Here is a 115343-nt window from a genome sequence, read left to right as displayed (position 1 = left end):
GCAGGACAGTGATACCCGTGGCCAGCACGAACAGCGCACCCAGGAAGGCTTCATACACGCGCAGCTCGGCCGCGGGCCAGAAGCCGAGCGCGCCCACTGCGGCGATGGCAAGGCCGGCCACGATGCCGTTCTTGTAGCCCAGCCGTGCGACCAGGCGACTGGCCGGCACCGACATCAGGAAGTACGCGCCGAAGAAGGTGAACTGCACCAGCATCGCGCGGGCGTAGGTCAGATCGAACACGGCCTTCAGATGCGGGATCAGGATGTCATTGAGGCAGGTGAGGAAGCCCCACATGAAGAAGATCGTGGTCGCCACGGCCAGCGCAACGCGCGTGTTCACCACGGGCGCGGCGGAGGATGAGGATGGGAGGCGGGGCGTTGGAGAGATGGGCATTCAGGTACGCGCCTCAGTGCGCGAGCAGGTGATTGGGGGAGCCATCAGACAGTCATCGCGCCGCTGCTCTCGCGGACGCGGAGCTGGACCGGTGCAACGGTACGGGCCGGTGCGGCGTCGGGATGATCCAGACGCAGCAGCAGCAGTTCGGCTGCCTGTCGCCCGCGTTCGCGCGGGTTGACGGTCAGCGTGGTCAGCGGCGGCGATGCCACCGAGGCCTCGGAAATATCATCGAAACCGGTCACCGCGAAATCGCGGCCCGGCTGCACGCCACGCGATGCCAGGCCCAGCATCAGACCCAGCGCGACGCTGTCGTTGTAGCAGACCGCTGCGGTCGGCACGGCATCCAGCGCGAACAGCTCGCCGGTGCGCGCGGCCGCATCCAGGCGGCTGGGCGAGGTTTCGATCAGCCACTCCGGCTGCACCGGCATGCCGGCTTCCACCAGGGCCTGCGCATAGCCGGTGCGGCGCTGATGGCAGGAACTGGACACCGCATGACCGCCATAGAACGCGATGCGGCGGTGGCCCTGCTCGATCAGATGCCGCGTGGCCAGATAGGCACCCTGCTGGTTGTCCAGGGTCAGGAAGTCCCAGTCGGCACCGGGCAGCTCGCGGTTGAACAGCAGCACGTTGGCGTGCCCGAGCACCTGGCGCAGCTGCCCGGCATCGCTGCCTTCGGCGGGCGACAGGATCAGCCCGGCCGGCATGTGCTCCATCAACGTGGTCAGCACTGCCTGCTGCCGCTCCGGCGATTCACCGGTGCTGCCAAGCAGGGTCACGAAGCCCTTGCCGCCCAGCGCTTCGTCCACCCCGGAGGCGAACTCGGCGAAGAACGGGTTGGACAGGTCGTTGATGACCAGCGCCACGCTGGACGAGGTACGCCGGCGCAGATTGGCCGCGCCACGGTTGTAGACATAGCGCTGGCGCCGCAGTTCGGCCTCCACCTTGGCACGGGTGTCGACATTCACCAGCGGGCTGCCACGCAACACCAGCGAGACGGTCGCGCGCGACACGCCGATCGCTTCGGCGATGTCGGTCACGGTGACCGCGCGCGTGCCTTTGCCGGCGGGGGTGGCCTTGTCTTTCATCGGGTCGTCGGGTTCCTCAAGCAAGGTGCAAGCCTAAACGATCGCATTGACCAGCGGTCCGTGCCCCGTGCCGGCGGTCAGCCCCGATGGGCTGGCCACGGCACGGGCCGGTGCGTGGCTCATTCGAGCACCGCGCCCGGGGTGGCGCAGAACGAGGCCGGCAGCGCCTCGGCCTGGGTGCCCCAGCCGTTCTCCGGCGCGGTGCCGCCCAGCGCGAAGGCGATGGTGCCACCGCGCTGCAGCTGCGCCCAGTCCAGCCACACCGGCGCATGCGCGCGGCCATCGACCTGGACATTCTGGACGTACTGCAGCTTGCGGCCGTCGGCGCCCGGTGCCTTCAGGGTGAGCGTCCTGCCCTGGCCCAGATCGATCTCGGCGCGGGCGAAGCGCGGGGTATGCAGCAGGAACTCGCCGCTGCCCGGCACGGCCGGGTACAGGCCGAGCGCGCTGAACAGGTACCAGGCCGACATCGTGCCCAGGTCATCGTTGCCGGTGACCCCGTTGGGCGCGTTGGTGAACAGCTGCTGCGCGGCGCGCACCACGGTGGCGGTCTTCCACGGCTGGCCGATCAGCGTGTACATCCACGGCGCATGCAGGTCCGGCTCGTTGTTCGGGTTGTAGCGGTACTGGTTGTAGTAGCTGTACGGGCCAACCACCCATTCCTTGCGTGCGGCGGTCAGCGGCGAGGTCACCAGCGCGTCGTAGGCGAAGAACGTGTCCAGGCGGCGAGCGGCCTGCTCGCGGCCGTGCATGGCCTGGACCAGGCCCGGCACGTCCTGCTGCGCCAGCCACTGGTACTGCCACGCAGTGCCTTCATGGAAGCCATGGTGCGAGCGCGGGCTGTACTTGCCATCGGCCGGCAGGTACCACGCCCCATCCTCCATGCGCGGCCGCGGGAAGCCGTTGAAATCGCCCTCCTCGTCACGCACCGACGGGTCCCACACCTTGCGCCAGTTGCGGCCGCGCTCACGCAGCACGCCGGCATCGGCGGCATGGCCGAGGCCATCGGCCATCTGTGCCAGCGCGCAGTCGGCCAGTGCGTACTCCAGCGTTGCCGAGCCACCGTGGTGCGGGTCCACGTCCATGCCCTTGGAGGGGAAGGCGCGGTCGTACTGCACGTAGCCGTTGGCCAGGTAGCTGGGGTTGCCCGAACGGCCCGCATGACGCGAGTTCATCGGCGGCACTTCGAACGCGTTCTTGCGCAGCGCGGTGTAGGCCTCGCCCTCGCGGCCGGCCAGCGCGCCGAAACGCCACAGGTCGACCAGGAACGGCGTCACCGGATCACCGGTCATCACGTTGGTTTCGAAGTTGGCATAGCCCCAGCGCGGCAGCCAACCGCCCTGCGCCTCGATGGCCAGCAGCGTGCGGCCGATGTCGCGCGCGACCTCCGGCTTGGTCAGGGCCAGCCACTGGTTCTGCGCGCGGTAGGTATCCCACAGCGAGAAGTACTCGTAGTAGGTCCAGCCGTCAGCGCGATGGATGTTGTCGTCGTAGCCACGGTAACGGCCGTCGGCATCGCTGCCGGTCAGTGGCTGCAGCAGCGCGTGGTACAGCGCGGTGTAGAGCACGGTACGGTCATCGTTGCTGCCGCCCTGCACACGCACGGCCGCCAGTTCCTTGCGCCACTGCTGCTGTGCCATCTGCCGCATCTGGTCGAAACCAAGCAGGCGGTCGCCCTGCATGCCATCGCTGCGCAGGTTGGCGCGCGCGCCTTCGGCATCCACGTGGGAGATCGCGCTGACCGCGGTCACCGCGCGGCCCTTGCCCAGGTCGAAGCTGAGCCAGGCGCCACTCGGCTTGAGCTCACCTTCCATGCCATGGCGGGCGCCGGGCAGGCCACCGCCCTCGCCCCAGGTGCCGAACGACTTGAACGGGCGGTCGAACTCGATGCGGAACCACGTGGTGTACTGATGGCCACCGCAGAAGCTCTTGGTGACCAGCTTGCCTTCCACGGCGCGGTCGCCGACCACATCGACCACGCTGCCGATCACCGAATGGCGCTCGTTGGCCTGGCCGAGGTTCACCAGCACGTGGCCGGTGCCTGCATCGGCGGCGAAGGTGTAACGCTCGGCCGCGGCACGGGTGCGTGCGGTGGCTTCGGCATCGATGCCGCCGTAGTTGGTCAGGCGCACCTTGTAGTAGCCCGCCTGCCCGACTTCGCCATCGTGGGTATAGCTGGAGGCGTAGCGCTTGTGATCGAAGCTCTTGGCGTCGTCGGTATTGAAGTCGCCGCCCGGGCCGATGCTGCCGGTCACCGGCAGGACCGAGACCTGGCCGCCCTGCTCCCAGCAGCCCGCACCGGAGAGGAAGGAATGCCCGAAACCCCGGATCTTCGGATCGTCGTAGCGCCACCCGGCGTAGTGCTCACCGATCGGGCTGACCTGGATCAGGCCGAACGGCGCCGAGGCACCCGGGAACGTATTGCCATCGTCCTTGCTGCCGATGAAGGTGTTGACCTCGCGCTCCAGCGCGGCGGGCGCGGCCTGCAGCATCAGCGGCGCGCAGCTCAGCGCCAGCAGGCAGGCCAGGCCGGCGAGCGGGCGGCGGCGGGCCGGGATGGCGCCGGCGGCGGAAACGACGGAAGGACGGTGAGAAAGACGGGTCACGGACACGGACTCCTTGGCGGACGTGGCGGCAGCGCGAACCAGTGGCGGCGGGCGCCTCTAATTCCCTGGACTGGGCGACCCAATCCACACCCCGGTGAATTTAGATCGATTTAAGTAAAGCACGGGAATTTCAATCGATGCATTCTGCGCTGCAACATCGAGGACCGGTCGCCAGCACCCCGCCCTGCCCGAGCCTGCGCAGTGCCTGGCAGTGCCCGGTGCCGAGGGCCGACATTCCGCCTCATCGGCCGATATAGCGGGCTGAAGCCCCGGACCCAGCAACATCGCGGGATCGGCCCGGGTCAAGCGAAAGCACGCCCCGCGTCCATATTGCGGAGCAGCATGCTTCCCTCGCGCGGTCGTGCTAAAAATCCCCCGCCAATCGTTTAGATCGATCCAACTTAAAACGGTCACGATTGCCGGAAGTGGGGAGCCGGGGGACTGCCCCACGCGATGCATGCGGGACGCGCCAGGCAACTCGACGCTCGAGATAATTTGGCTCCACCTATTAGATCGATTCAAAGAATTCGTATCGCCACCGTTTCAATCCAGGAGAGGGAGAGAGTGGAATGAAGATGTCACGCATGCACCGCCGCGTTGCGTTGTCCGCGGCCATTGCCAGCGCGTTGGCCACGGCCGTCGTGCCGGCCGCGCTCGCGCAGCAAGCCACCCCGGCCACGGGTACACCCGATGCCACCACGCTCGACAGCGTGACCGTCACCGGCTACCGCTACGCCATCGAAAAGAGTCTGCAGCAGAAGCGCGACGCCAACGCCGTGGTGGAAGTGATCACCGCCGAAGACGTGGGCAAGTTCCCCGACAAGAACGTCGCCGACGCGCTGCAGCGCGTGCCTGGCGTGGTCATCGAGCGCAGCGGTGGCGAAGGCAAGACCGTCAGTGTGCGCGGCCTCGCTCCGGACCTGACCCTGACCCAGTTGAACGGCAACTACGTGGCGACCTCGGAAACCAACAACGAGGCCACCCGTTCGTTCAACTACACGCTGCTGCCGGCCAACATGCTTTCCAGCGCCGAGCTGTTCAAATCGCCGGAGGCCCGCCTGGATGAAGGCGGCATCGGCGGCACCGTGATCCTGCACACGCGTCGCCCGCTCGACATGGAAGCCAACTCCGGCTACGTGAACCTGGAGGGCACCTCCTCGGACACCAGCCACGACGTGGATCCGCAGACGTCGGCGCTGTACTCCTGGCACAGCAAGGATGAGCGCTTCGGCGTGCTGGTCGGCGCGACCAAGCAGACCCGCACCAGCCGTACCATGCAGGCGAGCACCGAGGACTACCAGTGGTACGGCAACGGTACCGACGCGGTGGATGCCTACGGCAATCCGCAGCTGCAGGACGGTATCCACTACTGGTGGGGCCAGTCCGGCTTCAATGACCAGAGCGGGCGCAACTACAGCGAATTCTTCATGCCGACCTCGGTGAACTTCGCCGTCAAGGAAGAAAAGCGCGAGCGCACCGGTGGCCAGTTGACCTTCCAGTTCAAGCCGACCGACAACCTGACGCTGACCGCCAATTACTTCCGCTTCGAGCTGGAAGGCAATTACACCCAGAACATGTTGAAGATCCCGGAATGGAACCTCGCCCGCTTCAACGGCGACGGCAACTGGGACGGCGGCCGCCTGCTCAACGGGCTGAACTTCGACCCCTCCGGCAGCATCGTGACCGGCGCGCAGTACGAAAAGCTGGCTGGCAAGACGTATTACTGCAGCGAAGAACAGGCTGCGGCCGCCGGCATGGCGCCGGGCGGCTGGGGTCCGGACGACTGCACCATCCCCACCCCGCAGCTGACCGGTACCTACAGCAAGGAAAAGGCGCTCTCGCAGACCGGTGACCTGACCGTCGAGTGGGATATCAGCCCGCTGTGGAAGGCCTCCTTCACCGGTGGCCGCACCTGGTCCGAAGGTGGCCCGTCGATGAACTTCGGCATGTCCGCCAAGCCGCGCCGCCAGGTCGACGGTGTGTGGCAGTCCGGCAACACCTACAGCGCATGGGATCTGACCGGTACGCCGAGCGCCACCTTCTCGCCGAACCTGCAGGACCAGTTGATGGCCGGCATCGCCGAGATCGACACCGGTTCGACCGGCTCGTCGTGGATGCAGACCGAGGTCAAGCAGAACTACTTCCAGGCCGACTTCACCAAGCTGTTTGAAAGCGGCTGGCTGGACTCCATCCAGTTCGGTGCCAAGTACCGCGACGGCGATGTGCACCGCAATACCGGCAACACCTACTGGGTGTGCCAAGGCAAGGATCCGGCCGACTACGACAACAACCGTTACCAGGCCGGTTGCGATGCCACCGCCGGTGTCGCCCAGCCGGGCTTCTTCCTGTCCAACCCGATCAGCAACATCGCCGGCGGCTTCAACGCCAACGTGTTCCCGGGCATCAACTACCCGGCCTACATCAACTACCTCAACGAAAAGTACGGCGGATCGCACAGCCGCAAGGAAGAGGACTTCGTTTACAACGTCAACGAGAAGATCTACTCGGGCTACTTCCAGGCCAACTTCCGTACCGAGCGCGTGCGCGGCAACGTCGGCGTGCGCGTGGTCCGGACCAAGCAGTTCGCCGAATCCAGTGACTCGGTCGAGAAGTTCAACGACTACTTCCAGGACAACGCCGCCGGCTCGCCGATGGGCTGCAACGATCCTGCTGCCGCGCCGCTGATCGCCTCCAATACCGGCTATGTCTGCCAGAGCGGCTTCGTGCGCCTCCCGGATGGCCTGGCCCGCGAGAAAACGTACGCCTTCACCTCGATGGACAAGACCTACACGGACTTCCTGCCGAGCTTCAACATCGCCTGGGACATCACCGATACGCTGGTGCTGCGCGGTGCGGCCTCCAAGGTCATCGCACGCCCGAGCTACACCAGCATCGCTGCGCCGGGTGCGCTGAACTACATCAGCGAGGAGTACAGCAACGACCGTCGTGTCGCCGGTGGTACCGACACGCCCGGCTGGTACGGCTATGGCAGCAACAAGAACCTGGAACCGTTCGAAGCGACCCAGTTCGACGTCGGCCTGGAGTGGTACTTCAAGCCCGGCGCGGTAGCGGGCCTGGGCCTGTTCCGCAAGAACGTGGACAACTTCACGGTGCCGGTGGTCCGCGACCAGCAGATGAATGTCGGTGGCGAAACGGTCACGGTGCAGAAGTACGAGACCCAGGCCAACGGCCGCGATGGCGTCTCGCAGGGCGTGGAGCTGTACGGTCAGTACACCTTCGACACGGGCTTCGGCATCCAGGCCAACTACACCTACAACGACACCAACCTGGCCGCCATCGTGCTCGATGGCGAAGAGATCGGTTCCTCGCCGCTGGTGGGCAGCGCCAAGAACCAGGCCAACGTGACCCTCTTCTACGAGAACGAGAAGTTCCTGGCACGCGCGTCGTACAACCGCCGCGGTGAAGTCGTGGGCGGTCCGGTCAACGGCATGAGCCAGTACTCCGAACCGTACGACCAGCTGGATCTCAACGTGGCCTACAACTTCACCGAAGCGCTGACCTTCACCGCCTCGGTGCTGAACGCGACCAAGTCCGAGCAGCGCATCCATCTGGGCAACGACACCAAGGCCCGCCTGGTGTCCAACACCTACACCGGCCGCCAGCTGTACTTCGGCGTGAACTGGAAGTTCTAAGCGTTACCCGCCCCCGCCTCCGGGCGGGGCAACGGTCCTCCACGGCAGCTGCGCTTGTACAGGCGGCTGCCGTTTTTTTTAATCCAGCGCCGCGCGCAGTGCGTTGACCTGCGCCACGTCGGTGGCGGTCCAGTCCGGTGACAGTCCCATCAGGGCGGGATTGTGGTGACGCATCGCCGAGGGCTGCGTCGTCTTCGCAGAGGCGTGAAGTTCGGTGCACCCACTGCGCTCGGCGACCTCCACGGCGTTGGCCGCCGTGATTCCCGCACCAGCCATCAGTGAGATGCGGTCGCCTGCCTGCGCCACCAGGGCGGCCAGCACATCGGCACCGGCCAGCGCACTGGCCTGCCCGCCCGAACTCAGGATGCGCTGGCAGCCCAGCGTCACGATCTGCTCCAGTGCCGCCGGCAGATCACGCGCCGCATCGAAGGCACGGTGGAAGGTGATGCCGAGTGGGCCTGCTGCGGACACCAGTTCCCGGCACAACGCCATGTCGATGCCACCGTCGGCATCCAGAGCGCCGATCACCACACCGTCGCAGCCGAGCGCACGGCAGTACGCGATATCGCGCAGCATGATCTCGGCCTCCAGCGCGGTGTAGAGGAAATCGCCGGGACGCGGCCGGATCAGCACGAACAGGGGAATCTGCAGGCGCTCACGGGCGACCGCGATGCTGCCCTGCGACGGGGTCGTGCCGCCCTCGGCGAGGTTGTCGAACAGTTCGACCCGATCCGCCCCGCCGTGCTGGGCCGCCAGGGCGGAGGCCACCGAATTCGAGGCGATCTCCAGCAGCCGGCGCGGCGCGCTCACGTCTGCTCGCTCGTGTACACCGAAGCGGAATCACGCAGATCGTCCTGCCGGTCCTTGTCGCAGACCGCGTAGACGAAACCGCGGTGCAGTGCGTAGGCACCCACTTCGCCGTGCTTGTTCAGGGCGAGGAAGCAGACCTGCAGGGTCCTGCTCGCCTCGGGGCGCTTGCGCACCACCCGCGCGATCGCCTCGCGGCAGGCCTCGGCCGGCGAGCGACCCTGGCGCATCAACTCGACCACCAGGAACGAGGCCGCATTGCGGATCATTTCCTCACCCACGCCCGAAGCGGTGGCGGCACCGACCTCGTTGTCCACGTACAGGCCCGCCCCGATGATCGGGCTGTCGCCCACGCGGCCGTGCATCTTCCAGGCCATGCCACTGGTGGTGCAGGCACCGGCCAGACGCCCCTGGGCATCGATGGCGAGCATGCCCAGCGTGTCGTGGTTGCTGCTGTCACCGGGGCGGCTGCGCCGCTCGGCATTGATCTCGGGGGTGTACTGCGCGGTCTTGAGCCACTCGCGCCAGGCCTTCTCGGCTTCCGGGGTGAGCAGCTTCTTCCGCTCAAAGCCCTGCTGCACGGCGAACTGCTGCGCGCCCTCGCCGACCAGCATCACGTGCGGGGTCTGCTCCATCACCCGCCGTGCCACCGATACCGGGTGCGCGATATCACTCAGCGCCGCCACCGAACCACAGCGGCCATCGCCATCCATGATGCTGGCATCCAGGCTCAGCACGCCATCACGATCGGGATTGCCGCAGCGCCCGACCGTGGGATTGCACAGATCACTCTCGGCCCAGCGCGCACCGGCTTCCACGGCATCGAGCGCCGAACCACCGGCCGACAGCGTTTTCCAGGCGACCTGGTTGGCCCCTACGCCGAAATCCCAGGTGGACACCACCCGCGCACCGGCGGCGGAACGCGCCTGCAGCGTCGGCAGTGCGAGGGCGCCAGCGGCCAGGGCACCGGCCTGGAGAAATCGCCTGCGGTCAGTCATGGGTAGGTCTCCAGCGAACGGGCAAGGAAAGAATTACACGACGATACAGCGATGTTCCGCGTGCCAGACCGCCGCGCCAAGAACGCCCAGCTCGCCGTGGTCCACCCGCCAGATCGGCACCTGGCGCAGCACCTCGTGCATCACGCCCTTGGCCAGGAAACGCGCGCGGAAACGGCCATCACGCAGGAAGCGATCCACCCGCGTGGAGATGCCGCCCGCCAGATAGACCGAGCGCGCACCAAAGGTGGTGGCCAGGTCGCCGGCCAGGCTGCCAAGCCAGGCGCAGAACACCTCCAGCGTTTCCACCGCCACCGGATCCACGCCCTCGTGCGCGGCGGCGATCAGTGCCTCGGTGCTGGTCCAGTGCGGTGTGACGCCACGGATATCGCACAGGCAGGGATACAGGTTCATCAGGCCGCCACCGGACAGCACGCGCTCGTTGTCCACGTGGTCCCAGCGCTGCAGCAGGCGCGAGAGCACCTCCAGCTCCAACGGATTGCAGGCATTCAACGCGGCATGGCCGGCTTCACTGGCCAGCACCGGCCGCTCGCCGCCTTCAAAGCGCAGTGCCGCGCCCAGCCCGGTGCCCGGCCCCAGCACCAATGCCGGGAAGCGCGGTGCCGCGCCGGGATCGCCATTGAGGGCCACCATGGACTCCGGCGCTACGTGCGGAATCGCGTAGGCCACTGCTTCGAAATCGTTGATCAGCGCCAGCGAAGCCAGCCCCGAATCATGACGGGTCTGCGCGACCGAGACCGGCCACGGCAGATTGGTGTTGACCAGGTGATCGCCGTCCAGCAGGCCGGCAATCGCCACCACCGCATTGTCCGGCGCGGCGGGCAGCGTCGCGATGAAATCGGTCAGGATCGCGGCCAGGCTGGGGTGCTCGGCACAGGCATAGCGCTGAAGACCGCTCAGCTGTGGCGCTGCACCAGCGCGCACGCTGGCCAACGCGACGCGGGCGAAGGTACCGCCGACATCGGCCACGATCAGCGTGTCAGGGAGGGAATCCCGCGGGGCCGCCGTCCGCGCCACATCAGGTTGAGCCGGAACCGGTACCGCTGCGCTCACTCGCTTGCCTTGGTTGAATCGATTGAATCCCGGCGATTCTCAGGCATCGCCGGGGGAATGCAAAGCCGCCTGCGCCATACAGCGCCGTACTGAACCCACGGCGCCGTGATCAGGGCTTGGCGGTCTGCAGGCGGTAGCTGGTGCTGGCCGTGGCCGTCGGGCCATCGCCCTGCACGGCACGCACCTCCACCTTGTGCTCGCCTACCGGCAGGTTGGTCGGCAGCGCGCCGCGCCACAGGTGCGGCGACGGCGTGGCTTCCGGCGAGCGGTCGAAACCGCGCAGGCGCTCGGCGGTATCGTCGGCGACGTTCTCCTGCAGCAGCCGCGGATCGGGCTGCTCGACACGCTTCATCGGCTGCCAGGCGCCATCGTCCACGCGGTACTCCACCAGCGAATCGGCCTGGCCCATGAACACGTTGGCGTACACGCCCCACGCCGGATACGCGCCCTGGCGCAGCACCTTCGGCGCATGCAGGGCGATCTGGTAATCGTCCGGTGCACGCGCCACGTAATAGCGCAGGCCGTAGTCGCCACCGGGCTTGACCGACAGCACCGCATAGCCGTTCGGGGTGCCATCGCTCATGGTTGCGTCGGGGATGCCGCTGCTGTCCTTCACGCCCGACCAGAATGCCCCGCAGGCCGCGCCCACGTTGTACTCGTGCAGCGGCTTGCTGCCCTGCCAGCCTTCGGCCGCGCCGTGGTAGTAGTGCTGCTGGGTGTGGCTGTGGCCGCTGAGCACCAGCACGTTCGGGAAGTCCTTCAGCAGCGCGAACAGGCGCGTGCGATCGGCATGGCGGAACGTCTCCCGGCCGGGTGCCGCATCGAACAGCGGGATGTGCATGCCGAGCACGATCAGCCGATCACGCGGCAGGCCCTTGAGGTAATTGCCGAGGAAGGTGAACTGGTCCGCGCGCAGGCCGCCCACGTAGCTCGGCTTGGCCTTGGGGTCGTAGACCACGTCATCGAGGAACACGAAACTCGCGCCCCCCTCTTCGACCGCATAGGTATCCGGGCCGTACACGGCGCGCCAGCTGTCCAGCGAGTGCGCATCGTTGCCGGCGTCCATGTCCAGGTCATGGTTGCCCGGCACGTGGAACCACGGCACCTGCAGCTGCGCGGTGACCTTGTTGATGTCCGGGTACAGGCTCAGGTCGTCATTGACGATGTCGCCCAGGGTCGTGCCCAGTCGCGCCGGGTGTTTGCCGATGATCGGCTCGACGATGGCGCGCTGGTAGTAGCCGATGTCCTGGCGGCTGGCGGTCTGCGAATCGGTGAACACCAGCATCTCGAAACCGTTGCGTGCCGCATCGGTGCCCTTGGCCGGTTCCAGCGCGAAATCCCAGTTGCGGGTGGCGCCGCCGGTGGCGCGGATGCCGTCGTACTTCAGCTTCGGCGATCCCTGCGGCGCGTAGTGGCGCCAGTACGAGGGCAACCCGTTGGCGGCGGCCGGGAAGCGGTACTCGTCCGGCTTGATCACGAACACGGTCTGGCCCTCGCGCACCGGCAGGCTGTAGCTGCCATCGGCGGCGGTGCGCACGATCCTTTCGCCGTTGGAGACCTGCACACCGGCCAGGCCGGGATCGGTCGGGCCGCGCCCGGGCTTGCCGTCGCGCTCCTGATACACCTTGCCGGTGACGGTCGTTTCAGCAGCCCAGGCAGGCGAAGTCATCAACAGCAGGCAAGCCAGCCAGGCGGCAGTACGGGTCATCGGGGGCGGTCCGGTCGGGGGCGGGGAATTGTAGAGCCGCACATCATCGCCTGCACCGCGTTTCACCGACGTTAAACGATGTGCAGCCCTGCCCTACCCGGCGTGGCGCGCCGCCAGCACCGCGACCGCGTCGTCCAGCGACAGGCCGCGCGCACGCAGCAGCACGGTGAGGTGGAACAGCAGGTCGGCCGACTCGCCGAGCAACGCCTCGTCATCCTGCGCCACGCCGGCCAGCGCCGTCTCCACCCCCTCCTCCCCCACTTTCTGCGCGATGCGGCGGGTACCGCCATCGAATAGCGAGGTGGTGTAGCTGCCAGCCGGGCGCTGCTGCTCGCGCTCGCGCACCACGGTATCCAGCCGGCCCAGGAAGTTGCCCGGCGCCTGCGGGAAGCAGCTCTCGCTGCCGGTATGACAGGTGGGGCCGGCCGGGCGCGCACTGACCAGCACAGTGTCGTTGTCGCAGTCGATCCGTATGGCGGTCACCGCCAGCACGTTGCCGGAGGACTCGCCCTTGGTCCACAGCCGCTGCTTGCTGCGGCTGAAGAAGGTCATCTGGCCCGTGGCGAGGGTCTGCTCCAGGGAGGCCGCATTGGCATAGCCCAGCATCAACACGCGCAGCGTATCCGTGTCCTGCACCACCACCGGCAGCAGGCCATCGCCCTTGCCCCAGTCCAGCTGCGCCAACGCCTCGCGCGACGGCCGCACGTCGATGGAATTCACCTCAATAGACATCTCGAACCTCGATCTGCTGCTCGCGCAGGAACTGCTTGAGCGCGGGAATGGCGATGGCGCCACTGTGGAAGACGCTGGCAGCCAGCGCACCATCGACGTCGGCCTGGTCGAACACATCGGCGAAGTGCTGCATCTCGCCAGCACCGCCGGAGGCGATCAGCGGCACCTGGCACAGCGCACGCGCCTGGCGCAGCTGGGCCACGTCGTAGCCGCGGCGCACGCCGTCACTGTCCATGCAGTTCAGCACGATCTCGCCGGCGCCGCGGCGCTGCGCCTCCACCAGCCAGTCCAGCGTGCGTACGGCCACCGCCTGGGTCTTGTCCGGGTCGCCACTGAACCGGCGCACCCGCCATTCGCCATCCGGCTCACGTACCGAATCGATACCAACGACGACGCACTGCACACCGAACGCATCGGCCAGTTCCTCAATCAGTTCCGGCCGGCCCAGCGCCGGGGAGTTGATCGAGATCTTGTCGGCACCGGCATGCAGCACGCGCCGCGCGGTCTCCACATCGCTGATGCCGCCAGCCACGCAGAACGGAATGTCGATCAGGCGCGCGATGCGCTCGATCCAGGCCACGTCCACCGCGCGCCCTTCCGGGCTGGCGCCGATGTCGTAGAACACGAGTTCATCGGCGCCCTGGTCGCGGTAACGCATCGCCAGCTCGGCGATATCGCCCATGTCCACGTGGTCGCGGAAGCGCACGCCCTTGACCACGCGGCCATCGCGCACGTCCAGGCACGGAATCAGGCGGCGGCTCAGCATGCCAGCGCTCCTTCCAGGGTCATGCGCCCTTCCAGCAGCGCCTTGCCGAGGATCGCGCCGCCACAGCCGACGGCCTTGGCCTGGGCCACGTCCTGGGCATCGCGCACACCGCCGGAGGCCTGCACCGCCACGCCGGGCAACAGCCGCGCCAAGTGCTGGTAAAGCTCGATGTTCGGCCCGGACAGCATGCCGTCGCGCGCGATATCCGTACACAGCAGGTGCTGCATGCCGGCCTCGGCGTAGCGCTGGGCCAGCGCCTCCAGCGTGTCCTCGGCGGTCTCGGTCCAGCCATGCACCGGCAACAGCCAGCGGCCGTCCTCGGCCTGGCGGGCATCGAGTGCGATGGTCAGCCGGTCCGGACCGAACTCGCGCAGCCAGCCGATCACCGTGTCCGGCTCGCGCACCGAGACCGAGCCGACGACCACCCGGGCCGCACCGGCATCAAGAATCCGGGCGACATCATCGCGCGAGCGCACGCCGCCGCCGGTCTGCACCTTCAGGCCGGTCTGCGCCGCGATCGCAGCCAGCAGCGGCGCCAGCGTGTAACCGCCTGCCCGGGCCGCATCCAGGTCCACCAGGTGCATCCAGCTTGCGCCGGCCGCGGCAAAGGCCTGCGCGCGCGGCAGCGGGTCATCGCCGTAGGTGGTCTGCCGCGCGTAATCGCCCTGCAGCAGCCGCACTACACGGCCTTCGCGGATGTCCAGGGCGGGATAGACGATGAAACTCATGTGGGTTCGTTCTCGATGAAGTTGCGCAGGATGCGCGCGCCCGTATCGGCCGAGCGCTCCGGGTGGAACTGGGCGCCACTGTGCCGGCCGCGCTGCACGACCGCCGCGAACAGCCCGCCGTGATCGCAGGCCGCCACGGTGTCTTCGCCCAAGGGTGCCGCATAGCTGTGCACGAAGTAGGCACTGGCGCGTGCCGGCACACCGGCCAGCAACGGCGACTCGCGCAGGGGCAGCAGCCGGTTCCAGCCCATGTGCGGCACACGGATGCCGGTGGCAGGACGCAGGTGGCGAACGACCCCGGGCAACAGGCCCAGGCATTCGACATGGCCCTCTTCAGAGCCATCGAACAGCAGTTGCATGCCCAGGCAGATCCCAAGCAGCGGTACCTGCAGCTCGCGCAGCGGCTGCACCAGACCCTGCGCATGCAGACGCGCCATGCCGTGCGGGGCCGCGCCGACGCCGGGCAGGATCACCCGCGAGACACCTTCGAGCCCCTGCGCATCGCGCACCAGCCGCACCTGCACGCCCAGCCGTTCCAGCGCATAGCGGACCGAACCGAGGTTGGCTCCACCCGCATCGATCAGCGCAACCTCGGTCACAGTGCCCCCTTGGTGCTCGGCAGCGCGGTGCCCTGCCGCGGCAAGGCCTGGCGCAGCGCGCGCGCCAGCGCCTTGAAGCAGGCCTCGACCTTGTGGTGGTCGTTGTCGCCGCGCACGCTCAGGTGCAGATTCAACCCGGCCGCATCACACAGCGAGCGGAAGAAGTGCGGCACCAGCTCGGTCGGCATGTCACCCACGCGCTCGCGCTTGAACTCGCCTTCGAACACGAAATACGGGCGGCCGCTGAAATCCAGCGCGGCACTGGCCAGGGTCTCGTCCATCGGCAGGGTGAAGCCGTAACGGCCGATGCCACGCTTGTCGCCGAGTGCCTGGCGCAGGGCCTGGCCCAGCGCCAGGCCGGTGTCTTCAATGGTGTGGTGCTCATCGATGTGCAGGTCGCCCTCGGCCTGCACACTCAGCGCGAAGCCGCCGTGCTTGCCGATCTGCTCCAGCATGTGATCGAAGAACGGCAGCCCGGTGTGGGTCTGCGGCTCGGCGGTGCGGTCCAGATCGACGTCAACCCGGATCTTCGTTTCTTTGGTATTGCGCTGCACGGTGGCGCGGCGCGGCGCATCGGCCAGCTCATGCGCGATCGAGGTCCAGTCCCAGTCACCGCCGAACTGCTCGGTGCGCAGCTGGAAACCGCGGATCTTCATGTTCTCGGCGAACTGGATATCGGTCAGGCGGTCGCCCACCATCGCCGAGCGTGCCCAGTCGATGCTGCGGTCCTGCAGATACGGCAGCATCAGGCCGATGCCCGGCTTGCGGGTCGGTGCGTTGTCCTGCGGCCAGGTGCCGTCGATCAGTACGTCACGGAAGGTGATGCCCTGGCTGGCGAAGATCTGCAGCATCAGGTCGTTGGGGCCATCGAAGCTGGCCTGCGGATAGCCTTCGCTGCCCAGGCCATCCTGGTTGCTGACGATCACGAACTGATAGCCCGCATCGCGCAGCTTGAGCATCGCCGGGATCACATCGCGCACGAAGCGCAGCTTCTCGTAGGCGTCGATCTGGAAATCGGCGGGCTCTTCGATCAGGGTGCCGTCGCGGTCGACGAACAGAATCGGGGTCATGCGGCAGCCCTCCGGGCCATCAGGGCGGCGAGTACGCGGTCGTTCTGTTCCGGACTGCCGAGGGTGATGCGCAGTGCATCGCCCAGCTGCGGCGCGGCACGCTGGTCACGCACCACCACGCCGGCCGCGAGCAGCGCATCAAACGCGCCTTGGGCGTCGGCAAAACGGACCAGCAGGTAGTTGCCCTGCGAGGGATAGACACGCACCACACCGGGCAGCGCGGCCAGGCCGGACTGCAGGCGGGTACGTTCGGCTTTGATCTGCGCGATGCGCCGGGTAGTCACGGCCAGGCTCTCGGCGCCGAGACCGGCCAATGCCAACTCGGCACAGGGCGCGGGCACCGGGTATGGCGCCTGGCAGCGGCGCAGCAGCTGGATCAGCGCGGCATCGGCGATCAGGCTGCCAATGCGGGCGGCCGCCAGCGCATGCGCCTTGGACAGCGTGCGCAGCACGGCGATGTTCTCGTAACGGCTCAACAGCGTAGTTGCGGTCGGTTGCTCGGCGTACTCCCCGTAGGCCTCATCCACCACCACCAGCGCCCTGCCCTGCAATGCCGTGGCCACCCGCTCGATCTCGGCCAAGGTGATCACGCTGCCCGCGGGATTGGACGGCGAGCACAGGAACACCAGCTTGGCGTTGCCCGACAGCGCCGCGGCAATGACGGCATCGATATCGGCGACCAGCGCATCGCCCTGATCGACCAGCGGCACCTCGATCAACGGCGCGTTCTGCAGGCGCGCGCAGACGGCATACATGCCGAACACCGGCGGCGTGGTCACCACCGCATCGCGGCCCGGCTCGCACAGCGCGCGTACCAGCAGATCGATGGCCTCGTCGCTGCCGCGGCCGATCAGCAGTTGTTCGGACGAGCAGCCGTACAGCTCGGCCAGGCGATCACGCAGCGCCGCTGGCTGCGGGTCGGGATAGCGGCGCGCCCCACCGGCGGCGTCGGCCGGATTGGCCCAAGCCGATTCATTCGCGTTGAGCCAGACATCGCCGACCAGCGCACTGCTGCGCGCCGAGGAATACCCCGCAAACGCCTGCAGGTCGGCACGCACCAGGGACAGGATGGAGGCAGTGCTCATGCGGCCGCCTCCATGCGCAGCGTCACCGCGTTTTCGTGGGCGTCCAGGCCTTCGGCGCGTGCCAGCACGCGGGCACACTCGCCGATCGCTGCGATGCCAGCGGCCGTGGCCGACTGCACGCTGATCAGGTTCTGGAAGCTGGCCACGCTGACCCCGCTGTAAGCGCGGGCAGCGCCGGCGGTCGGCAGCACGTGGTTGGTGCCACTGCAGTAGTCGCCCAGCGCTTCGGGGGTGTAGTCGCCCAGGAACACAGACCCGGCCGCTTCCACCTTGTCCAACCACGCGCGCGGCTCGCGCAGCGCCAGGATCAGGTGCTCCGGCGCATACCGGTTGCTGATCGCGAAGGCGTCGTCCAGCGAATCGACCAGGATCAGGCGCGAGGACGCCAGCGCCTGCGCGGCGATTTCCGCACGCGACAGCTGCGCCAGCTGCGCTTCAACCGCCGCCTCGACCCGGTCCACCATCGCCGCGTCGTCGGTCAGCAGCAGCACCTGCGAATCCGGGCCGTGCTCGGCCTGCGATAGCAGATCGGCGGCGACGAACGCCGGCGTGGCACCCGCATCGGCAATCACCAGCACTTCGGACGGCCCGGCCGGCATGTCGATCGCCGCGGCACCGTCCTGGGCGACCTGCTGCTTGGCTTCGGTCACGTAACTGTTGCCCGGGCCATAGAGCTTGTCGCACGCCGGCACGCTGTCAGTGCCATACGCCATCGCCGCGATCGCCTGGGCACCGCCCAGCTTGAACACGCGGTGCACGCCGGTCAGGCGTGCGGCCACCAGCACGGCCGGATCGGCACTGCCGTCCTTGCGTGGCGGCGTGCACAACACGACTTCCCGGCAGCCGGCCAGCTGTGCGGGCACCCCCAGCATCAGCGCGGTGGACGGCAACGGCGCGCTGCCGGCCGGCACATACAGACCCACCCGACCGATCGGCCGCACCACGCGTTCGCAACGCACGCCGGGCGCGGTCTCGACCGCATAGCCCTGGGTCATTCCGGCCTGGTGGAAGGTACGGATGCGCGCGGCCGCATCGATCATCGCCTGGCGCAGCTCGGCCGAGACGGCCTGCTCGGCGGCGGCGAACTCCGCCTCGCTGACCTCGAAGGTCGCCGGTGCCACGCCGTCGAAGCGCAGGGTGATCTCACGCAGTGCGGCATCACCGCCCTGGCGCACTGCTGCGATCAACGCGGCAACGGACTCACGGGTGCGCGCCGCCACGGCCTGGACCGGGCGTTGCAGCGCCTGCGCCTGGGCGCCGGCATCCAATTGGGACCACGTCAAACGATTCATGCCAGCGACCGCTCCACACTCAATACCATCAAGCCCTGCGCACCCGCGCGCTCCAGGTCCTCCAACCGCTGCCAGGTCAACGCACCGTGGCACATGGTCTGCAAGCGCAGGTGGCCGCCGTCATCGGGCAACTGCACCAGCGGATCGGCGTCGGGCAGCAGGCGGGTCAACTCGGAGACCCGGTCCAGCGCGGCGCGGAACATCAGCAGCTTGCTGTCCTGCACGTTCACCACGCCATCAAGGCGACGCAGCAGCATCGCCATCAGACCGGCGCGGGCGTCATCGGGCGTGCGGACCGGGCCGGCCAGCACCGCCTCGCTTTCCAGCAGGGTTTCGACCGGCTTGAGCTGGTTGGCGGCCAGGGTGGCGCCGCTGGAGACCAGATCGCAGATCAGGTCGGCGGTGCCCAGGCGCGGGGCGATTTCGACCGAACCCGACAGCTCGACCACCTGGGCATCCACGCCGCGCGCGCCCAGCCAGTCGGCCAGGATCGCGGGGTAGCTGGTGGCGATGCGCTTGCCGGCCAGCTGCTCCACGCCCGTCCATTCCCACTCCTCCGGCACCGCCAGCATCAACCGGCACTGGCCGAAGTTCAGCCCGCGCAGCGCCTGGTAGGCATCCGGCAGGCCGGTCCGGCGGCGGGCGGCGCCCTGCTCGTCCAGCTCGTTGCGGCCGACGATGCCGAAATCGCAAACGCCATCGGCGATCAGGCCGGGGATGTCGTCATCGCGGACCAGCAGCAGGTCCACCGGCAGCGACTCGCCGTAGCAGAACAGCTTGTCGCGGCTCTGCCGCCAGCTCAGCCCGCAGGCGGTCAGCAGGCTGCGGGCGGGCTCGGCCAGCCGCCCGTTCTTCTGGATGGCGATACGCAGCCGGTCACGTGCCGGGGCGGTCTGGGTTGCACTCATGGGGAGGCTCACTTACTCGGATTCGGGGGAGGACGGCGTGGCGGCAATGGCGGCGGCATAGCCGCCGTGGCCATGCTCCAGCGAACGCGCCACGCGCCCGGTGGTGGTCACGCTGACGCCGGTCAGTTCGTGGATTTCGCGATACGGCACGCCCTGCTGCAGCAGCGGCACCACCTTCCAGCGGTCCGACAGCGCCTCCAGCTCGGCCGGGGTGCACAGGTCGCGCAGGAATGCGGTGACCTGTTCGGCGCTGGACAGCGCGGCGAAGGCCGCAGCCAGGCAGGCCAGATCGGCCTGGGCATCTTTTTCTCGGGGGGCGGGGCGTAGTTTCATCGTATCAATGTAATAGCGTGCTATTACATTAGCGCAAACGAAGCTCCAGGGTCAAACCGGGTGGATGCTCGGATCAGGTTGGTTCAGGGGCGGGAACGAAAAACGCCCGCGGAGCGGGCGTTTGTTTTGGGTATCGGGCGTTCAACGGCGTACCGACCAACGGTCGGTACCTACCGGCACGGTACGCTCATCGGCGTACCGACCAACGGTCGGTACCTACCGGAACGGGACGCTCATCGGCGTACCGACCAACGGTCGGTACCTACCGGCACGTTACCTCGGCGCGGAGGGCGCCGCTGCGCAGGCACTCGCCGAACAGGCTGCCCTGGCGGCTCGGGATGGACTGGACGGCCTGCAGCTCCCCTGCCCCGTCCGGGCACTTTTTCCCGGCCAATCCGCGCAGGTCACGCTGCAGCTGCTCCCGGTCGATCACGTGGCAGCGGTCGACCGTCAGCCGGTACTGGCCCGGACCGATCCGCTGGCCATGCAGCGCAGGATCGGTCCGGCACGCGGTCAGCAGGAGCAGCAGCGTTGCCGCCACCCCCAGCCGCCTCACGGCATGACCTTGGCCTGCTCCAGTTCCACCTGCAGGGTGCTGGCCAGTTCCTCGCGCGAGACCTCGAACTGCTGCTCGCGCAGCAGATCCTTGACCGCGACCACGCCACGCGCCAGCTCGTCGTCACCGGCCAGCACGACGAAACGAATACCGGCCTTGGCCGCGTACTGGAACTGCTTGCCGATCTTCTTCGGCTCCATCTGCACTTCGGCGTTGATGCCACCGGCGCGCAGGCGGCGGGCGATATCCAGCGACTGCGGCAGGCTGGCGTCGTCCATCAGCGCCACCAGCGCATGCACGCTGCTGTCTTCAATCCCGGCGATCAGGCCGGCTTCGCGCAGCTGCCAGAACAGACGGGTCAGGCCGATAGAAATGCCCACGCCCGGCAGCTTGGACTTGCTGTAGTGGCTGGCCAGGTCTTCGTAACGGCCACCGGAGCAGATCGAGCCGATCTGCGGGTGGTCGGTCAGGGTGGTTTCGTACACGGTGCCGGTGTAGTAATCCAGGCCGCGCGCGATGGAGAAATTCAGGCAGTACGCGGTTTCCGGCACGCCCAGCGCCTTGACCAGCTCCAGCACTTCGCGCAGTTCGGCCACGCCCACCTTCAGCGTCTCGCTGGCAGCCGGATCGGCCAGCAGCGCGTCCAGCTGGGCCAACGCGTCGGCGTGGCCGCTGGAGCGGACCGCCACGAAGGCCAGGATCCGCTCGACCTGCTCGGCCGGGATCTCAAAGCCTTCGCCCACCAGCGTCTCGCGCACGTAGTCGGGGCCGCGCTTGTCCAGCTTGTCCACTTCGCGCAGCACCGCCAGCTGGCGCTCGCCATCAGCCACGCCCAGGCTTTCAAAGAAGCCGCGCAGCAGCTTGCGGTTGTTGAGCTGGATACTAAAGGCGCCGATGCTGAGCTCGGCGAAGACCGCATGGATCACCGCCAGGACTTCGGCGTCATAGCGGATGCTCAGCGCGTCCTTGCCGATCACATCGATGTCGCACTGGTAGAACTCGCGGAAGCGACCGCGCTGGGCACGCTCGCCGCGGTACACGCGCTGCATCTGGTAACGACGGAACGGGAAGGTCAGGTCGTGCTCGTGCTCGGCCACGTAGCGGGCCAGCGGCACGGTCAGGTCGAAGCGCAGGGCCAGCTCGGGCAGCGTTTTGTCGCCGGCTTCGGCCGCGTTTGCCAATGCGCCGGTGGACTGCACGAAATACACCTGGCGCTCGGTTTCACCGCCGGACTTGGTCAACAGCACATCGGACAGCTCGAACACCGGGGTTTCCACCGGCAGGAACCCGAACCGCTCGTAGTTGCGGCGGATGACGTCCAGCATGCGCTGGAACGCGATCTGCTCGCGCGGCAGCAATTCCATGATGCCGGGCGGCGTACGGGGCTTGATCACTTGCGGGACTCCTGCGGAAACGGGGGGATGAGCGAGCGGCATATTCTAGCCGCAGCCAGCGCAACGAGCCGCATCCGGGCATCGGGACCGGGCCAATGGCGGCATGACGTATAATAGGCAGGTCCCGCTTGCTGACCTGACATGACCCGGCCCCACTCCGGTACCGCGCTTTCCGCTGTTGAAGACACCGCCGCCCCCGGTTGCTCGCCGCTGCGCGACTGCCTGCATTGCTCGGTACGGCACCTGGCGGTCTGCTCGGCGCTGTCGCCGGATGAAGTGCAGGCGCTGGAGCGGGTCACCGTGTCCCAGGCACTGCCGCTGGGGTCCACCCTGGCCCGTGCGGGTGAGCCACGCCAACATGTCTATACGATTACGGCCGGTGCGCTGCGCCTGGTCCGCACGCTGGCCGATGGCCGCCGCCAGATCAGCGGTTTCGTGCTGCCCGGCGACTTCCTGGGCTTGAGCGGCAGCGATCACCACCGCTATGACATCGAGGCCATCGCCGACAGCCGGGTCTGCCGCGTGGCCCTGCCGCAGATGAAGGACCTGCGCTCGCGCTTCCCGCACCTGGAGCGCAAGCTGCTGCAACGCGCCTGCCAGGAGCTGGATGCCGCGCAGGATGCCGCCATGGCGCTGGGCCGGCTGCAGCCGGCCGAGAAGGTCGCCGATTTCCTGCTGCGCCTGGCCGCGCGCGAAGCGCTGCTCGGTGAGCCGGGCCTGCGCGTGACCCTGCCGATGGGCCGCGGCGACATCGCCGACCATCTCGGCCTGACCATGGAAACCGTCAGCCGCACCTTCACCAAGCTGCGCCAGCAGGGCCTGATCGCCCTGCCCCATCTGAACACCGTCGAGATCCTGGACGAAGCCGGCCTGCAGAAGCTGTCGGCCGACGAGTCGTACTGACCCCGCCTCACCCGCGTAACAGCACCTCACGCAGCGCCCCATACTCCGGTGCGCACGCTTCGGCCTGCGCGGGCCGCTCCAGCAGCGCGGCCAAGGCCGGCGGCACGTCCAGCACCTGCCCGATCAACGGCTCCACCACCGATTCGAACTTGGCCGGGTGCGCAGTCGCCGCCACCGCCCAATGCCCCTGTGCGCCCGCGGCCCGCAGGTGCTCCAGGCGCGCCACCGCCGTCGCCGTATGCGGGCAGAACACCTCGCCATGCAGGTCATGGCGCCGCTTGATCACTTCGCGGATCGCCGCATCATCCACGGCCTCGGCCGTGAACGCGCCCCGCAGTGCCACGTCATCGTCGTTGTAGAGCCAGCGCAGCCGCTCGAAATTGCTGGGCGCCCCCACGTCCATCGCGTTGGCGATGGTCGCGACGCTGGTCTGCGCCTGGTAGGCCTCGCCGTGGAAATAGCGCGGCAACACATCGTTGGCATTGGTCGCCAGGGCGATCTGCCCCAGCGGCAGCCCCATCGTCCGCGCCAGGATGGCCGCCATCGCGTTGCCCAGGTTGCCGGTCGGAATCACCAGATTGAGCACATGGCCGGTCTGGGCCTGATGTAGCAGTGCGGCGTGTGCGTAGTAACTCATCTGCGGCAGCCAACGGCCCAGGCTGATGCTGTTGGCCGAGCTCAGCGGCACCTCGTCCTGCAGCTCACGATCGCCCAGCGCCTGCTTCACCATCGCCTGGCAATCATCGAAGGAACCGGCCACGCGCAGCGTGTGGATGTTGTCGCCGAAGCAGCCGAGCTGATGCGCCTGGCGCGGCGAGACGCGGCCATCCGGGTACAGCACCACCACGCGGATCCCCGGCTGCCGATGGAAGGCAGCGGCCACCGCCGCGCCGGTATCGCCCGAGGTCGCCACCACGATCGTCAGCGGGCGCTCGCGCCCCTGCTGCAACCGGGCAAGACAGGCCGCAAGGAAGCGCGCACCGAAATCCTTGAACGCCGCCGTGGGGCCATGGAACAGCTCCAGCACATGGTCATCAGCGGTCGCCAGGGGGCGCAGTGGCGCATCGAAATCGAAGGCCTGCTCGCACAGTTCGGGCAGTGCTCTCTCCAGGGCATCGTCATGGAAATACGGGGCCAGTACCGCCGCAGCGGTCTGTGCGAAGGAACCCTGCGCTGACCAGCTCTGCAGTTGCGGGCGGTGTTCGGGAACGTACAGACCACCATCCGGGGCAAGGCCGGCGGCGAGCGCCTGGCTGAGCGAGGCGGCGGGCGCGGCGTGACGCGTGGAAACGAACTTCATCGGATATCCCAAAGTAGAAAGAGTGGACGTGTCACAGCACGCGCGCGGCGGGCGCATTCAAGGGTGACACCCAGCCTTGGCTGTCGAAGCCCGCGTCCGCGAACGCCTGCTGGACTGCCGCCTGCGCGGCAAGCGCGGCATCGCGCTGCTCGAACCAGGCAAACACGCTCGGCCCCGCACCGGAGATGCTGGCGCCCATCGCCCCGGCATTCAACGCAGCATCGCGGGCCGCCGCAAACCCGGCGATCAGACCGGCCCGACGCGGCTCGACCAGCACGTCACGCAGGCCGGCACGGACCAGTGCGGCATCGGAGGTGAAGCAGCCACTGAGCACCAGTGCCAGGTTCGCGCTCTGCGCGACGAACTCGCTCAGCGCGTAGTGCCCTTGCAGTGCAGCGCGTGCGCGGCGGGTCTCCAGCACCGCATCCGGATGCACCAGCAGGCTGTGCCACGCCGCCGGGACCGGCACCGGCACCAGGCGGTCGGCCGTGCTCAGTACCAGCCCGCCCAGCAGCATCGGCCCGAGGTTGTCGCCGTGGCGGCCGCCACTGGCCACCGCCTCGCCAGTCAACGCGAACGGATACAACGCTTCGCGCGACAACGGCTGCGGCAACAGCGCATTGGCGGCCACCAGCGCCGCCACGCAGGAGGCGGCCGAACCGCCCATGCCCGAGCCCAGGGCGATGCCCTTGTCGATCTCCACCTCAAAGCCGAAGGGCAGATCCAGGGCGGCACGCAGCGCGATCAGCGCAGCACCGGCGGTGTTGTCCTCGGCCACCAGCGGCAGGTTTACCGTGGTACCGCGGATCGCGTGGATGCGAACCACGGGCTCGTCGATCCGGCGGACCGTGACCGTATCGCCAACGCCTTCGATCGCGTGGCCAAGAATATCGAACCCTACCCCCACGTTGCCGACCGAGGCCGGCGCGAACGCGCGTGCTTCCGTCCTCCTGCCCTCACTCACAGGCGTGCTCCTTCGCCCACCGCCACGCGCAGCACATCGGCGAACACGCCCGCGGCGGTCACCTCCGGCCCGGCACCCGGGCCCTGCACCACCAGCGGGTTATCGCAGTAGCGGCGCGTGGTGAACTGCACCACGTTGTCGGTCAGGCGCAGGTTGGCGAAGGCATGCCCCGCCGGCAGCGCGACGAGTCCTACTTCAGCGCCGTCCGGGGTCAGGCGTGCCACGTAGCGCAGTACCGCGCCCCCGGCCCTGGCGACGGCCAGCCGCTCGGCAAACACCGCATCGATCTGCGGCAGGCCGGCCATGAAATCCTCCACGCTGGCCTGGCGCAGCGCTTCGGGCACCAGGCTCTCCACGCGCACCTGCTCCAGGCTGAGTTCACGGCCCGCCTCACGCGCCAGGATCACCAGCTTGCGCGCGACATCCACGCCGGAGAGATCATCACGCGGGTCCGGCTCGGTGTAGCCCATGCCACGCGCCTGGCTGACCAGATCGGAGAACGGCACCTGGCCGTCGTATTTGTTGAACAGCCACGCCAGCGTGCCGGAGAAGATGCCGTCGATCGCCAGCACCTCATCGCCGGTATCGACCAGGTCGCGCAGCGTGGTGATGACCGGCAGCCCTGCCCCCACCGTGGCCTCGTAACGGAAGCGCGCGCCACTGCCGGCGGCCGCCTCGCGGATCGCGTGATAGCGCTCCAGCGGACCGGCGCCGGCCTGTTTGTTCGGGGTGACCACGTGGATGCCCGCGGCCAGCCAGCCGGCATAGCGGTCGGCCACATCGGCGCTGCCACTGCAATCGATGATCAGCGCGTGCGGCAGGTGGGCAGAGAGCAGATGCTCGGTGAACGCCTCCAGGTCACTCGGCTGCGCCGGGCCGGACAGCGCCGCGCGCCAGTCGCCCTTCAAGCCCCGTTCGTCCAGCACCATGCGGCTGCGCGAGGCCACCGCACGCAGGCGCAGATCCACATTCGCGCGGCCCAACAGCTGCACCTGGGCGGCCTGCAACTGATCCAGCAGGGCCGCCCCCACGTTGCCCGGGCCGATCACACCGACCGAGAACGTCTGCGGCGACAGCCAGAAGCCGGCATGCGCCGCGCGCAGGGCCTTGGTCGCATGGCGACTGTCCACCGCCACGGAAATGTTGCGCTCGGACGAGCCCTGCGCGATCGCCAGGATGTTCACCTGCGCGCGGCCCAGCGACTCGAACAGCCGCGCGGCCACGCCGGGCTGCCCGGCCATGCCGTCACCCACCGCCGCCAGCACGCTTACGTTGTCGGTCAGCTGCACGCGCTGCACCTGGCCCAGGCTCAACTCATGCGCGAACGCCTGCAGCAGCGACTCACGCGCACGTACCGCCTCGGCCTGTTTCACCACGCAGCAGATCGAATGCTCGGAAGACCCCTGCGAGATCATCACCACCGATACATGCGCATTGCGCAGCGCCGCGAACACACGCTCGGCCGTGCCAGGCACGCCGATCAGGCCGGTGCCTTCCAGGTTGATGACCGCCAGGTCCGGACTCAGGGTCAAGCCCTTGATCGGGCCGGAGGCGGTGCGCTCGGCGGTGATGCGTGTTCCTGGATGGTCCGGGTGGAAGGTGTTGCGGATGATGATCGGCAGGCCGCGCTCGATCGCCGGCGACATCGTCTGCGGGTGCACCACCTTGGCACCGAAATAGGCCAGCTCGCAGGCTTCGTCGTAACTCAGCGCCTCCAGCTGGACCGCCTCGGGCACCACGCGCGGGTCGGCCGAGAGCACGCCGTCCACATCGGTCCAGATATGCAGCTCATCGGCATTGAACAAGGCGGCGAAGATCGCGCCGGAATAGTCGCTGCCGTTGCGGCCCAGCGTGGTGATGCGGTCCTGGCGGTCGCGGGCGACGAAGCCGGTAGCCACGATGCGCGATTGCGGGTGCTGCAGCCGCCATTGCGCAAGGCGTTCAGCGCTGCGCACCCAATCCACGTCCACCCCCAGTTCGCCGCGCTCGATCACCAGCACATCGCGCGCATCCAGCACGGCGCAGTCTTCGCCAAGCGTCTGCAGGTACTGGCCCAGCAACTGAGCCGAGTACACCTCGCCCATGCCCTGCACACGGTCCAGCACTTCGGTGGGCAGGCCACCGATCACCGCCAGCGCGCCCAGCACCTCGGCCAGCTGATCGAAGCGCTGGTCCAGCCATTCCACCGTTGCCCCGGCGTGTTCGCCCAGCAACGCCACTGCGGCGCCACGGTGGCGGGCACGCAGCGCATGCCAATGCTCGCGCCAGGCCGACCCGTCTTCGGCCGCCAGCGTGGCCACGCCGATCAACGCATCGGTGACGCCCTTCATCGCCGATACCACGGTGACCTGCATCGCCTCGTCACGCGCCAGCAGCAGCTGCGCCACGTGACGATAGCGCTCGGCATCGGCGACCGAGGTGCCGCCGAACTTGTGGACGACGGTCGCCACCCCGGCACGCGAGGCGACGGAGACGGCAGGCTGGGCGGAGGGTGGAGCGGAAGCGGCGACAGAAGACATGCTGACCTCGATGCGAGGCCCCGCGGCATATCAGGCTTGAGAGTTTCCCCCGCCACCTGATCTGGGTGCGGGGCCGTGTTTTCGGAAATTACGCGAAGACGACGGGCCGCACCGGGCGAGTGGTGGCGGTGGTAATGATGGTGGTACCGGTCGACACGGTCTGCCCGCCCGCGGAGGCGGGAAGGAGCAGCTGGACGTGGGCGGCGGTGATGACCATGGGCCAAGAAAACTACGCCGCCGCCCCGCTTGTCAAGTGCTGCGCTGCAAAAGATCGCGGCACGTAAACCGCCGCGATCGTCGGCCAAACAGTTGCGATTGTGACCATCCAGATACAGCAAGGGCTGCCCTATCCCACATGCTCGGCGACCGCGGCAGGCGGTCGATGCGCATGCGCGCACATCAGCACGCCGGTGATCAGGCAGACGATGGCCACGGTTTCCATCAGGGTCGGCCAGCGCTGCTGCCAGGCAAACCCGTACAGCAGTGCGAACAGCGTTTCGAACACGATCATCTGGCCGGTCAGGGTCAGCGGCAGGTGGCGGCTGGCACGGTTCCAGCAGGCGTTGCCGAGCACCGAAGCGACCACCGCCACGCCCGCACTGATCAGCCAGAAGTTCAGCCACGCGCCGGGCGCATGCACCGTGGTGCTGGTCAGGAAGGCGCTGGGCACCAGCACCAGGGCGAGGCCGCCGGTGGTGATGCCGGTCAGCAGCGACCAATCGTGCCCGGACAGGTCCGGCCGGCGCGCCAGCCAGCGGCTGTTGCCGATCGAGTACACCGCCCAGGACAGCAGCGCGCCGATCGCGCACAGCAGGCCCAGCAGGCGGCGCCCGGCAGAGCCCTGTGCATGCTCGGCCATCAAGGCCTCATAGCCCACCAGCGCCACGCCAAGCAGGCACAGCAGCAGCGCCGGCGCCAACCGCCGCAGTGGCACGGCGCCCTCCTCGCGCACGCCGGCCAGGGTCACCACCACCGGGATCAACCCCACGATCAGCGATGCGGCCGCGCCGCCGGCCCACTGCACAGCGTTGGCCAGCAGCAGGAAGTACACCAGGTTGCCGGCCAGGCTCAGCCACAGCAGGCCGCGCCACTCGGGCCAGGCCAGCCGGTCCTTGAGCTGCCGCCAACGCGGTGCGAGCAGCAGCACGGCAATCAGGCCGTACACCAGGTAGCGGCCGGCCGAGAGCTGCACCGCATTGAAGCTGTGCAGCATCGCCGGGGCCAGGAACACCACGCCCCACAGCGCGCCGGCGGCGATGCCGTTGGCGATGCCCACTCCCATCGATCGATCCATTGCGGCTCACGCATGTGCATTGGCCGCGCAGTGTAGAAGCCGCGCCCGGCGGCGTCTTGACCCAGGCTACTGCCGCCGGAAGGCCTGCGGGGTCAGCCCGGTCTCCCGCCGCAGGGCGCGGGTCAGCGCGCTGTGCTCGGAGTAGCCGGCATCAAGCGCGATCGTGGCGATGCTGTCGGCACTGGTCAGCAAGCGGTGCTTGGCCCAGCGCAGCCGGCAGGCACTGAGCCAGGCGTGCGGCGGCACGCCGAACTCCTGCACGAACGCTGCATGCAGGCGGCTACCACTGATGCCGACCAGCGCGGTCATGCGGGCCACGTTCCAGTCCGCGCCCGGGTTGGCGGACAAGCGGGTGCACAAGGCATGCAGACGCGCCGCACTGCCGGCAGGGGCGTACTGCTGCAGCAGTGTGGCCAGCAGCGCATCGCTGGCCTGCGGCGGCGTGCCGGACAACCCCTGCCGCAATCGCTTCGGCAGGGCCAGCCAACGCTGCCGGCGCAGATGTTCCAGGGTGTCGTCATCGATCAGCCCGGCCGGGCAATCCACGATCAGCATCAGATGCTCGCCATCACCGGTCTGCGCATGCCCCTCGCCGGGCGCCACGAAGGCCCCCTGCAGCACATCCAGCCGGCCGCCGAAGGCGTCGACTTCAAAATCCAGATCACCGCGCAGCGGCAGCACCCATTGCGCAAAGTCATGCCGGTCCACATCGCTGGACGTTCCGTAACACCGCAGGTGGCAGGCGCTGGCAAGCATGGCGATAGTCTGCGCGCAGGGCGAAGGGCGCTGCAAGCCACCGCATCCGCGTACCATGGCGGCCGACCCGTACAACATGGAGCGTTCACCGTGGCCTGCAGCATCGTTCCCCTGAGTGACCGCCCCGACCTGCTGCCCGTGCTGGCCCAGTGGTATTTCCAGGAGTGGGGAAGCCACGTACCGGGCCTGACCCTGCTCGATGAACAGCAGCGGCTGGAAGTCTTCCTGCAGGACGACGAGTTGCCCCTGCTGCTGATCGCGTTGGACGACCGGGTTCCGGTCGCCGCGGCGCAGCTCAAGTTCCATGAACGTACCGAACGCCCCGAACGCCTGCACTGGCTGGGGGGCGTCTACGTGCATCCGGCGCACCGCGGGCGCGGCCTCGCCGAGAAGGTCATCAGGGAATTGCTGGCACGCGGCCGTGCGCTCGGGGTACGAGATGTCTACCTGCAGACCGAAGCCGATGATGGCGGGCTGTATCGCCGCTTGGGCTGGGCACCGCTGGAATCGCTGCAGCATGCCGCCGGCATGCCGGTCCGGATCATGGTGCGCAGCGTCGCCGCCGACCGCATCGACTGAACGCGCGGCTGCGGCATCCCGGTGGGGTAGTGAATCAATGCGTGGCCGATGAACGCGTCAGCGGAAGCGCACCGGCTGCGGCGCCGGACGGTCGGCCAGCGAGCCGAGCGTGAACGTGTACCCGGCCTCCTCCAGCAGCTTGCGCATGCGCAGCTCGGCACGCTTTGGGTAGGCGAGCGAGGTGGGGGCATGCAGCGCGTAGGAGGTCGATTTCCCGGGCAGCGTTTCGCGGGTCACCGAAGACTGATTGGTCTCGCACGCGTTGGCCCACAGGTCCATCAGCACCTTCGGGCCGATGGATTGATTGTTGCTGAGACGAAGCGTCAGCCAACGCATGTGTTCCATGACAAATCCAAGCGGCTCTTTGTCCCGAGTATGCACCAATTCCCCCACTACCGTTCGGGGCCGTCCGGTGCGCTGGCAGCCACCGGGGAGTGTCGGGCAAAAACGAACAGCCCCGGCAGGGCCGGGGCTGTTCGGGTACCACTTCAGGGAGCGGACTACTGGCGACCGTGGGGAATCGCCAGCGCACCGCCTGTCTGAAACTCAGTGCTTCATGGCGTGCTTGCGGTCGCGCATCACAGCATGGCATTCCTGCACCTGCGGCAGCAGACGCTGGACTTCCTGGCGCGCGGCCGGCGAGGTGTCGGCGTCGGTCAGGGTGTCCTTGAACGCCTTCAGCAGGCGATCTTCGGACTCTTCCAGCTCGGCCACGTAGCCGTACTGCTTGTCGCCCAGGGTGGCGCGCACCTTGCCGTAGAACTGCTGCATGGAACCGACGAAGGTGCCATGGTCGGCCGGCTTGCCGCCAGCGGCGACAACGGTTGCGCTCAGCGAGCGGACGATCTCATTCTTGACACCGGCGATACGGGTGAAGAGCGCCGCCAACTCGGCATCTTCGACCTTGCCTGCGGCCTCGGTGTAGAACTCCTGGCCATCGCGGGCGATTTCGATCAGGTCGTTCAAGTTATGCGCGGTCTTCGATTCGGTATTCACTGCGATGTACTCCTGTTGGTCCGGTTTGACCCGTGTGTTGTTGTCGGGGTGAGTCGACTTTTCCGCATTGGCCATGAAGTCGGCGTGACACTGAAATGCGAGTGTTCAGCGAGCTCAACGCACTGCGCGATGAATGTGCACGGCGCGTCGTCGAGGCGCGAAATGCGTGTTACTTCCCTGTCCGCCTGCGCTTGATCCAGGACAGACATTGGCCGGCGATCGCAGTGAGCAGAATCAGGGAATTGGTCACGACGAAGACGAGCGATCCGGTTGCCGCGCTGTAGGCGATGAACAACACCGAGGCCGTGATCTGACCGACGAACAACCACGTCGATACCGCTTCGGGATCGTCAGCCGTCCACTGCTTCCAGATCTGCCGCCACAACGTGGCGATCAGCACGGCCGTCGCCGCCCAGCCGAGCAGGTCAATGGTTTCCATCAACGCGCCAGCAGCGACAGCGGCGCCGCGTCGCCCACCACCACCTCGTCCGTCGCCAGGCCCACACGCTGTTCCAGCCGACGCAGGAACTCGCTGAAACCATGCGGTGCACGGGCGTGCCGACGTGCGCTGGTCATCACCCGCGGGCTGGCCAGCCGCGCCACCTGCATGCCGGCACCGTGCATGGCCTGGATCAGCGCGACGTCCTCACCGGTCGCCAGTGGCGCAAAGCCGCCGCATTGCCGATACGCCACCGCGCTGAACCCCATGTTCGCGCCGTGGACGTGCGGATGCCCGTCCACCGCATGCTCGCCCTGCAGGAACTGCTCGCGCACGGCCTGCGGATAGTCCAGCCAGTCACCCACCGCCACCACGCCGCAGAACGCGCTCGCACCGCATTGCAGCTGGCGTGCAAGCCAGTCCGGCGGGACCACGCTGTCGGCATCGGTGCAGCCGATCCAGCGGGCGCCCAAGGCCAGGGCGCGCTCGCTCGCCGCCGCGCGCGCGACGCCGACACAGCCGGCATCCACCGTGATCACCTCTACTCCGAAGCGCTCGCAGATCCACCCGGTGGCGTCGCTGCAACGATCCAGCGCCACCACGATCGCCACCTGCTCGTCGCGCAGGGCAGGATGCAGCGCAGCTACCTTGAGCGACTGCAGGCAGGCTGCGATCAATTGTTCTTCGTTGTGCGCAGGAAGGGTCACCGCGATCATCGCAGGCCCTCCCGCTCCGCCACCGAGGTGGTATCGGCCGACCAGCCTTCCAGCAGCATGTCCTCGTCACGATAGGAAAACAGCCGTGGCAGGCCGTCATCCAGCTGGGCATGCACGAAGCTGGCGCTGCAGCGTGCCTGCTCGAACGGCACACGCCAATGACAGGCGATCACCACGCCCTGCGGCGTGAGTGACCGCACCACCTGCGCCGCCGTTTGCTGCATGTCCTCCGGCGACAGGTAGTAGCCCATCTCACCCAGCACAATCAGATCGAAGCGCCCCGCCGGCCAGTCCTGCGGATGACGCGCCTGCTCGATGCTGACATGCGCGTGGCGCCGCGTCATCGCGCGCGCGGCCAGGACCGCGCCTTCGCTCAGGTCGGTCGCGAGCAGTTGATCGCAGCGCTCGGCCAGGGCGGCGGTAAGCACTCCGTTGGAACAGCCCAGCTCCCAGCCACGGGCGAAGCGCTCCCGCGGCAGGCTGGCCAAGGTGAGCGCGCGCTTGCGCTGCTCATACCAGCGGGTGCGGTACTGGAAGGGATCGTCCTTCTCGTACAGCGCGTTGAAGTAGCCGATATCACTCATCCGATCAGTACCTCGTAGTTCCGTTCGAAGCGCTGCAGCACGGCGGCCGGCAGGATGGGGTCGCAGTCCAGCCCTTCCACCGCGCCGGTCTGTGTCACGAATTGCTGGATGGCATCGCGCTTGCGGTCCAGCAGGGCGTCATCCAGCGCAACGCGCGTGGCCGACGCCCAGGCGCTCGGCGCCGCCTGCGGGTCCAGCCAGTGCCAGCCCCACACGGGATATTCCTTCAGGTCGGCACCGCGCTCACTGCATGCCTGGAGGCAGGCACGCGCCACGGCTTCATGGTCCGGATGGCCATCGAACCGCCACGGCGCCAGCACCAGATCGTCCGGCTGCAGCACGGCCGCCAACTGCGCGGCGATCCATGCCTCATTGGCCGTCACCTCGCCATCGCCGATGTGCCAGGAAATCCGCTCTGCGCCTGACAAGCCAAGGCAATGGAGCGCGTCATCCAGCTCTGCCGCACGGGCGATTCGCAACCGCTCGGGCGACCATGCCGGTTGGTCGGAATAGCACGCCTCGCCATCGGTGACCGAGACCACCATCACCCGCAGGCCGGACTGGTGTGCCAGTGCCATCAGGCCGCCGCAGGCGAGCACTTCATCGTCCGGGTGCGGGGACACCACCACCAGGCGCTGCGCATCGCCGAACAGCGCGGTAGCGGATGCACGCGGCAGCGTCTGCAGCCAGCGCGATGCCGCCCACTGGGCTTCGGTGACGCCGCCGCCTTCAATCTGTCGATTCACAGCGTCCACGTGCGGCCCTCGCGATGCATCAGGTTGCCAAGGTGCTGCCAATCGCGGTCGGCGTGGCTCTGGCGGATGAAGACCGTCAGGTCGGCCCAGCGCCGGGCGTGTGCCGGGTCCATGCACATCGGCCCTGGCCCCAACGCCCTGCCCACGCGGTCCAGCGTCAGCGAGGCAGCCCGCTCCACCGCGCTGCGTGCCCGCACGATCTCGCGCTGATGCGGCAGCCCGGGTTGTGCATCGATCAACGCGGCCAGCTCGCGCAGCAGCGACGCACAGGGCGAGAGCGCCAGATCGATTTCGCCGAGCAGGCCGGATGCCGTGCCCGGCTCATCGGCCCGTGCGCTGCGCAGCAACGGCTCGGCCAATGCACTGGCGCCACCGAACCAGCACGCCGCGATGCCTGCGCCGCCGTGCCAGAAACCCGGTCGCTGCAGATAGCCATCCGCCGCGCCGACCTCCACTGCCGGCACCTGGTCAAAGCGCGCCGTGCCACTGGGAACGCGCCCCATGCCCGTGGCCTGCCACGTCTGTGGCAGGAAGCTCACATTGGCCCGGCGCACGGGCACCAGGAACAGACGCGAGCGACCGTCATCGCGCACTGTCACAAGGGCATGGTCGACCCAACCGGCGCCGGAGCACCACGGCTTGTCACCGGACAGCGTGCCGCTGGCCCGATCAAAGCGCAGGGTGGCCGCCGGTCCTTCGGCCGCCCACACGGCGCCCAACCGATCCCGGTCCGGAGCGGTTGCGCCCAGTTCTTCCAGGATCGCCTGCGCGTCATAGTGCGCTTCAAGCACTTTGGCCAGACAAAGATCGCGGGCGGCGATATGCGCCAGCGCCTGCCAGCGCACCAACGTATCGCCGCTGCCGGGACGCGGCAGCGACGGCTGGTGCTCGATCCACGCGCGGGCCTGGGCCTGCAGGTCATCGCCATCGGTCACCGGTTGCGCAGACCCCGGCGGCACGAGAGAAGCCACGGCATTCATATCAGGGCGTCAGGATCACCTTGCGGCAATCCTCCTCTTTGCGGTCGAAGATCTCATAGCCACGCACGGCGTCTTCGAGCGACAGGCGGTGGGTCACGATCACGCCCGGGTCCAGGCGGCCTTCGCCGATATGGTCGAGCAATTCGGGCATCAACTTCTGCACATGGGTCTGGCCCATCTTGAAGGTGAGGCCTTTGTCGAACGCATCGCCGAGCAGGAAGCCGTGAATGAAGCCGGCATACACACCCGGGATGCTCACCGTGCCACCGCGACGCGTCGCCGCAATGCACTGACGGATCGCCACACCGCTGCTGCCTTCCACCTTGAGGGTGGTCAGTGCGGATTCCAGCGCACTGCCCTCGGCTTCAAAGCCGACCGCCTCGATCGTGGCATCCACGCCGCGGCCATTGGTCTGGGTGATGATGTATTCCGCCGGGTCCTCGACCTGAGTGAAGTCGATCGGGGTCACGCCGTAGGTCTGCTGCGCGAAGGCCAGGCGATACGGCAGATGGTCGACCATGAAGATCGTTTCCGCCCCCAGCAGGCGGCAGCACGCCGCACTCATCAGCCCGACCGGGCCCGCACCGAAGATCGCCACCGTGGAACCGGGCTTCACCCCGGCGTTGATGGCGGCCTGGTAGCCGGTCGGCAGGATGTCGGAGAGGAACAGCACCTGCTCGTCGGCGAGCGCATCCGGAATGCGCAGCGGGCCGACATTGGCCTTGGGCACACGCACGAACTCCGCCTGCCCGCCCGACACGCCGCCATACAGATGGCTGTAGCCAAACAACGCCGCCGGGGGGCGGATGCCCTTCTGGTTCACCGCCGCGCCCTTGCCGGTGTTGGTCGTCTCGCAGGCCGCGAACTCGGCGAGACGGCAATGGAAGCATTCACCACAGGCGATCACGAACGGAATCACCACGCGATCGCCCGGGCGCAGATCCATCACCCCGGCGCCCACCTCCTCCACCACGCCCATGAACTCATGACCCAGCACGTCGCCGGTATGCAGATCCGGGATCTTGCCGCGGTACAGATGCAGGTCCGAGCCGCAGATCGCCGTGGCGGTCACGCGCAGGATGATGTCGTCGGGGGCGGCCAGCGCCGGATCCGGCACGGTATCGACCCGTACATCCTTGCTGCCGTGGTAAGTCAGTGCGCGCATAGCAAACTCCGTTGTCCAAGTACCTATGTGGTACGTGGTACGGCGTGGCAGCGTCGTGACCGCCCCGTGTGCGGCGTGTCTACCCCGGCAGAGGCGCCTCGCCGCAGGTCCGGCACGCATGGCGCTCGGCAGTGCGTGAGGACTGAATCATTCATTCTGCTGCGGCGGCGGGCGCCGCTCGCGCTGGTCGTTATTCCGCCGGCGGCGCGGACGGTGTTTCCGGATCCGGCGGCAACTCCTGCGGCGGTGAGGCAGGCGCGGGATCACCCTCCGGTGGAATTTCCTGCGGCGGTTCCTGGGCAGGCGGATCACCACGGCCGGGCGCTTCCACCGGCGGCGTGGGTGGCATCGGGTCCGGCGTGGGGTCCGGGACCTGGGCGATCACGCTCTCGAGTGAAGAGGTGGATCCACTGCGTGCTGTCGTGTCCATCGCGCATGTTCCTTCTGAAGGGCTGAGCTCGACGCTACGCGGCGTGCCGTCAACATCCAGCGACGGCGCCGCTGCCGGGCGAACGAATCGGCTCAGTCATCGCCTTCGGAACGGCGCTTGTTCACCGTGATCTCGCCGGAGGTTTCCAGCACCGCCAGGTCCACCTGCCCGAAGCCCTCGCAGCCGTTGGCGCGCATCGCCACCTCCAGATCGGCCGGGCTGACATTGCAGCGTTTCACCTGGTCCCAGTAGATCGTGCCGTGCCGCGCCAGCACCACCGGCACGCCTTCCACGATCTCATTGAGGCGCGTGCTGCGCGCGCCCAGAAAGCCGACGAACCAGTTCAGCCCGATCAGGGTGGCAGCCAGGATGAGCCCGCCGGGCAGCGAGGTGTCCTCACCGATCAACGAGTTCTGCACGGCCGTGCCCAGCAGCACGATCACCAGGATGTCGAACGGGGTGGATTGCCCCATCGAGCGCTTGCCGCTCATGCGGGTCAGCAACAGGACCACCACGTACACCGCAACCGCGCGGACGACGAACTCCCACCATTCCATTCCCAGCTCGAACATCGCATGCATGGCTGCAGCCTCCGTGTGGCGAGGTCTGGACGATAGGAACTCCCGGGTGAAGCCCATGGGAGCACCCGCCCTTCACAGGACACCTGCCGCTTCGTAACAGCGGCAGGGCTAGCGTCGGGGCATCACCGCCCTACCCGTTTGCGCAGGAGATATGCCATGCAGCACGACAAAACCCCGCCCGCCTCCACCGAAGACGCCCATGCCACCCACAACTGCCCTCCGGCGGACGGCAAGGTCGACAAGCAGCGCACCTCGGAGAACCACGACGAAGCGCTCGAAGAGACCTTTCCTGCGAGCGATCCCATCTCCCCGTTCGTCGCGGCCAAGCCGCCGAAGGATGACAAGGACGAAAAAGATCCGGATGCAGCGCGGCTGAAGACGGAAAACGAGGGCTACAACCAGCACGGCCACGGCAAGGGTGGCAAGGCAGGTGAAGGGGAATCGGATGGCGTCCGCGAGGACGACGGCATCACCCAGCCGAATTTTGGCCAGGGTGGGACGTCGGGCAAGCAGACGTTGGATCGCTGACCAAACGAGGACATGTCATGACCACGACACCGCAAGCCCCGGCTACAAAAGAAGACGACCAGCAGAAGAGCCACACTCCGGACAAGCTGAGGAACGATGACGCCCGGTGGAAGGACAAGGACATGCCGGAGGCGGAGCATGGGGCGACGCCTGAGGATTATGAGCGGCCCGGGAAGGTCTGAGATCTGGAGCGGCGGACCGTCTAAACCCGTCACTTCACGACAAGCGCGATAAAACCTTTCGCCAGCAGCTTCCTACGCCCCTGAACGGGCAAGGATGGTGACCCCGGCCCGATTCGAACGGGCGACCTTCCCCTTAGGAGGGGGACGCTCTATCCAGCTGAGCTACGGGGCCACGGAGGGCGTAAAGGATACAGGCAAACCATGGGCCTCATCCACGCCCGGCCGTTTGCCCGCCACTCATCACCGGAGATGCCAACTGCCCTATGCTCCTCCGTCCCCTGCGATAAGTGACATGGATGCATCCTCTTTGGGCCACCCTTTCCCAACTCGGCGATAGCCGCTGGCTGCTGCCCCTGAGTCTGGTGCTTATTCTGCTTGGCCCCAAAGCGGCCCGCACGATCAGGTTTCGCTGGGCGGTCGGTTTGACTGTTGCCGCTGGGCTTACGCTGGGTTCTAAGCTGGCCTTCCTGGGTTGGGGCATTGGTTGGGCCCGGCTGGACTTCACTGGATTCAGCGGTCACGCCACCATGACGGCAGCGGCTTATCCGGTCGCCCTGTATCTCGCCGCATCTGGTCGGCTCCCGAAACCCCTCCTTTGGGCAGTGCTCGGGTCGCTGCTTGCCGCCATGGTCGCCTATTCGCGCTTACCCCTTAACGCCCATTCCGCATCTGAGGTGGTGAGTGGGTGGCTGCTGGGCACGGCGGCGACGGTTTTCGCCCTGTCGGCGCGCGCCACAGGCTGGACAACACCCGTCCGCACTCTTACAGCGTCAGTCATAGTGGGACTGGCGGTCCCAATGCTGATGCCCACGGTCCGCACCCACGATGTGGTCATACGCCTTGCGACCGAGCTGTCAGGCCGCGACCAAGTCTTCAATCGACACCATTTTGTGCGATAGGCGTCAAATATTGGACGCAACGAAGCCAGCCCAGGCGCCCAAACCGACTTGACACTGAATAGCCTTCAACGCGAAGATGACAGCGAAAATTTACCTCACGGAGTAGGAAACCCCGTTATGAAGAAGATCTTTGCCGCTCTCGCCCTCGTGGCTTTCTCCCCGATGGCTCTGGCTCAGGAAGCCCAGGTTGAGCAGGCTGCTGGTGCTGAAGGCACCACCGCTGCCACCAGCGCAGAAGTCGCCGGCACCGGCGCCGCCACCGGTGCCGCCACCGGCGCCCTCACCACTGCGGCCGTGATCGGCGCCGGCATCGCTGTCGCTGCAGTCGCATACAGCGTTGCGTCCGACAGCAGTAGCGACGACGCTGGCAACAACAATGGTGGTGGCACCACCCCGCCGCCGACCGGCACCACCGGCACGACGGGTACCACCGGCACCACCGGCACCAACTGATCCGCTAGTCGGAGTCAGGTCATTACGCCCTCGCCGGGCGCAGGTCCGGCGGGGGTTTTTGTTTTGCCCGACAGGGCCAGGAAGAATCATCGATGGACTGCAAACGTCTTGGCGCCACTCTGGCGTTCGCTCTTACCCTGTCTGGCTGCGTATTCGCTCCCGGCCAACACATGCGCTCCAGCGCTCTGGCCCGTGATGATCAGCCGGTCGGCAACGACAATATCGAGCTGATCCAGATCACGCCCAAGCTGATCGCCATGGACCGCGCCTCGCGCGATGTTCCGACGCTGCCGATCGCCCTGACAAGTTATCAGCCTGGTCCGTACCAGATCGGCGCAGGGGACATCCTATACATTACTGTGTGGGATCACCCCGAACTCACCGTGCCCGCGGGACCACAGCAGCAGCTGAATGCAGCCGGTCGACTTGTCCAGTCCGATGGCACGCTGTTTTATCCGTACATCGGCAAGATTGCCGCTGCCGGAAAAACGCCTGGCGAGCTTCGCGATGAGATCACCTCAAAGTTGGCGCGCGTCATCGAAGCGCCCCAGGTCGATGTCTCCATGCTGACCTACGCCAGTCAGCGCGTCTGGGTCACCGGCGCGTCGCGTCAGGCAGCAACCGTTCCGTTGACCGTGACCCCACTGACCCTCGGTGATGCCATCAGCCAATCCGGACTTGATCCGGCGCAGGCAGATCTGTCGGGCGTACGCCTCACCCGCGAAGGGGTGACCTACACCATCGACCTCGACCGGCTCGGCCGTCAGGGTGGCGGCGCTACCAACGTCTTCCTCAAGGCAAATGATCATCTCTATGTTCCGTATCTGGATCGAAAGGAAATCTTTGTCGTCGGTGAAGTGAACCAGCCGGGCGCCATGAGCTTCAAGACCAGCGACATTTCGTTGAGCCAGGCCCTTGGCCGTGCGCGCGGCCTGCAGCAGTCGACCTCCAACGGTAACGCGGTGTACGTCATCCGCGGTTCGAGCGATCTGCAGAGTGCACCCTCCAGCGTGTTCCAGCTGGAAGCTAAATCCCCAGCCGCCTTTGCGGTGGCAAGCCAGTTCGAGCTCCTGCCCGGTGACGTGGTCTTCGTTGGTGCGGCCGGCGTAACGCGCTGGAGTCGTTTTGTAAATCAGCTGCTGCCGTTCACCTCGATCATCAGCAACGCCGCAAGCGCGCGTAACGATCTCGACAATTGACGGCAGGCCAATGATGAGCAGGACCGCTCTCGTTGCGCCGCAACGGACTCAAGGGATGCGCGGCCTGGCCGCGCTCGTGCTGTTGGCGATCGGCCTGTCAGGCTGTGGCGTGGTCGGGCGCACAAGCATCAAGACCGTGCAACTGGCCATGCAGGGCAAGCCTGACATAGAGCCAACGGCCGCTGACGTGTCAGCAAACCCGTACCCTCAGATCAAAGTCACCGGCCCTCGGGGCGGTGCCGTGTTGGTTCTCGGCAATATCGATGGCGACCGTCAAGCGTGGTACAGCAACGATCGGAGCATCGTGTTCCTCGAAGATGGCCTGCTCGTGGGCACGCATGGCGGCACGCCCGAGTTGCAGGACATGCGAATCGAGGGGGAGAACCCTTTCCATGCCCTGCACCGGGTTCAAGCGCCCGTCACTGTGCAGCGCCAGTACGACGTCATGCCTGGCTACCGATTTGGCATGCCGGTCAGCGGCACCCTTGAACGCCTCGGCACCGAGAACGTCGAGATTCTTGGCAACACTCACGCCCTGCTCCATGTCCGAGAGCGCCTGAAAGGCCAGGACTGGAAGCGCGAGAACCATTACTGGGTCGACCCGGCCAATGGTTTCATCTGGAAGAGTCTGCAGGCCATCGCGCCCGATGCCAGTCTGGAAATCATCCAGCTCAAACCCTATTCGCCGGATCTGAACCGTTGATCACCTTTCGCTTGGCCGCCCTTGCCTTGGGCGTGGCCGTCTCTGTCTCTCTGCACGCCGCGCCGTCCATCACCGTCGAGGTGATGGGCAGTGTTCGGAATCCAGGCATGCTGACACTCCCCGTAACCAGCCGCTTGTCTGATGCAGCCCTTGCGGGCGCGCCGGATGATCGTAGCTACATGCTGGGGGCCGCCCTGCTGAAGCGCAGCGAACTCGTTGCGCAGACGCGCCTTAAAGCAGGTCTGTTGTTCGACCTCGAAGCCATTGAAAGTCGGGAGAGCAGCGACCCCGACGGCTCCGTGGCAGCAACACATATCGCGCGAGAAATGTCGGCGATGCCGGTAACCGGCCGCATTCGCCAAGGGCTCGCCCCGCGTGCGCTGGAGATGGAGCTGAGCAGCAATCGACCATTGGCCGATGGTGACAGGCTGTACTACCCAACCAGGCCAAGCACAGTGACCGTCCTTGGCGCAGTTGAGCAGCCCTGTTCGATCCCGCACCGGCCTCTCCAGCGCCCGCTGGACTATGCACGACAGTGCCCTGCCCTGCTCGCCGCCAGCAAAGATGATCTGTTTGTCATCCAACCGGACGGCGAGACACAGAAGATCGGCATTGCACTCTGGAACCGCAGCAGTGAGTCGACCCTCGCCCCCGGCGCGATCGTCTTTGTTCCGCTCAACGCAGGAACAACGCGCGACGTGAGCCCAGATTTCAACGAGGATGCTGCGCGCTTCCTCGCCACCCAGGTGCTGGATGCACCCGGAGCACCGAAGTGACCCGTCTTACCAGCTCACGGGCCGCTCGCCTGAGCCTAGCACTGCTCAGCTTGAGCATCAGCACAGCCCTTCACGCCCAGAGTGCTCCGGCACCCACCGCCAGCGATTGGGGCGGCATTGGCCTGCTACAGACCCCAACCGCTCGCATGGCCGATGAGGGCGAACTTGCCTTCACCGCCAGTCATACGTCACCTTACAGCCGATACAACATGGTGCTGCAGCCACTACCTTGGTTGGAGGGCGCGTTTCGATATGTTTCAGTGGCCAATCGCCGCTATGGACCGGAGTGGTTGAGCGGAAGCCAAAACTACAAAGACAAGTCGATCGACCTGAAGATTCGCCTGCTTGAAGAGAGCCGCTGGCTTCCTGAAGTGGCGGCAGGCTTCCGCGACCTGGGCGGCACCGGCCTGTTTTCCAGTGAGTATCTGGTCGCCAGCAAGCGCATGGGCGCATTCGACGCCAGCGTTGGCCTTGCCACGGGCTACATGGGCAATCGCGGTGATTTCAAGAATCCGCTCACTGCCATCGATGATCGCTTCGAAACGCGCCCGCGCGCGCAAGGCACCGGCAACCTTAACAGCGATGGGATGTTCCGCGGCCCGGTCGGCGTATTTGGTGGCGTCGCTTACCAGACGCCGTGGGAGCCGCTTCAGTTGAAGCTCGAGTACGACGGCAACGACTACAAGCGAGAACCGCAGAACAACAATCAACGCCAGAACACCCCGTTCAACTTTGGCGCGTCATACGCAGTCAATAAGAACGTCCAGCTGCACCTCGGCTGGGAGCGCGGCGATTTGGCGATGTTCGGCGTCACACTACGCGCCAACCTCGCCCAAGCCAGTTCCATGGCGAAAGTGCTGGATCCGATGCCGATCCCGTTGAAGCAGCGTCCTGTCGCAACGGCACCGGAGGGCAGAGACAACCCAGATGCAGCCAGTCAACCATTCGACTGGCCAGGGCTCGCCAACCAGCTGGAACAGAATGCGGGTTTGCGCGTGCAACGCATCAGCCAGCGCGGATCGGAACTGATCGTCACCGGCGAGCAGCGGCGCTTCTACTATCCGGCGCAGGGAGTCGGTCGCACGGCCCGCATTCTGGACGGCACACTCTCGGACGACATCAATTGGTTCACCGTGCAGAACGCACGGCTGGGCGTGCCCATTGTCGAAATCAGCATCGAACGTGAAGCCTTCGTCGACTACATCGAACACAAGTCCGACCTGACCAGCCTAGCCGGGCATATCGAGATGGCGCCACCCGCCGCTCAACACCGGCAGACCCTTTATCAGGCACCTCTGCGGCGGTTTGACGGCGGCTTTAACATCGGCTACCAGCAATCACTTGGCGGACCTGACGGCTTCGTGCTTTTCCAGGTGGCCGGCACCTACAGTGCCAGTGCATACCTGGCTCGCAACCTGTGGCTCAACGGCACCGTTAGCTACAACGCTTACAACAACTACGACAAGTTCCGTTACGACGCACCAAGCCGTTTGCCACGTGTTCGCACCGACATCCGCCGGTACATGACGACCGAGGACCTGACGCTACCCAACCTACAGTTGACCGCCACACACCAGCTCACGCAGGACACGTATGGCATGGTCTACGCCGGACTGCTTGAATCGATGTACGCTGGCGCTGGCGGTGAGCTGCTCTATCGCCCGCTCAACGAACGCTGGGCGGTGGGCGTGGAGGCCAACTGGGTGAAGCAGCGCGACTTTGATCAACGCTTCAGCTTCCGCGACTACAGCGTCGCAACTGGCCACGCGAGCTTCTACTACATGTGGGGCGAAGAGCGACGGGTAGTGACCGCATTCAGCGCCGGGCGTTACTTGGCAAAGGACTGGGGTGCCACGATGGCCGTATCCCGAGCGTTCGACAACGGCGTCACCATGGGCGCCTACGCGACCAAGACCGATGTATCGTCCAAGGACTTCGGTGAGGGCAGCTTCGACAAGGGCATCTATGTGTCCGTCCCCTTCGACTTCCTGCTACCGCGCTCCACACGCGCGCGCGCCAACTTCACCTGGAACCCACTCTATCGGGATGGTGGCGCCCGCCTTGCACGTAGCTATGGGCTCTATCAGATGACATCAGAGCGCGACCCAACATTCTTCTTTGAAAATATAAAGACGATCGACGACTGACCTTCGCTCCGCAGCCAAAATCAGCGCTGGGACCATCAAAAAAAGGCCGGAAGCATGCATGCTCCCGGCCTTTTTTGCATCCCAACTCTACCTCGGCAACCATCCACCAGAGGACGCGGCAGTGCCGCGCCTCGCCGTGGAATCACTTCTCGTTCGACGCGTACTCGTAGTATCCGTAACTGTAGTACCCGGTCGCGCGTCTCTCGACCGCATTGAAGATCGCACCCTTCACCTGAACGCCGTTCTGTTCGAACCGCTTCATCGAAAGCAGGATCTCCTTCGGCTGATTGACGCCGAATCGCGTCACCATCAGCGTCGAACCAGCATGGCTGGAAACGATCGCCGCATCCGTCACTGCCAGAATTGGCGGCGTATCTACGATGATCAAGTCGTACTGAGCAGACAGTTCCTCAAGCATCCGAGCAAATCGAGGATGCATGAGCAACTCGGACGGATTCGGCGGAATATCACCACGTGTCATGTAATGCATCTGCTCCAAACCGGGAACAGCGTGAATTGCATCACCCACCGCCAGCTTGCCAGACAACACGTCCGACAGACCGCTGACGTGGCTCACGCCGAGCACCTTGTGCAGCGTGCCCTTGCGCATATCCACGTCGATGACCAGGACCTTCTGGCCCGCCTGAGCGACAACAGCACCCAGATTGGCGGAAATGAAGGTCTTGCCGACGCCGGGACGCGGACCTGAAATTGCGATGACGTTGTTCTTTGCTTCCATCATCGCGAAATGAAGACTCGTCCGCAGGCTGCGCAGAGCCTCAACAGCCAGATCTGCCGGCTCCGCTGCGGCGAGCAGGTGTGACCTGCCGTCAGCCACTACGCGAGTTTTACCGCCCCGCCCCTTCTGGATCTTCAGCAGGTTGCTGGAAACACTCAAAGGAATTGCCGCATAGACAGGCAGGCCCAACTCTTCGATCTGTGCCGGGTCCTCGACCCCCGGGTTCAGCATGCGCGCGAGGAAGACGCCGCCAATCGACAGGAACGCGCCCAGCAAGAGCGACAAAAGGACGATCAACGACTTGCGCGGCTTGACTGGCTTGCTTGTGTCCACCACCGCGTCATCAACGATTCGAACGTTTCCGACCGTACCAGCACGAGCAACGTCCAACTGCTGCGCCTGGTTGAGCAACGCGGTGTACAGTTCATTGCTAACCTGCAGGTCGCGGGTCAGTCGTAGCAGCTCCTGCTGCGTATCAGGCAGCGCACTCACCTCGCGCCGGAAACTATCCTTCCGACCCTGGAGGTCACTGATCTGCTTGAGCATGGCACGATAGGCTGGATGCTCACGCGTAAAGCTGCGATCCATCTCAGCCTGCTTCATGCGCAACTGCTGGATGCTGCCCTCAACCGCAACTTCCTGTTCGAGCAGACCCTTGGTCTGCATCGTGATATCGACCGAATTCGCACGCGACTGATAGGTGGACATGGCCACCTGTGCATCCTCCACCTGCTTACGCACGGTCGGAAGCTGATCTTTTACGAACTGCAGCTGTGAAGCGGCCTCAGCCGAGCTGCGATCAACATTCTGGCGGACATAAGCTTCGGCAATGTTCTGCACGAAAGTTTCGGCAAGAAGTGGATCGGGATTCTCGTACACGATGCGAAGAATGCCGGATTCCTTGCCCTGCTCCGACGCTCGGATCTCTTCCTGTAATTGAGAGATGACATCGAGACGGCGCAGCTTGGTCACCTTGAAGTGGGTGCCCGGGTTGGCCTGGAGTTTCGCGATCTCGATCTTGACGCCGGCTGCTTCAACGGGAGTCCCCACTTTGCCGCGGAGGATCTCGTCGCCACTGTCGTCAACAAGCGCGAAGGTGCCGGCCGTATCACCAGCAACAAGCGTCATGGGCTCGTTGAGAAGCTTCGCCGGCACCTCAAGATGGTGGATGAGCAGACTCTCACCGCCCCAACCAAAGCGAGACAGACCCAGTACGGGAGCCGCAACCTCATCAGGCTCTCGGCCCTCAAAACGGCGAGCAAGAAATCCACCCAGCAGCGGGAATCGATTGGGCTCCACCACGACGTTCAGTTGCATACGATCAACTGCGGTGCCGACGATCGTTCTGGAGGTGAGCAAAGCAACCTCGGTGGTCGCAGCAGTACTTCCACCGCCCCCCAGGGAGGTCAGATCCGCAAGACCAGGAATCGTAGGCATCTTCGACTCGACCTGGACCAAGGTCTGAGCCTGGTACACAGGTGCCGACAGCAGCGCATAGGCAGCACCGATCAACGCGAAAAGCAGCGTTGTGCCGAGAATCCACCACTTGCGATCAATGAGTACACCGAGCAGTTCGCGCAGGTCTATCTCATCGTCTTCGCGGATTGCCCGCGAACTGGTTTCCTTAGTCATAGCTTCCATTTCGATATAAAAAGACCGCACCAGTGCGGCGATTACTTGATGTGAGCGGACCAGCGAGACACGCCCTGCTTGATCAGCCCATAGACGTGCTCAAACGCGATGCGCTGCTGGCGGTAGGGATCAGGAATCTCCATCTTGTCCCAGCGCCCGAGCAGAAAGGTCTTGCCGCTCACCTGAGGAACGTCACGCGCGATTCTCACCGCGTGAGCCTGCTCCATGACAAGAATCAGATCAGCCGCGCACAGCACCGATGGCGTCGCCAATCGGCCACGATGGCCATCAGACGCGTGCCCTTCCTCATGCAGCAATTGGCCCGCCGTGGCATCTATCGGCTTGCCGACGAGGGCCTGAAGCCCCGCAGATGTGACCTCGACTCCTTCGCGATCGCGCAGCTCGTGGCGCATCAGGATTTCGGCGGTCGGACTTCGGCAGATGTTGCCAATGCAGACGAACAGCACCTTCTTAAACACGACTACCCCACCTATTCATCTTTCTGACATCCCAACAACGTTGTCGCCGAGGCTGAAGATTTGCTGACCAAGCCCAACAGTGTACACGATGGACTCTTCATCCCTCAGTCGCGATCACCTTCGGGAGCGCAGGAAGAAAGCACCTCTCCGCCGAAAGAGACACCCGTGATCCATGTTACGAGGCGCAGAGCACAGCATCTCGATGGGAAGCCGCCTATCCTACGCCATGCCCCGCACCGAGCTACGGTGACGTGAACGGTCTGTTATCATGGTATGATAAATTGTAACAGGTGTCACAGAATCTGCTGCGCCGCGCCACTCCTGGCACCAGAGGGACGGCTTGCGCAATCGCTGGATGCGCAGATTTCCTACAGGGAAGAGATCATCAATGTTGTATTTATCTATCCGGGGACAATCCGGGCTGTCGAACGCTTCGGGCAACAAGTTCACAGCTGCGCTGGCCCTCATTCTCAGAGTTGGTGACCCGGCGATTCTCGTGATCGGTGCGTTGGCGGCCTACGAGTTGCGGTTCGGCGACCTCACCATGCCGATGAACTACGGGCGACTGATATCCATCACGCTCCTGTTTGGCCTGCTGGTGCTTGGAACCTCTTCGCTCTATGGGAGTTGGCGCGGTAGAGGTCTCTTCGCCGAGTCCGTCCAATTGCTGCTCAAGTGGGTAGTGATCTTTGGCGGGGTCCTCGCCTACTCAACCGCCGTGCAACTCACCGACGAGCTATCCCGCCTCTGGCTGGCCTTCTGGTTTGGCTTGAGCCTGGCTGGAGTAGTCGGCATGCGGGTCATGGCTCGCGCGGTTGCTGCTTGGGTCCGGGCGCGGGGGATGGACGTTCGCAGCGCTGTGATCGTCGGCGCAAATCCGGATTCTCAGCACATTGCAGATACGCTCCGGCAGAACCCATGGGTCGGAATCGATGTCTGCGGCTGGTTCACGACCCCCTCAGACCGCGGAACGGTTGAGGGCGCATCACCTCTGGGTGACATCACCCACCTTGGGGCATATGTCGAAGCCAATCATATCGATCAAGTCTGGATCGCCCTCCCCATGCGTGATGAGGCGCACATCTCAGTTGCCCTGAACCAGCTTCAGCATTCCACTGCGGATATCAAGTTCGTCCCGGACATGTTCGGGGTTCACCTGCTCAACCACTCCGTCGAGCAGGTTGCCGGCCTACCAGTCATCAACCTTCAGCAGACACCCCTCCAAGGTGGAGCACGGCTGCTCAAAGCTATTGAGGACCGCGCACTGGCTGGAATTATCTTGTTGATGATCTCTCCACTTATGCTTGCCATTGCGGCCGCGGTCAAGCTCAGCTCACCCGGACCGGTTTTCTACCGGCAGGAGCGCATGAGCTGGAACAACAAGACCTTCTGGATGCTGAAGTTTCGCTCAATGCCAGTCGACGCGGAGACAGCTTCAGGCGCCGTGTGGGCGAAAGCCGGCGAGAGTCGCGCCACCCGAACCGGCGCATTCCTTCGAAAGACAAGCCTCGATGAACTTCCCCAATTCATTAATGTTCTGCTGGGAGACATGTCTATCGTAGGCCCTAGGCCTGAACGCCCGATCTTCGTGCACAAATTCAAGAACGAAATCCCGGCTTACATGAAAAAGCACATGGTGAAAGCTGGCATCACGGGATGGGCCCAGATCAATGGCTGGCGCGGATCCACCGATCTGCACAAGCGAATTGAGTGCGATCTCTTCTACATCGAGAACTGGTCGTTCTGGCTCGATATCAAGATCATTTTCCTGACCCTCTTTAAGGGCTTCGTGCACAAGAATGCTTATTGAGATACCCAAATGCGACGCGACCCCTAATTGCCTTAGAGCAACGTTAGAACCAGCCTATGCATCTATCGTAAGCGGACGTGAACCCGCCCGCGTCAAAGGGCAGGCACTCTACTGCATCCTCCGCCGAAGCCGCTAAGGGTGTCAACCGAAAAAAGCAAAGGTGCTTGTGAAAAAAGACACCTCATCAGGGGCCCGGCGTGAATCTACGTAAAAGTGCTTTTTCTGCAGGGCGGTGGACATCCGCATCACTGATCCTGCGAGCGGCATTGCAACTCGGCCAGACCCTTCTCCTCGCGCGCCTCCTTACCCCCTCAGACTTCGGCCTGATGGCCATCGTGATGGCGACATACGGAGTGCTCTCTCTCTTAATAGACCTGGGGCTTTCAAACGCCTTGATCCACTTCCCGGATCCAAGTCGTAAGGTCGCCTCATCGCTCTTTTGGCTGAATCTCGGCGGATCCATTTCCATGATGGCAGTGGTAATGGTTTCGGCATGGCCAATGTCGCAGATCTATGATGAACCAAGTGTCCTGCCAGCGATGATTACGCTGAGCATCGCCATGCCACTTAATGCTCTAGGTCAGCAGTTTCGTGTGATTGCGGAAAAAGAGCTTAAGTTTCAGAGGCTCGCTGCAATTGAGGTGGCTGCCGGAGTTTGTGGATTCGTCGTCGCAGTCACAACGGCCGCACTTGACGGAGGGGTTTACTCGCTTATTGCAGCAATACTTGCATCATCCGCGATAAGCAGTGCCCTTTCCTGGACGTTCTTATCGAATGGCCTTCGACCCTACTTTCATTTCGAGTTGAGCGATGTAAAGAAACACTTGGCTTTCGGGTCATATCGACTCGGAGACACTCTCCTCATCAGCGTCCAGATGCAGGCGGACGTACTCATCGGCGCGTCCTTAACCGGCTCTACTGCGATGGGAATCTATACGGTTCCGCGGGACTTGACCCTTCGACTAGCCAACACCTTAGTCAACCCGATTGTCACACGCGTTGGGCTGCCAGTAATGGCAAAAATGCAGTCCGACAAGAGCGCGCTGAAATCAATCTACCTAAAAACGATGCGAATGACGTCATCGATTAACTTTCCCATCTATAGTGCGCTGATGCTATGGCCCGAAGAAATCGTGGCAATTGCTCTCGGACCACAGTGGGAGGAGTCTGCATCCTTCATGAGAATTTTTGCTGGTTGGGCACTACTGCGCTCGACCGCTAACCCAGTCGGAAGCCTGCTGAATGCAACAGGACGCGTGCGTCTAGCTTTCTGGTGGGATCTGGCCCTTCTTTTTGCTACTCCCCCACTGCTGTATGCGGGGCACCAACTCGGATCACTGCACGGCCTCGCCATAACTATGATCGGAATACAGTTCCTAACTTTTTATCCGCACTACCGCGTGCTAGTTGCACCAGCATGTGGAGCAACCTTCCGAGAATATGTGAACTCATTGCTTCCGGCATGTGTATCGACCGCTTTTGCTGTAGGGACTGGGCTCGCGATCCAGTGGGCAGTTGATGGACCGGGCTGGCTTCTACTTGCCTTGGGCCTATCTGTGGGCGGATGCGTCTATCTCCTATCGAGCATCATTTTCAATAGAGAATGGATCTCCGCTATGGCCGAACTAATCGCACCGCTTATGCAGCCAGTGCGAAGCCGCCTGACAGCTAAGTAGAACGACTAGATTTCAACTTTAAGCGAACGAAGGCGCCTCAGCGCGTACTTGCACTGGCGCTAACACGGATAGCATATTATGAATTACAGAAGTATCGATGACCTTTCCAGAACAATCAGCCTGCATCTACACGAGGTGCCCCAAGACACAGAAATTGTTGTTGGAATACCTCGCAGCGGCATGCTCCCGGCGAGCATTATTGCGCTGAAACTGAACATTCCTCTGACAGACATCCACTCGTTCATTCGCAATGATGAACTGAAAACAGGTAGCACGCGGAACTACAAACTAAAGAAACTTTCCCGCCCAGCAGACGCAAGAAAAATCCTACTGGTCGATGACAGTGTAGCCTCTGGCAGCTCGATGAAAGAGGCTATCAAGCTTCTATCTGAATTCAAGGAGCGCGGGGGCACTGTAGTCACACTTGCGATTTATGCTGAGCGCGCACATCGGACTTGCGTCGATAAACACTTTGAAGTGGTCAATCAGCCTCGCATGTTTGAGTGGAACATCATGCATCACCCACGCCTTAGCGAAGCTTGCCTAGACATTGACGGAGTCCTGTGCGTGGACCCTGGTGAAGATGAGAACGATGATGGTCGGAACTATCTGCATTTCGTTCAAAATGCAAGACCCCTGATAATTCCGACCACCCAGGTCAAACACCTCGTTACAAGCAGGCTCGAAAAATACCGGAAACCTACCGAGGAATGGCTAAGTCGTAACGGCGTTCGATACCGCACCCTTCATATGCTTGACCTACCCACTGCGGAGGAAAGGCGGCGACTGAACATGCACCATAAGTTCAAAGCATCAATCTATGGGAGCGACCCTGAAGCGACTCTATTCATCGAAAGCGAGCCCGAGCAGGCGAAGGAAATCATGCTGGCAACAGGCAAGCCAGTATACTGCACAGGGGATAATCTTCTGTATACGCCACAGATGAGTATTCGTTCCACAACCGCGAAAGTGAGGCACTTTAGCTCAAGCCTCATTCGGAGGAGCCAAAGGAAGATTAAAAATTATCTAAGCAGGGCATTCAACTCACTCCGATCTCATCAGTAGATGCGCAAATTGTCAGCAATGAAAATTACCCTCATCAACAACTTGTACGCGCCTTATGAAAGAGGTGGCGCGGAGATATCGGTCGAGACCCTGGCTGTATCACTAGCGAGCAAAGGGGTGGATACGTCAATTATCACACTTCACGACGCGCCCGATGTAATTCGTGAAGATCAAGGAGGCGTCTCTATTTGGAGAGTCCCGGTGCGCAACTTGTATTGGCCATTCGGAAGCTCTCGGCCAGGCCACCTCAGGCGATTAGCATGGCACCTACGAGACATTAATAATCGCAGAGCAGGGAAAGATGTTTTTGATCTGCTGAAAATCATCTCTCCAGACGTCGTACACACCAATAATCTCGCGGGATTCTCGGTTTCAGCTTGGGAGTCAGCGACAAAACTTGGTATCCCCGTGGCGCATACCGCGAGAGATTACTATCTACTACATCCAAATTCCACCCTCTTCCGAAACGGCGCCAGCCAAAGCGAAAAAACCCTCTCTGCGCGGACGTGGTCCATGCAAAAGAGACGATCATCCTCTCTAGTATCTCACTTCATTGGCATCAGCAAATACGTGGTCGATGTACATTCGCGCAATGGATACTTCCAAAACGCCACTAAAGAAGTTATCTATAATTCGATTTCGATGCCGGCCGCTGAGGCTAGGACCCGACATGTAAGGCGTGATTGCGTTACTTTCGGGTACATTGGACGACTAGATCCTTCAAAAGGAGTTGAGCTAGCCATACAAGCGATGCAAACGCATTCAAATGCAAGGTTGATTGTCGCGGGAAGTGGAGAGGAAGAGTATGTTGCCGCATTGAAACAGGCAGCACCCAGCAACGTCTCTTTCGTAGGAAGGCAGGTTCCTGCAGAGTTCCTTCAACAGATCGACTTTCTCGTAGTCCCCTCTCTTTGGAACGAGCCGCTGGGTCGCGTTATTTTGGAGTCTTACTCGCAAGCCGTTCCCGTGGTCGCAGCGCGGATTGGCGGGATCGTGGACATAGTGAATGACGGGGTAACAGGAACACTCTTTAGCACACTTTCCACAGAACCGACGAATTCAATTGCCGCTGCCATGTACGCCATTTCACAACTTGACTATGCGACCTTGTCCAAAAATTCCCTATTGAAGTCGCGCGAGTTTTCCACCGACCTCATCTCTTGCGCATATTTGAGATCCTTCGAACGACTCTCAAGCACTCTGCAAACCTAATAGACGACCCTCCCGATCAATTAGATACTTAAATGAAACTGCGCATCAAAGAAGTTTTTCTTTTCTCTCCCTGGACATTGTCAGTAGTTTCACTCGCCTTTTTCCTGACATGCTGGGTTTTTCCGCCTCAGGCTTACGAGGCGATCATGCGCGAGAGAAATTTGATATTCATTGATGTCCAAGCTCTTACTTTCTACGTTGGATGCCTTATTGCATTCTGGCTTGGGCTAGCAGTTGTTCCGCACAGAGATGGGGCGCCCACTCCTTCGCGGTTCATCAAGCGATCGGCAATTCTGATTCCGCTAGCAGCCGCAGTCACGTTAAATGCATTCTCCCTGTCCATCCTCCTAAAGAACAACCCTTGGATGTTCACGGGGTGGTTTACTGATGCCGCCCAGGTCAAGAAGGACTATGACGCAACAGGAGGGCTTTCCGAAGCGCTCCCCTTGCTGTTTGCTGTCTGCTGGTGGGCCCTCTTTCGAACACTTGAACGAAAGCGGACCACAGGAAAGTCACAGACACTGCTGACTTTAGCAGTCATTCTTGCCTCCTGCTTTGCGATGCTGACAGCACTCATGAAAGCAGCGCGTTATGATCTCATGCCAGGGGTCGTCGGCCTGCTAGTTGTATTTAGCCTATTTGCACAAGGCGGCAAGAGATTCAATGCCCTAAAGCTGGCCAAGAGTGGACTGCTTCTTGTCCTGATAACGGTGCTGGTGTTTTCAGTGCTAGCTTACTTCCGCGGAGCAACAGACAAGCTAAAGTTTGCGGAAGTCGCAATGGGCTACTCCATTGCCTCATACAATCGACTAAGCGCCGTACTTAGTGGCGATATAGTACTTCCGTACGGGGGAACCGGGACTTATACATTCAGATTTCTGTCTCACATTCCACTGCTGCACGGCGTTCTGGATTTGCGCGAGGCGCTAGGCATGCCTGAGGCTACTGATGTACTGATGAGCGAGTTCCCCGCTGTGGAAGCGGCCAACCTGTCCCGCGATTACATTTGGCTCGGAACATTTGGTTACATTTTCTCAGATATTGGCTTTTGGGTGTTTCCGTACGTCTTTGTGCTGGGCGCGTTTACAGGCCTCGCATGGAGATCATTTCGGAAGGGATCTGCGTTCGGCGTAGTCTTGTTTCCTTGGACTGCGTTCTGCGTCCTATTCTGGTTCGGCTCAAACTTTTTCCCGTACCCCCGACTAGTTACGTTCTTATTTACGGCAACAGCGTTGACCATTTACGAGTTTACTGCACGAAAGGCGGGACTGCTCAACTCAAGAGTCAATTGATGAGGCATAAAATCCTCTCATGACTTTATCTTTAATCAGTAGTCGCCGGCTCCAGATTTCTATCAAAAGCCGCTTCGGCCCGAAAGAGGAAGTTCGCCCATGCTAGACAGACCGACTCACAGTCGCGTCGTGGTGAATGCGCGCTTTATCGACCAACCGATAACAGGGGTGCAGCGCTTCGCACTTCAAATCTGCCTTCATCTGAAAGATATTCTCCCCTCCGTGGAGTTTGTCGCCCCAAGAGCGCATGAAGGTACATCCACCTCCCCTCACGGACTTCCGCTGAAGAGGATTGGCAGCCTCTCTGGGCACGCTTGGGAGCAGATATCACTTCCGCGCTATCTACGTGAGGCGGGAAGCCCGACTCTCATCAACCTCTGCAATACCGCACCAATACTTTATAGAAATCAGGTTGTTACGCACCATGATATAACTTACATTAGATATCCGGCGAGCTTTTCTGCGCAATTTAGAGCTTTCTATCGCCTAATCACGCCGCTTTTTCTGCGAAGATCTCGCTCCGCAGTGACTGTCAGCGCGTTTTCCAAGCGCGAGATCTGCTCACACTTCAAAATACCAGAATCTAAAGTTATAGTTGTTCCCAACGCAACCGATGCTCAGTTCAAACCTACGCCGTCCGATCAAGCCCATTCCCCGTACTTCCTCGCCGTTTCTTCGCCGGTTTTTCACAAGAATTTTGATCGGGTAGTCGCCGCCTACTCAAAATTGACAAAACAATCCGGCATTGAACTCCGTATCGTGGGCTCGGCCAGCGGGGTTTTCGCCTCGACCAGACCCCAGAAGGTACCGGAAGGCGTGATCTTTATGGGCCGCGTCACCGATAACGAACTCGTGTCACTGTACTCAAATGCGGTTGGATTCATATTTCCATCGCTTTACGAGGGTTTTGGAATTCCTCCATTGGAAGCCCAAGCGTGCGGCTGTCCAGTTCTTGCGGCACGAATACAGCCATTCGATGAAACGCTTGGCGACTCTGCCTGCTATTTCGATCCGTACGATGTTGACGACATCGCCGATTGCATGACTCGCGTCGCGTCCAACCCGCTGCTACGCAGTGAATTGATTGCAAGAGGTACCAGTAATGTCTTGCGCTACTCATGGCACCGTTCTGCTCAACTGGTTGCTGGGCTCGCCAGTCGAATAGTTTGACCACCCATTTTTGCGCGATGCCGCCCCACTCTCAACCGGTGAAATAATGAAAATCGCTTTAGTACATGACTGGCTAGTATCATACGCCGGGGCGGAACGCGTGCTTGCTGAGATGATTCATCTGTTCCCTAGCGCTGATATCTACTGCGTAGTAGACTTTCTGTCGGACGAAGATCGCGCACTTCTGGGCGGGAAAATCTCGACCAGGACATTCATTCAGAGGCTGCCGGGGGCAAGCAAACACTATCGCTCTTACTTGCCGCTGATGCCCCTCGCCGTAGAGCAGCTTGATCTTTCCGCCTATGATCTGATCATATCCAGTTCACATGCTGTGGCTAAGGGCGTTTTGACCGGTCCCGACCAGCTACATATCAGCTATGTACACTCACCGATTCGGTACGGGTGGGATTTGCAGCACCAGTACTTACGCGAATCGAAGCTCCAGCACGGCCTGAAAGGCTGGGTAGCGAAATGGTTGTTGCACAAAATACGCATCTGGGACTATCGCACCTCCGCGGGCGTGGACCACTTCGTAGCGAACTCACGCTTCATTGAGCGGCGCATTCGCAAGGTATATGGTCGCGAATCCGATGTGATTTATCCACCCGTGGATGTAGAGGCATTTAGTTACTGCGAAAAGAAGGAAAATTTCTATCTAGCAGCATCCCGCCTAGTCCCATACAAACGCATGGATCTTATTATTCGGGCATTTTCTCAGATGACTGAGAAAAAGCTCGTGGTGATTGGTGACGGACCGGAGCTGGCAAAGCTGATGTCACTCGCAGGCCCAAACATCAGCCTGCTCGGATACAGGCCGTTTGCAGAGCTAAAACACTACATGCAAAGGGCGCGCGCATTCGTTTTTGCTGCGGAGGAGGACTTTGGAATTACTCCGGTCGAGGCTCAAGCTTGTGGAACTCCGGTCATTGCATATGGTAAAGGCGGATCGCTAGAAACGGTCAGGGCTAGCTCCGACTCATCTAAAGCCACAGGAATTTGGTTCGCCGAACAAACGACAGAATCAATTGTTGACGCGGTCACTCGCTTCGAGGCCTTGCCGCAAGGGATCTCTCCTAGGGCTTGCAGGGCTCACGCAGAAAATTTCTCCACTGAGCGATTTCGAGCAAGCTTTGGTGATTATGTGGAACGTCGCTGGTGCGCGTTCAAAACTGGACCGGAGCCGGACGGTGAGCATTGATCGTCTTGTAATCTTGCCTTGGGAAAAGTGATGAGTGAAGTCCTAATCTGCGGCGGTGCCGGCTACATCGGCAGCCATATGGCTCAATGGCTGGCTGAGCATGGGCACTCGGTCACCGTGCTCGACAACCTTTCCACCGGCCACAGAGGCGCCATCCGCTGGGGCGACCTGATCGAGGCGGATCTGTTGGATCCAGCCGCGTTGGAAAGCGCCTTCCACGGGCGCAGCTTCGACGCGGTAATGCACTTCTGTGCCAAGTCGCTGGTGGGCGAGTCGGTCGCCGAGCCCTACGCCTACTACGCCAACAACGTCACCGGTACGCTCAACCTCCTCGAAGCCATGCGCCGTCACGAGGTAAACAAGCTGGTGTTTTCGTCGACCGCAGCTGTCTTCGGCAACCCGGTTTCAGACGTGATCGACGAAGAGCACCCAAAGGCGCCGATCAATCCTTACGGCGCCAGCAAACTCATGGCAGAGCGTTTCCTGGCAGATGCGGCGCATGCTTACGGACTGCGCTCGGTGGCCCTGCGGTACTTCAATGCGGCAGGCGCCCTGCCCGAACATGGCATTGGTGAAGCCCACGCCTGCGAGACGCACCTAATCCCGAACGTCCTGAGAGCCGCGCTGGGACAGGGGCCGTCGCTGAAGATCTTCGGCAACGATTACGACACCGCCGACGGCACCTGCCTGCGCGACTATGTCCACGTCCAGGACCTCGCTCAGGCACATGCCCTGGCACTGGGGTTCATGGATCGCCACGAAGGTGCACACACTTTCAATCTGGGTAACGGCCAGGGCTTCTCCGTCCACGACGTGATTGCGACCGCCGCCTCCGTATCCGGAGTTGCAATCCCGTACGAAGTTGCGCCACGCCGCGCTGGAGACCCCGCACGCCTCGTAGCGTCCAGTGACAAGGCGCGCGAGCTCCTCGGCTGGACGCCACGTTGGACCGAGCTGGCGCCGATCATCGAGAGTGCGTGGCGCTGGCACCGTGATCAGCCGAGATGGTCCCCGCATCACATTCACGCTGACGCCTCCATCCAGGCAGCGTGAGCCATGGGAGCGCGGTCGGGACGCCACCCTCTCTGAGACAATGCAGATATGAATTCGGGGCGCTGGCCGACGCGAGGCTGGCCGGCGCTCCCGACGTGCGCTGCACCACCAGATAAGGCATCGCCCCCCTCTGTTACCATTCGGGGTTCAGCTTGCCGCCCCCCACCCTGCCAGCGGCCAGCGCCTTACAAACGCAACGCAACAGGAGTTTGCATGTCCTCTGACCTGCTCAAGGCCCTCGGCCTCGACGCGACCAACGCTGGCACCTACCTTGGCAACGGCGAGTGGTCCTCGGCCACCGATGCCGGTGTGATTACCCCGGTGAACCCGACCACCGGCGAAGCCATCGCCAAGGTCTACGCGACCACCGACGCCGACTACGAAACCATCGTGGCCCGCGCCCAGGAAGCCTTCAAGGTCTGGCGCACGACCCCGGCACCGCGCCGTGGCGAAGCCGTGCGCCTGTGTGGCGAAGCCCTGCGCGCCAACAAGGACGCCCTGGGCTCCCTGGTCGCGCTGGAAATGGGCAAGAGCAAGCCCGAGGGCGATGGCGAAGTGCAGGAGATGATCGACATCGCCGATTTCGCCGTGGGCCAGAGCCGCATGCTCTATGGCTACACCATGCATTCCGAGCGCCCGGGCCACCGCATGTATGAGCAGTACCAGCCGCTGGGCCTGGTCGGCATCATCAGTGCGTTCAACTTCCCGGTCGCGGTGTGGGCCTGGAACTCGTTCCTGGCCACGATCTGCGGCGACATCTGCCTGTGGAAGCCGTCCAACAAGACGCCGCTGACCGCGATCGCCTCCATGCGCATCTGCAATGAGGCGCTGCGCGACGGTGGCTTCCCGGACCTGTTCTTCCTGATCAACGATGCCGGCACCGAGCTGTCGCAGAAGATGGTGGCCGACAAGCGCGTGCCGCTGATCAGCTTCACCGGCTCCACCCAGGTGGGCCGCCAGGTCGCCGAGAAGGTCGCCCACCGTCTGGGCCGCTGCCTGCTGGAACTGGGCGGCAACAACGCGATCATCCTGGACGAAACCGCCGATCTGAAGCTGGCGATCCCGGGCATCGTGTTCGGCGCCGTCGGTACTGCGGGCCAGCGCTGCACCACCACGCGCCGGCTGATCGTGCACGAATCCATCCATGACGACGTGCTGGCCACACTGATCAAGGCGTACAAGCAGGTGGAAGGCAAGATCGGCGATCCGACCGATCCGGCCAACCTGATGGGCCCACTGAACAGCGACGGCGCCGTGCAGCAGTTCCTGGCCTCGATCGAGAAGGCCAAGGCCAGCGGCGGCACCGTGCAGACCGGCGGCACCCGCATCGACCGCGCCGGCAACTTCGTGCTGCCGGCCATCGTGACCGGCCTGAAGAACAGCGACGAGGTCGTCCAGCACGAGACCTTCGCCCCGATCCTGTACGTGATGAAGTACAGCACGCTGGACGAGGCGATCGACATGCAGAACGGCGTGCCGCAGGGCCTGTCGTCCTCGATCTTCACCACCAACCTGAAAACCGCCGAGCGCTTCCTGTCGGCAGCCGGTTCGGATTGCGGCATCGCCAACGTCAACATCGGCACCTCGGGTGCGGAGATCGGTGGTGCGTTCGGCGGCGAGAAGGACACTGGCGGTGGCCGTGAGTCCGGCTCGGATGCCTGGAAGGTCTACATGCGCCGCCAGACCAACACCATCAACTACTCCGACTCGCTGCCGCTGGCCCAGGGCATCAAGTTCGACCTGTGATGGATCCCGTGCCCCACCTGCCGGCCGGCCCGCGCCTGGAGTTCACCGGGCGCCGGGTGCTGATTGCCGGTGGCAGCAAGGGCATCGGGCGCGCCATGGCGCTGGCGTTTGCTTCGGCAGGCGCCCGCGTCTCGGTCTGCGCACGCGGTGAGGCCGGTCTGGCCGCGCTGCGTGAGGATGCCGGGGCGCTCGGCTTGGCCGTGCATACGGTCAGTGCCGACCTCTCCCGGCTGGACGACATCGGCCGTTGGCTGGCCGATGCTGCGCAGGCCTTGGGCGGCATCGACGTGCTGGTCAACAACGCGACCGGTTATGGCATGGCCGACGATGAGGCGGGCTGGGAGGCCAGCTTGAACGTCGACCTGATGTCGGCGGTGCGTGCCTCGCGGCTGGCGCTGCCTTGGCTGCAACAGTCCAGCGATGCCTGCATTCTCAACCTGGCTTCGATCGCCGCCCAGCAGCCGCGCCCGGGTGGCGCACCGTATGCGGCGGCCAAGGCCGCGCTGATGCATTACACCACCTCGCAGGCCCTGGCCCTTGCGCCGCAACGGATCCGCGTCAACGCCATCGCCCCCGGCTCGATCGAGTTCGAGGACGGGCTGTGGGCGCGCCGGCGCGAACAGGACCCGGCGCTGTATCGAAACACCCTGGCGAAGATTCCGTTTGGCCGCTTCGGCGAGCCGGCGGCCGTCGCCAACGCCGCGCTGTTCCTGTGCTCGCCACTGGCGGGCTGGATCACCGGGCACACCTTGAATGTCGATGGTGGCCAGGTCCTGATGGGATAAACCCGCCGCTGGCCCTATCATCGAACCACCCCACCGCGACCAGGACCTGCATGAGCCTTCCGCCCCGACAAACCAGCGCCATGGCCGTGGTCAGCCTGATCATGGGCATCCTCGGCTGGACCGCCCTGCCCTTCATCGGCAGCGTCGCGGCGATCATCACCGGCCACCTGGCCCGCGCCGAGATCCGCCGCCGCCCGCTGGAGCTGGAAGGCGACGGCATGGCCTTGGCCGGCCTGATCCTGGGCTGGATCATCGTGATCGGCAGCCTGCTTGCCCTGGTGGTGGTGCTGTTGTTCTTCGGCGGACTGGCCTGGTTTGCCGCTACCCAATCGTGAGGTGCACATGAGCCGCTCGGATTCGACCGAACGCTTCAGCAGTCGGGTGGCCGATTACGTTCGCTACCGACCCGACTATCCCCCGGCATTGCTGGACTGGCTGCACCAGGACATCGGTGTACCTGCCGAGACCCTGGTCGCCGACATCGGCGCCGGCACCGGCATTTCCACCCGGCTGTTCCTGGCCACCGGCCACCCGGTCATCGCGGTAGAGCCGAACGCGGCCATGCGCGAGGCCGCCGAACAGTTGCTTGCGCCTGACTATCTGCGCCTGAAGGTGGCCGACGGCACTGCCGAGGCCACCGGCCTGGCCGACAACAGCGTTGGCCTGGTCACCGCCGCGCAGGCCTTCCACTGGTTCGATACCACGGCGGTGCGCCGCGAATGGGCGCGCATCCTGCAGCCCGAAGGCATGGCGCTGGTGTTCTGGAACTCGCGCCTGCTCGATGCCTCGCCCTTCCTGATCGGCTACGAGCAGCTGCTGCAGGAGTTCGGCACCGACTACGTGGAAGTGGCCGAGCGCTACCAGGACGATGACACCATGCGCGCGTGGTTCGGCGAGGGCCTGCGCGGCATGGCCCGCCTGCCGAACGTGCAGCGCATGGACTTCGATGGCCTGCGCGGGCGCCTGCTCTCTTCTTCCTATGCACCGCAGGCCGGCCACCCGCGCCACGCGCCGATGCTCGATGCGCTGCAACAGCTGTTCGACGCCCATGCGGTGGACGGCCAGATTGCCTTTGAATACCAAACCCGTGCCTTTGTCGGCACGCTGGACTGATTGAACGCCATGTACTCGCTTGCCCGCCCCTTCCTGTTCGCCCTTGATGCAGAACGCGCCCACGGCCTTGGCCTGAACGCGCTGGACCTGGCCTACCGCACCGGCACCACGCCGCTGATGGGCCGCCGCATCGACCCGCTGCCGACCACCGCGTTCGGAGTGAATTTCCCGAATCCGGTGGGCCTGGCCGCCGGCCTGGACAAGAACGGCGAGCACATCGATGCGCTGCTGGCGCTGGGCTTCGGTTTCGTGGAGATCGGCACGATCACCCCGCGCCCGCAGGCCGGCAACCCGAAGCCGCGCCTGTTCCGGCTGCCGGACCACCAGGCGATCATCAACCGCATGGGCTTCAACAACCTGGGCGTGGATGCACTGGTGCGCAATGTGGAGCGCGCCAAGCGCCGCACCGGCCTGCTCGGCATCAACATCGGCAAGAACAAGGACACCCCCAACGAGCAGGCGTTCGACGATTACCAGCACTGCCTGGAAAAGGTGTACCCGCTGGCCGACTACATCACCGTCAACATCTCTTCGCCCAACACCGCCGGCCTGCGCGAACTGCAGGAAGAGACCGCGCTGCGCCAGCTGATTTCGCAGCTGCGCGAAAGCCAGGAACGCCTGGCCGCCAAGCACGGCAAGCGCGTACCGATGCTGGTCAAGGTCGCCCCGGACCTGAGCGACCGCGACATCGATGCCGCCGCGCGCGTGCTCGGCGAGCTCAAGGTGGACGGTGTGATCGCCACCAACACCACGATCGACCGCAGTGCGGTGGCCGGTGACCCGCGGGCGAACGAGGCCGGCGGCCTGTCCGGCGCGCCGCTGCTGGGCCAGTCGACCCTGGTGCTGCGCCGCCTGCGTGCGCGCCTGCCCGAGTCGATGCCGTTGATCGGCGTGGGCGGCATCCAATCCGGTGCGGACGCGGTGGCCAAGATGGCCGCCGGCGCCGCACTGGTGCAGTGCTACAGCGGCCTGATCTTCCGTGGCCCGGAACTGGTGCACGAGTGCGTGGAGGCGATCCGCCGCCGCAGAGAGGCACCCAGCCGCGGCGCGGTGGCACCGCTATGAACGACGCCATGACGGCCTGGGCCATCACTGAAAACGCCTCGCTGAAGGCGCTCAACACCTTCCACGTCGAGGCCACCGCCGCACAGCTGCTGGAGGTGTTCGACCCGTCCGTACTGCCGGAGGTGCTGGCCCTGCCGCGCGTTGCCGAGCAACCGTTGCTGGTGCTGGGCAGCGGCAGCAATGTGCTGATCGCCGGCAACGTGGAAGGCACCGTGCTGGTGTTCGCCAACCGCGGCATCGAGATCCTGGAGCACCGCGCCGACCACACCATCGTGCGCGCCGGTGCCGGCGTGAACTGGCATGGGCTGGTGATGTGGTCGCTGCAGAACGGCCTGTCCGGCCTGGAGAACCTGGCCTTGATCCCCGGCACTGCCGGCGCCTCACCGATCCAGAACATCGGCGCCTATGGCGCGCAGGTCGGCGAATTCATCCAGGCCGTGGATGCGTGGGACCGGCAGGAGAACGACTGGGTGCGCTTCGATGCCGAAGGCTGCCAGTTTGCCTACCGCGACAGCATCTTCAAGCACGACCCGGACCGTTACCTGATCACTGCGATCGAGCTGCGGCTGCCGCTGCTGCATGGCCTGCGCCTGGGCTACGCCGGGATCGCCGAGGAAATGGAGGCGATGGGTGTGGAGCTGCCGGTGGCTGCCGATGTGGCCAATGCGGTGATCAATATCCGTCGCCGCAAACTGCCCGACCCGGACGTGCTCGGCAACGCGGGCAGCTTCTTCAAGAACCCGATCCTGCCGCTGGAGCAGGTCGAGGTGTTGCTGCAGCACTTCCCCGAGTTGCCGGTGTTCCCGGCCGATGAGGACAGCCGCCGCAAGATCTCCGCTGCCTGGATGATCGAAAGCTGCGGCTGGAAGGGCTACCGCGATGGCGATGCCGGCGTGGCGCCGAGCCATGCACTGGTGCTGGTCAACCATGGCCAGGCCACCGGCGAAGAACTGCTCGCGCTGGCGCGACGGATTTCCGCCTCGGTCCTGGAGAAGTTCGGGGTGCCGATCGAACCGGAACCGAGGCTGATCGGCGCACAGTGGTGAATCGCGCCCCCGCCTTGCCGGTGGCCACGCCGTTGCGGGCCGCCCTGCTGATGCTCGGCAGTACGCTGGCCTTCGGCCTGATGGCGATCGCGATCCGCTACGCCACCCGCTACGTGCCGACCCAGGAAGTGGCGTTCTTCCGCAACGCCTTCGGCCTGCTGGCGCTGCTGCCGATGCTGATCCGCCCGGGCAGCGCGCCGCTGAGAACGCAGCAGCTGCCGCGCTACTTCCTGCGCAGCGCGATCGGGCTGGCCTCGATGCTGTGCGCGTTCTGGGCGATCGGGCACCTGCCGATCTCCCAGGCGATCTCGCTCTCCTACTCCACCCCGCTGTTCGTCACCATCGCCGCGGTGCTGTGGCTGGGTGAAACCGTTCGCCTGCGCCGCTGGGCGGCGGTGATCATCGGCTTCATCGGCGTGCTGATCATCGTGCGCCCCGGCTCGACCAGCTTCACCCCGGGCACTCTGGTGGCAGTAGGCGCGGCGGTACTCAGCTCGCTGGTGGCGATCCAGATCAAACAGCTGACCCGGGTGGACAGCGCCGATACGGTGGTGTTCTACACCTACGTGTTCTGGGTGCCGCTGTCGCTGGTGCCGGCCTTGTTCGTGTGGGTCTGGCCGACTGGCCTGGCGTGGGTCTGGCTGGTCGCGACCGGCGTGCTCGGCACGCTGGGCCAGTTGCTGTGGACCCGCGCCCTGCGCCTGGGCGAGGTCTCCGCGCTGACCCCGATCAGCTTCATGCAGCTGCCACTGGTGAGCCTGCTGGGCTGGCTGCTGTTCAATGAAACGCTGGACCGCTGGACCGTGATCGGCGCCGCCATCATCCTCGGCGCGAATGCCTATATCGCCCACCGTGAAGCGGTGCTGGCACGGCGGGCGAAATCGCAGGCCGCCACGGCGGCCGTCAAACCGGGGGAATAGTCCCCCCGGGAATCAATCCGAGCCGAACAGATCGCGGGTGTAGACCTTGTGCGCGACGTCCGCCAGTTCCGGCGTCAGCCGGTTGGCGACGATGATGTCGGCCTCGGCCAGGAACGCGGCGAAATCGTTCACCACGCGCGAGCGGTAGAACGTCGGCTCGGTGAGCACCGGCTCGTGCACGATGACCTCGATGCCCTTCGCCTTGATCCGCTTCATCACGCCCTGCACCGCCGAGGCACGGAAGTTGTCCGAGCCGGCCTTCATGACCAGCCGGTAGATGCCCACCACCTTCGGGTTGCGCGCCACGATGTCATCGGCGATGAAATCCTTGCGCGTGCGGTTGGACTCGACGATGGCGTGGATCAGGTTCTGCGGCACCTTGCTGTAGTTGGCCAGCAGCTGCTTCGTGTCCTTGGGCAGGCAGTAGCCGCCGTAGCCGAAGGACGGGTTGTTGTAATGGTCGCCGATGCGCGGATCCAGGCTCACGCCTTCGATCATCTGGCGCGTGTCCAGCCCGTGCGAACTGGCGTAGGTGTCCAGTTCGTTGAAGTAGGCCACCCGCATCGCCAGGTACGTGTTGGAGAACAGCTTGATCGCCTCCGCCTCGGTCGCGTCGGTGAACAGCACCGGCACGTCCTTCTTGATCGCGCCTTCCTTCAGCAGTTCGGCGAACACCGCGGCACGCTGGGAGCGCTCGCCGACGATGATCCGGCTCGGGTGCAGGTTGTCATGCAGCGCGCGTCCCTCGCGGAGGAATTCCGGCGAGAACAGAATGGTGTCGGTCCCGAACCGGGCCCGCAGCGCGTTCGTGCAGCCGACCGGCACGGTCGACTTGATGACGATGACGGCAGATGGGTTGATCCGCAGCACATCGCCGATCACCGCCTCCACGGAGCCGGTGTTGAAGTAATTCGATTTAGGATCGTAATCCGTCGGCGTGGCGACGATGACGAAATCCGCACCCTCATAGGCCTGCGCCGGATCCAGCGTCGCGGTCAGGTTCAGCGCGCGGTTGGCGAGGAAGTCTTCGATCTCGACATCTTCGATGGGCGACTGGCGGGCATTGATCATCGCCACTTTGGCCGGATCGATGTCCAGCGCCACCACCTCGTGATGCTGTGCGAGCAGCACCGCGTTGGACAGGCCCACGTACCCGGTACCGGCGACGGCAATCTTCATTCAAGGTCCTTCTTTTGCAGCGTCCAGAGTGAACTGCGGATTTTAGCAAACGCCATGCACTGAACGCCGGCGCAGGTAGGCCGCATTTCGACAGGATCGCTGCGGATGCTGCCTGGACCGGTGCCCATCGTGCGGGCCAAGGGTTCGGGGTCCCACTTGCGCGCGTGTATATCCCTGTCTTTAAGCGTCATTTATGGCGCTTTAAGTGCATATCGCCGTATAACACGCCATACTTGGCCCTTTATATAAAAACCATTTAAGCTCCACAAAGCGCCATACTTGACACCGTAGCCCAATAGAGGATGATAAAGCGCCACGAGGGTCACTTTATGACGATCACACATCTGATGACCGACGAGGCGGTGCTGCTGGAGCTTGGGCTACGCCTTGCGCGCATGCGCCTTTCGCAGGGACTCACCCAGGAACAGCTGGCGGATGCGGCCGGCGTCTCCAAGCGCACCGTGCAGCGGCTCGAAGACGGTACGCCCGCGCAACTGGCCAACCTGATCCGGTACCTGCGCGCCCTCGGAAGGCTGGAGGCGCTGGACGCCCTGCTGCCCAGCGACAGCCCCAATCCGATCGACCTGCTGGAACGCCGCGGCCAGCCGCGCCAGCGTGCCCGACCGGGGGTGGCCGCGTCGGCACCGGCCAAGCCGTGGACCTGGGGCGATGAGCAATGAGTACCACGGCCGAGGTGCGCTTGTGGGGCAGCCGGATCGGCGCGGTGACACTGGCCGACGGCGAGCGGATCGCGCAGTTTGCCTACGACCCGGCGTTTGCACGCTCCAGCATCGAAGTCGCCCCTCTGACCATGCCGTTGGCGGCGCAGCGGGTCTTCAGCTTCCCCTCGCTCAACCCCGCAGGCTTCCATGGCCTGCCCGGCCTGCTCGCCGATGCCCTGCCGGACAAGTACGGCAACACCCTGATCAACGCGTGGCTGGCCACGCAGGGCCGCACCCCGGACAGTTTCAACGCGGTGGAGCGGCTGTGCTACACCGGTACGCGCGGCATGGGCGCGCTGGAGTTCTCGCCCGTGCATGGTCCTCGCGTCCGCACGGCGCACAAGATCCAGATCGATGCCCTGGTCGCGCTGGCCACCGAGGTCCTGAGCAACCGCGACAATCTGCGTGCCTCCTTCGGCGATGAAGAACGCGCCGATGCGCTGCGCGACATTCTGCGCGTGGGCACCTCGGCCGGTGGCGCACGCGCCAAAGCCGTGATCGCCTGGAACGAAAGCACCGGTGAAGTCCGATCGGGCCAGGCCGCGGCCGCGCCAGGCTTCAGCTACTGGCTGCTCAAATTCGATGGCGTACAGAACAACCGCGACAAGGAGCTGGCTGACCCCAAAGGTTACGGCGTGGTCGAGTACGCGTACGCGCTGATGGCACGGGATGCGGGCATCCAGATCAGCGAGTGCCGGCTGCTGGAGGAAGGTGGCCGCCGCCACTTCATGACCCAACGCTTCGACCGCACCGAGGCCGGTGGCAAGCACCATATGCAGTCGCTGGCGGCGATGGCCCACTTCGACTTCAACGATCCAGATGCGTACTCCTATGAGCAGGCGTTGCTGGTCATGCGCCAGCTGCGCCTGCCCATGGCGCAGCTGGAGGAACAGTTCCGGCGGATGGTGTTCAATGTGATCGCCCGCAACCAGGATGACCACGTCAAGAACATCGCCTACCTGATGGACCGGCAGGGCCAGTGGTCGCTGTCGCCTGCCTTCGACATCACCTGGGCCTACAACCCGGACGGCGACTGGACGGCTCGGCACCAGATGTCGATCAACGGCAAGCGCGAGGGTTTCGACCTGGCCGACCTGGCCGCATGTGCCGCCACCGCCTCGATCAATGCCCGCCGCGCCCGCGACATCATTGAACAGGTCCGGCACAGCGTGCTGCGTTGGCCACACTTTGCCGACGACGCCGGCGTGGCCGGGGTCTGGCGCGATCAGATCCGCGGCAGCCTGCGTACCGACATCCGCTGAGCGGCGGCCTCAGCCCTGTGTGGCCTGCCATGCACGGGCCGCGCAATCGGCGACGTTGCCGGGTGCGAACTGCTCGGCCATGTAACGCAGGGCCTGGCGTCGCTGTGCAGGTGGACGCGCCGTGGCGCCGGGCTCGAGCAGCAGATCATGGAATTCCTGCAGGTCCTGCAGGATCCGCCAGTGGCGGTAGTAGGCCACCCGCAGCGGGTCGACCGTGACCGGACCGTAGCCCTCCGCGAAGCCCGGCGGCTGTTCACGCCCCCAGCGCCCGCCGATGCCTGCGCCGATGAACATCAGATCACGCTCGCGCGGCGCCAGCACCATGTCGTCCCAGTCGATCAGAAAGACGCTGGCGCCCGGGGCTACCAGCACATTGCCCGCGTGCAGATCCGCGTGACACAGCACGCGCGGACATCGTCCCTCACCGATCCGCGCCCGCAGCTCGCCACAGCGCTGCCAGATCGCCTCGATCCGCTGGCGATGGCGGCACCACAGTGCCAGGTACTCCTCGCCCAAGGCATCGCGTACGGGTATCCGCGCATCGGCCCGCTGCAGCCACGCGCCGACGCGTTCCACTGCAGTGTCGTCGTCGAACACCGGGCGACGCAGGGAATCGGAGAGCTCGGTCGGCAGCCGCGCCTCATGCACCTGGCGCAGCACCCGTCCGAGCCGTTCCCAATGCCCCCGCGAGAGCGCCTCTTCAAAGCCGGAGAACGCCTCGACATACGGAAACAGCGTCCACTGCAGCCCGGCCCAGCTCGCCGCCGCCGCACCATCGCGCGTGGGCAGCGGCGCGATCACTTCACGAAGGCCGGCGTGTTCGCGCAGGTGGTGCAGCACGGTCCACACCACCGGGGCCACCGCATAGCGGCGGCATTTCAACCACCAGCGCGCGCCGTCCGGGCCAGCCACCTGGTACACCGTCGCGCCCGCATCCGCTCCGCCGGCGCGTTGCAGCACCGCGGTGGCACGCACGCCGAACACCTCATCCAGCACCTGGCTGATCTGCGCTGCGGACAACTCTTGTGGATGAAGCATCAATCCAACGCGCGTGATTTATATGTCGCGACTATCGCAGAAGGGTCATGCATCGCCCAGCGCAGTGCATCACGAAAGCGGCAACGCATGCAGCAGGCACGAACGCGTCCACCGCGATCGGGCGCGCCGGTGGCTGCGCGACCGGATCCCGACGGCAGCAGGGCGACGGCCCCGGCCATATTGCGACGCGTCATGTAAACGATTACAGGCCCTGCTAGCGTGTGCCACACCCCCGCCGTTGGCGGTCGTTTGAGATCAGGAGCGCGTTGATGGGGCTGCATGCTGACCGTTCAATTGCCGTGCACCGGCCGCGCCGCGTCATGGCCCGCGCCCTGCTCTTCGCCGCCCTCGCCCTGAGCCTGCCCGCGGCTGCCCAGCCCGTGCCGCCGCGCAGCCAGTGGCAGGCCAGCAGTTCCTCGCAGCAGGTGCCGGCGATGGCGGTCAGCCACCTGATCGATGGCGACCCGACCACGGTCACCGGCGGCGCCTTCAGCCCCGGCCACTGGTTCCAGGTGGACCTGGGCCAACCGAGCACGCTCAGCGGCGCGCAGATCACCTGGGATGTGTCCAATCCCGAGGGCTACACCCTGCAGACCTCGCTGGATGGGCAGCAGTGGCAGCCGGCCTACACCATGCGCGATTCACTCGGCGGTATCGAGACGCTCTACTTTGCGCCGCGCCAGGCGCGTTACCTGCGCCTGGCCAGTCCGGAGCGCACCTCGGACTGGGGCGTGTCGATCTTCGAACTGGAGCCGCTGGACAGCACCACCAGCGCGCGCGTGGCCGGCGTGGATGCAACCCGGGCCGCGGCGCTGTGGCAAGGCGGCAGTGCGGTGGCCGTTCCACCTGGCAAGGACGGTGCGCACGCGCTTGACATCGCATTGCCGCGTGCGGTGTCCACCACCGGCCTGGCGGTGGACTGGGCCGGAGCGCACGGCGCCGCGCGGCTGCAGGCGCGTGATGCGCAGGGGCGCTGGGTCGAGCTTGCGAACGACCCGCAGGCGGGTACCCGGCAGCAAAGCTGGTTGGCCGCGTCGGCTGCCGTGACCGCCACGGCGCTGCGCTTGACGGTGGACGGCGGCGCGCCGCAGGTCGCCCGCCTGCGGCTGCTGGGTCCGAAGGCCGTGATGACGCCGATGAAGCGCTATCAGATCGCCGCCAGCGGTGCGCAGCGCGCGTTGTTCCCTGCGTCGCTGCACCTGCAGCAGACCTATTGGACCGCGGTCGGCATCCATGCCGGCCGGCAGAAATCAATCTTCGACGAGTACGGCAACATCGAGGCCTTCAAGGGTGCACCGCTGGTGCAGCCGATCTGGCGCAGTGCGGATGGTGTCGCCGCGGGTGCCGCCGGGGCGCCGGTGCGGCACGCGCTGCGCGATGGCTGGAAGCCGATGCCGTCGGCAACCTGGTCGCCACAACCGGGGCTTGAGCTGCAGAGCGAAGCGTTCGCCATCCAGCTCGACGGACAGCCGGTCACCTTCGTGCGCCACCGCCTGCGCAACACCGGCACTGCGCCTGTCAGCGGCACCCTGACGCTGGCGGTGCGGCCGATGCAGATGAATCCGCCGTGGCAGAACGGTGGCCTGTCGGCGATCCGCGAGGTCGCCATCGAGGGTCAGCGCGTGCGCGTCAATGGCCGCGCCCTGCTGCAGTCATTGACGCCCGTTGACGCTGCCGGCGCGGCACCGTTCGGCGCGGATGGCAGCACGGAAATCACCACAGCGATCGCCAACGGCACGCTGCCTGCCACTACGCAGGCACGCGATGCCGAGGGCCTGGCCGCCGCCGCGCTGACCTACCGCATGCAGCTGGCGCCGGGCGACAGCCGTTCGGTGGTGGTCGCGTTCCCGCTGGGCACGGCGCCTTCTGCGAAGGACGGCGCCCTGCCTGAAGCCCCGGCGCTGGATCTGGCTGCCCTCCCGCCTGCACCCGATGCCACCTACGACGCCCTGGCCAAACGTGCTTCGGATGACTGGCAGGCGCGCCTGGGCCAGGTCGGCCTGCGCCTGCCCGACCCCTCGCTGGTGGACATGCTGCGCGCGCAGGCCGCCTACATGTTGATCAACCAGACCGGCCCGGCGATGCAGCCTGGCCCGCGCAACTACAACCGCTCCTTCATCCGCGACGGCATGGCGACCTCCGCGGTGCTGCTGCGCATGGGCGAGTCCAAGGTGGCGCGCGATTACCTGGCCTGGTACAGCGAGCATGGCGTGCACGCCAACGGGCTGGTCTCGCCGATCCTCAATGACGATGGCAGCGTCAACACCGGCTTCGGTTCGGATATCGAGTACGACAGCCAGGGCCAGTACATCGCCCTGGTCGCCGACGTGGCCCGGCTCGATGGCGGCCCGGAGTCGGTACGGGCCCACCTGCCCAAGGTGAAAGCGGCGATGCGCTTCCTGCAGGAACTGCGCGAGCGCACGCTGGTGCCGGGCTACATGGCCAACCAGCCCTCGCCCGAACGCTTCGCCGGGATCCTGGCGCCGTCGATCAGCCACGAAGGCTACCCGTCGCCCACGCACAGCTACTGGGATGACTACTGGGGCCTGAAGGGTTGGCATGACGGTGCGTGGTTGGCCGAGTCGCTGGGCGATCACGAAACCGCAGCATGGGCGCGCCAGCAGTACACCGCCCTGCACGACGCACTGGCCGCGTCGATCCGCGCGACGATGGCGTGGAAGGGCATCGACTTCATTCCCTCCTCGGCCGACCTGGGTGATGGCGACCCCACCGGCGTGTCGATCGCGCTGGATCCCACCGGCGCCCAGGATGTCCTGCCGGCGGACGCACTGCGCACGACGTTCGCGCGGTATCTGCAGGACGTGCGCAAGCGCAGCGAACTGGGCGCGCTATACGCCTACACGCCGTATGAAATCCGCAACGTGCTGAGCTACGTGCACCTGGACCAGCCCGAGGCCGCCGATGAACTGCTGCAGGGGCTGCTGCACGACCGCCGGCCGCTGGAGTGGCAGGTGCTGGCCGAGGTGGTGCACTCGCGGCTTCGTTTCCCGCGCTACCTCGGCGACATGCCACACACCTGGATCGGCGCCGAGTACGGCCGCACCCTGTTCGGGATGCTGATGCGCGAGGACGATGACGCGCTGTCGCTGCTGCCGGGCACCCCGCCCTCGTGGCTGGCCGGTGACGGGCTGGCCGTGGATCGGCTGCCGACCGCCCATGGCACCTTGGCCGTGCAGGCACGGCAGCACCAGGGAACGCTTCAGGTCACGCCGGGCAAGGGGCTGCGCACGGGCACCGCGGTGCGGGTCTGGTGGCCGAGCCGCACGCGCCCCACCACCGTGCGGGTGGATGGACGCATGCTCACTGACTACAACGCACGCGGTGTACTGCTCAACCAGCCGTTCCGCCGCCTGGAGGCGACCTGGTGAGGCTGGGGACGGGTCAGACCCCGCCCTCCTGCTCATGCAGGGTGATCAGCGATTCCATCAGATCCTCATCCGCGCTGGCACAGACGGCCAGCAGCACCGCTTCCTCGCAGCCGGTATCAACGATGTAGGCGTGTCCCATCTGGCTGTCGATGTAGATGCCCTGCCCGGTCTCCAGCACCACCGGATCGTAGAACTCGGTGTGGACCTGGATGCGGCCTTCCATCACGTGCACGTATTCCTCGCCCGGGTGGCGGACCAGTTCGCCGAACTCGGCTGTGGTCTTGGCGCGCACCTTGGTGAGGATCGGGATCATCCGCTTGCGGCGCAGTTCCGTGCACAGATAGTAGTAATCGTAGTTGTCGGTCTGCACGCGCAGCGCCTTGTCCAGCGAGCCGAGGCTGCGGCGGGCGGTGACCGGCTTGGGCGCGCTGTCCGAATCCGGTTCGGAGAACAGCTCGGACATGCGCAGGTTCAAACGCTGCGCCAGATGCTGCAGCTTGTCGTAGGTCAACGTCAGGCGGTCGTGTTCGATCTTCGACAACGTGGACAGGGGGATTTCGGTGTGTTCGCTCATTTCCTTGAGCGTCCACCCCTGGCGCGTGCGCAGGCCGCGCAGCAGGGTTCCGAGCGTCGGGCTTTTCGGGCTCATCGACAGGACCTTTGGGCTATTGCTGGTGAAGTTGTGGATACGATACTACGTAGAGCTGAATGCCATCCTGATCAGGATGGTTTCTTGTCGCGTTCGCCTCCGATCGCCGCCTCCACTGCCCTGAAAACGTTCCCAATTGCCGCGGAATAGCGCGCTCAGGACACCCAGACGTCACATTTACCTCGTCGCGCTTGATCCGGCGACGATCACGCGCATTTGACAATTCTCTAATCAGGAATATTGTTGTCTGATTGAGATGGTTTTTGGCCCTCCGATGATTCGCTCCGGGGTGCCGCGTCTTCCAGTTCCAGAGGGGATCGTCACATGCGTGCGTTGTCAGGACTTGTCGCGTTGTGTTGTGGGCTGTTGCTGTCGTTCCAGGCCGAGGCACAGCGGCCACCCTCCCCACCCCAGGACGCCCCCGCGCCCGGCGTGGATTCCGTTCCCCGGCTGACTGCCGATGATGCGACCACCTGGCTGGACGGCTTCGTGCCCTATGCCATCGCGCGTGGCGATATCGCCGGTGCCGCGGTGACGGTGGTCAAGGACGGACGGATCCTGGTCCGTCGCGGTTACGGCGTTTCCGACGTGGAGAAGCAGACCCCGGTGGATCCGGACCGCACGCTGTTCCGGATGGCATCGGTCTCCAAGCTGATGACCTGGACCGCGGTCATGCAGCTGGTGGAAGCCGGCAAGCTGGACCTGGACGCGGACATCAACCGGTACCTGGATTTCAAGGTGCCCGAACGCGGCCTGCCGATCACGCTGCGGCAGCTGATGACGCACACCGGCGGCTTCGAAGCCAACATCAAGTACATGTGGACCACCGAGGCGGTGGCCGAGGCCGGGGGCGTCGAACTGGGGCCGTATCTCAAGCGTCGCATACCGGCGCAGATCTTCGCGCCGGGCACCGTGCCGGCGTATTCGAACTACGGCACCAGCCTGGCCGGCTACATCGTCGAGCGCGTGTCCGGCCAGCCGTTCGCCGAATACGTTCAACAGCACATCTTCGCCCCGCTGCAGATGCAGCACGCCAGCTTCCGCCAGCCCCTGCCGCCGGCGCTGCGTGCGCTGGTCAGCAAGGGCTACGCACTGGGGTCGGGCAAGCCGCGCGAGTTCGAAGTCACCCCATCGGCCCCGGCCGGTGCGCTGTCGGCCACCGCCAGCGACATGGCGCGTTTCATGATCGCGCATCTGAACGCGGCGGGCGGGCACGACACGGCCATTCTGAAAGCGGCCACCAGCCAGCTGATGCTGACCCCGCAGACGCGCTTCGCACCGCCGCTGAACACCATGGCGCTCGGGTTCTACGAGATCGATGTCAACGGCCAGCGCGTGGTCTCCCATGCCGGCGACACGTACTCGTTCCACTCGCAGCTGTTCCTGTTCCGCGACCACGATGTCGGCCTGTTCATCACCCTCAACAGCGCCGGCGCCAATGGCATCACCGGCCAGATCCGGCGGGAGCTGCTGGAGAACTTCGCCGACCGTTACTTCCCGGCGCCCGCCGTGGCCGCGGCACCGGTGGTCGACGCCGCGCTCGCCAGGGACCAGGCGCGCCAGCTGGCCGGGCCGAGCTACCTCGATTCACGCCGCGCCGAAACCGGTATCGGCCGTACCGGCATCCTTACCCAGACGCGCCTGGAGGCCCTCGACGATGGCAGCCTGCGCTTGCCGCGCATGAAGCAGCCAAATGGCCAGCCCACCACCTTCAAGCCGATCGCACCGTGGCTGTGGCAGGCGAACAACAGCGAGCTGCGCCTTGCCGCCATCCTCAAGGACGGCAAGCCGGTCGGCTTCGCGGTGGACTCGTCCTCCCCGTTCAACGTATTCCTGCGCGCGGAAGGCTATCGCTCCGCGGTGTGGCTCAAGCCAGTGCTGACCGCGGCCGTCGCGGTGTTGGCACTCTCCGCGCTGGCATGGCCGATCGCCGCGTGGGTGCGGCGTCGCCACGGCCGCGGGCTGGGCTGGCCGCGCAGGACGCTGCTGGCCTACCGCCTCAGCCGCGCAGCGTGCTGGTTCATGCTGCTGGTACCCGCCGTGGCGATGGCGGTAATGGCCTGGGCCTCGGCGGATTTCGCGCGCTTGGATGATCGTCTCGATCCGGCGGTGATCGGGCTCGGCATCGCTTCGGTGATCGCGATCATCGGCGGGATCGGATCCACCGCCTGGAACCTGGTGCAGACCTTCCGCGCCGGACGCGGCTGGCTGGCGCGCCTGTGGGCGGCGCTGCTGCTGATCTCGGCCTGCGTGCTCGCCTATGCCCTGTTCCTGATGGGCCTGGCCGACTTCGCACTCAACTACTGACCCGTAGCCCCGACCACGGGGCTGGAGACATCCTGTGAAATTGACCCTGCAGATCGACTCGCTTGCGTTGCTGGCCCCGTTCCGGATCAGCGGCTACGTGTTCGAGCACGCGCCGGTACTGCGCGTGGAACTGGAAGACGGCGGCCATCGCGGCCGTGGCGAAGCCAGCGGCGTGTACTACTTCGATGACACCCCCGAGCAGATGCTGGCCACGCTGGAACTGCTGCGTGCGCGGATCGAAGCCGGCATCACCCGTGCCGAGCTGCAGCAGCTGCTGCCGCGCGGCGGCGCGCGCAATGCACTGGACTGCGCACTGTGGGACCTGGAAGCGAGCCGCACCGGCAAGCCTGCCTGGGCCCTGGCCGGTCTTTCGCAGACACGCCCGCTGCTGACCACGTGGACCCTCGGCGCCGATGACCCGGCGACGATGCAATCGATCGCCACCGGTCGCTATGCGCCCGCCAAGGCACTCAAGCTCAAGCTCAGCGGCGATCTGGATATCGATGTCGAACGCGTGCGCGCGGTACGCAAGGTGCGCCCGGATGTCTGGATGGGCGTGGATGCCAACCAGGGCTATACCGTGGATGCGCTCGATGCCCTGATCCCGGTGCTGCTGGAGAACGACATCAAGCTGCTGGAACAGCCGCTGCAGCGCGGGCGCGAGGCCGAACTCAAGGGCTTTGCACGGCCGCTGCCGTTCGCGGCCGATGAGAGCGTGCAGGACGCATCGGAAATCGAGGCGCTGGCGGGTCTGTTCGACGTGATCAACATCAAGCTCGACAAGGCCGGCGGGCTGACCGAAGGCCTGGCGATGGTCGGCAAGGCGCGTGCCCTGGGCATGCAGGTGATGGTCGGCAACATGATCGGCAGCAGCTGGGCGATGGGCCCGGCCTTCATCGTGGGCCAGCACTGCGACGTGGTCGATCTGGATGGTCCGTTGTTCCTGAGCGATGACCGGGTGCCGGGCCTGCGCTACGACGAGGGCCTGGTGCACTGCGACGACGTCGTATGGGGCAAGGGAGTGCACGCATGAACACGACATCGCATCGTCCGCGCGCGACCCAATGGCGCATGTTGATCTCCGGCATGCTGCTGGCATCGACCGCAGCGTTCTCGCCGCTGCATGCGCAGGCGCCGACGCCTGCTGCTGCACCGGTGCCCGCGACCACCGAATCGCCTGACACCATCACGCCCGCGTCGGCGCCGACCGGCACGCTGGATGCGGCCCGGGTCGATACCTTCCTCGATGGCCTGGTGCCCTACCTGATGGCGCAGGGCGACCTCGCCGGCGCCGTGGTCACCGTGGTCGAGAACGGCAGGGTCGTCACCGAGCGCGGCTTCGGTTTCTCCGATGTCGAAAAACGCACGCCGGTGGATCCCAAAACCACGCTGTTCCGCCCGGGCTCGATCTCCAAGCTGTTCGTCTGGACCTCGGTGATGCAGCTGGTTGAACAGGGCAAACTGGACCTGGATGCCGACATCAACACCTACCTGGACATCAAGGTCCCGGCCAAGGGTGAGCCGATCACGCTGCGCCAGATCATGACCCACACCAGCGGTCTGGAAGAGCGCATGCGCTACCTGATCGTGCTGGGTCCGGACCATCCGGCCAACCGCGACAACTACCTCAAGGACTGGGTGCCCAACCAGATCTCCGCACCCGGCACCACGCCGGCGTACTCGAACTACGCCACGGGTATCGCCTCGTACATCGTCGAGCGCGTCAGCGGCCAGCGCTTCGAGGATTACGCCAGGCAGCACATCCTGCAGCCGCTGGACATGCAGTACGCCAGCTTCGAACAGAAACTGCCGGCCGAGCTGCTGCCGCACGCCGCCAAGGGGTATCTGCTGGGTTCGGGCAAAACCTACCCGGCCGAGAAGAACACCGCGCCGGGCGTGGGCGGTCTGTATGCCTCCGGTTCGGCGATGTCACGTTTCATGATGGCCACGCTCAACCACGGCGAACTCGACGGCCAGCGCATCATGCGGGCCGAGACCAACGCACAGATGCTGACCCCGCAGGCCGCGATCCTGCCGCACCTGCCGCGCATGACCCTGGGCTGGATGGCCTCGGACACCGGCGGCTATGACACCCGCTCGCACGGCGGCACGATGCTGTTCTTCTACTCGTGGCTGTGGATGATTCCGGAACGCAACATCGGCGTCTTCGTTTCCACCAACAGTGTGGGCCGTGATGCCGCCGGTTCTGCCCTGCGCGCCCAGGTGTGGGAGCGCTTCGTCGAGAACTTCCTGCCGACCCTGCCGATCGAACGCGCCGGCCCGGGCGTGGATGCCGCCACTGCCCGCGAGCATGCCGCTGCGCTGGCCGGGGTGAACTGGCAGAGCACGCGCCGTTCGGACACTTCCTATCTGCGCATGCTGTCGCTGTTCGCACCGACCCGCGTGCACCTGCAGGAGGACGGCACGATCACCGTTGACGGTCAGAAGGGCCTGAACGGCCAGCTGCTGCGCTGGCGCGAGGTGTCACCGTGGCTGTGGCAGCAGGAAAACGGGCGTGGCCTGCTGGAAGTGAAGGTCAAGGATGGCCGCCCGGTGTACTTCTCCGGCGGTCCGTTCGCCTCGGTGTTCGGCTTCGAGCCGATTCCGGGCTGGCGTTCGCCGGCGTGGCTGCGCCCTGCGCTGTTCGTCGCACTGGGGTTGCTGACACTGTCGGCCGTCCTGCGCATCGGCGGCGTGTTCGTGCGCCGTTACTACCGCGCCATCGCACCGGTCGAAGGCCGTGGCCTGCGCTGGTTGCAGACGCTGGCGCTCACCACGCAGCTGGGCACCGTGATCGCCTGGGCGCTGTACGTGAAATCGATCGCTGGCCCGGGCGCGATCTCCTCGTACACCAACGGGCCGTTGATCCTGGTCCAGGCGTTGTCGTGGCTGAGTGTCCTGGCCGCCGTGGCGCTGGTCTGGGTGGCGGTCCGCGCGCCGGCCAGCTGGCCGCGCGTGCGTCGTTACGGCGCCTGGGTGGTCGCACTGGCAGGCCTGGTGGTCGCGTTCGTCGCCATCACCCAGCGCCTGATCAGTACCGGCCTGCAGCTCTGACCGCCGGACGCCCCGCCCGATGAGCCTCCAAGCACCGCGCACGGCCTGGTTCGGGCAACCGCCAGGCCTGACCATCCTGTTCCTCACCGAGATGTGGGAGAAATTCTCCTACTACGGCATGCGGGCCCTGCTGGTCTATTACATGACCAAGCAGCTGCTGTTTTCGCAGGAACAGGCCTCACTGGTCTATGGCCTGTACACCGCGCTGGCCTACCTCAGCCCGGTGTTCGGCGGCATGCTCGCCGACCGCTGGCTGGGCAAACGGCGTGCGGTGATCCTGGGCGGGGCGATCATGGCGTTCGGCCATTTCCTGATGGCCTTCGATGCACTGCTGTATCCAGCGCTGCTGGCGATCATCCTGGGCAACGGGCTGTTCCTGCCCACCCTTCCCGGCCAGGTCGGCGATCTGTACACGCGCGATGACCCGCGACGTGGCTCGGCGTTCAACGTGTACTACGTGGGCATCAACCTCGGCGCGTTTCTGGCGCCGCTGGTCTGCGGCACGCTGGGCGAGGTGTATGGCTGGCACGTGGGCTTTTCCGCCGCCGGCATCGGCATGCTGCTCGGGCTGGTGATCTACATCACCGGCCGCCGCCACCTGCCACCGGATCCGCCGCGCAGCGAGCGCGCCACGCTGCCGTTCTCGGCGCTGTGGCAGCCGGCCTACCGGCCCTTGCTGCAGCTGATGACGATGATCGCCGGGTTGATCGTGATCTTCCGCCTGGCCTACGAGCAGATCGGCAACACGATCGCGATCTGGCTCGACACCGGGGTGGACCGCGTGCTCACCGCAGACTTCACCCTGCCAATGACCTGGTTCTTCTCGCTCAACCCGCTGCTGGTGTTTCTGATCACGCCACTGCTGGTGCGTCGCTGGACGCGCCAGGCACGCGATGGCCGCGAGCCGGCCGCACTGACCAAGATGGCCATCGGTGCCGCGGTGGTCGGCCTGTCGTTCGCGCTGGTGGCGGTGCTCGGCGGTGAACCGTCGGCCAAGGTCGGCTGGCTGTGGGCCGCGCTGTTCTTCGCGATCTTCACCTTCGGCGAGCTCTTCATCCTGCCGGTGGGACTGGGCCTGTTCGCCCGCCTGGCGCCGGTGGGCTTCGGTGCCACCATCATCGCGTTCTGGTTCCTGGCCTCGTTTGGCGGCAACCTGCTGGCCGGCGCGGTCGGCACGCTGTGGTCGACGCTTTCCAGCACGGTGTTTTTCGCGCTGATGGCGGGCACCTGCATGTTCGTTGCGTTCCTGCTGCTGCGCCTGGAGCGTCGGGCACGGCCACTGCTCGCCAACAACGCAGCCCCCACCCAATCCCCTGCGGACTGACGCCACGCGGCTATATCAGCCGTGGCTGGCGACCGTGTTTTCTGCCTGACCCCGTCCCTGATTCCGGAGAGACCGCCACATGCGCAAGCCGATCAACCGCTCGATCCTCGCCTCCACCATCACCCTGTGCTGCATGGGCCTTGCCACCACCGCGATGGCGCAGGATGCCGACGCCGATGACAGCCGCAGCACCCCCGATGTCGTGGAGCTGGATCGCGTGGTGGCCACCGCGCAGAAGCGCAGCGAGAACGTCATGGAGGTGGCGGCCGGCGTCAGCGTAATCAGCGAAGAACGCCTGGAAGCGTTCGGTGCGACCCGCTTGAACGACTTCGCCGCCTACGTGCCCGGCTTCCAGGTCGACAGTGGCGGCGCACCGGGCCAGACCACGATGGCGCTGCGCGGTGTCGCGCCCCTCGGCGGCGGCTCGATCATCGGTACCTACATCGATGACACCCCGATCGGCCCCAGCAGCAACAAGCAGCGCGCGACCACCTACGCGCTGGATCTGCTGCCGTATGACATCCAGAGCGTGGAAGTGCTGCGCGGCCCGCAGGGCACGCTGTATGGCGCCAGCTCGATGGGCGGCCTGTTCAAGTACATCACCAAGGCCGCCGATCCGGATAGCTTCGAGTTCCGCGCCGGCATGGACGTCAACGCCACCAAGGAAGCGGGCGACGTGGGCACCGGCGTGCGCACCTCGTTCAACGTGCCGCTGATCGAAGGCAAGCTGGGCCTGCGTGCCAGCCTGTCGCGCCAGGGCACGCCCGGCTATGTGGACCAGCCCGACCTCACCGGCGACGACGCCAGGGACAGCAACGGCTATTACCAGCTCGCCTCCCGGCTGGCATTGACCTGGCGCATCAGCGACACCGCCAACCTGCGCGTGCAGGCGTTGTCGCAGATCGTGGATGCCGACAACTCCAGCGCGGTGGGCCTGACCTATCCCACGCTGGAACCGATCCGCGGCCCGCTCGAAGGCATCCTGCAGCGCGCGACCCCGTACCGGATGGAGACCGACTACTACTCGGCGATCCTGGACTGGGACCTGGGCAACGTTGATTTCGTCTCCGCGACCAGCTTCTCCGAAACCCGCATGGATGAGGTGCAGGACTCCACGCTGGTGTATGGCGTGGCATGGCCGCTGCTGACGCCGTACCCGGCCGGCCAGGCGCAGTTCGATGTATTCCTCGGCACCCGCAAATGGACCCAGGAGTTCCGCCTCAGCTCCAAGGAGAGTGAGCGCTTTGAATGGTTGCTGGGCACCTTCTTCACCGGCGAGAAAAACGCCAACCGCCAGCAGGTGAGCGCCTACGATGCAAACGGCATCCCGCTGCCGTTCAATCCCGGCACCGCCAGCCTGCCCGGCACCTATGACGAGCAGGCGATCTTCGCCGACGTCACGTACAAGTTCAGCCCGCGCTTCGATGTCTCCGCCGGTGTGCGGCATGCGCGCAACCAGCAGGATTTCGAGCAGCACAGCACCGGCCTGCTGTACGGCCCGCGGCCGATCGATCTGGCCGATTCCGCCGATGACAGCGTGACCACGTGGAAGCTGGCCTCGCGCTGGCACCTCAACGACAGCGCGATGATCTACGCGCGCTACGCCACCGGCTACCGCCCGGGCGGACCGAACGTATCGACCTCCGGCGTGGTGCCGATGACCAAGGCCGACACCCTGGACAACCTGGAGCTCGGCTTCAAATCGCACTTCTGGGACCGCCGCGCGATGATCGATCTGGCGCTGTTCCGGATCGACTGGGACGACATCCAGGTGCGCGTCTCCGAGAACGGCCTGAGCTGGATGGGCAACGCCGGCAGCGCGCGCAGCCAGGGTGCGGAACTGAGCCTGATGGTGCGGCCGGCCGAGCGCCTCACACTCGGCCTCAATGCGGCCTACATCGATTCGACGATCGGCGACGTACCGCCCTCCAGCGGCCTGGTCTCGGGCAGCCGCATGCCGATGACGCCGCGGCTGAGCTGGTCGGGCACGATCGACTACGACGTCGATGTGAGCGACCAGTGGCAGGGCCGGGTCGGTGCCGGCTATCGCGTCACCGGCGAGCGCGTGGCCGGGGCGTACGACATCGACAGCTACAACGCGCTGGACCTGCATGCCGAGCTGACCAACATGACGTGGACGGTCCGCCTGTACGCCCGCAATGCCACGGATGAGCGCGCCTACGTGTCCACCGGCTCGGTGCGGGACGCGCTCAACCGCTACGTCGCGGTGACCGGGGTGCCGGTGCAGCCCCGCACGATCGGCATGTCGATCGACTATCGCTACTGAGTGCCCCAGCACCGCGCCCAGTGGCGCTCATGCCATCGCCCGGCACACCGTCGGAAGAGAGACTAAAGGATTATCCTGATTGGGTTGAATATTCTCTGATTAGGACATATACATACCCAGCCAGGTCTAACAACTGCGAGCCCATCGTCGTGAATGCCTCTCCTCTCTTCTCTCCCCCGACTACTGGATCCCCCATGAGCGCAACGCCCACCGCTGCCGTACAGGCCCTCGCCGCCCTCCCCCAGCCGTACCTGCTGTTCCTGGGTGATACCACCGAAGCGGGCTTCGCCAAGACCGCGATCGGCCTGCATGACTGGGCGCCGGAAGTGTGCGTGGCCGAATGGAGCCTGCCGGGCTGCCCGATCAGCACCGGCCTGCCGAGCATGACGCCGGCACAGGCGCGCGCCGCCGGTGCACGTGCGATGGTGATCGGCGTGGCCAACGGCGGTGGCGTGATTCCGCCGCAGTGGCTGCCGGCCCTGATCGATGCGTTGGAAAACGGGCTGGACCTGGTCAGCGGCATGCACCAGAAGCTGGGTGACATTCCGGAACTGGCGGCCGCAGCCGAACGCCACGGGCGAGAACTGATCAACGTGCGCGTGCCGCCGCGTGGCATTCCGGTCGGCAACGGCCGCAAGCGCACCGGCAAGCGCGTGCTGACCGTCGGCACCGACTGCGCGCTGGGCAAGAAGTACACCGCCCTGGCACTGGCGCGTGGCCTGCGTGGCCTCGGCGTGGATGCCGACTTCCGCGCCAGCGGCCAGACCGGCATTCTGATCGCCGGCAGCGGCATTCCGATGGACGCCGTGGTGGCCGACTTCTCCGCCGGCGCCGCCGAACTGCTCAGCCCGAACGCGGCCGACGATCACTGGGATGTCATCGAAGGCCAGGGCTCGCTGTTCCATCCTGCCTACGCCGGTGTCAGCCTCGGCCTGCTGCATGGCAGCCAGCCGGACGTGTTCGTGGTCTGCCACCAGCCGGGGCGCAAGCACGTGCTCGGCTATCCGGACTACCCGCTACCCTCCATCGAGGAAGTGATCGCGCTGACCGTGCAGCTGGGGCGCCGGACCAATCCGGATATCCGCTGCGTCGGCGTCAGTCTCAATACCCATGGCATGACCGACGCCGCGGCAGCGGCCGCCTGCGCCGAAGTCAGCGCGCGTCTTGGTCTGCCGGTGGCCGATCCGATGCGGCAAGATGGGGAATTCAACCGCCTGCTGGAGGCCTGCATCGCATGAAGATGACATCCCGTACCTTGAGCCTGTGCGTGGCGGCGTTGCTGGGCCTGAGCCCGCTCGCCGCGTTCAGCGCCGGCAAGACCAGCCCGGTGGAAACCGAAGTGGCGCGGCTGGCCACCCTGATCGACGGCAAGGTCGGTGTCTCGGCGTGGCGACTGGATGGCAAGGGCGAGCAGGTCCATCTGAACCCCGACGAAGGGTTCCCGATGGCCAGCACGTTCAAGGTGGCGGTCGCGGCAGTGATCCTGACCAAGGTGGATGCCGGCGAACTTGCGTTGACCACGATGGTGCCGGTGCCGAAATCGTTCTATGTCGATTCGGAAGTGATCGCGGACCGCTTCATCCATGACGGTGTGAGCCTGTCGGTGCACAACCTGCTGGAGGTCATGCTGACCCAGAGCGACAACACCGCCACCGATGTGCTGGTGGCGCAGGCCGGCGGACCGGCCGCGGTCACCGCCTGGTTGCGCGCGCAGGGCATCGAAGGCCAGCGCCTGGACCGCAACACCCGCCAGCTGCTGAGCGATATCTTCGGCCTCGGCGATGAGCCGTTGACCAAGGAACGCGTCGCCGAACTGACCCTCGATCCGGAGGTGGTCAAGCGCACGAAAGCCGGCAACGAGGCCTTCGACAAGGACCCGCGCGACACCTCCACCCCGCGCGCGATGTCGACCTTGTTGACCAGACTGTTCACCGGCAAGGCCCTGAGCCCGGCCAGCACCGAGGTGCTGGTGCAGATCATGGAACGTTGCCGGACCTGCAGCGCGCGCCTGCGTGGCAGCCTGCCGCCGGGCACCAAGGTGGCCGACAAGAGCGGCACCGTGGCCGGCACCGTCAATGATGTCGGCGTGATCACCCTGCCCGACGGCAGCCGGTTCGCGATCTCCGTGTTCGTCAAAGCCAGCAACGCCCCGCGCAGCGAACGTGAGCGGGTGATCGCCGAGATCGCGCGCACCGTGCGCGACTTCTACCTGCTGCAGCCTGCGGCCGCCCGCAAGTGACCGCCGCCGCCAGCCGGTTCCAGCGGTATCTGTTGCCCGGTCTGGCGTTCAAGTCGGCCGTGATCGGCGGCGGATACGCGACCGGCCGTGAGCTGGCGGAGTTTTTCCTGCCATCGGGCCCGTGGGGTGGCCTGGCCGCGATGGTGTTGTCGATGCTGATCTGGAGCGTGATCTGCATCCTGACGTTCCTGTTGGCACGGGCGATCCGTGCCAACGACTACCGCACCTTCTTCCGGCATCTGCTGGGCCGTGGCTGGTGGACCTTCGAAGTGGCCTATCTGGCGCTGATCGTGGTGGTGCTGGCGGTATTCGGCGCGGCCGCTGGTGAACTCGCCGCGACCATGTTCGGTTGGCCGCGGATCGTCGGCACGCTGGTGCTGGTGGCGATCATCACCGGCGTAGTGCAGGCCGGGACCAACGCCGTCGAACGCATGTTCAAGCTGATGTCGGCGTTCATGTACCTGGTCTACGCCATTGCCGCGTGCCTGATCCTCTATCGCTTCGGCGGCGGCGCGATGGCGCAGCTGTCCAACACCCATGAGCTGGGCCAGGACTGGGTGCTCAACGGCGTGACCTACGCCGGCTACAACATGTTCGCGGCGGTCTCGATCCTGCTGGTGGTGCGCCACCTGCTGTGCCGGCGCGATGCGGTGATCGCCGGCGCCCTGGCCGGCCCGTTGGCGATCCTGCCGGCGATCGTGTTCTACATCTGCATGATCGCGTTCCTGCCGGACATCGCCGACGCCCCCCTGCCCTCGGACCTGATGCTCGGCCAACTGGGCCTGCCGTGGTTCCAGTGGTTGTTCCGGCTGATGATCATGGTCGCGCTGGTCGAAACCGGGGTCACGCTGATGGCCTCGGTGGACGGCCGCATCAGCGTCAACTGGAAGGAGCGAACCGGCGCCGCCCCGGGCCGCGGCATGCGGGTGGCGATCATTGCCGCCATCCTGCTGATGGCCGTGTTCCTGGCCGATGGCATCGGACTGGTCGCGCTGATCGCGAAGGGCTACCGGCTGCTGGCCTACGCCATCCTGGCCACCTACGTGGTGCCGCTGCTGGCGTACTCGGCGTGGCAGATCTGGACGCGCCGTGGGCAGGCCTTCACCGCGCCCGTGGGCGAGCTGCCCGATCCGCGGCCTGCGCTGGCCGATGCGCTCGGCGCTCACCCGCCACAGGCAAAGACCAGGAACTGATGCAGTGCGCGTGCCGGCGCGGACAGGTCTTCGTCCGGGCGCCAGACCAGGCCGACTTCCATCGGCGGCACCGCATCGGTGAGGGTGCGTACGTCGATCCGGCGCCCCTCCAGCGACCACGGGCGGTAGACCATGTCCGACAGGATGCTGACCCCGAAGCCGTAGGCGACCATGCCGCGCAGCGCTTCCAGCGACGAGGTGCGGAACACCACGTTGGGTTCGCGCCCGACCGAGCGCCAGTAGCGCATCGCCGACTCCTGCCCTTCGTCCACCATCAGCATGATGTAGGGATACGGCTCGACGTCGGCCGGGCTGATCACCGGCAGCTGCAACAGCGGGTGCGACTCGGACAGCCACAGCTGGCGGCGCGAGCGGATCAATACCTGCCGCCGCAGCACATAGGGCTCGGCCATGTTGGAAATGATGCACAGCCCGAAATCCAGGTCACCGCTGCCGACGCCCTGCTCGATCGCAGCACGGTCCATATCGACCAGATCCACCTCCACCTGCGGGTAGGAGCGCTTGAAGCGCGCCAGCAGGCTCGGCAGGAAGTAACCGAGCACGGTGTAGGACGCGCCGATCCGGACCCGGCCCGGCAGGGTGTTGGCCAGGAACATCGGCTCGCTGAGGGCGTCCTGCAGCGTGTCCAGGATGTGCCGCACATGCTGGTGGAACCGATGGCCCTCGGCGGTCAGTCCGACCCCGTGCGGCATGCGGTCGAACAGTTTCAGCCCCAGCGAGGTTTCCAGCTGGGCGACCGCCGTGGTGATCACCGACTGGGAGACGTGCAGCTTGCGTGCGGCCTGTGAGAACTGCCCCAACTCGGCAGCTTCGGCAAAGTACCGCAGCTGGCGCAGGGTCATGTTGGCTGGGATTTGCATGCACGAGCTCCCGCGGAATGAAGATATCTGAATAAACAATACCTCATACGCAATTAAACAAATTTACGATAAGCCGCTGTGCCTCTAGACTTCACATCGGGTGCAATGCGCCATGGCCCCAGCCGCCTTGCAAGCGCTGGTCCTTACCCGCTTCGCGACGAGATCCTGACCGGATGTCGGCGCGCCAACATCGCCATTACCGTTGCCCCCCGCCTGCGGTATGCCTGTAGCTCCATGACCCAAGCCCAGCGAGGCCCCTGACATGTCATCACCCCAGATCCCCGCCACGAGTGAACCGTTGCGTTTGCACGTGCCCGAGCCCAGCGCCCGTCCCGGCGAGGCCACCGACTTTTCCTATCTGAAGCTGAGCCCCGCCGGCGCGGTCGACAAGCCGCCCGTGGATGTGAGCGCCAGCCAGACCGCGCCGCTGACCGGCCAGCTGATCCGCGTGCTGGACGACAACGGCGACGCCGTGGGCCCTTGGGCCGCCGACATCGACGACGCGGTGCTGCTGCGTGCCATGCACGCCATGCTCAAGACGCGCGCCTATGACGCGCGCATGCTGATCGCCCAGCGCCAGAAGAAGACCTCCTTCTACATCCAGTGCCTGGGCGAGGAAGCCATCGCGGTGGGTCAGACCCTGGCCCTGCGCGATGACGACATGCAGTTCCCGACCTACCGCCAGCAGGGCATCCTGGTCACCAAGGAAGTGCCCATGGTGGACATGATGTGCCAGGTGCTGTCCAACGCGGCCGACCCGCTGAAGGGCCGCCAGCTGCCGATCATGTACTCGTACAAGGATTACGGCTTCTTCTCGATCTCCGGCAACCTCACCACCCAGTACATCCAGGCGGTGGGCTGGGCGATGGCCTCGGCGATCAAGGGCGACACCCGCATCGCCACCGCATGGGTGGGTGATGGCGCCACCGCCGAAGGCGATTTCCACGCCGCGCTGACCTTCGCGCACGTGTACCGCGCCCCGGTCGTGCTCAACGTGGTCAACAACCAGTGGGCGATTTCCACCTTCCAGGCGATTGCCGGCGGTGAGAACACCACCTTCGCCGCGCGCGGCGTGGGCTACGGCATTCCGTCGCTGCGTGTGGACGGCAACGATCTTCTGGCCGTGTACGCCGCCTCGCGCTGGGCCGCCGAACGCGCCCGCAGCAATCTGGGCCCGACCCTGATCGAGTGGGTGACCTACCGCGCCGGGCCGCATTCGACCTCGGATGATCCCTCCAAGTACCGCCCCGCCGATGACGCCCAGCAGTTCCCGCTCGGCGATCCGATCGACCGCCTGAAGCAGCACCTGATCAAGCGCGGCCTGTGGAGCGAGCAGCAGCACGACGAACTGCGCACCGAACTGGATGCCGAGATCCTGCGTGCCCTCAAGGAAGCCGAGACCCACGGGTTGCTCGGCAGCGACAATCGTCCCGGCGCGGCCCTCATGTTCGAAGACGTCTACAAGGACATGCCCGAACACCTCCGTCGCCAGCGTCAGCAGTTGGGAGTCTGAACACATGAGCGGGATTGAACAGAACACCACCGGCGGTACGCCGATGACCATGATCCAGGCGCTGCGCTCGGCGATGGACGTGATGCTGGAACGCGACGACAACGTCGTGGTCTTCGGCCAGGACGTGGGCTACTTCGGCGGCGTGTTCCGCTGCACCGACGGCCTGCAGACCAAGTACGGCAAGCAGCGCGTGTTCGATGCGCCGATTTCCGAGAACGGCATCGCCGGCGCGGCGATCGGCATGGCCGCCTACGGCCTGCGCCCGGTCGCCGAGATCCAGTTCGCCGATTACATCTACCCGGCCTACGACCAGATCGTGTCCGAAGCGGCGCGCATGCGCTATCGCTCCGGCGGCAGCTTCACCTCCTCGCTGGTGTTCCGCACCCCGTGCGGCGGTGGCATCTACGGTGGCCAGACCCACAGCCAGAGCCCGGAAGCGATCTTCGCGCACGCCACCGGGCTGCGCACCGTCATGCCCTCCAACCCGTACGACGCCAAGGGCCTGCTGATCGCCTCGATCGAGAACGACGATCCGGTGATCTTCCTGGAGCCCAAGCGCCTGTACAACGGCCCGTTCGACGGTCACCACGACCGCCCGGTCACCGCGTGGTCCAAGTACCCGGACAACCTGGTGCCGGAGGGCTACTACAACGTGCCGCTGGACAAGGCCGCCATCGCCCGCGAAGGCAAGGCCCTGACGATCATCACCTACGGCACCACCGTGTGGGTGGCCAAGGCCGCCGCCGAAGATGCCGGGATCGATGCCGAAGTGATCGACCTGCGCAGCCTGTGGCCGCTGGATCTGGAGGCCATCGTCAATTCGGTCAAGAAGACCGGCCGCTGCATCGTGCTGCACGAAGCCACCCGCACCTGCGGCTTCGGCGCCGAACTGGTCGCGCTGGTGCAGGAGCATTGCTTCTACCACCTGCAGGCCCCGGTGGAACGCGTCACCGGCTGGGACACCCCGTATCCGCACGCGCAGGAATGGGACTACTTCCCGGGTCCGTCCCGGGTCATCGATGCAATGCAGCGCGTGCTGGAGGACTGAACCATGGGACATCACGTCATCAAGATGCCGGACATCGGTGAAGGTATCGCCGAAGTCGAACTGATCACCTGGAAGGTCGAGGTCGGTGGCCCGGTCGCCGAAGACCAGGTCGTGGCCGAGGTCATGACCGACAAGGCCATGGTCGAGATCCCCTCGCCCGTGTCAGGCACCGTGGTCTCGCTGGGCGGCACGCCCGGCCAGATGATGGCCGTCGGCAGCGAGCTGATCCGCCTGGAAGTGGACGGCGCCGGCAATGCCAGCGCCGCCAGTGCACCGGCTGCCGTCGCGCCTGCCGAACCGGTTGCTGCGCCCAAGGCTGCGGCGCCGGCAGCTGCACCTGCGGCCGCGGCCGAACCTGCACCGGTTGCAACGCCGGCCAAGGCCGCTGCTGCCTCCGCACCCGCCTGTGCCGCCAAGCAGGACGCGCGTGGCGCGGTGACCAACGGCGTGCTCAACGCCGGTGAAGCCCCGCTGGCCTCGCCGGCCGTGCGCCGCCGCGCCTGGGACCTGGGCATCGAGCTGCGCTATGTGCCGGCCACCGGCCCGGGCGGGCGCATCCTGCAGGCCGATCTGGATGCCTACGCCGCCGCCGGTGGCAAGGCGCAGCCGGTCGGTGGCAGTGCCGGCGGCAGCAGCTACGCGCGCCGTACCGGCGAGCAGCAGGTGCCGATCATCGGCCTGCGTCGCAAGATCGCGCAGAAGATGCAGCAGTCCTGGACGACCATTCCGCACATCACCTATGTGGAAGAAATCGACGTCACGGAAGTGGAAGCCCTGCGCGCCAAGCTCAACGAGCGTTGGGCCAAGGAGCGCGGCAAGCTGACCCTGCTGCCGCTGCTGGCACGCGCCGTGGTGCTGGCCGCACGCGACTTCCCGCAGATGAACGCCCGCTATGACGACCAGGCCAACATCGTGACCCGCTATGAAGGCGTGCAACTGGGCATCGCGACCCAGAGCGAGGTCGGCCTGTCGGTGCCGGTGGTCGCGCATGCCGAGTCGCTGGATCTGTGGCAGACCGCCACCGAGATCGCGCGCCTGGCCAACGCCGTGCGCGTGGGCAAAGCGACCCGTGAGGAGCTGTCCGGCTCGACCATCACCATCAGCAGCCTGGGTGCGGTGGGCGGTGTGGTCTCCACGCCGATCATCAACCACCCGGAAGTGGCGATCGTCGGCGTGAACCGCATCATCGAACGCCCGATGTTCCGCGAGGGCCAGGTGGTGGCGCGCAAGCTGATGAATCTGTCGTCCTCGTTCGACCATCGCATCGTCGATGGCATGGATGCGGCCGAGTTCGTGCAGGCGATCCGTACGCGCCTGGAAACCCCGGCCCTGCTGTTCGTGGAGTAAGCGATGTCCAATACCCTTCAAGCCCAGTTGCTGATCATCGGCGGTGGTCCCGGCGGTTACATCGCCGGCATCCGCGCCGGCCAGCTCGGCGTCAAGACCATCGTGGTCGAGGGCGTCAATCCGGGTGGCACCTGCCTCAACATCGGCTGCATTCCGTCCAAGGCGCTGATCCATGCCGCCGAGGAATTCGCCAAGGTCACCGCCTATGCGGCAGGCACCTCGCCGCTGGGCATCAGCGTGCAGGCCCCGTCGCTGGACCTGGCCAAGACCGTGGCGTGGAAGGCCGGCATCGTCAAGAAGCTGACCGGCGGCGTCAGCGCGCTGCTGAAGAAGAACGGCGCGCAGCTGATCAAGGGCTGGGCCACGATCATCGACGGCAAGACCGTCGAGATCCCCGGTGCCGCCGAAGACGGCGGCACGCTGCGCATCACCTGCGAGCATCTGTTGCTGGCGACCGGCTCGGTGCCGGTGGAACTGCCGTTCCTGCCGTTTGGTGGCAAGGTCATCTCCTCCACCGAAGCCCTCTCGCCGACCTCGCTGCCGAAGCAGTTGATCGTCGTCGGTGGCGGCTACATCGGCCTGGAGCTGGGCACGGTGTACCGCAAGCTGGGCTGCGAAGTCACCGTGGTCGAGGCCCAGGAACGCATCCTGCCGGCCTACGACGCCGAGCTGACCAAGCCGGTGGCCACGCACCTGGAGAAGTCCGGCGTGAAGCTGCTGACCGGCCACAGCGTGCTCGGCCTGGCCGACAACGGCCAGCTCCGCGTGCGTGATGCCAGCGGCGCAGAGATCGCGCTGGACGCCGACCAGATCCTGGTCGCGGTGGGTCGCCGCCCGAAGACCGACGGCTTCAATCTCGAATCGCTGCACCTGGATCTGACCGGCAAGGCGATCAAGATCGACGACCAGTGCAAGACCTCGATGCGCAACGTGTGGGCGATCGGCGATGTCGCCGGTGAGCCGATGCTCGCGCACCGCGCGATGGCTCAGGGCGAACTGGTCGCCGAGATCGTCAGCGGCAAGAAGCGCCACTTCGTGCCGGCCGCGATTCCGGCGGTGTGCTTCACCGATCCAGAAATCGTGGTGGTCGGGCTGTCGCCGGACGAAGCCAAGGAACAGGGCATCGAGACCAAGGTCGCGCTGTTCCCGTTCGCCGCCAATGGCCGTGCGATGTCGCTGGAATCCACCGATGGCTTCGTGCGCGTTGTCGCACGCAGCAGCGACCACCGCATCCTCGGCTGGCAGGCCGTGGGCGTTCAGGTGTCGGAGCTGTCGATTGCTTTCGTGCAGTCGATTGAGATGGGTGCCACGCTGGAGGATATTGCCGGGACGATTCACCCGCACCCGACCTTGGGTGAGGCGGTGCAGGAAGCGGCGCTGCGTGCGTTGGGGCATGCGCTGCATATCTGAGGGTGTGCGGGTTTGATGGATGACGAACGGCCCGCTTTGCGGGCCGTTCGTTTTTGGAGCGAGCACTGCAGCACTCGCGGCACCGATCTGTGCCACATGGCTCGATGACCGTCTGCCAGGCCACCTAGTTAAGGAACATGTAATCGTCAGTAGTACTGCTTGATATAGCTATAGGCCTTTTCAAACAACTCTTCCTCCGCGTGCAGCTTATACTTGAAGAGAGCCTTTCGTAGCGCCTTCTTGACTTCACGCTCGCCAGCCTGTGTGTTCTGCCAGCCCGGAAAGCGAACGAGCCGCACAATCTCATCGATGTCCATGACGACGCGCTCGACAATAATGGGCGTCTCGGAAGTCTTTATCTCGTTAAAAAGCTCGGTAAGTGCAGCTTTACCACGATCTTCGCCCTCATCGGGCTGGACATCCTTCTCGACTTGCAGTGTCTCCTTGGCGATTTCCAGCAGCTTCTTCAGAAAATCGACGCTGTTGATCTGACCTGATTCGAAGCGATCCTTCAGGGCATCAAGTCGCTCGGAAAGCTTCTTGAACTTGGGGTTGTAGCCATGCACGCGCAGCCGGCGCTTGAGCTTTATCTCGATCTCCTTGGCCTTCTTGGGATCAGGATTAGAGAGCACGGCTTCCAGCAGATCGGCGTCCAACACCAAAGTGTCGAGGTCATCCCGCACAGCGTCCACATGCACGTTCTGGTGGATCAGCTCGATGGTCTTGGCGCCCAGCGAGTGCCAGATCAGCTTGCCGTGGCCACTGGAGGGCTGCACCGACTGGTACACCTGCGACAACCACTTGTAGTCCTTTTCGAAGGGGCCCAGAACGGTGTCCGGTGACAGCGCCTCCCAGATCTTGTTGAGCACGCTGTACTCAGCAGCAAAGTTGTCCCGCACCTCATTGTTGGGCAGGCACTGCTGCGCGGCGATCAGGCCCTCATACCCCTGCACGCTGCGGTCGCAGCCGGTGAAGAACGCCAGGCACTTCTGCATTGCTTCTGGCAGCTTGTCCTTAAGCTCCTGGATGTTGCTGACCACCTGCTTGACGCTCTGGTCGTCGAATTCCAGCGCTGCTGCCACATCATCGAAGATGCCGAGGTAGTCCACGATTAGTCCGTGGGTCTTCTGCTCGGAGTAAGTGCGGTTTACCCGGCAGATGGCCTGCAGCAGCGTGTGATCGCGCAGCGGCTTGTCTAGGTACATGGCCTGCAGGACCGGAGCGTCGAAGCCCGTCAGCAGTTTGGCCGTGACGATGATCAGCTTCAGCGGATCGGCCGGGTCGCGGAAGCGATCGAGTAGCCGTTCTTCCTCATCGCGTGAACGGTCGTAGGCCGCGTACCCTGGGTGCTCCTTCTTGTCGGACGCCTGCACCGACATAACGATGTCCGTGGCCTCGGGCGGCAGCAGATTGTCCAACTCGGCCTTGAATAGCAGGCAGGACTCCCGGTCGAAGGTGACGATCTGGCCTTTGAAGCCGTTGGGCTCCACCTTGGTCTGGAAGTGCTCGACGATGTCCTCGCACACCTTGCGGATGCGCTCAGGCGTCTTGACCAGCACGGCCATCTTGGCGGCGGTCTTCGCGAGGTTGTCCTTGTCCAGATCCGACAGGCCGCCGGTCAGGTCTTTGTAGGCGGCGTCCAGCGCGGCCTTGTCGATGTGCAGATCGATCAAGCGCGGTTCGAAGTGCAGCTTCAGCGTGGCACCGTCGCGGATCGACTCTTCGAAGCCGTACCGGCTCATGTAGCCCTTCTCGTCTTCGTCGGCACCAAAAGCGTAGAAGGTGTTGCGATCGGCACGGTTGATAGGCGTACCGGTCAGGCCGAACAGAAACGCGTTGGGCAGGGCCTCGCGCATCTTGCGGCCCAAGTCGCCTTCTTGCGTGCGGTGGGCTTCGTCCACCAAGGCGATGATGTTGCTGCGGTCGTTCAGGCTGCCAATGGCCTCGCCGAACTTGAAGATCGTGGTGATGATGATCTTGCGCACGTCCTGAGCCAGCAGCTGCTGCAGCTTCTCGCGGGTGTCCGCTTTCTCAAGATTGGGAATGTCAGCGCCAGTGAAGGTTCCGGTGATCTGGCTATCAAGATCGATCCGATCCACCACAATCAGCACGGTGGGGTTCTTCAAGCCGGCATGCATGCGCAGCTTCTGTGCGGCAAACACCATCAGCAGTGACTTGCCCGAACCCTGGAAGTGCCAGATCAGCCCTTTCCTGGGGTAACCCGCCAGCACGCGCTCGATGATCTTGTTGGCCGCTTCAAACTGCTGGTAGCGGCAAATGATCTTGATGCGCTGCTTTTTCTTGTTGGTGGCGAACAAGGTGAAGCTGCCAAGGATGTCCAGCACCACATGAGGGCGCAACATGCTCTCAGCGGACAGCTTGAGCGACTTCAGCGGGTGGTGCTGAATATCCTCCCCATCGCCATCCAGATGCCACGGTCCCCAGTCCTTGACCGGCAGTCCAATCGATCCGTAGTGGTAAGCCTTGCCCTCGGTGGCCACCGAGAACACGTTGCAGACGAAGAGCTCAGGCACGAACTTCTCGTAGTCGTCATGCACCTGCACCGCGCCATCGACCCAGCTGATGCACTTCTTGACTGGCGTCTTGGCCTCGATCAGCACCAGCGGCAGCCCGTTGACCAACAACACCAGATCGGCGCGGCGCTCGGCGGGGCCTGCGCGGTAGATGAACTGCTGGGTGACGATGTACTGGTTCTGCGACAGGTCATCTAGGTCGATCAACCGCACCGGCACATGCTCATTGTTGTGGCCAAAGGGCATCGAGCGCTCACCACGCATCCAGGCGGTCATTTCCTCGTTGGCGCGGATCAGCCCATCCGAGCGCACCGAGAGCACGATGGCACGCAGTTTGTAGAGAACCTCGTCGGCACGGTCGGGCTGGGCGGCGATTTCGGGGTTCAGGCGGATCAGCGCCTCACGCAGCCAGGGTTCAACCAGCACTTCCTGAATCTGGCGTGGCACCTCGGCAGATGCCGCGTAGCGCCAGCCGATGCCTTTGGGGCTTGGACCGTAGCTGGCTTGCGCTTCCTGGACGGTGTTGGCTGGTGACGCCTTGATCGGACCAGCAAGCAGGTCGCGGACGTAGGCTTCGACGGTGTTGGATTCAGTAAACATTGCTCACCTCAGGCAAGTGCTTCTGCCATTAAACGCTGCCGCATTTCGGCGACTGCGCGCGCGCGTAGCGCAGCAGCTGAGCCTGCCTTCTCGGCTGCAACAAGTTCAGAAAGCGTCTGCGACTGATCTCGCGCCTCTGCTATCGGAATTGAGAGTTCGCGCTGTGTTGTTATGCCGACGTACGCCCTGGTTGATTGCTTTCCGTACTGCTCAAGTAGCCGCTTAAATCCTGGTGTTTGAAATGCAAAGTAGAGCCAATCAGGAGCAAGCCTCGATTGATCAACCACTCGATAATAAGTTACCTGCGGGGTCAGCATCACGAAATCAGTTGCTAGTTCTCCCAGTCGAGCAACCTCACCAACGGTTCCCTTGTGACTCAAAAGAACGTCACCTGATCTGGCAAAACCAATCCTCAGTGTGCGAGCAAGTGCCTCAGGAATCTTGCTGCAGTTTGCAAAGTCGACTTCGCCGCGCTTCAAATCAGAGGCCATCACAAACGGTACGCCATCAGGAACGTAATCAGACGCCTTGGGGTGTTTTTCGCCATGATTGCCATCTTGGGGCGGCGCAATCAGCCCGTCTTCAATCAGAGTGCCAATTTTCTCTCTTGGGAACGTACTCCACATGCGGTCGAGCAGTGATTGCAACAAGGTATTCCCATGAGCCTGCAACGCCCGACAGGATTCGAAGCATTCGTCGAATGTCGCCATAGCCACTACTACTCGTAGCTGCTCATCAATGGGCGGCAGAGCGAACTCGAAGTCCGCCAAACTCGTCCAGTTGGTGCGCGGGCTTAGCGACCCCGCCGAGGTACCCACCGCGTGATCGAAGAAGGCGTCGGTCTGGCAAATGAAGGGCAGCAACTCCGGCAGCAAGACCTTCGCGTCCTTGGACTCCAGCACATAGATGTCACTGGAGCAAACCCCAGAGAAATCCGCCACAGCAACCTTGCGCTGGTAAGCGCGGCGCTTGCCGAATAGCACCTGTCCAGGTTGAAACACGCTGGTGAAGGTTACTCCATCGGCGACGCTGCCCCAACTGCGGATGCGCAAGTCATCCGGTTCGAGATGTTCCAGACCGACGTAGCGTTCAATACCATCGGCCAGCGGATCTCGGCTACGGGCTTTCGAGAGGCGCACCACGTCGCCGAATTTCACCCGACGCCAGCCGGGCTTCAAGGATTCACTCTTCATTTTCTGTACTCACAAACGGCATGACGTAACCGAAAAACTCCTTGTGTAGAGTCCGTTTTTCCTGCCAGCGATATGGATTGGAGGGCGGGGTTTCCCGGTGCTTGCTCATGGTGACAACCAGCCGCCGCTTCGCACGCGAAACACCTACGAAGAAGCCGCAGCGTTCTTCGTCGGGCTTGCCCCAAAACGTCTGATTCTCAACACCGAGGATGATGACCGAGTCGAACTCCAGGCCCTTGCTTTTGTGGATGGTCAGGATGCGCACCGCTTTGTCATCCACAAAGCGTTCAAGCGCGCTGGGTAATTCCGGCTCAATTTTGAGCAGCTCTTCGATACGTGCTTTGGTATCGCGCACGATCGCTTTGAGCCGATCTGGCGATTCGTAGTCAGGCGAGAGCGCGACCAATGTTTCGCGGGGAATCTTGTTCAGGAAGTCACGCGCTGACTCCCACCACCCCAAATAGGGCTCATCAATCAATTCCCGGATTGACGCACTTTTGCGCTGGGCTTTGATCAGGCGATCAAAGTCGCGGCGGGTATTGGCCTGGATTTCGTCATCGGCAAAAGGCACCAGCAGGTTCATCAGCCGCACCCATGCTTTGGGCTCACGCCTGCCGTAGATGCAAGACAGGTAATCGACCACCAGTCGAGCGACGGGCTCGGTGGTGATGTCCTGCATCTGTTGCTCGTTGCGGTAGGGGATGCCTTTGGCTTCTAGCGCCGCAATGAGATGGTTGGCGTAAAGATCCGGTTGCTTCGAGATCAGTACTGCGATTTCGGCATGCGGTATCTGTTCAACCTCAACCCACGCAGCGATCTGATCCGCCAGATGCTCAGCCTCTTGTCGGCTGTCTTCGAAGCCCCAAGCGAGGACCTCTCCTTCATCCCCGGCAATTTGCTCTTCCGGCATGACCGATGCGGGGTCAAGCACGCGGATGATTTCATTCTGCACGCGTAGCAGTCGCGGCTTGGAGCGAAAGTTGCGGTACATGTTGAGTGGCACCGCTGCAAAATCGGCAGCAAACGTCTGAAAGATGCCATCAAGCGCACCGGCCCAGCCCATGATCTTCTGCTTGGTGTCGCCGACTGCAGTCAGCCGTATGCCTGCTCCCTGGAGCGCGATCTTCACCAGTTCATATTGCTGACCAGTGCAGTCCTGGAACTCATCCAGAAAAACGTCACTGTAGGTCTGGCGAATAGCGTTCCTGGCAAGTTTTGATTTCTTGAGGATCTGAATGGCGAGCGGAACCAGATCATCGAAGTCGATCTGTTTATGAGTCACGTTGGGTTTGCCAAGCGTGTAGCCAGGATCAAGGGCATCCTTACCCGTCAGCACAGGGCGAAACCTATCAATGATGCGTTTGGCAAAAGCATGGAAGGTGTAGCTGTCAAAGCGTGACGCGAGTTCATAACCACAGCGGCGCTGCACACGTTCCTTCAAATTTTTACTTGCGTCGACCTTGAACGAGATCGCAAGAATTCGTTTGGGATATCTGCAGGTGCCGGTGCGTAAGAGGAAATCCGCTCGCTGCGCCAGCATCTCGGTTTTGCCTGCTCCGGGCCCCGCCGTGAGCGCGAGGCAGCGCTCCTGCTCTTTAGTGGCAAGCAGCGCATTCGGTTCGAGCGTCAGCCCATCTGCAGGCTGCCAAGCATCGATGGTAATCACTCGGGCAACTTCGCCAGTTTGGCGATAACGGCATCAGCCAGTCTGTTCAGTGAAGCTGGCATGTCCGCCAGCAACTGCTCATCCGTCAGCTGGGCCAGCGCATCGATGTGGGCTGCGGGTTTACTGCCGAGCTTGAAGCGCTGGTGGTAGGTGTTGAAAAGCTTTTGTTCCTCGGGGCTGTACTGGCTCACGTCATGGTGGCTTTTTCCAAGTACTGCCTTGATCGTTGAATCGTCCGGATCCTCCTCTACGACGCCATAGGCTTCTGGGAAGGAAAGCAGCATGGCGAAGTCGAGGTCCATGGGGTACGAGAAGTACACGCCTCGTTCTTCAAGTGCCTCAAGGTAGTTTCCGTAAGCCCGGACCTTGTGAGCAGAATCTTGCCAATGGGGAATGACATGGCCTGCGGGGAGAACGTTGCTCGGCTCGTACGCAGCCAGCTGATCATTGACGTTCTTGATACGTCCCCATCCGGCCTGATAGCGCGCCACATCCAGATCAAGCAGTGTCAGATACGGGATCTGCAAAGCTGAGAGCAGGCGCCAGAAGTGATTGACGTGCCTGCCTCCCAGTGGCGCAATCGTGACTGCGGATTCATCAACCGGCGCGCCTTTGGCCTGCAACAGACGTGGCAGGACAATCTCCTCGCTGTCGCCTTCGCCGAGAACTACCAAGCGTGAGAAATAGACCTCCGGAAATGCCTGGACGGCTTCCCGCACGAATTTGTGCGCTTCGTCTGTATCTTCCGGCAACAGGATGTGCGTGACGCGTGATTGCCGTGCTTCCGTTAGCTGCAGATAGCGGATGTGCTCTGGCGCAACTCGGCGCAGCATCGACGGCGCATGCGTGGCGATGAGGGCTTGGGCGTCCGGGTGCTGAACCATGGTGTTCAAGGCGCTGACGATCCGCCCAAGATAGTGCGGGGAGAGGCTATTTTCGGGCTCTTCAACGGCGACCAACGTAAAGACCGGAGGCCGCAATTTGTCGGGGTCAAACGAAGTGTCTTGCCCTGCGAGTACGGCACGCCCGATGGCTTGCGACGACAGCGCAAGGGAGAGGTACAGCATCGATTTCTGGCCATCACTCAGCCGTGAAAAATCGACCAGACTCTCGACGTGCCCAGGCGAAAATGAAACTGACATGTGGCGTAGCAAGGCTTCGATCTCAGAGGCCACAAAGGTGATCTTTGGATCGGCAAAGAACTTGCCTTTGTGCAGCGTGGTCCAAGTCGCTTTCAGACTCTCACTCAGCGTATTGACCGACGGATTTGCCGCCAAGCTTTCACTGATCTGATCGGTCAGCGTTTTGATCTCGTCGCGCTCCGCATCCCATTTCACTGCGCGAAGCATTCTGCCCAGAAGGGCATTGGCGCCGTATGCGATATGGTCGGCAGGATCACGCTGTGCCGGAAGATAGTGGACGTGGATATGGTTACGCTCAGCGCGGGGGACTTGCGCAGTACTGAGTGGCTGACCGTCAGAATCCAGATCCAGTACGTACACCATGGACTCTTCGATATCGCCATCCACACCCAGGGTTGCGTTTAGACGGTAACGGACACGCGGAATGCCATCTGCCTCGTCTAGTCGCATATGCCCAAAATTCGGAGCAACGGTCGCGTTGTCTTCGTCTTCCGCCAATTCGGGGAAAAGGAAGTCGGCCTCAATCCAGAGGTGTCGCTCATCCGGTGTCTCTTCTTCACTGCTGGGCACATGGAAGTCTGAACGTAGAATCCGGCGCAGCGACGGGTCGAAAGCGAAGAGTCGACACAAGGCCTGCAATGCGGCAGTTTTGCCCGAGCCATTCGGACCAATCAGATAGGTGATCTCTTCAAGCGTGATTTCCGTGGGATCTTCACCGAATGACTGGAAATTCGAGAGCCGGATCGTTTGAAGCTTCATTGGGTTTCCTCAGTCTTGGAAGGGCCATCCAGCGTTTCCACCAATGCGTCCATCTGCAGCCAGAATGCACGTCCTTCGGTTTGCCATTGGTTCCAGGTAGAGCGCAGCGATACCGCATCGCCATTGCTATCGGTTACGACGGCTGCGGCAATTCGCTTCACATACAGCGGGATCGAGAGGTTGCCCGCGTTGGCGCCGATCTCGGCGAGGGTCGCGACCTTGGCGAAACCGGGCACGTCCGCGAAGGTCTTATACGCGGTCAGGATGCGCTGCTGGTGCTCGGACTTCAGAAAGCTCTGCGCCCGTTCCCGGGTTACCTCGTTCACCGCGTCGATGAAGATCACCTTGCCCTTGCGAGCTGCGGCCTTCTTGCGGTTGCAGATGACGATGCACGACTCCATCGGGGAGTTGTAGAACAGGTTGGGGCCTAAGCCAATGACGGCCTCGACCCAGTCCTGCTTGACCATTTTGGCGCGCATAGCCTGTTCTTCATTACGGAACAGCACACCGTGGGGCCAGAGCACGGCACTACGCCCCTTGGCGGTGAGGCTGGTCAGGATGTGCTGCTGAAAGGCGTAATCGGCGCGGCCCTGCGGCGGCGTACCTAGCGAGTTGCGGCCCCACTTGTCACTGCTCCAGGCCTCGCGATTCCACTGCTTGATGGAGTACGGCGGGTTGGCCAGGATCACGTCGAACTGGCGCAGGCGGTCGCCTTCGATGTGCTTGGGATCGGCCAGGGTGTCGCCCCGGGTGATCTCGAAGTCCTCCACGCCGTGCAGGAACAGGTTCATGCGGGCGATGGATGAGGTAATGAGGTTGCGCTCCTGTCCGTAGAGCTTGAGCGTGCGGTATTCGCCACCCGAGCGTTTCACTTCATCCAGCGCCGAGATCAGCATGCCGCCGGTTCCGCAGGTGGGGTCGTAAATCGACTCGCCCGCCTGCGGTGCCAGAAGCTTTGTCATCAGGTAGACGACGGTGCGGTTGGTGTAAAACTCGGCTGCAGTGTGGCCGGAGTCGTCCGCGAACTTCTTTATCAGGTATTCGTAGGCGTTGCCCAGCTCATCTTCGGGGACGTTGGCCACCGACAGCGTCCTCGTCGAGAAGTGCTCGATCAGGTTCTTCAGCGTTTCATCGGGAAGGCGCTCGCGGTTGGTCCAGGGCGCATCGCCGAAGATGCCGTCGAGCAAATCCGGGTTGACGGTCTCGATGGCGCGCATGGCCTTCTGAATGGCCGCGCCGACGTTCTTGGGTGTCTGGCGTACATCGTTCCAGTGAGCGCCTTGGGGGATCTGGAAGCGGTGGTTCTCGGCGAACTGGGCATAGGAGAGATCGCCCTTCGAGTTAGCCAGGGCCACCTGGTATTCCTCGTTCCAAACGTCCGAGACGCGCTTGTAGAACAGCAACGGGAAGATGAACTGCTTGTAGTCGCCGGCGTCGATGAGGCCGCGCAGCAGCACGGCGGCGCCCCACAGGTAGCTTTCGAGTTCTTGTTGGCTGATGCGTTTACTTGGGTGGCTCATTTCAGCCATCCCCCTTCAGTCATGACCTGCGCGAGCCGCTCTTCGGCTTCACGGCAGCGGGTGAGCGCGTCCTTGAATGCCGCGATGGCATCGGGCAGCGGTGGGATGTCTTCTTGCAATGGCGGCAGGACATAGCGCGAAATGTTCAGCGTCCAGTCTTCGGCCTTGATCTCGTCGAGACTGACCACCCGGGCCGCGTCCTGCACATCGGCAAAGCCGCGATACCAGCCGAGGATTTCGGTGGCGTGCTCGGGCTCCAGATAGTTTTGCGCGCGGCCCCGGCGGAACAGGCGCGACGCATCGGCGATCAGTACCTTCTTCTTGTGCTTGGCCGGCTTGCGCTTGCGCAGAACCAGGATGCAGGCGGCGAGCCCGGTGCCGTAGAAAAGGTTGGGCGCCAAGCCAATCACCGCCTCGACCAGATCCATCTCCAGCAGCTTCTGGCGGATGTTGCCTTCCACACCTTTGCGGAACAGGGCGCCCTGGGGCAGCACCACGGCCATCCGACCGCTGACGTCGGCCATCGACTTGACCATGTGCTGCACCCACGCGAAGTCACCGCTGGATGAAGGCGGCAGACCGGCAAAATTGCGGCCGAAGGGATCGTTCAGCCACAGGTCCTCGCCCCACTTTTCCAGCGAAAACGGCGGATTGGCGATGACGCAGTCGAAGGTGGCCAGCCGGTCGCCCTCGAAGAAGGCTGGGTTGCGCAGCGTGTCGCCGCGCACCACCTGGAAGTCCTCGATGCCGTGGAGAAACAGGTTCATCCGCGCGATGGATGAGGTGGTGAGGTTCTTCTCTTGCCCATACAACTTGCCCCACAGCCGCTTCACGTCACCATGCTGTTCCTTCACGTGCTGCACGGCGGCCAGCAACATGCCACCAGTGCCGCAGGCCGGGTCGTAGATGGTCTCGGCTTCTTTGGGGTCGAGCATGTCGATCATCAGCCGAACGACGCTGCGCGGGGTGTAGAACTCGCCGGCCTTCTTGTTGGTGGCGTCGGCGAACTTCTTGATCAGGTATTCGTAGGCGTCGCCAAGCAGATCCGAGTTGACGTTCTTGTTGCCGAATGGCAGTTTGGAGAAGTGCTCGATCAGGTCCTTAAGCAAGGCATCAGACAGCCGGTCCTTGTTCGACCACTGGGCATCGCCGAACACGCCGTACAGGGTGTCGGGATTGGCTTTCTCAATCTCGCGCATCGCGCGCTGAAGGGCCGTCCCGACATTGCTGGCCTTGGTGCGAACGTCGTTCCAGTGGCAGTCTTCCGGGATCTGGAAGCGGTGCGACTCCGGAAACCAGGCCAGTTGCTCGTCGCCGGTCTCATCAACAATCTCCTGGTACTCCTCGTCCCAGACGTCGCAGATGCGCTTGAAGAACAGCAGCGGGAAGATGTAGGTCTTGAAGTCAGCCGCATCTACCGGGCCACGCAGGATGTTGGCGGATTCCCAGAGGTGGCCTTCGAGTTGGCTGAGGGTGATTTGTTGGTCGCTCACAAAGCGCCTTTCTTATGATATGCACATCGGCGTGACAGCTGATTTAAAGCAATGATGCGCTTGACTTTCTTCGAAAGCACATGAGTCTCCGACATCGAATACAAGCAAATCTTCCAAGCACGCCCCCCCCCCCCCCCCAGAAACTGAATCATCTAATTTCAGCCTGCTTGAAAACGCACTTCCTGAGGAGAAGCGACAAGCAAATTAGCGAGCCAGACGAACGAAGTCTGCCCATAGAATGAGTGCATTTCACCCAGACGCTGCGCTCTTTGCTTCGATCACGATGAAAATCAGGTTGGCGGTGCGCTTGAGCAAGCGATTCTCGAATTCAGGGACATTTACCCCCATATTCCAGCCCTGTGACACGCGTCCTTTAATGCGTTGAGGCGGCAAAGCCCTTTGCCAATGAAGACGGACTCGCCGCCCCCCCCTTAACTAGGGCGCCTCTCGGCGCCCCAGCTCTTTCAACTCATTCCCACTCAATAGTCGCCGGCGGCTTCCCAGAGATGTCATAAACCACCCTCGACACCCCCCGCAACTCATTGATGATCCGGTTACTAACCGTCCCGAGGAACTCATACGGCAGATGCGCCCAATGCGCCGTCATGAAATCGATGGTCTCAACGGCACGCAGCGCAATCACCCACTCATAAGCCCGCGCATCACCCACCACGCCCACCGACTTCACCGGCAGGAACACGGCAAACGCCTGGCTGGTCTTGTCGTACAGATCCGCCTTGCGCAGTTCGTCGATGAAGATGGCATCGGCCTTGGCCAGCAGCTCGGCGTATTCGCGCTTCACTTCGCCAAGGATGCGCACGCCCAGGCCCGGGCCCGGGAACGGGTGGCGGTAGACCATGCTGCGCGGCAGGCCGAGCTCAACGCCGAGGCGACGCACTTCGTCCTTGAACAGCTCGCGCAGCGGCTCGACCAGACCCAGCTTCATGTGTTCGGGCAGGCCGCCGACGTTGTGGTGGCTCTTGATCACATGGGCCTTGCCGGTCTTGCTGCCGGCCGACTCGATCACGTCAGGGTAGATGGTGCCCTGCGCCAGCCACTTGGCATTCTTCAGCTTGGTGGATTCCTCATCGAAGATGTCCACGAACAGGTTGCCGATGATCTTGCGCTTGGCTTCCGGGTCGCTCACGCCTTCAAGCTTGCTGAAGTAACGGTCGGCCGCGTTGACGCGGATCACCTTGACGCCCATGTGCTCGGCGAACATCGCCATCACCTGGTCGCCTTCCTGCCAGCGCAGCAGGCCGGTATCGACGAACACGCAGGTCAGCTTGTCGCCGATCGCCTTGTGCAGCAGCGCGGCCACGACGGACGAATCGACGCCGCCGGACAGGCCCAGAATCACTTCGTCATCGCCCACCAGCTCGCGCACGCGGGCGATCTGGTCGTCGATGATGTTGGCGGCGGTCCACAGGGTCTCGCAGCCGCACACGTCCACCACGAAGCGGCGCAGCAGCGCCTGGCCCTGCAGGGTGTGGGTCACTTCCGGGTGGAACTGCACGCCGTACCAGCGCTTCTCTTCGTTGGCCATCGCGGCCACCGGGATGCGATCGGTCACCGCGGTCACGGTGAAGCCCGGGGGCGCGACGGAGACGTGGTCGCCGTGGCTCATCCAGACATTCAACTTCGGCTCGCCACCATGGTCGCTCAGGCCCTTGAACAGTGCATCCGGGGCGACGACGTTGACTTCGGCGTGGCCGAACTCACGCTGGTCGGCCGCTTCGGTGGCGCCACCGAGCTGCGCGGCCAGGGTCTGCATGCCGTAGCAGATGCCGAAGATCGGCAGGCCGCTGTCGAACACTTCCTGCGGTGCGGCAGGCGCGCCCGGCAGCGTGGTCGATTCCGGGCCGCCGGACAGGATGATGCCCTTGGCGCCGAACGCGGCGATGTCAGCCGGGTTGTGGTCCCATGCCCAGATCTCGCAGTACACGCCGAGCTCGCGGATGCGGCGCGCGATCAGCTGGGTGTACTGGGCGCCGAAATCGAGGATGAGGATCTTGTCGTTATGGATGTTGGTCATGGTGCCCGGGCAATGCAGGAGTAAATACGGGAAACACAGCGTCGTTACCGGCGGCGGATAGAGAAAGAGGAACGGGAATCAGCTTCCTCGTTCCTCTTTGCTCATGCCGCATCAGGCGCGGTAGTTCGGCGGCTCTTTGGTGATCTGCACGTCGTGGACGTGGCTCTCGCGTTGGCCGGCGCCGCTGATCTTGACGAACTTCGGCTTGGTGCGCATGTCATCGACGGTGCCACAGCCCACATAGCCCATGGTGGCGCGCAGGCCGCCCATCAGCTGGTGGATGATGCCGCCGACCGGGCCGCGATACGGGACGCGGCCTTCGATACCTTCGGGCACCAGCTTGTCGGCGCTGGAGGCATCCTGGAAGTAGCGGTCCTTGGACCCCTTCTCCATCGCGGCCAGCGAGCCCATGCCGCGGTAGCTCTTGTAGGAGCGGCCCTGGAACAGTTCGGTCTCGCCGGGCGATTCCTCGGTACCGGCCAGCAGGCCACCGATCATGATGGTGGAGGCACCGGCGGCGAGCGCCTTGCCGATATCACCGGAGTAACGGATGCCACCGTCGGCGATCAGCGGGATGCGGTCCTGCAGCGCCTCGGCGACCAGGTCGATCGCAGTGATCTGCGGCACGCCGACGCCAGCGACGACGCGCGTGGTGCAGATCGAGCCCGGGCCGATGCCGACCTTGACCGCGTCCGCGCCGCTGTCCAGCAGCGCCAGTGCGGCTTCACCGGTGCAGATGTTGCCACCGACGACCTGCACCTGCGGGAAGTGCTTCTTGACCCAGCTGACGCGGTCCAGCACGCCCTGCGAGTGGCCGTGCGCGGTGTCGACCACCAGCACGTCCACCCCGGCGGCGACCAGCGCCTCGACCCGGCGGTCGGTATCGCCACCGACGCCGACGGCCGCGCCGACCAGCAGGCGGGTGGCGGTGTCCTTGGCGGCGTTCGGGTAATCGGTGTTCTTCTGGATGTCCTTGACGGTGATCAGGCCGCGCAGCGCGAAATCATCGTTGACGACCAGGATCTTCTCGATGCGGTTGCGGTGCAGCAGCTGCAGCACTTCATCGGAGGCCGCGCCTTCCTTGACCGTGATCAGGCGATCCTTCTTGGTCATGATGTGGCGGACCGGATCGTCCAGCTCGGTCTCGAAGCGCATGTCACGATGGGTGACGATGCCGACCAGCTGGCCGCCGCCGTCCACCACCGGCACGCCGGAGATGTTGCGCGCCTGGGTCAGGGCCAACACGTCGCGGATGGTGGTTTCCGGGCCGACGGTGATCGGGTCGCGGATGACGCCGGCCTCGAACTTCTTGACCTTGGCGACTTCGGCAGCCTGCTGCTCGACGCTCAGATTCTTGTGGATGATGCCCATGCCGCCGAGCTGGGCCATGGCGATCGCCAGGCGGGCTTCGGTGACGGTATCCATGGCGGCCGAGAGGATCGGAAGCTTCAGCCGCAGGTCGCGCGTCAGGCGCGTTTCCAGACTGACATCCTTGGGCAGGATGATGGAATGAGCGGGGACGAGGGAGACGTCGTCGTAGGTGAGAGCTTCAGCCTGGATGCGCAGCATCGGCATACCCGAGATGTGGGGAAGCGCGACATTTTACCCTGATTCGGGCGTCTTTGGCAGGGGGCGGATGCGACGCTGTGTCGCGTGCCCAGCCCTGCGGTTCAGCCATGGGCCGCCCGCCGTCCCGGAAGGGGGAGAGCCCCCGAAGTTCGGGGGCGGCCGCGAAGCGGCGGGGGCGTGGGTGCTGGTAAGTGGGGGCCCAAGGTTTGCGCAGCAAATCTTGGGAGCGTCAGCGCGAATGCGCGGACGCGTACCCTTCTGCCGCCTCGATCGTGTTCTGCATCAACGTAGCCACGGTCATCGGCCCTACCCCGCCCGGGACCGGGGTGATCCAGCTGGCGCGCTGGGCGGCGGCCTCGAAGCCGACATCGCCGACCAGGCGGCCGTCATCCAGGCGGTTGATGCCCACGTCGATCACCACGGCGCCCGGCTTGACCCATTCACCCGGGACGATGCCCGGGCGGCCCACGGCGACCACCAGGATGTCGGCGTTGCGCACAGACTGCTCCAGCACATCCTTGGGGGTGAACTTGTGGCAGCTGGTGACGGTGCAGCCGGCAATCAGCAGCTCCAGCCCCATCGGGCGGCCGACATGGTTGCTGACACCGACGATGGTGGCGTTGCGGCCGCGCACCGGCTGGTCGGTGTGGCCCAGCAGGGTCACGATGCCGCGCGGGGTGCACGGTCGCAGGCCGAACTCACGCAGGGCCAGATGGCCGACGTTTTCCGGGTGGAAGCCGTCCACGTCCTTGCGCGGGTCGATCCGGTGGATCAGGCGGTTGGCGTCCGGGATGCCCGGCAGCGGCAGCTGGACCAGGATGCCGTGGATCTTGGGATCGGCGTTGAGCTGGTCGATCAGGGTCAATAGCTCGGCCTCGGTGGTGCCGGCCGGCAGGTCGTAATCGAAGGCTTCGATACCCACTTTCTCGGCCGCACGGCGCTTGTTGCGCACGTACACGGTCGAGGCCGGGTCGCCACCCACCAGCACTACGGCCAGGCCCGGACGGCTGCCACCGGCAGCCAGGCGGGCATCGACCCGGACCTTGAGGCTGTCCAGCAGGTCTTCGGCGATGCGGCGGCCGTCGAGAATGCGGGCGGAAGAGACGGTGTCGGGGGTCGGTGAGCTCATCGAGGGCGGCAGGCGTGGGGGCGACGGTCGGCTATTGTCCCTGATTCGGCCCGCCCCGCCCACCGGTAGTGCCGGCGCCTTATTCTTCTTCGGGCACCTGGTCGGCGTTGAGCGTGCGCGCTTTGCGCTTGGGCGCAGTGAACGGCGTGGGCGTCGGCACGCCCGGCAACGCGCTGCCGAACACCATGTGCGCGCCGGCGCGCAGGTCGCCGCCCGCCATCTCCAGCTCGAAGCGTTCGGCATCCCGCTCGCGGATCTGCTCGGCGATCTCGCGCGCATCATCCGGATCGGCACCCAGCTCCATCAGCGCAGCCTGGCCAAACTGCAGGGCCGATTCGAAGGTCTCGCGGATCTGGAAGTCCACGCCGGCATGGATCAGGCGCAGCGAATGTTCGCGATCGAACGAGCGCACCAGCAGCTTGGCCTGGGGGAACTCGTGGGTGACCAGTTCGACGATGCGATCGGCATCCTGGTCGTTGTTGACGCACACCGCGATCGCACGCGCTGTCCCTGCGCCAGACGCATGCAGCACATCCAGGCGGGTGCCGTCGCCGTAGTAGATCTTGAATCCGAAGCGCTCGGCGTTATGGATCATGTCCACGTCGTTGTCGATGATGGTCACATCCACATCGCGCGCCAGCAGCGACTGACTCGCCACCTGGCCGAAGCGACCGAAGCCGATCAGCAGCACGCTGCCGGACAGGCCGTCGGCTTCTTCCACGCCATCGAGCGAGACTTCGCGATCCGGCATCAGCTTGTCGTGCAGCAGCACGAACAGTGGCGTCAGCGCCATCGAGAGCACGACGATCGCGGTGAGGTTGGCGTTGACCTGCACGTCAATCACGCCGGCCACTGCCGCGGCGGAGAACAGCACGAACGCGAACTCGCCGCCCTGCGCCATCACCACGCCGCGATCCAGCGCCTGACGATGATCACTCCCGAGGATGCGCGCGACCACGTAGATGCAGACCGCCTTGGCCAGCATCAGCGCGAACACGCCGGAGACGATCAGCGGCCAGTTGTTGGCGACCACGGTGAGGTCCAGCGCCATGCCCACACTGAGGAAGAACAGACCGAGCAGGATGCCGCGGAACGGCTCGATGTCCGCTTCGATCTGGTGGCGGAACGTGGACTCGCTGAGCAGCACGCCCGCGAGGAACGCGCCCATCGCCATCGACAAGCCACCCAGCTGCATCAGCAGCGCGGCGCCGAGCACGACCAGCAGCGCGGCCGCCGTCATCACTTCGCGCGCCTTGGCGGCAGCAAGGATGCGGAACAGCGGATTGAGCAGGAAGCGGCCGACCAGCACCAGCCCGACGATCGCACCGGCGGCGATACCCACGGTGACCCAGCGCGAGCTCTCGCCCGCATCGCTGTGCACCGGCGCCATGAACGCGACCACGGCCAGCAGAGGCACGATCAGCAGATCTTCGAACAGCAGGATCGAGACGATCTTCTGGCCGGTCGGCAGCGCGATGTCGCCGCGCTCGGCCAGCAACTGCATCACCACCGCGGTGGAGGTCAGCACGAAACCGGCCGCGCCGATGAAAGCCACCGGCAACGGTAAACCGAGCAGCATGCACACGCCGGTCAACACGGTGCCGCAGACCACGATCTGCAGCGTGCCCAGTCCGAAGATCTCGTTGCGCAGGCTCCACAGATGCGAGGGCCGCATCTCCAGGCCGATCACGAACAGGAACATCACCACGCCGAGCTCGGCGGTATGCAGGATGGCCTGCGGATCGGAGAACCACCCGAACCCGAACGGGCCGATGGCCAGGCCGGCGGCGAAATAGCCCAGCACCGAGCCCAGCCCAAGCCGGCGGAACAACGGCACCATGACCACTGCCGCGCCCAGCAGAGCGACGACTTTCACCAGTTCACTGGCACCTGCTTCCACCGCCATGCGGTTGCTTCCCCGGACTACACAAGATGGGTCAACGATAGGGCAAAGCGAGGAAGGGCAATAGCGCGGATGATGCGTTTAATCGTACTGAATTCAGAACGATATCGAACCTGGATGCCAGATCGTCCCGAAATCGCGACCTAACCCAGCGGTAGCCACGCCATGCTTGGCTGCGCTGACCTGGCGGCCCCTCGCCGACGGCATCCACGCAGTGCGTGGATCTACGTGGACCCTGGCGAACCGCATCCACGCATGGCGTGGATCTACGCGGCCCCTCCGCCGCTGCAGAAGGCGGCGTAATCGATGTACCCGGGGAAGTCGCGCCCGGGCGCGCACAACGGGCAACCCGGGTCGGGCCGCAGCCGCGTCTCGCGGAAGCGCATGCCCAGCGCGTCAAAGGTGAGCAGGCGCCCGATCAGCGGCTCGCCGATGCCGAGCAGCAGCTTGAGCACTTCGGTGGCCTGCAGCAGGCCGACCATGCCCGGCAACACGCCGAGCACGCCCGCCTCCGAGCAGTTGGGCGCAAACTCCGGCGGCGGCGGCTCGGGGAACAGGCAGCGGTAGCACGGCGCGGTGCCGCGCTGGCGGCCAGCGTCGAACACGCTGACCTGCCCGGTGAAGCGCTCCACCGCGCCATACACCAGCGGGATGCCGTGCTGCAGGCAGGCATCGTTGAGCAGGTAGCGCAGCGGGAAATTGTCCGAACCATCCAGCACCACGTCGACCCCCTCGAGCAGCGCATCGATGTTGTCCGAGGTGACCCGCGCCTGCACGGCCTCCACGTCCAGCGAGGGATTGAGCGCGAGCAGGCGTGCGCGCGCGGAGAGCACCTTGGGCTCGCCGACGCTGGCATCGGTGTGGATGATCTGCCGATGCAGATTGCTGCGGTCCACCACGTCGTCATCGGCGATGCGCAGGTGCCCTACCCCGGCCGCGGCCAGGTAGAAGCTCGCCGGTGCACCCAGGCCGCCCGCGCCGAGCACCAGCACGCGCGAAGCGAGCAGCGTCTTCTGACCTTCGATACCGACCTGCGGCAACAGCAGATGACGCGAGTAACGCTCGTTGAAGTCGCGCTCGGCATCGCTCTGCATCGGCTGCGCCAGGGGCAGGCCGTCACCGCGCCAGGCGGTGGTGCCGCCGTGGACGGAGGCGACATTCGTGTAGCCCAGGTCCGACAGGAAAACCGCGGCCTCCATCGAACGCCTGCCGCTCTGACAGATCAGGACGACCTCGCGGTCGGCGGCCGGCAGGTGGGCGTCTGGCTCGGCCTGGAGATCGCCCTTGGCGATGCCGAGGGCGCCTTCGGCCATGCCGGTGGCGCGTTCGTGCGCCTCGCGGATGTCGATCAGCAGCGCGCCATGGGCGAGGCGTTCACGGGCCTGGGCCGGGGTGAGTTCGGGGATCGTGCTCATGCGGGGATTATCGCGCACGGGCGCGCCGGCCGCCCCAATGAAAAGAGCCGGCTTGCGCCGGCTCTTTTCTGCATCACTTGCCCTTGACGTGCTTGATCAAGCGCCGCTTGCGCTTGAGCTGACGTTCGGTGAGCACGTTCTTCTTGCCTTCGTACGGGTTCACACCCTCGCGGAAGATGAACTGCACGGGCGTGCCGACCAGCTTGAAGCGCTTGCGGAAGAAGTTCTCCAGATAGCGCTTGTACGACTCCGGCAGGTCTTTCAGACGGGTGCCGTGGACGATGAAGGTCGGCGGGTTGGAACCGCCCGGATGCACGTAGCGCAGCTTGGACACGTGACCACGGATCGCCGGCGGCGGGTTGGTCTCGTAGGCCGTTTCCAGCGCCTTGTTGACTTCGCTGGTACTGAATTCGTGCGTCGCCGAGGCGTGCGCAGCATGGATGCAGCGGAACAGCTCACGCAGCCCCGAGCCGTGCTTGGCCGAGATGCGCACCACTTCCGCCCACGGCACGAAGCCGAGCTTGCGCGACACCAAGGCTTCAGCCTGCTCGCGCTGGTAATCGGTCAGGCCATCCCACTTGTTGATCGCCACCACCAGCGCACGGCCGGCATCAAGCACCGCGCCGAGCACGCTGGCGTCCTGATCGGTCACGCCTTCGGAGGCATCCAGCATCAGCACCGCAACCTGGCACTGCTCGATGGCCTGCAGGGTCTTGATGACGCTGAACTTCTCGACCACCTCCTCGACACGCGCCTTGCGACGCAGGCCGGCGGTATCGATCAGGCGGTACTCACGCCCGTCGCGCTCCATGTCCACCGCGATCGAATCACGGGTGGTACCGGGCACTTCGGAGGCGATCATGCGCTCCTCGCCGAGCAGACGATTGACCAGCGTCGACTTGCCCACGTTGGGGCGGCCGACGAAGGCGATGCGAATGCGGTTCGGATCGGTGTCCAGGGTCTCGGTGGTGCCCTCTTCCGGCAACCGTTCCACGACCTCGTCCAGCAGATCATCCAGGCCCTGACGGTGCGCGGCCGAGACGGTCAGCATTTCGCCGAAGCCGTAACGGGCAAATTCCGAACGCACGGTGTCTTCGTTCATGCCGTCGATCTTGTTGATCAGCAGCAGGGTCGGACGGGCCAGCTTGCGCAGCCAGGACAGGATCTCGTCGTCCATCGGGCCCTCACGGGCATCGACCACGAACAGGATCAGGTCCGCCTCGGCGGCGGCGGCGCGGGCCTGGCGGGCGGTAGCGCCGGCCAGACCTTCTTCTTCACCGGCGATACCGCCGGTATCGACCACCAGGAACGGGTGGTCTTCATCAAGACGACAAACACCGTAATTACGGTCCCGGGTCACGCCGGGCTGGTCATGGACCAGCGCGTCGCGCGTACGGGTAAACGCATTGAACAGCGTGGACTTGCCGACATTCGGCCGTCCAACCAGGGCGACCAAGGGCAGCATCGCGGTAACTCCTTATTGTGCCAACCGGAACGCGGTCAGCTTTCCATCAACGTTCTGCACCAGCAGAATCCCATCGGCGGCTACCGGCTGGGCCAAGAGGGCGTCGCCGCCACTCTTGGCGCGCGCCGCGAACTCACCGTTATCGGTCCGCAACCAGTGCAGATACCCCTTGTAATCACCGACCACAACGTAATCGCCGTGGATGACCGGACCGGTCAGCGAACGACGGGCCAGGCCCGTCTGCGACCACATGGCCGAACCGCTGGCCTTGTCCAGGCCGAACACGCCGCCCTTGTTGTCGGTGACGAACACATTGCCCGAGGTCAGGGCCACGCCACCGGCGCCGCCATGATCACGTGCCCACAGCGGACGGCCGGTCGGGCCTTCGATCGCCATGGTCTGGTTCTTGAAACTGCTGACGAACAGCGTATTGCCTTCCAGCACCGGGGCGCCGTCGATATCGGCCATGCGCTCCAGCTCGGTACGGCCTTCGCCGGTGCCGACCATCTGGTCCCACAGCGTGCGGCCGTCCTGCATGGCCAGCGCGGCGATGGAGCCGTCGTCGTTGCCGATGAACAGCACGCCCGGGCCGGTGACGACCGGCGCGTTGCCACGCACGGTCAGCGCCGGCAGCTCGCGCGGGTTGAACCAGCGCTGGGTGCCGTTCTCGGCATCCAGACCGGTCACGCGACCGTCGTTGCTGCGCACGAACACCATGCCCTGGCCCACGGCCGGGGCGGAGATGACTTCACCCGGCACCTTGGCACGCCACTTTTCGGTGCCGTCGGCCGCGTTCAACGCGATGACTTCACCATCCAGGGTGCCGATGACGACCAGGCCGTCACCCACGCCCGGGCCACCGGACAGACGCAGCTTGGGCTGCTTCTTGACCTTGGCCGGTTCGTAGGTCCAGATCTTCTTGCCGGTCTGCAGGTCGATGGCATGCACGCCACCGTAGATGGCGGCCGCGTAGACGCGACCATCGGCGACCACCGGGCCCTGACGGACGCCGATGCGCTTCTCACCCTTGCCGACGTTGGCCGTCCAGATCTTGTCGACCTTGGCGGTGGCATCGAATTTCACCAGCTCGGCCGGTTCCAGTGCCTTCTTGGCCGCGGCATCTTTGCCGGCGAACCAGCCCTTCATCGTGCTGCAGCCGGTCAGGGCCATGCCCAACAGGGCAACCGTGGCAACGCGCTTGATCATGACCATCTGATTCATTACACCGACTCCGCAGGATCGGTGACGGTGCCACCGGCATCCGTCAACTTGGTTTCCAGCAGGCGCCGCTGGGGCGCTGCCACGTCCAGCGTCTTGAGCGCCTTCTCATATTGCTCGCGGGCGGCATCACGCTTGCCCTGCGCCATCAGTGCATCGCCATGGATCTCCAGGCTGGCGCTGTCGGTCGCGGTACCGAGCTGCTTGATCGCATCTTCGGTCTTGCCGGTGGCCACCAGCAGGCGCGCAACGCGCTGCTCGATCACCGGCTTGAATTCGGGGTCGGCCTTGATCGCGCGCAGGGTCGCCAGCGCGTCTTCGTTCTTGCCGGCATCGACCTGGGCCTTGGCCAGCTGAAGGGCAGCCAGATCGGCGTAGATGTTGGCCTTGCCGCTTTCCAGGTCCTTCACACCCTTGGCGGCCTGCTCCAGATCCTTTTCTTCCAGGCTCTTGAGGACGATCTGGTACTGGACGTTGGCGCCAGCCAGGCTGTTGCTGTGCCGGGTCTGCCACTCTTTCCAGCCCCAGATGCCACCGATCGCGATGGCTACGCCAGCGAGGATGCTGACACCGTTCTTCCGCAGCCAGCCGCGGACGCGTTCACTTTGTTCGTGCTCGTCGAGCAGGTCGTCGATCGCCATGCGTACTCTCGCCCCGCCCATGAGGAGGAGCTATTTGAATTGGATTGGGGAAACGCGGTTCAGTGCGAAACTGGGACCACGGAGCCGTCAGAGGATACCGTAAAGCGTGCCACGTTGGCTCGCTGGTACGGCGAAAGGTCGACGATAGTGCCGGCCTGCTGAACCTCGACCGCCGATGCATTGCCCAGCACCATGCGGGCTACCTGGCCTGGCGCGAAGCTACGGGTCTCGCCAGACTTGATCAGGGCCTTTTCGACGGTGGTGCCGTCGGGCCCGGAAATATCCACCCAGCTGTCGCCTTTGAACTGCAGGCTCAGTGCACCAGCCGGCGCTGCCGGCGCGGCGGCCGGACGCGGGACCGGGGTCAGCGACGCCAGGTACGGCGCTGCCGGCGCAGACGGCTTGGCCGCCTCGACGGCCGCCGGTGCGGCCGCTTCCGGAGCGTCACCGCCGGCCACCGGGACCGCCGCCGGGATCACATCCAGCGACGCGGTGTTCGGGGTGGTGGCAGTGCCATCGAAATGACCCCGGGTGGCGAACCAGACCGGCACGGCCAGCACCGCGGTGATGCCGACATACAGGACGCGACGGCCCAGGCTCTCGGCAATGCGGCGGGCGCGCGGGGTATGGGTATGGCTGACCAGCTGTGGCGGCACGATCGGCCCGATATGGGCCTGCTCGAGGATGTCGTCGATGTCCACCTTCAGCAGGCGGGCATAACTGCGCAGCTGGCCACGGACGAAGACCGGCGCGCCAAGGCGCTGCCACTGCTCTTCTTCAAGGGACTTCACTACCTGGACCGGCATGCGCAGCTGCTGCCCCACGGCCTCCAGGGTCAGTCCGGCCGCTTCCCGGGCCTGGCGAAGACGAGCTCCGCAACCGGCCGCAGTATCAAAAGCGTTCACAGTCTGGTCATCAATCACAATGCTTCAACCCCGGGGATTAGGTGCCGCATCCTGCGGAAATTCGTCATGAATTCGCTGCAGATAGCGACCGGATGCCACGCTGTCGCCAAGCCGCGCCTCGATTTGAGAGGCAAGTTGTAACACGGAACGTGTGGCCGGCGCAGCCGTCAAACGCCGTTGCGAAAAGGCGCGGGCCTCGAAATAACGCCCTTCGGCGTACTCATTGCGGGCCATCGACTCCAGCGCGTAGGCATTGACGGGATCTATCTCAAGCGCCCGCCGGAGGTCCCGAACCGCCCGCGCGGGCTGGCCTGCGTCCAGTGCACAGCCGCCGGCATTGGCCAGGGCGGAGGCCGGGGTGGTATAGCCTGGGGCCTGCAGCGCCCGGTCGAACCAGGCCAGCGACTCGGCCGGCTGGCCATGAGCACATAGCCAGGCACCATAATTGTTGAGAACGTCGCCGCGCTCGGGCCCCAGCTCGGCCGCTCTGCCGTACAGGCGCCCGGCTTCGGCCTCGTTGCCGCGCTGGGTGGCAATCGCCGCCAGCAGCATGTAGGCCTCGGGGCGGCGCGCATCGATCTTCATCGCGGCCCGCACCCGCTTCTCGGCGGCATCCGGGGCGCCCGCGCGCAGCGATTCGCCAGCCAGGACCATCTGGTCCTGGTAGTTCACCCGCTTGCGGATCTCGGGGTTGTCGCGGGCCTCGTAGGTCGGCGCGACCTCGAGTGGACCGGACGGCGGCTTGATCCCCTGCTGTTTGCCACAGCCGGCCAATGCCAGCGCGAAGAAAACAACGGCTGGCAATCGGCGATCAGGCAGCGGCATCCCGGTTTTTCCCGTCCTGCAGCGTTTTGTTGAACTCGGCCTGGCGGCGCGTACGGTCCATCACCTGGCCCTTGAGCTGGCCACAGGCGGCATCGATATCGTCGCCACGGGTACGCCGCACCATCGTCAGCACCTGCGAATCGAGCAGGATCTTCTGGAAGGCGCGGATTTCGGTTTCGCCGGAACGCTCGTAACGCGTGCCCGGGAACGGATTGAAGGGGATCAGGTTGACCTTGCCCGAGTTCGAGGCCTGCACGGCGTTGTCGAACTGGCGCATCAACCGCGCCAGCTGGCGGGCGTGCTCGGGCTGGTCATTGATGCCCTTCATCAGGGTGTATTCGAAGGTGACCGATTCGCGGCGCTTGTTGGCGCGCAGGTAACGTGCGCACGAGGCCATCAGCTCGACGATCGGGTACTTCTTGTTGAGCGGGACCAGGGTCTCGCGAAGTGCATCGTTGGGCGCATGCAGCGATACCGCCAGCGACACGTCGCTCTCGGTGGACAGGCGGTCGATCTGCGGCACCAGGCCGGAGGTGGACAGCGTCACGCGCTTGTTGGCCAGGCCGTAGCCCAGATCGTCGCGCATCACGCTCATGGCGCGCACGACGTTGTCGAAATTCATCAACGGCTCGCCCATGCCCATCATCACCACGTTGGTGAGACGACGCTGCTTGTGCGGGATGTTGCCCAGATGGCGCGCGGCGACCCACACCTGGCCGATGATCTCGGCGGTGGAGAGGTTGCGGTTGAAGCCCTGGGTAGCGGTCGAACAGAACGTGCAGTTCAGCGCGCAGCCGACCTGTGAAGACACGCACAGCGTGCCGCGGTTCTTGTCCGGGATGTAGACGGCCT

General features: G+C 64.6%; 97 protein-coding genes and 1 tRNA gene (2 of these 98 only partly in view). 41 read left to right on the top strand and 57 right to left on the bottom strand.

Features of this window, described 5'->3' with window-relative positions:
• From fucP to NJD74_RS08195, 3 genes are all read right to left on the bottom strand, one after another.
• Nucleotides 1–394 carry the beginning of an L-fucose:H+ symporter permease gene (gene fucP / locus NJD74_RS08205; protein ID WP_102788415.1) on the bottom strand. 917 nt of this gene lie to the left of the window's left edge, so the window shows 394 of its 1311 coding nt (coding positions 1–394); its start codon is at nt 392–394; its stop codon lies off the left edge, out of view.
• Nucleotides 395–438: 44 nt separating this feature from the next.
• A complete protein-coding gene (locus NJD74_RS08200) occupies nt 439–1482 on the bottom strand; it encodes a LacI family DNA-binding transcriptional regulator (RefSeq protein WP_019182992.1) in 1044 nt (347 codons plus the stop codon).
• 119 nt (nt 1483–1601) lie between these two features.
• A complete protein-coding gene (locus tag NJD74_RS08195; protein ID WP_266085048.1) occupies nt 1602–3974 on the bottom strand; it encodes a GH92 family glycosyl hydrolase in 2373 nt (790 codons plus the stop codon).
• 683 nt (nt 3975–4657) lie between these two features.
• Between NJD74_RS08195 and NJD74_RS08190 the strand changes: the two genes are divergently transcribed.
• Nucleotides 4658–7741, top strand: a complete 3084-nt coding sequence (locus tag NJD74_RS08190) for a TonB-dependent receptor (protein WP_019182994.1) — start codon at nt 4658–4660, stop codon at nt 7739–7741.
• A 78-nt stretch (nt 7742–7819) separates the two neighbouring features.
• On the opposite strand, the gene NJD74_RS08185 is transcribed toward NJD74_RS08190, so the two are convergent.
• The 15 genes from NJD74_RS08185 to hisS all read right to left on the bottom strand — a co-directional run bounded on the left by NJD74_RS08185 (nt 7820) and on the right by hisS (nt 21788).
• A complete protein-coding gene (locus tag NJD74_RS08185; protein ID WP_070472944.1) occupies nt 7820–8551 on the bottom strand; it encodes a copper homeostasis protein CutC in 732 nt (243 codons plus the stop codon).
• The gene (locus NJD74_RS08180; protein WP_019182996.1) at nt 8548–9546 is read right to left on the bottom strand and encodes a N(4)-(beta-N-acetylglucosaminyl)-L-asparaginase; all 999 of its coding nucleotides are present in this window, start codon (nt 9544–9546) and stop codon (nt 8548–8550) included. The genes NJD74_RS08185 and NJD74_RS08180 overlap by 4 nt, the downstream gene beginning before the upstream one ends.
• A gap of 33 nt (nt 9547–9579) precedes the next feature.
• Nucleotides 9580–10581: a glucokinase gene (locus NJD74_RS08175; protein WP_070472950.1), complete on the bottom strand. Its 1002-nt coding sequence runs from the start codon at nt 10579–10581 to the stop codon at nt 9580–9582.
• Nucleotides 10582–10726: 145 nt separating this feature from the next.
• Nucleotides 10727–12325 carry a calcineurin-like phosphoesterase family protein gene (locus NJD74_RS08170; protein ID WP_319623952.1) on the bottom strand — a complete coding sequence of 533 codons (1599 nt, stop codon included), beginning with the start codon at nt 12323–12325 and terminating at the stop codon, nt 10727–10729.
• Nucleotides 12326–12418: 93 nt separating this feature from the next.
• Entirely contained in the window at nt 12419–13045 is a 627-nt protein-coding gene (gene hisIE, locus NJD74_RS08165; RefSeq protein ID WP_172838084.1) for a bifunctional phosphoribosyl-AMP cyclohydrolase/phosphoribosyl-ATP diphosphatase HisIE, read from the bottom strand.
• Between the two features lies 1 nt (nt 13046).
• A complete protein-coding gene (gene hisF, locus NJD74_RS08160; RefSeq protein WP_070472955.1) occupies nt 13047–13823 on the bottom strand; it encodes an imidazole glycerol phosphate synthase subunit HisF in 777 nt (258 codons plus the stop codon).
• Nucleotides 13817–14551 carry a 1-(5-phosphoribosyl)-5-[(5-phosphoribosylamino)methylideneamino]imidazole-4-carboxamide isomerase gene (gene hisA, locus NJD74_RS08155; RefSeq protein WP_070472959.1) on the bottom strand — a complete coding sequence of 245 codons (735 nt, stop codon included), beginning with the start codon at nt 14549–14551 and terminating at the stop codon, nt 13817–13819. The genes hisF and hisA overlap by 7 nt, the downstream gene beginning before the upstream one ends.
• Nucleotides 14548–15150 carry an imidazole glycerol phosphate synthase subunit HisH gene (gene hisH / locus NJD74_RS08150; RefSeq protein WP_070472962.1) on the bottom strand — a complete coding sequence of 201 codons (603 nt, stop codon included), beginning with the start codon at nt 15148–15150 and terminating at the stop codon, nt 14548–14550. Before hisH ends, hisA begins: the two co-directional genes overlap by 4 nt.
• Nucleotides 15147–16220 carry a bifunctional histidinol-phosphatase/imidazoleglycerol-phosphate dehydratase HisB gene (gene hisB / locus NJD74_RS08145; protein WP_319623951.1) on the bottom strand — a complete coding sequence of 358 codons (1074 nt, stop codon included), beginning with the start codon at nt 16218–16220 and terminating at the stop codon, nt 15147–15149. Before hisB ends, hisH begins: the two co-directional genes overlap by 4 nt.
• Entirely contained in the window at nt 16217–17305 is a 1089-nt protein-coding gene (hisC, locus tag NJD74_RS08140; RefSeq protein WP_102788411.1) for a histidinol-phosphate transaminase, read from the bottom strand. Before hisC ends, hisB begins: the two co-directional genes overlap by 4 nt.
• Nucleotides 17302–18597, bottom strand: a complete 1296-nt coding sequence (gene hisD / locus NJD74_RS08135) for a histidinol dehydrogenase (RefSeq protein ID WP_319623950.1) — start codon at nt 18595–18597, stop codon at nt 17302–17304. The genes hisC and hisD overlap by 4 nt, the downstream gene beginning before the upstream one ends.
• The gene (gene hisG, locus NJD74_RS08130; RefSeq protein WP_319623949.1) at nt 18594–19505 is read right to left on the bottom strand and encodes an ATP phosphoribosyltransferase; all 912 of its coding nucleotides are present in this window, start codon (nt 19503–19505) and stop codon (nt 18594–18596) included. Before hisG ends, hisD begins: the two co-directional genes overlap by 4 nt.
• A 12-nt stretch (nt 19506–19517) precedes the next feature.
• On the bottom strand, nt 19518–19838 hold the full coding sequence (locus tag NJD74_RS08125) for a YerC/YecD family TrpR-related protein (protein WP_070472979.1): 321 nt from the start codon (nt 19836–19838) through the stop codon (nt 19518–19520).
• A gap of 262 nt (nt 19839–20100) precedes the next feature.
• On the bottom strand, nt 20101–20394 hold the full coding sequence (locus NJD74_RS08120; RefSeq protein WP_314404750.1) for a hypothetical protein: 294 nt from the start codon (nt 20392–20394) through the stop codon (nt 20101–20103).
• Nucleotides 20391–21788, bottom strand: a complete 1398-nt coding sequence (hisS, locus tag NJD74_RS08115) for a histidine--tRNA ligase (RefSeq protein ID WP_070472985.1) — start codon at nt 21786–21788, stop codon at nt 20391–20393. Before hisS ends, NJD74_RS08120 begins: the two co-directional genes overlap by 4 nt.
• Nucleotides 21789–21929: 141 nt before the next feature.
• Between hisS and NJD74_RS08110 the strand changes: the two genes are divergently transcribed.
• A complete protein-coding gene (locus NJD74_RS08110) occupies nt 21930–22691 on the top strand; it encodes a helix-turn-helix domain-containing protein (protein ID WP_070472989.1) in 762 nt (253 codons plus the stop codon).
• A gap of 7 nt (nt 22692–22698) precedes the next feature.
• Here the strand turns inward: NJD74_RS08110 and thrC are convergent, their stop codons facing one another.
• The 5 genes from thrC to NJD74_RS08085 all read right to left on the bottom strand — a co-directional run bounded on the left by thrC (nt 22699) and on the right by NJD74_RS08085 (nt 29524).
• Nucleotides 22699–23991, bottom strand: a complete 1293-nt coding sequence (thrC, locus tag NJD74_RS08105; RefSeq protein ID WP_319623948.1) for a threonine synthase — start codon at nt 23989–23991, stop codon at nt 22699–22701.
• Between the two features lie 31 nt (nt 23992–24022).
• Complete coding sequence (locus NJD74_RS08100; RefSeq protein WP_319623947.1) at nt 24023–24955, bottom strand: homoserine kinase; 933 nt, start codon at nt 24953–24955, stop codon at nt 24023–24025.
• Nucleotides 24952–27474 carry a bifunctional aspartate kinase/homoserine dehydrogenase I gene (thrA, locus tag NJD74_RS08095; protein WP_319623946.1) on the bottom strand — a complete coding sequence of 841 codons (2523 nt, stop codon included), beginning with the start codon at nt 27472–27474 and terminating at the stop codon, nt 24952–24954. Before thrA ends, NJD74_RS08100 begins: the two co-directional genes overlap by 4 nt.
• Before the next feature lie 346 nt (nt 27475–27820).
• Nucleotides 27821–28768 carry a DMT family transporter gene (locus NJD74_RS08090; RefSeq protein WP_319623945.1) on the bottom strand — a complete coding sequence of 316 codons (948 nt, stop codon included), beginning with the start codon at nt 28766–28768 and terminating at the stop codon, nt 27821–27823.
• A 66-nt stretch (nt 28769–28834) separates the two neighbouring features.
• Entirely contained in the window at nt 28835–29524 is a 690-nt protein-coding gene (locus tag NJD74_RS08085; RefSeq protein WP_319623944.1) for an AraC family transcriptional regulator, read from the bottom strand.
• A gap of 90 nt (nt 29525–29614) precedes the next feature.
• Here NJD74_RS08085 and NJD74_RS08080 point away from each other — a divergent pair, with 90 nt between their 5' ends.
• Complete coding sequence (locus NJD74_RS08080; RefSeq protein WP_019183018.1) at nt 29615–30103, top strand: GNAT family N-acetyltransferase; 489 nt, start codon at nt 29615–29617, stop codon at nt 30101–30103.
• 57 nt (nt 30104–30160) lie between these two features.
• Here NJD74_RS08080 and NJD74_RS08075 read toward each other — a convergent pair whose 3' ends face one another.
• From NJD74_RS08075 to NJD74_RS08030, 10 genes are all read right to left on the bottom strand, one after another.
• Nucleotides 30161–30448 carry a hypothetical protein gene (locus tag NJD74_RS08075; RefSeq protein ID WP_046272599.1) on the bottom strand — a complete coding sequence of 96 codons (288 nt, stop codon included), beginning with the start codon at nt 30446–30448 and terminating at the stop codon, nt 30161–30163.
• Nucleotides 30449–30649: 201 nt separating this feature from the next.
• Entirely contained in the window at nt 30650–31099 is a 450-nt protein-coding gene (locus NJD74_RS08070; protein ID WP_019183020.1) for a PA2169 family four-helix-bundle protein, read from the bottom strand.
• 169 nt (nt 31100–31268) lie between these two features.
• Entirely contained in the window at nt 31269–31538 is a 270-nt protein-coding gene (locus NJD74_RS08065; protein WP_319623943.1) for a hypothetical protein, read from the bottom strand.
• Nucleotides 31538–32254, bottom strand: coding sequence for a glycosyltransferase (locus tag NJD74_RS08060; RefSeq protein WP_319623942.1), 717 nt, complete (start codon nt 32252–32254; stop codon nt 31538–31540). The genes NJD74_RS08065 and NJD74_RS08060 overlap by 1 nt, the downstream gene beginning before the upstream one ends.
• Nucleotides 32251–32838 carry a class I SAM-dependent methyltransferase gene (locus NJD74_RS08055; protein ID WP_319623941.1) on the bottom strand — a complete coding sequence of 196 codons (588 nt, stop codon included), beginning with the start codon at nt 32836–32838 and terminating at the stop codon, nt 32251–32253. The genes NJD74_RS08060 and NJD74_RS08055 overlap by 4 nt, the downstream gene beginning before the upstream one ends.
• A complete protein-coding gene (locus tag NJD74_RS08050; protein ID WP_319623940.1) occupies nt 32835–33584 on the bottom strand; it encodes a PIG-L family deacetylase in 750 nt (249 codons plus the stop codon). The genes NJD74_RS08055 and NJD74_RS08050 overlap by 4 nt, the downstream gene beginning before the upstream one ends.
• Nucleotides 33581–34573 carry an acyl-CoA dehydrogenase gene (locus NJD74_RS08045; RefSeq protein ID WP_319623939.1) on the bottom strand — a complete coding sequence of 331 codons (993 nt, stop codon included), beginning with the start codon at nt 34571–34573 and terminating at the stop codon, nt 33581–33583. The genes NJD74_RS08050 and NJD74_RS08045 overlap by 4 nt, the downstream gene beginning before the upstream one ends.
• A gap of 1 nt (nt 34574) precedes the next feature.
• A complete protein-coding gene (locus NJD74_RS08040; RefSeq protein WP_019183026.1) occupies nt 34575–35738 on the bottom strand; it encodes a zinc-dependent alcohol dehydrogenase in 1164 nt (387 codons plus the stop codon).
• 190 nt (nt 35739–35928) lie between these two features.
• Nucleotides 35929–36168, bottom strand: a complete 240-nt coding sequence (locus tag NJD74_RS08035; protein ID WP_319623938.1) for a hypothetical protein — start codon at nt 36166–36168, stop codon at nt 35929–35931.
• A 92-nt stretch (nt 36169–36260) separates the two neighbouring features.
• Entirely contained in the window at nt 36261–36749 is a 489-nt protein-coding gene (locus NJD74_RS08030) for a YetF domain-containing protein (protein WP_070427252.1), read from the bottom strand.
• 156 nt (nt 36750–36905) lie between these two features.
• Between NJD74_RS08030 and NJD74_RS08025 the strand changes: the two genes are divergently transcribed.
• Nucleotides 36906–37277, top strand: coding sequence for a hypothetical protein (locus NJD74_RS08025; RefSeq protein WP_319623937.1), 372 nt, complete (start codon nt 36906–36908; stop codon nt 37275–37277).
• Between the two features lie 17 nt (nt 37278–37294).
• The gene (locus NJD74_RS08020; protein WP_019183030.1) at nt 37295–37459 is read left to right on the top strand and encodes a hypothetical protein; all 165 of its coding nucleotides are present in this window, start codon (nt 37295–37297) and stop codon (nt 37457–37459) included.
• Between the two features lie 95 nt (nt 37460–37554).
• Here the strand turns inward: NJD74_RS08020 and NJD74_RS08015 are convergent.
• Nucleotides 37555–37631: transfer RNA gene (locus tag NJD74_RS08015), tRNA-Arg, on the bottom strand.
• Nucleotides 37632–37755: 124 nt separating this feature from the next.
• On the opposite strand from NJD74_RS08015, the gene NJD74_RS08010 reads away from it, so the two are divergent.
• The 6 genes from NJD74_RS08010 to NJD74_RS07985 all read left to right on the top strand — a co-directional run bounded on the left by NJD74_RS08010 (nt 37756) and on the right by NJD74_RS07985 (nt 43636).
• Nucleotides 37756–38358 carry a phosphatase PAP2 family protein gene (locus tag NJD74_RS08010; RefSeq protein ID WP_319623936.1) on the top strand — a complete coding sequence of 201 codons (603 nt, stop codon included), beginning with the start codon at nt 37756–37758 and terminating at the stop codon, nt 38356–38358.
• A gap of 117 nt (nt 38359–38475) precedes the next feature.
• On the top strand, nt 38476–38811 hold the full coding sequence (locus tag NJD74_RS08005) for a hypothetical protein (protein ID WP_070473026.1): 336 nt from the start codon (nt 38476–38478) through the stop codon (nt 38809–38811).
• Between the two features lie 92 nt (nt 38812–38903).
• Entirely contained in the window at nt 38904–40010 is a 1107-nt protein-coding gene (locus NJD74_RS08000) for a polysaccharide biosynthesis/export family protein (RefSeq protein ID WP_313218133.1), read from the top strand.
• A 55-nt stretch (nt 40011–40065) separates the two neighbouring features.
• A complete protein-coding gene (locus NJD74_RS07995) occupies nt 40066–40713 on the top strand; it encodes a YjbF family lipoprotein (protein WP_319623935.1) in 648 nt (215 codons plus the stop codon).
• On the top strand, nt 40710–41489 hold the full coding sequence (locus tag NJD74_RS07990) for a capsule biosynthesis GfcC family protein (protein ID WP_319623934.1): 780 nt from the start codon (nt 40710–40712) through the stop codon (nt 41487–41489). The genes NJD74_RS07995 and NJD74_RS07990 overlap by 4 nt, the downstream gene beginning before the upstream one ends.
• Nucleotides 41486–43636 (top strand): YjbH domain-containing protein, encoded by a 2151-nt coding sequence (locus tag NJD74_RS07985; RefSeq protein ID WP_319623933.1) that lies wholly within the window; start codon nt 41486–41488, stop codon nt 43634–43636. Before NJD74_RS07990 ends, NJD74_RS07985 begins: the two co-directional genes overlap by 4 nt.
• A gap of 142 nt (nt 43637–43778) precedes the next feature.
• Here the strand turns inward: NJD74_RS07985 and NJD74_RS07980 are convergent, their stop codons facing one another.
• Together NJD74_RS07980 and NJD74_RS07975 are read right to left on the bottom strand one after the other, a co-directional pair.
• Complete coding sequence (locus tag NJD74_RS07980; RefSeq protein WP_319623932.1) at nt 43779–46007, bottom strand: polysaccharide biosynthesis tyrosine autokinase; 2229 nt, start codon at nt 46005–46007, stop codon at nt 43779–43781.
• Nucleotides 46008–46048: 41 nt separating this feature from the next.
• Nucleotides 46049–46486, bottom strand: coding sequence for a low molecular weight protein-tyrosine-phosphatase (locus tag NJD74_RS07975; protein WP_319623931.1), 438 nt, complete (start codon nt 46484–46486; stop codon nt 46049–46051).
• Nucleotides 46487–46874: 388 nt separating this feature from the next.
• Between NJD74_RS07975 and NJD74_RS07970 the strand changes: the two genes are divergently transcribed.
• From NJD74_RS07970 to NJD74_RS07900, 15 genes are all read left to right on the top strand, one after another.
• On the top strand, nt 46875–48296 hold the full coding sequence (locus tag NJD74_RS07970) for an undecaprenyl-phosphate glucose phosphotransferase (protein ID WP_319623930.1): 1422 nt from the start codon (nt 46875–46877) through the stop codon (nt 48294–48296).
• A gap of 197 nt (nt 48297–48493) precedes the next feature.
• Nucleotides 48494–49972, top strand: coding sequence for an MOP flippase family protein (locus NJD74_RS07965; protein WP_319623929.1), 1479 nt, complete (start codon nt 48494–48496; stop codon nt 49970–49972).
• 78 nt (nt 49973–50050) lie between these two features.
• Nucleotides 50051–51037 carry a phosphoribosyltransferase family protein gene (locus tag NJD74_RS07960; protein WP_319623928.1) on the top strand — a complete coding sequence of 329 codons (987 nt, stop codon included), beginning with the start codon at nt 50051–50053 and terminating at the stop codon, nt 51035–51037.
• An 18-nt stretch (nt 51038–51055) separates the two neighbouring features.
• Nucleotides 51056–52249, top strand: a complete 1194-nt coding sequence (locus NJD74_RS07955; protein ID WP_319623927.1) for a glycosyltransferase family 4 protein — start codon at nt 51056–51058, stop codon at nt 52247–52249.
• 32 nt (nt 52250–52281) lie between these two features.
• Nucleotides 52282–53541, top strand: coding sequence for a hypothetical protein (locus tag NJD74_RS07950; protein ID WP_319623926.1), 1260 nt, complete (start codon nt 52282–52284; stop codon nt 53539–53541).
• 99 nt (nt 53542–53640) lie between these two features.
• Nucleotides 53641–54711, top strand: a complete 1071-nt coding sequence (locus NJD74_RS07945) for a glycosyltransferase family 1 protein (protein WP_319623925.1) — start codon at nt 53641–53643, stop codon at nt 54709–54711.
• 46 nt (nt 54712–54757) lie between these two features.
• Entirely contained in the window at nt 54758–55909 is a 1152-nt protein-coding gene (locus NJD74_RS07940) for a glycosyltransferase family 4 protein (protein WP_319623924.1), read from the top strand.
• A 30-nt stretch (nt 55910–55939) separates the two neighbouring features.
• A complete protein-coding gene (galE, locus tag NJD74_RS07935) occupies nt 55940–56962 on the top strand; it encodes a UDP-glucose 4-epimerase GalE (RefSeq protein WP_319623923.1) in 1023 nt (340 codons plus the stop codon).
• 213 nt (nt 56963–57175) lie between these two features.
• Entirely contained in the window at nt 57176–58708 is a 1533-nt protein-coding gene (locus NJD74_RS07930) for an aldehyde dehydrogenase family protein (protein ID WP_319623922.1), read from the top strand.
• Entirely contained in the window at nt 58708–59493 is a 786-nt protein-coding gene (locus NJD74_RS07925) for an SDR family oxidoreductase (RefSeq protein ID WP_313218108.1), read from the top strand. Before NJD74_RS07930 ends, NJD74_RS07925 begins: the two co-directional genes overlap by 1 nt.
• Nucleotides 59494–59543: 50 nt before the next feature.
• On the top strand, nt 59544–59828 hold the full coding sequence (locus NJD74_RS07920; protein ID WP_313212673.1) for a DUF4190 domain-containing protein: 285 nt from the start codon (nt 59544–59546) through the stop codon (nt 59826–59828).
• A gap of 7 nt (nt 59829–59835) precedes the next feature.
• Complete coding sequence (locus NJD74_RS07915) at nt 59836–60606, top strand: class I SAM-dependent methyltransferase (protein ID WP_319623921.1); 771 nt, start codon at nt 59836–59838, stop codon at nt 60604–60606.
• A gap of 9 nt (nt 60607–60615) precedes the next feature.
• Nucleotides 60616–61671, top strand: coding sequence for a quinone-dependent dihydroorotate dehydrogenase (locus NJD74_RS07910; RefSeq protein WP_070473067.1), 1056 nt, complete (start codon nt 60616–60618; stop codon nt 61669–61671).
• Nucleotides 61668–62717, top strand: coding sequence for a UDP-N-acetylmuramate dehydrogenase (gene murB / locus NJD74_RS07905; RefSeq protein ID WP_019183057.1), 1050 nt, complete (start codon nt 61668–61670; stop codon nt 62715–62717). Before NJD74_RS07910 ends, murB begins: the two co-directional genes overlap by 4 nt.
• Nucleotides 62718–62749: 32 nt before the next feature.
• The gene (locus NJD74_RS07900) at nt 62750–63637 is read left to right on the top strand and encodes a DMT family transporter (protein ID WP_026069760.1); all 888 of its coding nucleotides are present in this window, start codon (nt 62750–62752) and stop codon (nt 63635–63637) included.
• 12 nt (nt 63638–63649) lie between these two features.
• Here the strand turns inward: NJD74_RS07900 and NJD74_RS07895 are convergent, their stop codons facing one another.
• The gene (locus NJD74_RS07895) at nt 63650–64816 is read right to left on the bottom strand and encodes a nucleotide sugar dehydrogenase (protein WP_019183059.1); all 1167 of its coding nucleotides are present in this window, start codon (nt 64814–64816) and stop codon (nt 63650–63652) included.
• Between the two features lie 329 nt (nt 64817–65145).
• Between NJD74_RS07895 and NJD74_RS07890 the strand changes: the two genes are divergently transcribed.
• The gene (locus NJD74_RS07890) at nt 65146–65496 is read left to right on the top strand and encodes a helix-turn-helix transcriptional regulator (RefSeq protein ID WP_070473076.1); all 351 of its coding nucleotides are present in this window, start codon (nt 65146–65148) and stop codon (nt 65494–65496) included.
• Nucleotides 65493–66800, top strand: coding sequence for a HipA domain-containing protein (locus tag NJD74_RS07885; RefSeq protein ID WP_319623920.1), 1308 nt, complete (start codon nt 65493–65495; stop codon nt 66798–66800). Before NJD74_RS07890 ends, NJD74_RS07885 begins: the two co-directional genes overlap by 4 nt.
• Nucleotides 66801–66809: 9 nt before the next feature.
• On the opposite strand, the gene NJD74_RS07880 is transcribed toward NJD74_RS07885, so the two are convergent.
• A complete protein-coding gene (locus tag NJD74_RS07880; protein ID WP_319623919.1) occupies nt 66810–67838 on the bottom strand; it encodes an aminoglycoside phosphotransferase family protein in 1029 nt (342 codons plus the stop codon).
• Nucleotides 67839–68107: 269 nt separating this feature from the next.
• On the opposite strand from NJD74_RS07880, the gene NJD74_RS07875 reads away from it, so the two are divergent.
• Nucleotides 68108–71227: a discoidin domain-containing protein gene (locus NJD74_RS07875; protein ID WP_319623918.1), complete on the top strand. Its 3120-nt coding sequence runs from the start codon at nt 68108–68110 to the stop codon at nt 71225–71227.
• Nucleotides 71228–71240: 13 nt separating this feature from the next.
• Here NJD74_RS07875 and NJD74_RS07870 read toward each other — a convergent pair whose 3' ends face one another.
• Nucleotides 71241–71876 carry a helix-turn-helix domain-containing protein gene (locus tag NJD74_RS07870; RefSeq protein WP_019183064.1) on the bottom strand — a complete coding sequence of 212 codons (636 nt, stop codon included), beginning with the start codon at nt 71874–71876 and terminating at the stop codon, nt 71241–71243.
• A gap of 432 nt (nt 71877–72308) precedes the next feature.
• Between NJD74_RS07870 and NJD74_RS07865 the strand changes: the two genes are divergently transcribed.
• From NJD74_RS07865 to NJD74_RS07830, 8 genes are all read left to right on the top strand, one after another.
• Complete coding sequence (locus tag NJD74_RS07865) at nt 72309–74183, top strand: serine hydrolase domain-containing protein (RefSeq protein WP_319623917.1); 1875 nt, start codon at nt 72309–72311, stop codon at nt 74181–74183.
• A gap of 34 nt (nt 74184–74217) precedes the next feature.
• Nucleotides 74218–75216: a dipeptide epimerase gene (locus tag NJD74_RS07860; RefSeq protein ID WP_319623916.1), complete on the top strand. Its 999-nt coding sequence runs from the start codon at nt 74218–74220 to the stop codon at nt 75214–75216.
• A complete protein-coding gene (locus tag NJD74_RS07855) occupies nt 75213–77237 on the top strand; it encodes a serine hydrolase domain-containing protein (protein ID WP_319623915.1) in 2025 nt (674 codons plus the stop codon). Before NJD74_RS07860 ends, NJD74_RS07855 begins: the two co-directional genes overlap by 4 nt.
• A gap of 19 nt (nt 77238–77256) precedes the next feature.
• Nucleotides 77257–78561: a peptide MFS transporter gene (locus NJD74_RS07850; protein ID WP_102788367.1), complete on the top strand. Its 1305-nt coding sequence runs from the start codon at nt 77257–77259 to the stop codon at nt 78559–78561.
• A 79-nt stretch (nt 78562–78640) separates the two neighbouring features.
• Nucleotides 78641–80848, top strand: coding sequence for a TonB-dependent receptor (locus NJD74_RS07845; protein ID WP_319623914.1), 2208 nt, complete (start codon nt 78641–78643; stop codon nt 80846–80848).
• A 194-nt stretch (nt 80849–81042) separates the two neighbouring features.
• A complete protein-coding gene (locus NJD74_RS07840) occupies nt 81043–82086 on the top strand; it encodes a DUF1611 domain-containing protein (protein WP_319623913.1) in 1044 nt (347 codons plus the stop codon).
• The gene (gene bla / locus NJD74_RS07835; protein WP_070473110.1) at nt 82083–83087 is read left to right on the top strand and encodes a class A beta-lactamase; all 1005 of its coding nucleotides are present in this window, start codon (nt 82083–82085) and stop codon (nt 83085–83087) included. The genes NJD74_RS07840 and bla overlap by 4 nt, the downstream gene beginning before the upstream one ends.
• Nucleotides 83084–84280 (top strand): hypothetical protein, encoded by a 1197-nt coding sequence (locus tag NJD74_RS07830; RefSeq protein WP_102788365.1) that lies wholly within the window; start codon nt 83084–83086, stop codon nt 84278–84280. Before bla ends, NJD74_RS07830 begins: the two co-directional genes overlap by 4 nt.
• Here the strand turns inward: NJD74_RS07830 and NJD74_RS07825 are convergent.
• On the bottom strand, nt 84250–85161 hold the full coding sequence (locus NJD74_RS07825) for a LysR substrate-binding domain-containing protein (RefSeq protein WP_046273747.1): 912 nt from the start codon (nt 85159–85161) through the stop codon (nt 84250–84252). The genes NJD74_RS07830 and NJD74_RS07825 overlap by 31 nt on opposite strands.
• A 262-nt stretch (nt 85162–85423) precedes the next feature.
• Here NJD74_RS07825 and NJD74_RS07820 point away from each other — a divergent pair, with 262 nt between their 5' ends.
• Genes NJD74_RS07820 through lpdA form a run of 4 tightly spaced genes read left to right on the top strand, consistent with a single transcriptional unit; the run spans nt 85424 to nt 90479 of the window.
• Nucleotides 85424–86674, top strand: coding sequence for a 3-methyl-2-oxobutanoate dehydrogenase (2-methylpropanoyl-transferring) subunit alpha (locus tag NJD74_RS07820; RefSeq protein ID WP_037553101.1), 1251 nt, complete (start codon nt 85424–85426; stop codon nt 86672–86674).
• Between the two features lie 4 nt (nt 86675–86678).
• Nucleotides 86679–87722 carry an alpha-ketoacid dehydrogenase subunit beta gene (locus NJD74_RS07815; RefSeq protein ID WP_019183075.1) on the top strand — a complete coding sequence of 348 codons (1044 nt, stop codon included), beginning with the start codon at nt 86679–86681 and terminating at the stop codon, nt 87720–87722.
• Between the two features lie 3 nt (nt 87723–87725).
• Nucleotides 87726–89069, top strand: a complete 1344-nt coding sequence (locus tag NJD74_RS07810) for a dihydrolipoamide acetyltransferase family protein (protein ID WP_319623912.1) — start codon at nt 87726–87728, stop codon at nt 89067–89069.
• Nucleotides 89070–89072: 3 nt separating this feature from the next.
• Nucleotides 89073–90479 (top strand): dihydrolipoyl dehydrogenase, encoded by a 1407-nt coding sequence (lpdA, locus tag NJD74_RS07805; RefSeq protein WP_319623911.1) that lies wholly within the window; start codon nt 89073–89075, stop codon nt 90477–90479.
• 146 nt (nt 90480–90625) lie between these two features.
• Here the strand turns inward: lpdA and NJD74_RS07800 are convergent, their stop codons facing one another.
• The 17 genes from NJD74_RS07800 to rlmN all read right to left on the bottom strand — a co-directional run.
• Nucleotides 90626–93613, bottom strand: a complete 2988-nt coding sequence (locus tag NJD74_RS07800) for an HsdR family type I site-specific deoxyribonuclease (RefSeq protein WP_319623910.1) — start codon at nt 93611–93613, stop codon at nt 90626–90628.
• 8 nt (nt 93614–93621) lie between these two features.
• Nucleotides 93622–94806, bottom strand: coding sequence for a hypothetical protein (locus NJD74_RS07795; protein WP_235641862.1), 1185 nt, complete (start codon nt 94804–94806; stop codon nt 93622–93624).
• Nucleotides 94796–96472 (bottom strand): ATP-dependent helicase, encoded by a 1677-nt coding sequence (locus NJD74_RS07790; RefSeq protein WP_319623909.1) that lies wholly within the window; start codon nt 96470–96472, stop codon nt 94796–94798. Before NJD74_RS07790 ends, NJD74_RS07795 begins: the two co-directional genes overlap by 11 nt.
• A complete protein-coding gene (locus tag NJD74_RS07785; RefSeq protein WP_319623908.1) occupies nt 96469–98373 on the bottom strand; it encodes an AAA family ATPase in 1905 nt (634 codons plus the stop codon). The genes NJD74_RS07790 and NJD74_RS07785 overlap by 4 nt, the downstream gene beginning before the upstream one ends.
• A complete protein-coding gene (locus NJD74_RS07780; protein WP_319623907.1) occupies nt 98370–99893 on the bottom strand; it encodes a class I SAM-dependent DNA methyltransferase in 1524 nt (507 codons plus the stop codon). Before NJD74_RS07780 ends, NJD74_RS07785 begins: the two co-directional genes overlap by 4 nt.
• The gene (locus NJD74_RS07775; RefSeq protein WP_319623906.1) at nt 99890–101386 is read right to left on the bottom strand and encodes a class I SAM-dependent DNA methyltransferase; all 1497 of its coding nucleotides are present in this window, start codon (nt 101384–101386) and stop codon (nt 99890–99892) included. The genes NJD74_RS07780 and NJD74_RS07775 overlap by 4 nt, the downstream gene beginning before the upstream one ends.
• A gap of 469 nt (nt 101387–101855) precedes the next feature.
• Nucleotides 101856–103421, bottom strand: coding sequence for a glutamine-hydrolyzing GMP synthase (gene guaA / locus NJD74_RS07770; RefSeq protein WP_176989808.1), 1566 nt, complete (start codon nt 103419–103421; stop codon nt 101856–101858).
• Nucleotides 103422–103532: 111 nt separating this feature from the next.
• Nucleotides 103533–104990: an IMP dehydrogenase gene (gene guaB, locus NJD74_RS07765; protein WP_046273777.1), complete on the bottom strand. Its 1458-nt coding sequence runs from the start codon at nt 104988–104990 to the stop codon at nt 103533–103535.
• A 229-nt stretch (nt 104991–105219) separates the two neighbouring features.
• Nucleotides 105220–106119, bottom strand: a complete 900-nt coding sequence (gene folD / locus NJD74_RS07760; RefSeq protein WP_102788359.1) for a bifunctional methylenetetrahydrofolate dehydrogenase/methenyltetrahydrofolate cyclohydrolase FolD — start codon at nt 106117–106119, stop codon at nt 105220–105222.
• A 79-nt stretch (nt 106120–106198) separates the two neighbouring features.
• Nucleotides 106199–108025, bottom strand: a complete 1827-nt coding sequence (locus NJD74_RS07755) for a monovalent cation:proton antiporter-2 (CPA2) family protein (protein ID WP_319623905.1) — start codon at nt 108023–108025, stop codon at nt 106199–106201.
• A gap of 263 nt (nt 108026–108288) precedes the next feature.
• Nucleotides 108289–109437, bottom strand: coding sequence for a molybdopterin-synthase adenylyltransferase MoeB (moeB, locus tag NJD74_RS07750; protein WP_319623904.1), 1149 nt, complete (start codon nt 109435–109437; stop codon nt 108289–108291).
• 73 nt (nt 109438–109510) lie between these two features.
• Nucleotides 109511–110902, bottom strand: coding sequence for a ribosome biogenesis GTPase Der (der, locus tag NJD74_RS07745; RefSeq protein WP_019183084.1), 1392 nt, complete (start codon nt 110900–110902; stop codon nt 109511–109513).
• A gap of 12 nt (nt 110903–110914) precedes the next feature.
• Complete coding sequence (gene bamB, locus NJD74_RS07740; protein ID WP_019183085.1) at nt 110915–112123, bottom strand: outer membrane protein assembly factor BamB; 1209 nt, start codon at nt 112121–112123, stop codon at nt 110915–110917.
• Complete coding sequence (locus tag NJD74_RS07735) at nt 112123–112761, bottom strand: tetratricopeptide repeat protein (protein ID WP_019183086.1); 639 nt, start codon at nt 112759–112761, stop codon at nt 112123–112125. The genes bamB and NJD74_RS07735 overlap by 1 nt, the downstream gene beginning before the upstream one ends.
• Nucleotides 112762–112820: 59 nt before the next feature.
• On the bottom strand, nt 112821–113684 hold the full coding sequence (locus NJD74_RS07730; protein ID WP_019183087.1) for a RodZ domain-containing protein: 864 nt from the start codon (nt 113682–113684) through the stop codon (nt 112821–112823).
• Nucleotides 113685–113690: 6 nt separating this feature from the next.
• Nucleotides 113691–114491, bottom strand: a complete 801-nt coding sequence (gene pilW / locus NJD74_RS07725; RefSeq protein ID WP_019183088.1) for a type IV pilus biogenesis/stability protein PilW — start codon at nt 114489–114491, stop codon at nt 113691–113693.
• Nucleotides 114478–115343, bottom strand: partial view of a 23S rRNA (adenine(2503)-C(2))-methyltransferase RlmN gene (gene rlmN / locus NJD74_RS07720; RefSeq protein WP_172838060.1) — the 3' portion only. 283 nt of this gene lie beyond the right edge of the window; only the last 866 of its 1149 coding nucleotides appear in the window; its start codon lies off the right edge, out of view; its stop codon occupies nt 114478–114480. Before rlmN ends, pilW begins: the two co-directional genes overlap by 14 nt.

Source organism: Stenotrophomonas sp. RG-453 (genome assembly GCF_033843685.1).
Lineage (GTDB): Bacteria > Pseudomonadota > Gammaproteobacteria > Xanthomonadales > Xanthomonadaceae > Stenotrophomonas > Stenotrophomonas bentonitica_A.
The sequence above is the reverse complement of the archived record's forward strand: the minus strand, read 5'-3'. Positions and strand labels throughout refer to the sequence as shown.

Excerpts from the sequence above, each read along its gene's own strand:
- hisG (WP_319623949.1), bottom strand. The coding sequence starts at position 19,505 with ATGAGTGCAACCCAGACCGCCCCGGCACGTGACCGGCTGCGTATCGCC.
- NJD74_RS08085 (WP_319623944.1), bottom strand. The coding sequence starts at position 29,524 with ATGCTTGCCAGCGCCTGCCACCTGCGGTGTTACGGAACGTCCAGCGAT.
- NJD74_RS07915 (WP_319623921.1), top strand. The coding sequence starts at position 59,836 with ATGAGCCGCTCGGATTCGACCGAACGCTTCAGCAGTCGGGTGGCCGAT.
- NJD74_RS08000 (WP_313218133.1), top strand. The coding sequence starts at position 38,904 with ATGGACTGCAAACGTCTTGGCGCCACTCTGGCGTTCGCTCTTACCCTG.
- NJD74_RS08045 (WP_319623939.1), bottom strand. The coding sequence starts at position 34,573 with ATGAATGCCGTGGCTTCTCTCGTGCCGCCGGGGTCTGCGCAACCGGTG.
- NJD74_RS07960 (WP_319623928.1), top strand. The coding sequence starts at position 50,051 with ATGAATTACAGAAGTATCGATGACCTTTCCAGAACAATCAGCCTGCAT.
- NJD74_RS07850 (WP_102788367.1), top strand. The coding sequence starts at position 77,257 with ATGAGCCTCCAAGCACCGCGCACGGCCTGGTTCGGGCAACCGCCAGGC.
- der (WP_019183084.1), bottom strand. The coding sequence starts at position 110,902 with ATGCTGCCCTTGGTCGCCCTGGTTGGACGGCCGAATGTCGGCAAGTCC.
- NJD74_RS07980 (WP_319623932.1), bottom strand. The coding sequence starts at position 46,007 with ATGACTAAGGAAACCAGTTCGCGGGCAATCCGCGAAGACGATGAGATA.
- NJD74_RS07795 (WP_235641862.1), bottom strand. The coding sequence starts at position 94,806 with ATGAAGAGTGAATCCTTGAAGCCCGGCTGGCGTCGGGTGAAATTCGGC.
- NJD74_RS07855 (WP_319623915.1), top strand. The coding sequence starts at position 75,213 with ATGAACACGACATCGCATCGTCCGCGCGCGACCCAATGGCGCATGTTG.
- folD (WP_102788359.1), bottom strand. The coding sequence starts at position 106,119 with ATGAGCTCACCGACCCCCGACACCGTCTCTTCCGCCCGCATTCTCGAC.
- NJD74_RS07930 (WP_319623922.1), top strand. The coding sequence starts at position 57,176 with ATGTCCTCTGACCTGCTCAAGGCCCTCGGCCTCGACGCGACCAACGCT.
- NJD74_RS07735 (WP_019183086.1), bottom strand. The coding sequence starts at position 112,761 with ATGGCGATCGACGACCTGCTCGACGAGCACGAACAAAGTGAACGCGTC.
- galE (WP_319623923.1), top strand. The coding sequence starts at position 55,940 with ATGAGTGAAGTCCTAATCTGCGGCGGTGCCGGCTACATCGGCAGCCAT.
- NJD74_RS07910 (WP_070473067.1), top strand. The coding sequence starts at position 60,616 with ATGTACTCGCTTGCCCGCCCCTTCCTGTTCGCCCTTGATGCAGAACGC.
- moeB (WP_319623904.1), bottom strand. The coding sequence starts at position 109,437 with ATGAGCACGATCCCCGAACTCACCCCGGCCCAGGCCCGTGAACGCCTC.
- NJD74_RS07810 (WP_319623912.1), top strand. The coding sequence starts at position 87,726 with ATGGGACATCACGTCATCAAGATGCCGGACATCGGTGAAGGTATCGCC.
- NJD74_RS07825 (WP_046273747.1), bottom strand. The coding sequence starts at position 85,161 with ATGCAAATCCCAGCCAACATGACCCTGCGCCAGCTGCGGTACTTTGCC.
- NJD74_RS07940 (WP_319623924.1), top strand. The coding sequence starts at position 54,758 with ATGAAAATCGCTTTAGTACATGACTGGCTAGTATCATACGCCGGGGCG.
- NJD74_RS07815 (WP_019183075.1), top strand. The coding sequence starts at position 86,679 with ATGAGCGGGATTGAACAGAACACCACCGGCGGTACGCCGATGACCATG.
- hisA (WP_070472959.1), bottom strand. The coding sequence starts at position 14,551 with ATGAGTTTCATCGTCTATCCCGCCCTGGACATCCGCGAAGGCCGTGTA.
- NJD74_RS07920 (WP_313212673.1), top strand. The coding sequence starts at position 59,544 with ATGAGCCTTCCGCCCCGACAAACCAGCGCCATGGCCGTGGTCAGCCTG.
- NJD74_RS07950 (WP_319623926.1), top strand. The coding sequence starts at position 52,282 with ATGAAACTGCGCATCAAAGAAGTTTTTCTTTTCTCTCCCTGGACATTG.
- hisF (WP_070472955.1), bottom strand. The coding sequence starts at position 13,823 with ATGCTGAGCCGCCGCCTGATTCCGTGCCTGGACGTGCGCGATGGCCGC.
- thrA (WP_319623946.1), bottom strand. The coding sequence starts at position 27,474 with ATGTCTTCTGTCGCCGCTTCCGCTCCACCCTCCGCCCAGCCTGCCGTC.
- NJD74_RS07890 (WP_070473076.1), top strand. The coding sequence starts at position 65,146 with ATGACGATCACACATCTGATGACCGACGAGGCGGTGCTGCTGGAGCTT.
- hisC (WP_102788411.1), bottom strand. The coding sequence starts at position 17,305 with ATGAGCACTGCCTCCATCCTGTCCCTGGTGCGTGCCGACCTGCAGGCG.
- NJD74_RS07840 (WP_319623913.1), top strand. The coding sequence starts at position 81,043 with ATGAGCGCAACGCCCACCGCTGCCGTACAGGCCCTCGCCGCCCTCCCC.
- NJD74_RS08180 (WP_019182996.1), bottom strand. The coding sequence starts at position 9,546 with ATGACTGACCGCAGGCGATTTCTCCAGGCCGGTGCCCTGGCCGCTGGC.
- NJD74_RS07780 (WP_319623907.1), bottom strand. The coding sequence starts at position 99,893 with ATGAGCCACCCAAGTAAACGCATCAGCCAACAAGAACTCGAAAGCTAC.
- NJD74_RS08170 (WP_319623952.1), bottom strand. The coding sequence starts at position 12,325 with ATGACCCGTACTGCCGCCTGGCTGGCTTGCCTGCTGTTGATGACTTCG.
- pilW (WP_019183088.1), bottom strand. The coding sequence starts at position 114,491 with ATGCCGCTGCCTGATCGCCGATTGCCAGCCGTTGTTTTCTTCGCGCTG.
- NJD74_RS08060 (WP_319623942.1), bottom strand. The coding sequence starts at position 32,254 with ATGATCGCGGTGACCCTTCCTGCGCACAACGAAGAACAATTGATCGCA.
- NJD74_RS07885 (WP_319623920.1), top strand. The coding sequence starts at position 65,493 with ATGAGTACCACGGCCGAGGTGCGCTTGTGGGGCAGCCGGATCGGCGCG.
- NJD74_RS08025 (WP_319623937.1), top strand. The coding sequence starts at position 36,906 with ATGCAGCACGACAAAACCCCGCCCGCCTCCACCGAAGACGCCCATGCC.
- NJD74_RS07880 (WP_319623919.1), bottom strand. The coding sequence starts at position 67,838 with ATGCTTCATCCACAAGAGTTGTCCGCAGCGCAGATCAGCCAGGTGCTG.
- guaA (WP_176989808.1), bottom strand. The coding sequence starts at position 103,421 with ATGACCAACATCCATAACGACAAGATCCTCATCCTCGATTTCGGCGCC.
- NJD74_RS07955 (WP_319623927.1), top strand. The coding sequence starts at position 51,056 with ATGAAAATTACCCTCATCAACAACTTGTACGCGCCTTATGAAAGAGGT.
- NJD74_RS08020 (WP_019183030.1), top strand. The coding sequence starts at position 37,295 with ATGACCACGACACCGCAAGCCCCGGCTACAAAAGAAGACGACCAGCAG.
- NJD74_RS08195 (WP_266085048.1), bottom strand. The coding sequence starts at position 3,974 with ATGCTGCAGGCCGCGCCCGCCGCGCTGGAGCGCGAGGTCAACACCTTC.
- NJD74_RS07995 (WP_319623935.1), top strand. The coding sequence starts at position 40,066 with ATGCGCGGCCTGGCCGCGCTCGTGCTGTTGGCGATCGGCCTGTCAGGC.
- NJD74_RS08125 (WP_070472979.1), bottom strand. The coding sequence starts at position 19,838 with ATGAAACTACGCCCCGCCCCCCGAGAAAAAGATGCCCAGGCCGATCTG.
- NJD74_RS08035 (WP_319623938.1), bottom strand. The coding sequence starts at position 36,168 with ATGGACACGACAGCACGCAGTGGATCCACCTCTTCACTCGAGAGCGTG.
- NJD74_RS07845 (WP_319623914.1), top strand. The coding sequence starts at position 78,641 with ATGCGCAAGCCGATCAACCGCTCGATCCTCGCCTCCACCATCACCCTG.
- hisD (WP_319623950.1), bottom strand. The coding sequence starts at position 18,597 with ATGAATCGTTTGACGTGGTCCCAATTGGATGCCGGCGCCCAGGCGCAG.
- NJD74_RS08030 (WP_070427252.1), bottom strand. The coding sequence starts at position 36,749 with ATGCATGCGATGTTCGAGCTGGGAATGGAATGGTGGGAGTTCGTCGTC.
- NJD74_RS07785 (WP_319623908.1), bottom strand. The coding sequence starts at position 98,373 with ATGAAGCTTCAAACGATCCGGCTCTCGAATTTCCAGTCATTCGGTGAA.
- guaB (WP_046273777.1), bottom strand. The coding sequence starts at position 104,990 with ATGCTGCGCATCCAGGCTGAAGCTCTCACCTACGACGACGTCTCCCTC.
- NJD74_RS08200 (WP_019182992.1), bottom strand. The coding sequence starts at position 1,482 with ATGAAAGACAAGGCCACCCCCGCCGGCAAAGGCACGCGCGCGGTCACC.
- NJD74_RS07870 (WP_019183064.1), bottom strand. The coding sequence starts at position 71,876 with ATGAGCCCGAAAAGCCCGACGCTCGGAACCCTGCTGCGCGGCCTGCGC.
- NJD74_RS07820 (WP_037553101.1), top strand. The coding sequence starts at position 85,424 with ATGTCATCACCCCAGATCCCCGCCACGAGTGAACCGTTGCGTTTGCAC.
- NJD74_RS07895 (WP_019183059.1), bottom strand. The coding sequence starts at position 64,816 with ATGAAGATTGCCGTCGCCGGTACCGGGTACGTGGGCCTGTCCAACGCG.
- hisB (WP_319623951.1), bottom strand. The coding sequence starts at position 16,220 with ATGACCCCGATTCTGTTCGTCGACCGCGACGGCACCCTGATCGAAGAG.
- NJD74_RS08075 (WP_046272599.1), bottom strand. The coding sequence starts at position 30,448 with ATGGAACACATGCGTTGGCTGACGCTTCGTCTCAGCAACAATCAATCC.
- NJD74_RS08090 (WP_319623945.1), bottom strand. The coding sequence starts at position 28,768 with ATGGATCGATCGATGGGAGTGGGCATCGCCAACGGCATCGCCGCCGGC.
- thrC (WP_319623948.1), bottom strand. The coding sequence starts at position 23,991 with ATGAAGTTCGTTTCCACGCGTCACGCCGCGCCCGCCGCCTCGCTCAGC.
- lpdA (WP_319623911.1), top strand. The coding sequence starts at position 89,073 with ATGTCCAATACCCTTCAAGCCCAGTTGCTGATCATCGGCGGTGGTCCC.
- NJD74_RS08005 (WP_070473026.1), top strand. The coding sequence starts at position 38,476 with ATGAAGAAGATCTTTGCCGCTCTCGCCCTCGTGGCTTTCTCCCCGATG.
- murB (WP_019183057.1), top strand. The coding sequence starts at position 61,668 with ATGAACGACGCCATGACGGCCTGGGCCATCACTGAAAACGCCTCGCTG.
- NJD74_RS07970 (WP_319623930.1), top strand. The coding sequence starts at position 46,875 with ATGTTGTATTTATCTATCCGGGGACAATCCGGGCTGTCGAACGCTTCG.
- NJD74_RS07875 (WP_319623918.1), top strand. The coding sequence starts at position 68,108 with ATGGGGCTGCATGCTGACCGTTCAATTGCCGTGCACCGGCCGCGCCGC.
- NJD74_RS08055 (WP_319623941.1), bottom strand. The coding sequence starts at position 32,838 with ATGAGTGATATCGGCTACTTCAACGCGCTGTACGAGAAGGACGATCCC.
- NJD74_RS07945 (WP_319623925.1), top strand. The coding sequence starts at position 53,641 with ATGCTAGACAGACCGACTCACAGTCGCGTCGTGGTGAATGCGCGCTTT.
- NJD74_RS08110 (WP_070472989.1), top strand. The coding sequence starts at position 21,930 with ATGACCCGGCCCCACTCCGGTACCGCGCTTTCCGCTGTTGAAGACACC.
- NJD74_RS08010 (WP_319623936.1), top strand. The coding sequence starts at position 37,756 with ATGCATCCTCTTTGGGCCACCCTTTCCCAACTCGGCGATAGCCGCTGG.
- NJD74_RS07925 (WP_313218108.1), top strand. The coding sequence starts at position 58,708 with ATGGATCCCGTGCCCCACCTGCCGGCCGGCCCGCGCCTGGAGTTCACC.
- bamB (WP_019183085.1), bottom strand. The coding sequence starts at position 112,123 with ATGAATCAGATGGTCATGATCAAGCGCGTTGCCACGGTTGCCCTGTTG.
- NJD74_RS07755 (WP_319623905.1), bottom strand. The coding sequence starts at position 108,025 with ATGGCGGTGGAAGCAGGTGCCAGTGAACTGGTGAAAGTCGTCGCTCTG.
- NJD74_RS07800 (WP_319623910.1), bottom strand. The coding sequence starts at position 93,613 with ATGTTTACTGAATCCAACACCGTCGAAGCCTACGTCCGCGACCTGCTT.
- NJD74_RS08190 (WP_019182994.1), top strand. The coding sequence starts at position 4,658 with ATGAAGATGTCACGCATGCACCGCCGCGTTGCGTTGTCCGCGGCCATT.
- NJD74_RS08040 (WP_019183026.1), bottom strand. The coding sequence starts at position 35,738 with ATGCGCGCACTGACTTACCACGGCAGCAAGGATGTACGGGTCGATACC.
- bla (WP_070473110.1), top strand. The coding sequence starts at position 82,083 with ATGAAGATGACATCCCGTACCTTGAGCCTGTGCGTGGCGGCGTTGCTG.
- NJD74_RS08065 (WP_319623943.1), bottom strand. The coding sequence starts at position 31,538 with ATGGAAACCATTGACCTGCTCGGCTGGGCGGCGACGGCCGTGCTGATC.